Raw genomic sequence first — 115343 nt, 5'->3', positions numbered from 1 at the left:
TGCAAGGGCTGTCGGTGGGCGGCGAGTTCGCGGCGTCGACGACGTTCCTCGTGGAGTCGGCCGGGCCGGGCCGCCGGGGCCTGTTCTCCAGCTTCCAGTACGTGTCGACGACCGCCGGCCAGCTGCTCGCGTCCGGCATCGCGGCGCTGCTGGTGGCGGCGCTGTCCGACGGGCGGTTGCACGACTGGGGCTGGCGGGTGCCGTTCGTGCTCGGGGCGCTGTTCAGCCTGGTCGGGTTCTGGATCCGGCGGGGCGCCGAGGAGACCCGCAGCGCCGAGCAGCGGCGGGCGCCGCGCCCCGGCCTGCTGGAGGCGCTGCGGCGTCATCCGCGCGAGTCCCTGCTGATCGGCGGGATCACCGCGGGCGGCACGATCGCCTACTACACGTGGACGTCGTACCTGCCGACGTACGCCGAACTCAACGCCGGTCTCGCCAAGTCGGACGCGCTCCTCGCGGGCACGCTCTCGCTGGCCTTCTTCGGCCTGCTCCAGCCGCTCGGCGGGCTGCTCTCGGACCGCTTCGGACGGCGTCCGCTGCTGCTGTTCTTCGGCCTGGGCTTCGCCCTGCTGTGCGTGCCGCTGCTGCACCTGCTCAGCGACTCGTTCGTGGTGATGCTGCTGGTGAGCTGCGCGGGCATGATCCTGCTGACCGGGTTCACGTCGATCAGCGCGGCCGTGAACGCGGAGGTGTTCCCGCCGCGGGTGCGCGCGGCCGGCATCGGCTTCCCGTACTCCCTCACGGTCGCCCTGTTCGGCGGCACCGCCCCGTATGTGGGCACCCTCTTCAAGGAGTTGGACCACTCCGGGCTGTTCCCGTGGTACGTCGCCGTGCTGTGCCTGCTGTCGTCGCTGGTGTACCTGCGGCTGCCGGAGACGGCGCACAAGGAACTGGAACGCTGACGCCTTCCGCCTGACGGAAGTGGCCTTGCCGGGGCGTGGCGGGCGTCACGAATCTGATGCCCACCACGGCACGCGGGGCGGCACGGCCCCGCTTCTCAGGGACGGGAGCCGCTCCATGCCGCACATCACCGCCTTCGCCAGGAACCAGTGGTACGTCGCCGCCCACAGTCACGAGGTCGGCCGCGAGCTGCTCGGCCGGACGGTTCTCGGCGAGCAGCTCGTCCTGTACCGGACGGAGCGGGACGGCACGCCGGTCGTCCTCAACGACCGCTGTGTGCACCGCCGTTATCCGCTGTCCGAGGCGCCGACCCGGCTCGACGGCGACCGGATCGTCTGCGGCTACCACGGCTTCACGTACGACACGACGGGCACGTGCGTGTACGTGCCCGGCCAGAAACGCGTGCCCCGCACCGCGCGGGTCGCCTCCTACCCGGTGGCCGAAAGGGACTCGCTGGTGTGGGTGTGGATCGGCGACCCGGCGCTCGCCGACCCCGAGACCGTTCCGCGCGCCCGGCACCTGGACTCCCCCGGCTGGGTGACCGTGCGCGGCATGGAGCCGATCGACGCCGACTACGGGCTCCTCGTCGACAACCTCCTCGACCTGTCCCACGAGACCTATCTGCACGGCGGCTACATCGGCACGCCCGAGGTCGCCGAGACCCCGATCACCACGGAGGTCGACGAGGGCGCCGGGACCGTCAGGGTCGGCCGGCACATGGACGACGCCGAGTGCCCGCCGTTCTACGCCCGTTCGACCGGCATCGAGGGCCGCATCATGCGGTGCCAGGACATCGAGTACCACGCGCCCTGCCTGTATCTGCTGCACAGCCGCGTCGCCCCGGTCGGCGTGCTGCCCGAGCCGGACGGCAGCGACCCGAACGGCTTCCACACCGAGATCACCTACGCGATCACGCCGTCCGCCGAGGGCAGGGTGTACGACTTCTGGGCGGTGTCCCGGGACTGGGCGCTCGACGACCCGGAGGTCACCGAGTTCCTGCGGGCCAACAACCACACCGTCGTCATGCAGGACGTCGACGCGCTCAACCTGCTGCAGCGGACGCTCGGCAGCGAGCGCGCCGGCTACCAGGAGCTCAGCATCAACATCGACACCGGCGGCCTGGCCGCCCGCCGCATCCTCGCCCGGCTCGTCGAGGAGGGCGCCAAGCCCGTGGAGGGGGTCCGGTGACGCCGTCCACCGGCGAGGTCTACCGCGTCGACTGGCTGCCCGGCACCGACGTCCTGCACGGCACCTGCCACTGCGGCGCCGAGCACCGCGCCGAGGACCCGGTCGCCATGTGGGAGTGGATGCTCGCCCACCCGCGGGGGCACCGGCCCACCGGCACCGAAGAACCGGCAGGAGACGCCTCGTGACCGAGTACGAGACCGAACTCGTCGTGTCCGGGCGGGAGTTCGCGGCCGACGGCGTGGCCGTCCTCACCCTGTGCCACCCGGTCGGTGAACCGCTGCCGCGCTGGACACCGGGCGCCCACATCGACGTCGTGCTCGGTCCGGAGCTGCAGCGGCAGTACTCGCTGTGCGGCGATCCGGCCGACCGGGACACCTGGCGGATCGCCGTGCTGCGCGAGCCGGACGGGCGCGGCGGATCGGCGTACGTGCACGAGCGGTTGGGGCGCGGCGACAGGGTGCGGGTGCGCGGGCCGCGCAACCACTTCGCGCTTCAGCCCGCGCCCCGCTACCGGTTCGTCGCCGGTGGCATCGGCATCACCCCGATCCTGCCGATGCTGGCCGCCGCGCAGGCGGCGGGCGCCGAGTGGACGCTGCTGTACGGCGGGCGCACGCGGGCCTCCATGGCGTTCGCCGAGGAGCTGGGCCGTTACGGAGACCGGGTCACGCTCGCGCCGCAGGACGAGTGCGGGCTTCTCGACCTGGACGCGGTCGTGGCCGCACCGCCCGACGGCACGCTCGTCTACTGCTGCGGCCCGGGGCCGCTGCTCGACGCCGTCGAGGAGCGCTGCCCGCCGGGGGTGCTGCGCGTCGAACGGTTTCGGCCCAGGCGGCAACCCGCGGGGAACGACGGGGAGTTCGAGGTGGTGCTGGAGCGCAGCGGACTCGCGGTCACCGTCCGGCCCGGCGTGTCCGTGCTGGACAGCGTGCGCGCCGCGGGCGTCGAGGTCCTCTACTCCTGCGCCGAGGGCACGTGCGGAACCTGCGAGACGGACGTCCTGGACGGCACTCCGGACCACCGGGACTCGGTGCTCACCGAGGAGCAACGCGCGGCCGGCGAGACCATGCTCATCTGTGTGTCGCGCTGCCGGGGGAAGCGGCTCGTGCTGGACCTGTGATCCGCAGGTCCTGGCCGGGCAGGAGCCGCGCGTTGGCGGGAGCGGCGGACGCCGCACACTCAAGCGACGCACAACATCTACCCTCAAGACGTCGCACAGAGTAAGGAATGCTGCCGCCAGGCCTGCTCGACCGCGACGGCGTCGTCGCAGGAGACGCCCGGGAGACCGAGGTCGCCGATGGCCGCGTTGACGAGGACGACCGGGATGTTGCGGTCGGCGAGCCGCCGGTAGTGGTCGTGGGGCGCGTCGGCCTGCGCGGACAGGCCGACGGCGAAGACGACGCCGGAGACCTGCTGCTGGAGCAGCAGCTCCACGTAGTCGGCCCGGCACCCCGCCCTTGAGCTGCGTGCACAGCACCGGGGTCAGTCCGAGCTGCGCGAGCGCACCGCCGATGACCTCGGCGAAGGCCGGGAAGATGGGGTTCTGGAGCTCGGGCGGGCCGAGGAAACCACGAGCGGACCGGCAGCCGCAGGAGCGGGCCGGCGGCCGTCACTCCGGGGCGGTGACCACCCTCAGATGGGCGGCGGTGCGACGCACGCCGCGTTCGCGGGCGGCCGGGGCCCGGCGGGCCTCGCGCAGGGCCAGCGTCAGGCGCGTGTACCCCATGTCCCGCAGCGTCTTCGGGGTCTCGACGACGATCCGGCACTCGGTGCTGCCCCAGCGCGGGTCGGGGTGCAACAGCGGGCGCACCGCCCCGTCGTGCTCGACGGCGCCCTTGCCCACGGCGCGGATCCAGTGCGGCAGGCCCTGTCGGTAGGCGGCCTCCATGATCGGGTCCTGAGCGATGTCCCGGCGCACGGCCTGCAGCGCGTGATCGTGCCCGTGCCGTTCTATGGCGTCCGCGAACTGCGCCAGCATCGGCAGGCACCAGCTCGACTCGTGCTCGCCGAGGACCGTGCCCGCGTCCGGGTGGAAGAGGACGAACCGCAGGAAGTTGTCCCCCGGCATGGCCGTGGGATGCGGGCCGACCTCGCGGAACAGCGACCGGAACGCGCTGTTGGCCAGGACGACGTCCCAGCGGTGGTCGACGACGAGGGAGGGGAAGGGCACGGCTTCCAGATAGCTGGCGTAGTCCCGCACGTACGCCTGGTCCTCAAAACCTTCGGGGACGGGCCGCGGCGCCGACCGCTGCCCTCCTGCCTGAAACGCCATCGGGAGGTCACCCCTCTTGCCTATGCGGCCTTCACGCGGCGCCCCGATCCTGCTGCCCAGAAGCTTGCCATGTCAACTATCGTGGCATTTCATGCCTGTTCACGGCTGAAATTGGCCACAGTTGTGGCGAGACCTGGATGTGAGTTCGAGACACGGGCTACTCTCCGGGAAGTTCACGGCAACCGCTTGTGAGAAGCCTGTGAGAGACGTAGGAGATCTGGCGGTGACGGATGGCTTCGAGGGTCCGGGCGTCACGCCTTCGGCCGAGCTGACGGCCGTCGTCACCCGCGTCACCGCACTCGCCGACCGGCTCGGAGTGCCGCACGCCGAAGTCTTCGACACCGGCCGTCTGTCCGTCGCCTCCGGCGTCCCGGAGTCCGTGGTCAAAGCCCTGCTGAGCGGCCGTGAGGCGGGCGAACCCGATGTGCAGGCCCGCTTCCTCCAGCGCCTCGACCTGCTGCGCCGCACCCGGCTGAAGCCGAACGGCCGCAAGTACACCCAGCAGGAGATAGCCGACGGCGCCGGCATGTCGCGGCAGCAGGCGGGCGCCCTCATCAACGGCGACCGGCGCCCCACGATGGAGCACTGCGACGCCATCCAGCGTTTCTTCCGGGTGCACGCCGGTTTCCTCACGGCCGAGGACCCCGAGGCGCTCACGAGCGCCCTGCAGCGCACCGAGCAGGAGCTGCTGCAGAAGCTCGCCGACACCGAGCGCCGTGCCGCCGCGGCGGCCGACGACCCGCTGGAGCGGCTGTTGCAGGACCACGGCGTCCGCGGGATCGCCTGGCGGGCCGCGCAGCTGCCCACCGACCAGCACCGCGACAAGGTCGCGGAGTGGCTGGACATGCTGTTGGAGAGCGTCAAGCGGCCCGAGTCCTGACCGTGGGGAGAAGTGTGGGAACCGCAAGGGAAATGCGCCGCCTGTGCGGCGAGTTGGTCGCGGAGCTGACGCTTCCCGCACCGGCGCGGCCCGCCGACCTGTACGGGGCGCTGTGCGACGCGATGAGCAGACGCCGCGGTCGTCCCGTCCTCTTCCGTACGGCCGCCTTCCCGCCCGGCACGGCGAGCGGGCTGTGGCTCGACATGGCGGAGCAGGACCTCGTCGTGATCGAGGAACGCACCGCGCCGGACCACCAGTTGGTCATCCTCGGGCACGAGCTGTGGCACATGAAGGCCGGGCACTGCGCGCACCACGTGGAGGGCGCGGCGGTCGCGGCCCGGCTGCTCGACGACGACGCCGATCTGCACGCGACGGTCCTGAAGGTGGCGGCGCGCACCCGGTTCGACCTCGCGGACGAGCAGGAGGCCGAGAGCTTCGGCCTGCTGCTGGCGAGCAAGTGCCGTACGTGGCTGGCCGGTTCGTCGCTGCGCGGCCCGGTACAGCGCGACCGGCTGGCCGGCCGCATCGAGGCGTCCCTGGGCTACCTGGGCCGTCAGCAGGGCTGAGCGGGGGGCACGGCGTTCTTCAACCTGGCGGCCGTCGGGCAGCCGGGCTCTTTCGCGCGCCGCCGGGTCGGCGCGGGCACCCCGGGGACGCCACGGTGCCGGTCGGCCGGCCCCGGACCGGCCGGGGGCGCACCCGGTGCGGCCGTGAGCCGCGCCGCACTGCCGTGAGCCGCACCGCTGCCGCACGGTGCACCGCCACCGCCGCCGCGAGGTGCCCCGGGCCGATCCGTCCGGCACCGGAATACCGTTCCACCGGGGGTTTCCGGGACGTCCCGCCTCCGCCGAGCGGGCGAACCCACGTCCGGCGCGGCCGGATTGTCAGTGGCGGGCGGCAAGCTGGGACCGCGCCGCCGTACGGGGGCGCACGCGCCACGGCGCGGGACACGACGACGCCGACCCGGGGAGAGCCGACCGATGCCCACTGCCGTACTGACCGACCGCGAGCGCACCGCCGTCCAGGCCTACCTCCGGCTGCTGCACACGGTGCGGGCCTCGCTCGACACGGCGTCGGGTCCGCCGGACCCCCGCCGGGAGCCCGGCGCACGGCCCGCCGCCCCGCCCGTCGTCCCGCCGTCCGTCCTCGCGGAGGCCGAACTGGCGCTGTCGGAGGCGGGCCTGAACGGAAACGAGGAGGCGTTCTTCCGGCTCCTGCGCGACTGGTGCCCGCAGGCCTGACGGGCGCAGGGACGGGGCGGGTGGGCCCTGAACTCCGAGACCGGGCCCCCCGCCCGTCCGCCCCCCGCCCGCCCGTCCGTTCGTCCGCCCGTTCGTCCGTTTCAGGCGGGCGTGATCGACACCGCGGTGGCCAGCAGCCCGCCTTGGGCGGTCCAGCGTCCGTCGAAGTGGTCGACGCGGCGGTCCCCGACCCGCGGGCCGGGGACGAGGAGCGCGGCGCGGAAGGTGCCGCCGGGCCGGTCGCCCGGGTCGGCGAAGATCTCGATGTCGGCCTCGCTGAAGTCCAGCCACTTGCCGGTCAGCGGGAACCACGCCTTGTAGACGGACTCCTTGGCGCTGAACAGCAGCCGGTCCCAGTGCACCTCCGGCCGCTCGGCGGCCAGCCGGGCCAGCCGCTCCGCCTCGGCAGGCAGCGCCACGGCGGTCAGGACACCCTGCGGCAGCGGCCCGGCGGGCTCGGCGTCGATGCCCACGGACGCCAGGTCGCCGGCGCGGGCCAGGGCCGCGCCGCAGAAGCCCGCGCAGTGGGTCATGCTGCCGACGACACCGTCCGGCCAGCGCGGGGCGCCGCGTTCGCCGACCAGTACCGGCTGCGGGGGCACGCCGAGCTTCTCCATGGCGCGGCGCGCGCAGGAGCGTACGCCGGCGAACTCCCGGCGGCGCTTGGCGACGGCCCGCGCGACGAGCGCCTCCTCCTCGGGATACAGCCGGGCCTCGTCGGCGTCCTCGCCGCCGTGGGACTCCACGACGACGGCGGTGTCCGGCAGCAACTCCTCGATCACGGCGTCTCGTCCTCTCCGGGCAGGATGCGCTTGAGCCGTCCCGGCGGCTGGGGCCGCTTGCGCCACTCGCGGGGGTATCCCACCGACACCTCCTCGAAGCGGACCCCGTCGCGCCAGGTGGTGCGCGGGATGTGGAGGTGCCCGTAGACCATGGTGTGGACGCGGAAGCGGCGGTGCCAGTCCGCGGTCAGCCGGGTCCCGCACCACATGGCGAACTCCGGGTACCAGAGCACGTCCGTCGGATGCCGGTCCAGCGGGTAGTGGTTGACGAGCACGGTCGGCAGGTCGTCCGGCAGTTCGGCGAGCCGGCGTTCCGTCGCGGCGACCCGCGCCCGGCACCAGTCCTCCCGGGTGGGGTACGGGTCGGGGTGCAGCAGGTACTCGTCGTTGCACACGATGCCGGTGCCGTGCGCGTAGGCGAGCCCTTCCTCCTTGGTCGCGGACCCGGCCGGCAGGAACGTGTAGTCGTACAGCAGGAACAGCGGCGCGACGGCGACCGGGCCGCCGGGGCCCTCCCAGACGGGGTACGGGTCCTCGGGGGTGGTCACGCCGAGGTCGCGGCACAGCTCGACCAGATGGTCGTAGCGCTCGACGCCGCGCAGGGTGACGGAGTCGCCGGGGTGGGTCCACAGTTCGTGGTTGCCGGGCGCCCAGACGACCTTGCGGAACCGGCCGGCCAGCGTCTTCAGCGCCCAGCGGATGTCCGCCACCTTCTCGGAGACGTCACCGGCGACGAGGAGCCAGTCGTCGTCCGAGGCGGGCCGCATCCGCTCGACGAGCTCACGGTTCTCCGGATAGCCGATGTGCAGGTCGCTGACGGCCCACACCTGTCCCCGACCGTCGGTTGTCGACGTCACGTCCCCGCCCCCTCCGAGCACACGTTCGGCCTTACGAGATCACATCCCGCGCGCCCGGACAAGGCCGGTCCGCACCCTTGGCCGCGACGCGCCGCAACACTGCGGAAACCACTGGAGAAGACCTCGGACAAGCCCCTGGGGACGGGCCCGGAGAAGGCCCCGGGCGACAGCGCGGGGGCGGCCCGTCGCACTGGCCGGAATCCTTGACACGCGCGTTGCACGCGGCACCCCGCGAACCCCTATGATCGCCCCAACACCACCGCCTCGATTTGCCATCGCGCAGGGCGGTTCGGTGTACCTCCATTCGTTCTGCCCGGGCACGGGACGCTCAGCCCTGCCCGCGAACCGTGAAAGGCGGCCTGCATGGTCTCTCGCGTACGCGTCTGGCTCAACCGCACGTACGCGGAGAACGTGTTCTTCATGGATCAGCTGCGGAGAAATCCCAGCGACCGGGCCGTCGAGATCCATGCCACGCACGGCGACGCCGACTCGCCCGTACTGGCCGCCGCCGACACCGCCGAACTGGAGCCGGAGGGCCTGTCCCCGGCCGCGTACGTGGAGTTCGCGCTCGACCAGTGCGCGCGGCGCGGCATCGACGTGTTCGTGCCCCGGCTGCACCAGGCGGCGGTCGTCGCGCACCGCGCGGAGTTCGAGGCGGCCGGTACGGCGCTGCTGGCACCGCCCCCCGAGGCGGTGGCGGTCTTCCAGGACAAGGTGGTCGCCTACGAGGCCGTGCAGGCGATCGGGGTGCCGGTGCCGCCGTGGTGGCGGGTCCGCTCGGTCGACGAACTGCTCGCGGCTGTCGAGGAGTTGGAGGCGCACGGGCACCGGGCCTGCTTCAAGCCGGCGTCCGGGGCGGGCGGCGTGGGCTTCCGCATGATCACGCGCGCCCCCTTCTCCCTCTCCCACCTGAACGGTTTCCCCAGCCCGTACGTGCCGCTGGACCTGGTCGTCGAGGCGCTGCGGGCGGCCGACGAACCGGTGGACTGGCTGGTGATGCCGCGGCTGGAGCAGCCGGAGGTGTCGGTGGACTGCCTGACCGGACCCGACAACCGCGTCCGGATGGCCGTGGGCCGCACCAAGAACGGCCGGCGCCGCGGCTTCACGCTGCACGAGCAGTGGCTGGAACCGGCCCGGCGCATCGCGGAGGGCTTCGGCCTGCACCACCTGTCCAACATCCAGTTCCGGATGTACGGCGACAGGCCGGTGCTCATGGACGTCAACACCCGCCCGGCCGGCGGGCTGCACCAGCTGTCGCTGTGCGGGATCAACGCGCCCTGGGCGGCGGTGCGGCTGGCGCTGGGCGAAGACCCCGGCGAGGTGGTGCCGCCGTTCCTCGGGCAGGACTACACGGTGGTGTCCGGGCCGCGGCCCCTGCGTCCCGTGTCGCTGCCGCAGCAGCAGCGCGAGGAGGACACGGGCCCGCTGCTGCCGGCCCTCCCCGCGCCGGCCGGGCCCGTCGAGACGAACACGGCACAGGCACTGCCCCTGTAGCCGGCGCGGCGGCACGCCGGGCGTGGGGCCGGGTCCGGGCTACTCCGGGTACCCCCACGCCCGCGCGAGCTCCGTCAGACGCGGCGGGAGGCCGACGGCCGGGTCGGCGGTGCGGGCGGCCTGAATACGGCCGGATTTGATGGTGCTGGACCAGTCGCCGAGCTGCGGGCGGAAGGTGCCGTGGTCCTTGCTGCCGTAGTCGAGCATGCCGGCCTCCCAGGGGACGCCCAGGTAGTCGCAGATGCCCCGGGTGACCCGTTCCGGCTCGGCGGTGAGGTCCTCGTACGTGACGACGTGCGGGTTCAGGTTCACGCGGGCCTCCTCCAGTTTCTCGCTGTAGCGCAGCACCTCGTCGCGGATGGCCGCGTGGTCGGGGTCGGCGCGGCGGTCGGTGAGGGAGGCGACGACGGCGGCCGGGTGGCGCAGCAGGAGGATGTGGCGCGCCTCGGGCCAGCATCGCCGCAGCCGGGGCCAGATCAGGGTGTTCGGCGGCGTCTTGTCGACGATGACGTCCTTGCCGCTGCGAGTGAGTTCCAGGTGCAGCACCCGGTCCCACAGCACGTGTTCCAGCTCGTCCTTGTCGAGTGCGAGGGCCTTCATGGCGTCCGCGGTGAAGTCCCGGGACAGGTGGACGTGCACGGTGCGCAAGTGCATCTCGTGCGGGGCGCGGATGCGGCTGTGGCTGTTGAGCAGGACGCGCAGCAGGGTCGACCCCGAGCGCACCGAGGACAGCACGAACACCGGGGACCGGACCAGGCGCGGGGCCGGGGGCGCGGTGTAGCCGTCGTCGGCGGGGCGGGGTCCGGGGATCGCGTCGAGGGCGCGGCGCGGCGGGCTGACCGCCTGCATCATGAGCCTCCCCCGCCGCTTCAGGCCCTTGCCGATCGCAGACATACGCGGGTCTCGCACCGTGCCACCTCTCTCTCGCGCCTTGCCTCCGCATCCCAGGCGCGCCGGGCGAACCGCAGGTGTCGAGGAGGCGAACGAAAAGCGCCACGGCAGCCGGGAGATGCCCCGTGACCTGGCCACTTGCCGCTTCCTTAATTCTTCGTGGGAATGCCGGTCACAGCTTCTGCACAACCCGCGCCCGGATTCCGGATACGGCCACCGCGCGACGCCGGCGAGGCGGTCACGCGCGCGTGCGCACGCGTCGCCCCGGACGGGCACACCCGGCGTTCCGAGCGTCCGCGGCGCCGGCGGATCGACGCCGGGCACGGGCTGACGCAGCGGGCGGCCGGGAGCTACGGTGACCCCGTGACCGGTGAAGACGCCCCGCGCCCGCAGCCCTTCGTGCGGTCGTTCCCGGGCGACCGGACCCTCGGGCGGGCGTGCCCCGGCACACTCGTGGCGCAGCTGGAGAGCGAGGGCGTCGCCAAGTTCGCGCTGGCGTGGCAGGAGCTGCTGGACGCGGTCACGAAGTCCCTCAACAGCAAGGGAGTTGACGCGGAATGAGCAAGAAGTCCACCGGGTCCGGGGCCGCGCGGGCCGCCGGCACCGCCAAGGCCGCGCGGAGCCGGCGGGCCGGGTCCGCCGCCGAGCGGCCCGCCGCCGCACGTTCGGCCGCGCCGCAGCCCGCCGCAGGGCAGCCCGCCGCGGCCGGGGGGACGGCCGGCGCCGTCCGGGCGCCGGGCTGGGTGAACCCGCTGCGCGACCCGCGCGACCGGCGGCTGCCGCGGATCGCGGGTCCGTCCGGGCTCGTGATCTTCGGCGTCACCGGCGACCTGTCCCGCAAGAAGCTGATGCCGGCCGTGTACGACCTGGCCAACCGGGGCCTGCTGCCGCCGGGCTTCTCCCTCGTCGGGTTCGCCCGCCGGGACTGGGAGAACCAGGACTTCGCGCAGGTCGTGCACGACGCGGTCCGCGAGCACGCCCGTACGCCGTTCCGCGAGGAGGTGTGGCAGCAGCTCGCTGAGGGCATGCGGTTCATCCCCGGCGACTTCGACGACGACACGGCGTTCAAGCAGCTGCGGTCCGCCGTCGAGGAACTGGACGCCTCGCGCGGCACCAGCGGCAACTACGCCTTCTACCTGTCGGTGCCGCCGAAGTTCTTCCCGAAGGTCGTCCAGCAGCTCAAGAAGCACGGGCTGGCGGACACGCCCGAGGGTGCCTGGCGGCGGGCGGTCATCGAGAAGCCGTTCGGGCACGACCTGGACAGCGCCTGCGAGCTGAACGCGATCGTGCACGAGGTGTTCGAGCCGGACCAGGTGTTCCGCATCGACCACTACCTCGGCAAGGAGACCGTCCAGAACATCCTGGCGCTGCGCTTCGCGAACCAGATGTTCGAGCCGATCTGGAACCGGTCGTACGTCGACCACGTGCAGATCACCATGGCCGAGGACATCGGCATCGGCGGCCGGGCCGGCTACTACGACGGCATCGGCGCCGCCCGCGACGTCATCCAGAACCACCTGCTGCAGCTGATGGCGCTCACCGCGATGGAGGAGCCCGCCTCCTTCGACGCGGCGTCGCTGCTCACCGAGAAGCTGAAGGTGTTCCGGGCCGTGAAGCTGCCGGACGACCTGGGACTGCATACCGTCCGCGGACAGTATGCGCCGGCCTGGCAGGGCGGCGAGCAGGTGCGCGGCTATCTGGAGGAGGAGGGCATCGACCCGGCCTCCACGACGGACACGTACGCGGCGATCAAGCTGCACGTCGACAACCGCCGCTGGGCGGGCGTCCCGTTCTACCTGCGCACCGGCAAGCGGCTGGGCCGCCGGGTCACCGAGATCGCGGTGGTGTTCCAGCGGGCGCCGCACTCCCCGTTCGACTCGACGGCGACGGAGGAGCTCGGACAGAACGCGGTCGTCATCCGCGTCCAGCCCGACGAGGGCATGACGGTGCGGTTCGGGTCGAAGGTGCCGGGCACCTCCATGGAGATCCGGGACGTGACGATGGACTTCGCCTACGGCGAGTCGTTCACGGAGTCCAGCCCGGAGGCGTACGAGCGGCTCATCCTGGACGTCCTCCTCGGCGACGCCAACCTGTTCCCGCGTCACCAGGAAGTGGAAGAGTCCTGGAGGATCCTCGACCCGGTCGAGGAGTACTGGGCCGCGCACGGCAGGCCCGCGCAGTACACCTCGGGCACCTGGGGTCCCCGGGAAGCCGACGAGATGCTCGCACGAGACGGACGGAGCTGGCGCAGGCCATGAAGATCGATCTGACCGACACCACGTCAAGCAAGATCAACAAGGCTCTGGTGCAGGGCCGCCGCGCCATCGGCACGCCCGCCGTGGGCATGGTCCTGACGATGGTGATCGTCACGGACGAGGAGAACGCCTACGACTCGATCAGGGCGGCGGAGGAGGCCTCGCACGAGCACCCCTCGCGCACCCTGGTCGTCATCAAGCGGCACGCCCGCACCCCGCGCGACCGCACCCGCTCCCACCTGGACGCCGAGGTGCGGGTGGGCTCGGAGGCGGGCACCGGCGAGACGGTCGTGCTGCGCATGTACGGCGAGGTGTCGGAGCACGCCGACTCGGTGGTGCTGCCGCTGCTGCTGCCGGACGCGCCGGTCGTCGTGTGGTGGCCGGTGGACGCGCCGGAGAACCCCGCCAAGGACCCGCTGGGCGCCCTCGCGCAGCGCCGCATCACCGACATGTACGCCGTCGAACGCCCGCTGGACGCCCTGGAGGCCCGGGTCCGCTCGTACGCGCCCGGTGACACCGACCTCGCCTGGACCCGGCTGACGCCGTGGCGGTCGATGCTGGCCGCCGCCCTCGACCAGGCCCGGATGAGGATCACCTCGGCGGCCGTGGAGAGCGAGGCGGACAACCCGAGCGCCGAACTGCTGGCCCGGTGGCTGGAGGCCCGGCTGAACGTGCCGGTGGACCGGGTCGAGACCGCGGGACCGGTGGTCACCGCCGTCCGGCTGGGCACCGCGAACGGCGAGATCATCATCGACCGCCCCGAGGGCCCGCTGGCCACGCTGACGCTGCCCGGCCAGCCCTCGCGCACCCTCGCCCTGAAGGTCCGCCCCACCTCCGAACTCATCGCCGAGGAGCTGCGGCGCCTCGACGCGGACGAGATGTACGCCGTCGCCCTGCGGGGCGAGGCCACCAAGGAGACTCCCGCCCATGTCTGACTCCCCCAAGCTCACCCGGCGCCCCGAGTGGACGGCCCTGGAGGACCACCGCGCCGGGCCGCTGCTCCACCCGGACCTGCGTGAGCTGTTCGCGGCGGACCCCTCCCGCGCGGAGCGGTACGTCGTGCACGTCGGCGACCTGCGCATCGACTACTCGAAGAACCTCGTCACCGACGAGACGCTGCGCCTGCTGCGTGAACTGGCCGCCGCGACCGACGTGTTCGGGCTGCGCGACGCCATGTTCCGCGGCGAGCGGATCAACACCACCGAGGACCGCGCCGTGCTGCACACCGCGCTGCGCGCCCCGGCGGGCGCCGTGATCGAGGCCGACGGCGAGAACGTCGTGCCCAAGGTCCACGCCGTCCTCGACAGGATGACCGACTTCGCGAACCGGGTCCGCTCCGGCGAGTGGACCGGCCACACCGGTCGGCCGATCAAGAACGTCGTCAACATCGGCATCGGCGGCTCCGACCTCGGTCCCGCGATGGCGTACGAGGCGCTGCGGGCCTACACGGCACGGGACTTGACGTTCCGCTTCGTGTCGAACGTGGACGGGGCCGACCTGCACGAGGCGGTCCGGGACCTGGACCCGGCACAGACGCTGTTCGTCGTGGCGTCCAAGACGTTCACGACGATCGAGACGATCACCAACGCCACGTCGGCCCGCTCCTGGCTGCTCGCCGGTCTCGGCGGCGAGGAGAAGGCGGTGGCGAAGCACTTCGTCGCCCTGTCGACCAACGCGGAGAAGGTCGCCGGCTTCGGCATCGACACGGCGAACATGTTCGAGTTCTGGGACTGGGTCGGCGGACGCTACTCCTTCGACTCCGCGATCGGCCTGTCCCTGATGATCGCGATCGGCCCGGACCGGTTCCGGGAGTTGCTCGACGGTTTCCGCATCGTCGACGAGCACTTCACGACCGCCCCGGCGGAGGCCAACGCCCCGCTGATCCTCGGCCTGCTGGGCGTCTGGTACGGCAACTTCCTGGGCGCCCAGTCGCACGCGGTGCTGCCCTACAGCCACTACCTGTCCAGGTTCACCGCCTACCTCCAGCAGCTCGACATGGAGTCCAACGGCAAGTCGGTGGACCGCGAGGGCCGGCCCGTGGAGTGGCAGACCGGCCCGGTGGTGTGGGGCACACCCGGCACCAACGGGCAGCACGCCTACTACCAGTTGATCCACCAGGGCACGAAGCTGATCCCGGCCGACCTGATCGGCTTCGCCCGCCCCGTCGCCGAGCTGGACGACGAACTCAAGGCGCAGCACGACCTGTTGATGGCGAACCTGTTCGCGCAGGGGCAGGCGCTCGCCTTCGGCAAGACCGCCGACGAGGTGCGCGCCGAGGGGGTGCCCGAGGAGCAGGTGCCGCACCGCACGTTCCGGGGCAACCACCCGACGACGACGATCCTGGCCCGCGAGCTGACGCCGTCCGTCCTCGGCCAGCTGATCGCGCTGTACGAGCACAAGGTGTTCGTACAGGGCGCGATCTGGAACATCGACTCCTTCGACCAGTGGGGCGTCGAACTCGGCAAGGTCCTCGCCAAGCGCGTCGAACCGGCCCTCACCGGGGGCGCCGACGTCCCCGGCCTCGACCCGTCCACCGCCGCCCTCGTGGCCGCGTACCGCACGCTCAAGGAAGTGAACTGACATGCAGCTGGGTCTGATCGGTCTGGGCAAGATGGGTGGCAACATGCGCGAGCGGATCCGCCGCGCCGGCCACACCGTCGTCGGCTACGACCGCAACCCCGACCTCTCCGACGTGGGCAGCGTCGCCGAACTGGTCGAACGGCTCGACGCGCCGCGCGTGGTCTGGGTGATGGTCCCCGCCGGCGAGGCCACCCAGTCCACGATCGACGAGCTCGCGGAGCTGCTGGAGCCCGGCGACGTGGTCGTGGACGGCGGCAACTCCCGCTGGACCGACGACGAGAAGCACGCCGGGGAGCTGGCCGCCAAGGGCATCGGCTTCGTCGACTGCGGCGTCTCCGGCGGCGTCTGGGGCCTGGAGAACGGCTACGCGCTGATGTACGGCGGCGACGCGGAGAACGTCGCCAAGGTGCAGCCGGTCTTCGACGCGCTCAAGCCGGAGGGCGACTTCGGCTCGGTGCACGCCGGCAAGGTCGGCGCCGGGCACTTCGCCAAGATGGTCCACAACGGCATCGAGTACGCCATGATGCAGGCCTACGCCGAGGGCTGGGAACTGCTGGAGAAGGTCGACTCCGTGACCGACGTCCGGGAGGTCTTCCGCTCCTGGCAGGAGGGCACCGTCATCCGCTCCTGGCTGCTCGACCTCGCGGTCAACGCCCTCGACGAGGACGAGCACCTCGACAAGCTCCGGGGCTACGCACAGGACTCCGGCGAGGGACGCTGGACCGTGGAGGCCGCGATCGACAACGCGGTGCCGCTGCCCGCGATCACCGCGTCGCTGTTCGCGCGGTTCGCCTCCCGGCAGGACGACTCGCCGCAGATGAAGATGATCGCGGCGCTGCGCAACCAGTTCGGCGGCCACGCCGTCGAGTCGGCGAAGTAGGCCGCCGTGGGGGACCTTGTCCTGGTCCGCCACGGTGAGACGGAGTGGAGCAGGTCGGGCCGGCACACCGGCTGGACCGACCTGCCCCTGACCCCGGGCGGCGAGGACCAGGCGACGTCACTCGCCCCGCTGCTCACCGGGCGGCCCTTCTCGCTCGTCCTCACCAGCCCGCTCGCCCGCGCCCGGCGCACCGCCGAACTCGCGGGCGTGACCGGGGCCGTGGTCGACCGGGACCTGCACGAGTGGGACTACGGCGCCTACGAGGGCATCACCACCGCCGACATCCGCCGCGACCGGCCCGGCTGGGACCTGTGGACCGACGGCGTGCCGCCCGGCCCCGAGGACCGGCCCGGCGAGTCGCCCGAGCAGGTCGGTCGGCGTGCCGACCGGGTCCTGTCCCGGGCGGTGCCCGCGCTGGACGACGGCGACGTGCTCCTCGTGGCGCACTCGCACTTCCTGCGGGTCCTCACCGCCCGCCGTCTCGGCCTGCCGCCCGCGCTGGGCCGGCTGTTCCGCATCGAGACGGGCACCCTGAACCGGCTGTCGACGGAGCACGGCAGGCCCGTCGTGGTGGAGTGGAACATCAGGCCGCAGGCGTAAAACCGCAGTTGACACCCGTGGTGCGGCCGGGTCAGAGTCGCCGACGATGGAGACCGACGATCTGACACCGGCCGAACTGCGGGTGTGGCGGGCCTTTCCGCGCGGCGAGTTCGTGGACTTCCGTGACCCCGCCCACGACGACGACGCAGCCGACGGCGCCGGCTGGGGCCCGCAACGGACCGTGCGCACCTCGGTACTGAGGTACCTCCTCGTCAACTGCCCCCGAGAGGACGGGGAGATACCGTCGCTGAGCCTGGCCGGGGCCCGCGTCACCGGCGTGCTCGACCTGCAGTACGCGACCGTCGACCAGCCCGTGCGCATCAGGCACTGCTACTTCGACGAGGCTCCCCGCTGCTACGGCGGCCGGTTCCGTGAGCTCAACCTCAGCGAGTCCGTCCTGCCCGGCCTCGTCGCCCACGCCGTGACGGTGGACGGCGTCCTGCGGCTGACCCGCTGCCGGTTCCTCGGCCAGGTGCGGCTGGGCGGGGCGCAGATCTCCGGCAGCCTGTACCTGGAGAGCGCGGCGTTCGGCGACCCGGACACCTCGCAGCCGGTACTCCAGCTCAACCAGGCCGTCGTCGGCGCCGATCTGTGGGCACCCGGGCTGCGCGCCGAAGGGCCGCTCCGGCTCAACGGCGCCAAGATCACCGGCTCGGTGAACCTCAACGACGCGGAGCTGAGCAACCCGGGGCGCTGCGCCGTCGACGCCGAGACGCTCGCCGTCGAGGGCGACCTGCTGATGCGGAAGGCGGACGTGCGCGGCTGGGTCGGCCTGCGCGGCACCCGCGTCACCGGCCGGCTGGACCTGTCGTACACCCGGCTGTCCAACCCGGGCGGCACGGCGCTGCGGGCCTCCAGTGCCACCATCGGCGAACTGTGGCTGCGCCGGGGCCCCGCCGTCGAGGGAGCCCTCAACCTGCGCCGCTCACAGGTCGACGTGCTGTTCCTTGACCCCGACACGGCACCCGACCAGGTGCTGCTCAACGGCCTCGGCTACACCACGCTCACCCCGCACGAGCCGGCCGCGCGCCGCCTGCCGATGCTGGAACGGGACCGCGACGGCTACGTCCCGCACGCCTACGAGCAGTTGGCCGCCGCCTACCGCCGCATCGGGGACGACGACGCGGCCCGCCTGGTGCAGCTGGCCAAGCAGCGCCGGCACCGCCGCACCCTGCCGTGGTACGCGCGGCTGTGGGGAGTCGTGCAGGACGCCACCGTCGGCTACGGCTTCCGGCCGCTGCGCGCCGCCGGCTGGCTGCTGTCCCTGCTGACCGCGGGCTCCGTCGCCTACGCCCTCGACCACCCGAGGGCCCTGAAGGCGTCCGAGGCGCCGGACTTCCACCCGGTGTTCTACACGCTCGACCTGCTGCTGCCGGTGATCTCCTTCGGCCAGGAGGCGGCGTTCGCACCCGACGGCTGGCGCCAGGTCCTGTCGTACGTCCTCGTCATCACGGGCTGGATCCTCGCCACCGCGGTCCTCGCGGGCGTGACGCGCACCGTCAGCCGCTCGTGACGGCCCGCACCGCGTGCTGGGCGGCCAGCCGCACCGGCGCGTTCGGGGCGCCGTAGCCGCGGTATCCGGTGTCGCGCTGGACGAGTTCGAAGAAGACGCGGCCCACGGTGTGGGTGTAGCAGTGCCGGAAGGCACCGTGGGCGTCCCGGTCGTAGAGGATGCCCAGCTCGCGGTACGTCCGCAGCTCCTGTTCGGGCAGGTCGAAGCGGGCGGCGAGGTCGTCGTAGTAGTTCGCGGGGATGGGCAGCAGCCGGCCGCCGGCCGCCCGGAAGCGGCGGGCCGCGGCCACGACGTCGCCGGTCGCCAGCGCGATGTGCTGGGCGTGCACGGTGTCGTCGGTGGGTGCGGCGCCGACGGTGAGGGCGATGCGGACACCGCCGCCGGGGCCGGTGACGGCGCGGCTGCGCAGCAGGCCGTAGGGGTCGGCGACGTCGACGCTCTGCTGGGCGCGCAGACCGAGGACCCCGCGGTGGAAGAGGGCCGCCTCGTCGAACTGGTGCCAGGGCTGGGTGAGGGACAGATGGTCGATGCCGGTCACGTCCGGTGCGGCCGGGTCGTGCTCGACGGCGGCGAAGTCGGCGCGCCAGCCGGGCAGTTCGGGGCTGCTCGGCGCGCAGAAGAACAGCTCGGTGCCGTCGGGGGCGGCGACCGCGTCGAGCGGAGCGTCGCGCGGGCCGCGGCGGCGCGGCAGGACGGGGGCGTGCAGGGCCTCGGCGCGGCGGGCGGCGCCGGCCGGGTCGGGCGACTCCAGGCCGATCGCGGCGAGCCTGCTGCCGCCGCGGCGCACGGCCGGGCCGGTGTTGACGAGGATGCGGCCCTCGCCCTGCTCCCACAGGTCGACGGGTTTGCCGCGGTGCCGTGCGGTGCGGGCGAAGCCCAGGGCGCGCAGCAGCGCGGTCAGGGGTGCGGTGTCGGGCGTGACGAGTTCGGCGAAGGCGACGCCGGTGGGGACGACCGGCACGGGCAGGTCCGCCGTGCCGACGGCCTCCTGCAGGACGAGGAGCGAGCGGTGGGCGTCGACGGCGGTCGGGCCGGCCTCGGCCTGCCGGAAGACGTCGTTGAAGACCTCCAGCGAGAGCGGGCCGTCGTATCCGGTATGCAGTACACGGCGGACGAGATCCGGTATGTCGAATTCGCCCTGTCCGGGGAAGCAGCGGTAGTGCCGGCTCCACTGCAGGACGTCCATCGCGAGCAGCGGGGCGTCGGCCAGCTGGAGGAAGAAGATCTTGTCGCCGGGGATCTCCTCGATGCCCCTGGGGTCGGAGCCCCGGGACAGGATGTGGAAGCTGTCCAGGCAGGTGCCGAGCGCGGGATGCCCGGCGTCCGCCACGATGCGCCAGGCGTGGTCGTAGGTGGAGACGTGCCGTCCCCAGGCGAGCGCCTCGTAGGCGACCCGGACGCCGTGGTCCTGGGCCAGGTCGGCGAGCCGGCTCAGCTGCTCGGCGGCGAGCGCGTCGTCGTCCACGGCGAGCGGGGAGACGCTGGAGCACACCAGCACGGTGCCGGTGCCGAGCCGGCGCATCAGCTCGAACTTGTGTCGGGCGCGCCTGAGGTTGTCCGCGAACACGTCCTCGGGCACGGCCTCGACGTCCCGCACCGGCTGGTAAAGGTCGACGGTCAGGCCGAGGTCGGCGCAGCGGTCGCGGACCTCCTCGGGGGTGAGCGGGCTGGCCAGCAGGTCGTTCTCGAAGATCTCCACGCCGTCGAAGCCGGCCCGGGCGGCGGCGGTGAGCTTCTCGGTGAGCGATCCGCTGAGGGAGACGGTGGCGATGGACGTACGCACGGCGGTACCTCTCTCTACCGCAGGGCCCGGGCGGGGCCCGCGAGTTCCGCGAAGTCGGCGAGCATGCGGGCGCTGTCGGGCTCCCGGCCGGTGAACAGGCGGAAGGCGTCCGCGGCCTGGAAGACGGCCATGCCGCCGCCGTCGAGCACGGCGCAGCCGGCGGCGCGGGCGGTGCGCAGCAGTTCGGTCTCCAGCGGCCGGTAGACCACCTCGGCGACCCACAGCCCGGGGTGGAGCAGTTCGGCGGGCAGCGGCAGGCCGGGGTGGGCGGCCATGCCGGTGGGGGTGGCGTGCACGAGGCCGCCGACGCCGTCGGCCTTCGCGAGCAGGTCGGCCAGCAGCTCGGGGCCGGCCGGACCGGCGCGGCCCGGGCCGAAGTGGGCGTTCAGCGCGTCGGCGAGGGCAGTGGCCCGCTCGGGCAGCGCGTCCACGACGGTGACCCGGCCGGCGCCCAGGGTGAGCACGGCGTGCGCGACGGCCGCGCCCGCGCCGCCCGCGCCGAGCTGCACGACCCGGTCCAGCGGCACGTCGGGCAGACCGCGCGCGAAGGAGGCGGCGAACCCGGTGACGTCGGTGTTGTGGCCGACCGCCCGGCCGTCCTCGAAGACGACGGTGTTGACCGCGCCGAGCGCCTCGGCCTGCGGGGCGAGGGCGTCCAGGTGCTCGATGACGAGCTGCTTGCACGGGTGGGTGATGTTCAGCCCGTCGAAGCCGAGGTCCCGGGCGGCGCGCACCAGGTCGCCGACGGCCTCGGGCGGCACGCCGAGCGTGTCGATGTCGATGATCCGGTACAGGTAGCGCAGGCCCTGCCGGCCGGCCTCCCGGTGGTGCAGCGCCGGGCTGAGCGACGGGCCGATGCCGGAGCCGATCAGTCCGACGAGATACGAGTCCTTGCCCACCGGGCGCCTCCTGAGCAGCTCACTAATGTACGAACCAGTACGTTAGTGATAGCAGCAGGACCCGGCGGTTGGGAAGACCTCTCCGGCACCGGCCCGCCCCCCGGGCTTCTACAATCACCGGCACTGGCCCCCGCCCGCAGCCGAAGGAACCCGATGACCAGCGTCGACGAACCGGCACGACAAGGCGGACGCATCCGTGACGCCGCCCGCACCAGGGCCGAGATCCTCGACGTCGCGACGCAGGAGTTCGCCCGGGCCGGCTACGACGGGGCCCGCGTGGACGAGATCGCCGCCCGCACCCGCACCACGAAGCGGATGATCTACTACTACTTCGGCGGCAAGGAGCAGTTGTTCACGGCCGTCCTGGAGCGGGCGTACGGCGTGATCCGGGAGGCCGAGCAGCAGCTCGACGTGGACCACCTGGACCCGGTCGCGGCGATCCGGCGGCTCGCGGAGGTGACCTTCGACCACCACGAGCAGCACCCGGACTTCATCCGCCTGGTCAGCATCGAGAACATCCACGGCGCCGCGCACATCGCCGGCTCGGAGGAGCTCGGCCGCATCGGCTCGCCGGCCCTCGACGTGATCCGCCGCATCCTGGCGTCGGGGCAGGAGTCCGGCCTGTTCACGGCGGACGTGGACGCCGTCGACCTGCACGCGATGATCAGCGCGTTCTGCTTCTTCCGGGTCTCCAACCGGCACACCTTCGGCGCGCTGTTCGGCCGCGACCTGGTCGACCCCGCCCAGCGGGAGCACTACCGCGCCATGCTCGGCGACATGGTGATCGCCTACCTGACCGCGCCGCGCGCCGCGGACTGAGCGCCTCCGGCCGACTCCGGCACGACCCCTTGACAGGCGGGAAACACGGGCGCAACATCCCTACCCAACCACTAGTAACTACCCAGTGGGTTCATTAGCCGGGTCGCGCCCGGCGCGGCCGACCCAGCACCCCAGGGATCCGGCACTTCTCCCCTCCGCGCCCTTCCGCCTACGGTGGAGTCCCCCGAAGGAGCAAAGCCGTGTCCGTCCCCGCCCCCGCCGCCCCGCCCGGGCAGCCGAGGAAAGCCGCCACCGCCGCGTGGATCGGCAGCGCCCTGGAGTACTACGACTTCTTCATCTACGGCAGCGCCGCGGCGCTGATCTTCCCCGAGGTCTTCTTCGACGAGTCCGACCCGGCCACCGCGACCCTGCTGTCGCTGGCCACGTTCGGTGTCGCCTACGCGGCCCGCCCGCTCGGCGCGTTGTTCCTGGGGCACGTCGGCGACCGGCTCGGCCGCAAGAAGATCATGGTGTTCACGCTGATCCTCATGGGCCTGTCGACGTTCCTGATCGGCTGTCTGCCGACCCGGTCGCAGGTCGGCACGCTCGCCCCGGTCCTGCTGGTGCTGTGCCGCGTGCTGCAGGGCATCTCGGCGGCCGGTGAGCAGGCCAGCGCCAACTCCATGACCCTCGAACACGCGCCACCGGGCAGGCGGGGCTTCTTCACCAGCTTCACCCTCAGCGGCACCCAGGGCGGCCAGCTGCTCGCCACGCTCGTGTTCATCCCCGTCGCCGCGCTGCCCGAGGAGCACCTGCTGTCCTGGGGCTGGCGGATCCCGTTCTGGATGAGCGTCGCGGTCGCCGTCGTCGGCTACGTCATCCGCCGCACACTGGACGAGACGCCCGCGTTCGAGCAGCAGGCGGCCACCGGGAACGTGCCGAAGATGCCGCTGGTGGTGCTGATGCGCGAGCACTGGGCCGACGTGCTGCGGGTGGTCGCGGGCGCGCTGATCGCCTCGGTCAGCACGATCTTCACGGTGTGGGCGCTGGCGTACGCGACGAGCGACTCGGTGGGCATGTCCCGCTCCGCGATGCTGTGGGTGGGCGCGCTGGCCAACCTGGTCGCGCTGGCCGCGATCCCGCTGTGGGCGACGCTGTCCGACCGCGTCGGGCGGCGGCCGGTGTTCCTGATCGGCGCGGTGGGCAGCGCGGTGACGATGTTCCTGTACCTGTGGGCGATCTCGACCGGCTCGTATCCGCTGACGTTCCTGCTCGGCATCGTGACGTTCGGTGTCGTCTACAGCGCCGCGAACGGTGTGTGGCCCGCCTTCTACGGCGAGATGTTCTCCACCCGGGTCCGGCTGTCCGGCATGGCGATCGGCACGCAGATCGGTTTCGCGGTGGCCGGGTTCGCGGTCACGTTCGCCGCGCGGATCGCCGGTCCGGACGGCGACGACTGGTCGGCGGTCGCCCTGTTCACGGCGGCGCTGTGCGTCCCGCCGGTCGTCGCGGCCCTGACGGCGCGGGAGACCCACCGGATCCCGACGGAGCGGCTCGGCGAGCGGGCGCCGCGCGAGGTGTCCCGGCCGGAGAAGGTCACCGTCTGACGTCCGGGCCCGACGGCCGCGCGCGCACCGGAGCCCCTGGAGGCGATCACGGCCTCCAGGGGCTCCCGTCTGCCGTTTCTGCCGTTTCCTGCGCGACGATGAGGTCTGAGGGCGCCCGCGCGCGGGTATGCCGGAGCGCACCTCGAGATGGTGACGGAGGAGAGCGATGGCACAGCTGCGACAACAGGTGGACCCGGATGAGGTGGGTCTCGACGCGAAGGCGCTGGACCGCCTGGACCGGCATTTCGCCCAGGCGGTGGACGAGGGCCGCCTGCCCGGCTTCCTGGTGGCCGTGGCCCGCGGCGGCCGGGTCGCCCACCTCACGACGCACGGCCGCCGCGACCTCGCGGCCGGGCTGCCCGTCGAGCCGGACACGCTGTGGCGGATCTACTCCATGACCAAGCCGGTCACCGCGGTCGCCGCGCTGACGCTGATCGAGGAGGGCCGGCTCTCGCTCGACGACCCGCTCGCCCGGCACCTGCCGGTCTTCGCCGACGCCCGGGTGTACGAGGACGGGTCCGGCCCGGACGTCAGGACCCGGCCCGCCGCAGGGCCCATCCTGATACGCCACCTGATGACCCACACCGCGGGCCTGACCTTCGGCTTCTACCACACCCACCCGGTCGACGCGCTCTACCGCGCGGCGGGCCTGGAGTCGTCGGTGCCGCCGGGCAAGGACCTGGCCCGGACGATGGAGGTGTACGCGAGCCTGCCCCTGCAGTTCGACCCCGGCACCCAGTGGAACTACTCGGTGGCCAGCAACGTCCTCGGCCGGGTGATCGAGGTGGTCTCCGGGCAGCCCCTCGACGTGTTCCTCGCGGAGCGGGTCTTCGGGCCGCTGGGCATGCCGGACGCCGGTTTCCACGTCACCGACGAACAGGCCGCACGGCTGGGCGAGTTGTACGGGGAGACCGACGGCGGCGGCATCATGCCGGTCCCGGGGCTGCCGCTGCACGGCCGGCCGCGGTTCCTGTCCGGCAGCGGCGGCATGGTGGCCTCCGCGTACGACATGCACCGCTTCATGGAGATGCTGCGCCGCCGCGGCGAACTCGACGGCGTGCGTCTCCTCGCGCCGGGCACCGTGGACCTGATGACGTCCAACCACCTGCCCGGCGGCGCCGATCTGCGCGCGGTCGGCAGCCGCCCCGCGCACGACGAACCCGGCAACGAGGGCGTCGGCTTCGGTCTCGGCGTCTCCGTGGTGATCGACCCCTCCCGCACCCAGGAACCGTCCGGCCTCGGCACGTACGGCTGGAGCGGCGTGGCGACGACGACCTTCTGGGTCGACCCGGGCCGCGACCTCACCGTGCAGTTCATGACGCAGGTCCGCCCGAAGTCCTCGCACACGGTCTTCCGCGACCTGAAACGCCTGGTGCACGAGGCGGTCACGGGCTGACCGGGAGGCGCACGGGCCGCGCGGGCCCGTGCGGCCCGGTCCGGTGTCACGACCAGTGGGCCACCGCGTCCAGATGGGGCAGGTGGTGGTCCAGGCGTTCCCGTTTGGTGCGCAGGTAGGTGATGTTGTTCTCGCACGGCGGGATCAGCAGGGGCACCTGTTCGGCGACCTGGATGCCGTGGCGGACCAGCGCCTCGCGTTTGCGCGGGTTGTTGGACATCAGGCGGACGGACCGCACGCCCAGGTCGTCGAGGATGCGGGCGGCGACGCCGTAGTCGCGGGCGTCCACCGGCAGGCCGAGGGCGAGGTTCGCCTCCACGGTGTCCAGGCCCTCCGCCTGCAGCGCCATCGCGCGCAGCTTGGCCAGCAGGCCGATGCCGCGGCCCTCGTGCCCCCTCAAGTAGACGACGACGCCGCTGCCTTCGGCGACGACGGCGCGCAGCGCCGAGGAGAGCTGGTCGCCGCACTCGCAGTGCCGCGAGCCGAACGCGTCTCCCGTCAGGCACTCCGAATGCAGCCGGGTCAGCACGTCACCCGATATGTTCCCGTGCACCAGCGCGACTTGCTCGTCACCGCGGTCGTGGTCGAGGTAACCGACCGCCTGGAATTCTCCGAACACCGTGGGCAACGGGGCGTTCACGACGCGCTCGACGCCCGAGCGCGGTGCTGACTTCTTGCCGATGACACCAAGGTTTTCTGTCATGATCCGAGTTCCTCAACAGAGACGAAAGGCCGTGAAAAGATGACTGGTTCGGGAACGCGGCCGGCGACGCAGGGTCCGGCGCACGGTCCGGTGCCGGCGGACACCACCGAAGACGTCCGGGCGCGGGGCGCCGGCGTCCGCACGCAGGTCGCGGTCCTGCCGGTGGGGAGCTTCGAGCAGCACGGCCCGTACCTGCCGCTGGCGACGGACACGCTCGTGGCCTGCGCGATAGCGAGGGAGATCGCCGCCGCGTACCCGGTGCACCTCCTTCCTCCGGTGACGGTCTCCTGCTCGCACGAACACGCCGCCTGGCCGGGGACCGTCAGCATCTCCTCGGTGACCCTTCACGCGGTGATACGGGACATGGGGGCCTCACTGCGCCGGTCCGGCGTCGACGTGCTGGTGCTGGTCAACGGGCACGGCGGCAACTACGTACTGGGCAACGTCGTTCAGGAGTCCGGCGCGCGCGGCGAGCGGATGGCGCTGTTCCCGGCCGCGGAGGACTGGGAGGCGGCGCGGCGGCGGGCCCGGGTGGCCACGTCGCTGCTCACCGACATGCACGCGGGGGAAATCGAGACCTCCATCCTTCTGCACGCTCATCCGGAATTCGTCCGGCCCGGTTACGAGACCTCCGATTTCGTCGCCGACGACCGGCGTCATCTCCTCACCCTCGGTATGTCGGCCTATACCGATTCGGGTGTCATAGGCCGTCCTTCACTGGGCTCCGCGGAAAAGGGCAGGAAACTCCTGGCGAGCCTCGCGGATTCCTTCGGCGCGTATTTCTCGCTGTTGACGTCCTCAGGTGATGCGGCTCCGGCCGGCCCGTGACCGTCGGCGCGGCGCAGGCCCTCGTACCAGCGGGCGGCGAGTACGGGGAGGCCGGGCAGCCCCGCCACGAAGCTCAGCACCCCGTACACGACGGCGACCGTGAGGCCGCTGCCCGCGCCGAGCCCGGCCGCGCCGAACGCCCAGGCGGTGACGCCCTCCCGGGGGCCCCAGCCGCCGGCGTTCAGCGGCAGCCCCATCGCCAGCAGCGCCAGCACCGCGATCGGCAGCAGCACGGCGACGGGCGCGGACGAGCCGGCGACGCGGGCCGCGACCACGAACATCGCCAGGTGTCCGGCCAGCACGACGACGGACGACACGACGACGCCGGGCCAGTTGCGGCGCGACAGCAGTGCCTCGCGGGCCTCGCCGAGCGTGCTGCGCGGGGTGGCGCGGGCGCGGCGGGCCGGCGCCCGGTTCCTGCGGACAGCGAGGACGACGGCGAGCGCGCCCAGTGTCCCGAGCGCCACGAGCGGGGCGGCGTGCCGGGCGCCGGCCAGGACGGGTGAGGGCATGGTCAGCAGCACCACGGCGCCGACGGCGCCCAGCGCGAGCTGTCCGGCGGCCCGTTCGAGGACGACGGCGCGCACGCCGCGGCCCAGGTCACCGGCGCTGCGGCCGTGACGCACCGCCCGGTGGACGTCGCCGAGGACACCGCCGGGCAGGGCGGCGTTGAGGAAGAGGGAGCGGTAGTAGTCGGCGACGGCCCGGCCGAGCGGCAGCCGGATGCGCAGACCCCGCGCCACGAGGGTCCACCGCCAGGCACTGCACACCGTGGTGACGACCCCGATCCCGAGCGCCACGGACACCGTCACCGCGTCGATCCGCCGCAGCCCGTCCAGGAACACACCGGTACCGAGCCGCCGGCACAACACGCCGAGGATGACGACACCGGCGAGGGTGCCGAGGTGGGTGCGCAGACGTCGCGCGGTGGGACGCGTGCGGGCCGTCCCGGCCGGTGCCGCCGCCCGGCGTGGCACGCACACGCCGCCCCCGCCCCGGTCCCGGTCCGTCGCGCGGTCGACCGCCCGGCAGGCCGCCCCTGCCGCCGCTTCCGCCCGGTCGGCGGGGTGGAGTGGGCGTGTCACGGGCGGGGCGTACTCGCCCGGCGTGCGGACGGCCTGCCCGTTCACGGCGTTCCGCCCGTCGGACGGCACAGGGCCAGCAGGTCGGTGTGGTGGACGACGACGCTCAACTCCCCCGCCTCGCACGCCGCGAGCCGGCGTGCGAGGTAGGAGTCGGCAGGTGCCCGGAGGTCCGGGCGCTGTTCGACGGCGGCGGCGACCCAGCCGCGCAGCCACTGCCCGGTCAGGGCCCGTTCGCCGGGGCCGAGCCGCCAAGGGCTCGGCCGCAGCCGCACCGTGGCACCGTGCGCGGTGAACGCGTCGCGGGCCGCCGTGACCGCGTCGGGCCCGAGCAGGCCCGACCGCCGCTGGTGGGCGTTGAACGCCTCGGTCAGCCGCGCGTCCAGCGGGTCGGACGGGGTGAGGTCGACCCGTCCGGCGACGGAGAGCGTGAGCAGCGCGGGGCAGCCGGCTCCCGCGCAGGCCGCGGCGAGGGTGCCGGTCTCCTCGCGGGTGAGGACGTCGAGCAGCGCGGACGCCGTCACGAGGGAGGCGCCGGCCAGGGCGCCGGGGGTGAGGCGGGCGATGTCGCCGTGGCGGGTCTCGACGGTGACGCGGCGGCCGTCGGCGGCGGCGCGCGGTGCGGCGGCGGCCGCGAAGTGCAGGAGGTGGGGGTCGCGGTCGTGCAGGACCCAGTGCTGGGCGCCGTCCAGGCGGGGTGCGAGCCAGCGGCCCATGGAGCCGGTGCCGCAGCCGAGGTCGTGGACGATCAGACCGCTGCCGCGGCCGGGTGGGCCGGCGAGCCGGCTCCGCAACGGGTCGAGCAGGTCCTGCGACCGCGCCGCCGCGTCCGGCCCCTCCCGCAGCCGAAGCCACTCGGGCGCGTAACGGGGGGCGTCGCCTGGACCGTCCTCCCGCAGCCGCACGGTGGGCCGCTCACCGGGCCGGGTGACGGGCCCGGCGCCGGGGACGACGGCCGTGGACCCGGCGCCGGGGACGACGGCCGCGGGTCCCGGCGAGCGGTCCCGTTCCTCGTCCCGGGTTTCCTCCCGGGGGCCCGTCGGTGGTGCGGGGACCGTGTCACCGTCCCGCTGTGCGGGCGCCGCTCTCCTCATGCCGCCCTCCCGGGATCGGCCGGCAGCCTGCGCAGTACTCCGGCCAGGTTCCGCGCCGTCGTCGCCCAGCCGTGCAGGGCGGCGCGCCTGCCGCGGGCGGCGGCCTTGAGCCGGCGCCGTACGTCCGTCTCCCCGAACCAGCCGCGCAGTTCGGCCGCGAGGGCCGCGGGGTCCTCCGGCGGGACGAGGATGCCGGGCACCCCGCCGTCGGGCGCGCGGCCGAGCGCCTCGGGCAGGCCCCCGACGTCGGTGGCCAGCACGGGGATGCCGCGTGCGAGTGCTTCGGTGACCGCCATGCCGTACGTCTCGGCGTACGAGGCGAGGACCATGAGGTCGGCGGCGGCGTAACTGGCGTCGAGCGCGGCACCGGTGCGAGGTCCGGCCAGCTCGAACCGGCCGGTCAGGCCGTGCCGTTCGACGAGCGTGCGCAGGTGGGCGACGTACTCGGGGTCCTGGCCGAGCCCGCCGACGCAGACGCACGTCCAGGGCAGGTCGGCCACCGCGGCCAGCGCCCGCAGCAGCCGGTGCTGTCCCTTGCGGGGCGTCACCGCGGCCACGCACAGCAGCCGCGACACCCCGTCGGTGCCGGGCGCCAGGGGCGCGATGTCGGCGCCGGGCGCGGCGACGTGGACGCGGTCGGGGTCCAGGCCGTGGTGGGCGACGAGGCGGCGTACGGCCCAGTCGCTGGTGGCGACGACGGCCGGGACCGTCCGCAGCACGGCGCGTTCCCGGGCGTCGAGTCCCGCCGCCACGGACGGCAGGAGTCCGGTCTCGTCGCCGAGCGGCAGGTGCACGAGCACCGCGACGCGCAGCCGCCCCGTCTCGGGGACGACGATCTCGGGGACGCCGCAGGCCACCAGGCCGTCCAGCAGCACGACGGCACCGTCCGGCAACTCCCGCAGGGTGCGGGCGAGTTCGGTGCGGGCGGCCGGTGCCGGGCGTGGCCAGTCGCCGGGCACGGGGTGCGCCCGCGGCTGCCAGCCGAAGCCGGGCAGGTCGAGGCAGACGCGCCGGTCGTAGGCGTTGCCGCCGCTGGGCGCGGCCGGGTCGTCGACGCCGCCCGGCATCACGAAGTGCACGGTGCGCAGGGACATGGGGATGATGCCGCCGTTCCCCGGACCGGTCGCCCGCGCCGGGGCGCGGGTGGGCCCGGCCCGGTCGATGGTCGCGCCGGTCACAGGGCACGCTCGTAACTCGCCCAGGCGATGTGCGACTCGTGCAGGGTGACGGTGAGACCGGCGATGCCCCTGGCGCCTTCGCCCAGGGCGCCCTTGTGGATGCGTTCGGCGAGCCGGTCGGCGATCACCTTCGCCAGGTACTCGGTGGAGGTGTTGACGCCGGCGAAGTCGGGCTCGTTGTCGAGGTTGCGGTAGTTCAGCTCACCGACGACCGCGCCGAGTTCCCGGGTGGCGAGGCCGATGTCGACGACGATGTTGTCCTCGTCCAGCTGCTCGCGCCGGAACGTGGCGTCGACCAGGAAAGTGGCTCCGTGCAGCCGCTGCGCGGGGCCGAAGACCTCGCCGTGGAAGCTGTGGGCGATCATGATGTGATCGCGGACGGTGATGCTGAACAACGGACGACCCTCCAGGTGCGGCGCGTCTGGCCCCCCACTGATCACCACGGGGGATGCCGAGTAGTACGGCTGGCTTCCTTCCCTTGTTCAGCGCCCGCCACGTCTTCCGCCCGGTCGGACCACTCGGCCCCCGCCCGAACACCTCAGCCCCGGTAACGGACCCGGTGGCACAGGGCGGGGATCTCCCCGGCGGCGAGCCTCGGCAGCAGCTCCGGCAGGTCCTCGAACGCCGACTCCCCCGTCACCAGCGCGTCGAGGGCCGGGTCGGTGAGCAGGTCGAGGGCGAGCGCGAGCCGGTCGCCGTAACTCCGGTTCGCGCGGGCCGGGGAGACCGTGCCGACCTGGCTGCCGCGGATGACGAGCCGCCGGGAGTGGAAGGCCTCGCCGAGCGGGAGGGTCACCTTCCGGTCGCCGTACCAGCTCAGTTCCACGACGGTGCCCTCGGCGGTGAGCAGTTCCAGACTGCGGGCGAGGCCCCGTTCGGTGGCGCTGGCGTGGACGACGAGGTCGCAGTCGCCGAGGGCGTCCTCGGGGGACGCGAAGCCGACACCGAGGGCCGCGGCCACGTCGGCGCGGGCCGGCTCGGGGTCCACGAGTTGGACGCGTACGCCGGGGAAACGGGCGAGCAGCGCGGCGACCGAGCAGCCGACCATGCCGCCGCCGACCACGGCGATCCGGTCGCCGACCAGGGGCGCCGCGTCCCACAGGGCGTTGACGGCGGTCTCCACGGTGCCGGCGAGCACGGCCCGCGCGGCGGGCACCGTGTCCGGCACGGGGGTGACGGCGGCGGCCGGGACGACGTACCGGGTCTGGTGCGGATACAGGCAGAAGACCGTACGGCCGACGAGGTCCGCCGGTCCCCGCTCCACCTCGCCGACGCTGAGGTAGCCGTACTTCACCGGGCCGGGGAAATCACCCTCCTGGAACGGCGCCCGCATCGCCGCGTACTGGCTCACGGGGACGCCGCCACGGAAGACGAGGGTCTCCGTGCCGCGGCTCACTCCGGAGTACAGGGCGCGCACCTGCACCTCGCCGGCGGCGGGTTCCGGCAGGTCCACGTCCCGGATCACGCCTCGGCCGGGCGAGTCGAGCCAGAAGGCGCGTGCGGTGCGGCTCATCGGATTCCTCCTGAACGATCGGGAAGGTGCTCACGTACCGAGAGGGTGCACAGGCCGCTCACGAGGCAGCGGCGCTGATCGACTCTGTCACACGGCCGGAGGGTGTTCGGTGGCCCTGAACAACACGTACGACGCGAGGCTCGTCCAGCAGGAGACCGCCGTGGGGGCGGGTGTACAGGTCCTGCTGCTGGCCCTGATCGGCACGGCGATCGGGATGGGCCCGGCGGGCTGGCTGACCGGTCTCGCGTTCGCGTTCGCCACCTGGGCGGTGCTCTCGCGGGCCCTGCGCCGTTCCCGGCCGCGCTCGTTCGGCCCGGCCAACCGGGTCACGCTGGGGCGGGCCACGCTGGTCGGCGGTGTGACGGCGCTGGTCGCGGACTCCTTCCAGGACTCGCCGCCGGTGTCCCTGTTCGTCGGTCTGACGGCGGTGGCGCTGGTCCTCGACGGCGTGGACGGCAAGGTGGCGCGCCGCACGGGCACGTCGACGCCGCTGGGCGCCCGCTTCGACATGGAGGTCGACGCGTTCCTGATCCTGGTGCTCAGTGTGTACGTGGCCATGGAGCTGGGGCCGTGGGTGTTGCTGATCGGCGGTATGCGGTATGCGTTCGTCGCGGCGGCCCTGGTGTGGCCGTGGCTGACCGCCCCGCTGCCACCGAGCACGGCCCGCAAGACGGTGGCCGCGCTGCAGGGCGTACTCCTGCTGCTGGCGGGCGCGCGACTGCTGCCGCACGCCGTGAACGGCACGGTCGCGGCGCTGGCGCTGGCGCTGCTGGTGTGGTCGTTCGGCCGTGACGTGCTGTGGCTGCGGCGGGCGTCGCGGACCGCGCGGACGCCGGGGGGCGCGGCCGTGGCAGAGCGGCCCCAACCGGCCGCCCCTTGACCGACGTTGCGGACATGAACGGGGCGGGGCGCGTCAGGTGCGCCGGGGCAGCAGCGCCACCGCCGCCAGCGGCACGGCCGCCAGCACCAGCCAGGGAACCGCGGGCGGCAGACCGAGGTCCAGCAGGGTGCCCGTGGCGGAACTGCCCGCCAGCACGATCAGGCCGGACACCGAGGACAGTGCGCCGGTGTAGAGCCCGAGCCGGCCGTCCTCGGCGAGGTCGGGGACCCAGGCGCGGGCGACGGGCGCGACGAGCATCTGCCCGACGGTGAGCAGCACGACGAACCCGGCGGCGGGCAGCAGCCCCGCCGTCCCGGTCCACCCGGCGGGACGGGCCGCCGCCACGACGGCGAACCCGGCGGCGATGAGCACGAGCCCGGCCGCCATGGACCGGCGCGCCGCGAGCCGCCGGCCCGCCCAGCGGGTGACCGGCAGTTGCGCGGCCACCACCAGCAGCGAGGACAGCGCGAACAGCCAGGCCAGCGCCGCCTGCGAACCGGTGGCGCGCTCCACCTCGTCCGGGAGCGCCAGGTAGAGCTGGTTGTAGGCGAGGAGGTAGGCGCCGTAGGCGCAACACAGTGCCAGGAAGGGGCGGTTGCGCAGCAGCAGCCGCGGCCCGCCCGCCATGCGGGTGCGGGGGCGGCCGGGGATGTGCTGCGGCAGCAGCAGCGCGTGCCCGGCGAGGACGAGCACGAAGACGCCCGCGCCGGCGAGGCAGGCGGTGCGGAAGTCGACGGACAGCAGCAGCGCGCCGAGCAGCGGCCCGACGAAGGCGCCCGCCTGCCCGGCGACGGTGAACAGCGCCAGCACCCGGGTGCGCGGGCCGCCTCCCGACTCCTCCCACAGCACGGCCTGCCGGGCGACCTCGGACTCGACGGCGGGCGAGAACAGCGCGGCGGCGAACCCGATGAGCAGCACCGCGCCGATCACCGCCCAGGTCCGCCCGGCGAACCCGAGCCAGGCGAAGCCGGCGATCCGGAGCACGCAGCCGGCCAGGACGACGGGCCGTACGCCGTACCGGTCGGCGAGCGCGCCGCCCACCACGAACAGCCCCTGCTGGCTGAAGGTCCGCAGCCCGAGCACGAACCCGACGAGCCAGCCCGCCATGCCCATCGCCCCGCCCAGGTGCTCGGCCAGGAACGGCAGTACGGCGAAGAAGCCGATGTTGAAGGCGAGTTGGGTGAGGATCAGCAGACGCAGCAGGGGCGAGAGCCGGGCCTTCGGCGGGTTTTCGGCCCGCGGGGCGGGTGTCGAGGAGGTCATACGGCGCGCACCGGTTCTCCCCGCCGCTCGCGGGCCGCGGCGTTCGCGCGGATGGGGCGCGGCAGCCGTGTCCCGCCCGCCGCCGTGACGGCGAGCGCGCCGAGGAGGGCGAGGACGGCGGCGGGGGCGAGGACCGCCCAGGGGGCGCGTTCGGCGTAGGGCTGGTTCTCGGCGAGCAGCAGGCCCCACTCCGGGGCGGGCGGGCGCGCGCCGAGGCCGAGGAAGCCGAGCGAGGCGAGGGCGAGCGCGATGCCGGGCAGCCGCAGCAGGGCGTGGCGGGTGACGGACGGCAGGACCGCGGGCAGGAGTTCGTACCGCAGGAGGTGGCTGCGGCTCGCGCCGAGGGCGCGGGTGGCCGTCAGGTGCAGGGTGGCGCGTTCCTGCCGCAGCAGCGCGGCGGTGTGGGCGGCCAGCGGCGCCCAGGCGACGGCGGTGACGGCGAGCGCGGGAGTGGCGGGCCCGCCCCCGGCGACGGCGGTGACGAGGAGCGCGCCGAGCACGGGCGGCACGGCGTTGACGGTGTCGACCAGCGGCGTGGACAGCCGGGGCAGGAAGCCGAGCAGGAGGCCGAGGCACAGGCAGGCGGCGCCGATGCCGGTGGCGAGCAGCAGGGTGTCGAGGGCGCCGTGGCCGATCCGGGCGAGCAGGTCGCGGCCGAGGGCGTCGGTGCCGAACGGGTGCTGCGGGGAGGGCGGTCGGAGCCTGTCGCCGGTGTCGAGGGCGAGCGGGTCGCGGGGCAGTCCGGCGGCGACGACCGCGAGGAGGACCGCGCCGAGGAGCAGGGGCCGGCCGCTGGGGGCGGAGGGCGGGTGCCGGTGGAGGGTGGGCAGCGCGCCGTCGCGCAGCGCGGGCCCGGCGAGCAGCCGGGCGGCGGCGCGGCACAGGCCGGTGGAGGCGGCGGCCAGCAGCAGCATCGCGAGGGTGCCCGCCTGGAGGACGGGCAGGTCCTGGGCGAGGGCGGCCTGGAGGGTGGTGCGGCCGAGGCCGGGGATGTCGTGGATCTGCTCGACGGCGACGGCGCCGCCGGTGAGGCCGACGGCGAACAGGCCGAGGTTCGGCAGGAGTCCGGGCAGGCAGCGGCGCACCGCCTGCCGGGCGACACGGCGGCCGGGCACTCCGCGCGCGGCGGCGGCCCGCGCCCACGGTTCGGCGAAGGCGCCGGGCAGCAGGTCGTCGAGGAGCCGCCCGAGGACGGCGCCGGCGGGCAGGCCGAGGGCGAGCGCGGGCAGCACCGTCCACCGCGGCCCGTACCAGCCGAGGGCGGGCAGCCAGCCGAGGTGCACGCCGACGACGGTGGCGAGGACGGACGCGGTGAGGAACTCCGGGAGTGCGGCGAGCACCGCCGACGCGGCGCCGCCCGCGGGCCGCCCGTCGAGCGCGCGGCGCGCCCCCAGCCGCAGCGTCCGGGCGCACACGACGGCCGCGGTGGCGGCGGCGACCGCAAGGGCGACCGCCATGAGCAGCAGGGACACCCCCAGAGCCCGGAGCACGTCGGGCAGGACCGGCGCCCCGGAGATCCAGGAGTGCCCGGCGTCCCCGCGCACCAGACCCGCGAACCACCGCCCCAACAGCGTCAACGGGCCGTCGTCGAGGCCGAGTTGATCGCGGACGTCGGCCAGCGCCTCGGGGGTCGGGTCCCGGTCGGCGGAACGGGCCTTGAGGACCGTGCGCGCCGGGTCGGTGTGCGCGAGCCACGGCAACAGGCCGATCCCGCACACGAGGCCGCCCGCGAGCACGGCCCGCCACACGAGCCCGGCAGCACCACGTCGCATGGGTCAGCGCCGCGTCCCCGTACCGACGAGGGTCCGCTCGTAGGGGTCGAGCAGCACGCCGCGCACGGAGGCGGCGACGCCGGTGACGACCCGCTGGTGGACCAGCGGGACGACCGCGTCGGTGCCGAGGATCGCGGCCTCGGCGGCCATGGCGGCGTCCTGCCGCCGCGCTGTGTCGGCGGTCGCCTCGGCCTTGGCGACGGCCCGGTCGACCCGCTCGTCGCACAGCCGGGCGAGGTTGTAGCCGCCGTCGCAGGTGTAGTCGCCGGCGAGGACGGCGACGGGGTCACCGGTGTCGACGAGCGTGTTGCGGGCGAGGACCACGGCGTCGAACTTCCCGGCGAGCGCGTCGCCCTCCATCCGCGAGTACTCCCGCACGTCGAGCCTCACCTTGAACCCGGCCTTCTCCAGCTGCTGCTTCAACACCTGGGCGACCTCCAGCAGTTCGGGCCGGTTGTCGTAGGTGGCGAGGGTGACGGTCCGCCCGGCGGGCGCGGCGGGCTTCGCGCGCCCGGCCGGCTCGACCCGCTTGCCCTCGGCCCAGGTCACGGCGGGCCCGTAGATCCCGGCGCCGGGATCGGCGTGCCCCTCGTACACGCCGTCGGCGAGCGCGGCCGGGTCGACCGCGGCACGGGCGGCGGCCCGCAGCGCCGGGTCCTCGAAGGCGCCGGACGAGGCGTTGAGGAGGAGGCTGGTGGTCCGCGTGGTGGCGGTCTCGCGCCGGGTGTCCTTGCCGAGGGAAGCGGCCTGGGCGACGGGCACGGCCTCGGCGATGTCGGTCTGCCCGGTGCGCAGGGCGTTGGTGCGGGCGGTGCCGTCCGCGATGAACCGGGCGTCGATCCCGGAGGCCTGGGCGCGTCCGCCCCAGTAGTCGTCGAACCGGTCCAGGGTCGCGGAGGTGGTGCCGTTCACCTCGGTGAGCTCGAACGGCCCGGTGCCGGTGCCGACGACGTCGACCCGGCCGCCGTCGCCGTACGCCTTCGGGGCGAGGATCGCGAGGCTGGGTCCGGCGAGCCGCAGCGGCAGTACGGGATCGGGGGCGGCGGTGCTGACGCGCACCCGCCGGTCGCCGTCGGGGCGGGCGGTGAGCGTGACGCCGGACAGGGCGGCGGGCACGGGCTTCGCCCCGGCGGCTCGGGTGAGGGAGCCGGCCACGGCGGCGGGCGTCACGTCGGTGCCGTCCTGGAAGACGGCGTCGCGCAGGGTGAACTCCCAGGTGCGGTCGCCGGTCCGCCGCCAGGACTGGGCGAGCGCGGGCGCGGCGGCACCGTTGGCGTCGAGCGCGGTCAGCCCCTCGGTGACGCCGAGCCGGCTGAGGATCGTGGCGTCGGCGCCGTACGGGGAGAGCCGCTCGGCGGGCGGGAAGGCGAGGGCGACGCGCAGCCGGGAGCCGTCACCGCCGCCGTCGTCGGGGGTCGTGCCGCCACCGGAGGAGAAGCAGCCGGCGAGCAGGGGCGTGAGGAGGAGCGCGGCGAGGAGGCGCGGGGCGCGCGGGGTGCGGACGGGCATCACCGGCCGACCGCCTCGAGAGCGGTGTGCGCGCCGTCGCGCACCATGGGCAGTTCGAAGTGCATGACGCCGTTCCCGCCTCCGGGGTCGGTCCGCTCGTCGTGGACCAGGTGGCCGAGGGACCGCCAGAAGGCCTCGGCGCCGGGGACGGCGGGGTCGGTGTGCAGATACACGGCGCGGTAACCGCCGTCGGCGGCGGCGAAGTCGAGCAGCGCGCCGACGAGCCGGCGGGCGATGCCGTGCCGCCGGTGCTCGGGCCGGACGTAGATCCGCCGCAGCTGGGCGGTCACCCCGGAGGGGAAACGCTCGGCGACCGCCAGGGGGTTCGGCGGATGCGCCGGGCCGCGCGAGTCGAGCGCGCCGGTGCCGACGACGGCCCCGTCCCGTTCGTCGACGGCGACGAGCAGGGTGTGCCGCGCCGGCGCGAGATAGGCGGAACCGGGGTCGATGATGTCGCCGTGCCAGCGGGGCACGTATCCGGTGCCGAAGTCGCGGTAGACGGTGTCGAGCATGACGGCTCGGGCGCCGTCGAGGTCGTCCGGGGTCGCCGGCCTGATGCAGTAGTCGCGCACTTGCACATCATATGCATTAAGGAGGAGTGGCAAGATCACCCCCTTCTCGCACAAGTTCCCGCCAGGCGATTTGACACCCCACCCGCCACCCCCTAGACCTACCCACATGACATTCATTTTCACATGCGGGGAGCGGTAGTGCGCGTCGCGTTCGTCGGCAAGGGCGGCAGCGGCAAGACCACGCTGTCGGCCCTCTTCTCCCGCCATCTGGCAGCCTCCGGCGCACCGGTCCTGGCCGTCGACGGCGACATCAACCAGCACCTCGCCGAAGCACTGGCCCCGGACGAGGAACCCGCGCAGCCCGCGCCCCTGGGCGCACACCTGGGCGAGATCAAGGACTTCCTGCGCGGCACCAACCCGCGCATCGCCTCGCGCGAGGCGATGACCAAGACGACTCCCCCGGGCCGCGGCTCACGCCTGCTGCGCCTGCTGGGCGACGACGAACTGCACGCCCGGCACGTCGGCAACGCGGGCGGCGTCCCGCTGATGGTGACGGGCGAGTTCGAGGAGAGCGACCTCGGCGTGGCCTGCTACCACTCCAAGCTCGGCGGGGTGGAGCTGTACCTGAGCCATCTGGTCGACGGCCCCGGCGAGTACGTCGTCGTCGACATGACGGCGGGCGCGGACGCGTTCGCCTCCGGCCTGTTCACGCGGTTCGACATCACGTTCCTGGTGGCGGAACCGACCCGCAAGGGCGTGTCCGTCTACCGCCAGTACCGTGACCACGCACGGGAGTTCGGCGTCCGGATCGCGGTCGTCGGCAACAAGGTCACCTGTGAGGACGACCTGCTGTTCCTCAAGGAGGAGGTGGGCGACGACCTCCTCACCCACCTCGTGCACTCCCCCTGGGTGCGCGCCGCGGAACGGGGCCGCCCGCAGGACGGCGGCCTCGCCTCCCTCGAAGCGCACAACCGCCACGCCCTCAACGTCCTGCGCGAGACCGTCGACTCCCGCCCCCGCGACTGGGAACGGCTGCACCGCCACGCGGTCGAGTTCCACCTCCGCAACGCCCGGGCCTGGGCGAACGAGGCGACCGGGCTGGATCTGGCGGAGCAGGTGGATCCGGGGTTTGTGCCGGGGGTGACGGGGGTGGGGGACTGAGGTCGGGTGGCTGTACTCGGGTGGCTGTACGTCGGCTGGCGGTGACTGCGTGCGGGCGGCTGCATACTGGTCGCGGGCGACGGGCGACGGGCGACGGGCGACGGGCGACGGGCGACTGCATACCAGCCGTGCGAACGACTGTATGCAGGTGACCGTATGCGGGTCGCCGACGACTGACGTCGGGTGACTGCGTACCCGCCGCAGGCGACTGCCTACAGACGAACGCCTTCACGCATCCGACGCCATCTTCGTGAGCCGGTCCCGCGTCCCGTCCTTCCACACGATGGACAGCGTGTCCTTGCCGTCGAAGGGGTTGCGGAGCAGGGCCGCCCTCCCCTCGAACACGTCGGTCTTCGGGCGTCCGGGCTTGAGTTCAGCGGTGTTGACGCACTTGATTCTCACCTTGTAGGCGCTCGGCGGCCGGCCCGTCAGATTGCCGAAGCAGATGTCGGTGCCCCCACCGGCCGTCCCGCCTCCCGGACGGCCGAGGGTGCTGATCTTCCCGTTCTTCCGCACGGTCAGGACGTAGAAGCCGTAGCCGGAACCGCTGGAGGTCAGGCTCCAGCTGCCGACGGGGCTCGCCACCGAGGTGCCGGTCGGCCGGGGACTCGGGCCCGAAGGGCTGGGCGAAGGGCCGGTCGTGCGGGGCGGGGAGCTCGGCGCGGAGGGCGCCGGTTTCGTCGTACCGTCCGGGCCGCCCGGCCCGGACGGTCCGCCACCACAGCCCGCGACGGTGATCAGCGCGGCGGCGAGGAGAGGGCCGAGGAACCTCCCGGACGGTGTGCGCATGGGTTCCCTCCTCATCGGCGGACGACCGGCGAGAACGCGTCGCGCACGTCGGAGCCGGACGGCTTGACGTACTGGTCGGACGGGGCGACGCCGTAGTAGGTGATGAAGTACGGGCAGCTCGTGCCGCTGATCTCCACCTTCCGGTCGGCCACGAGCTTGCCGGTGCGCAGTTCGTACACCTTCACCGGGATACGGACCTTGTGGAAGGTGACGTATGTGAGGCCTCCTCCGGAGCCCGACGACGGGCGGTAGGGGCACGTCTGCACGGCGGAGCCGTGACCGGCGGAACCCGCGCAGACCACGAGCGCGGCCTCGGCCGGGTTCCGGGTGCGCCAACGGTCGGGCAGCTTCGCGGTGTACTCGGTGTCGCCCAGGAACAGGGCGCGGTTGGTTCCCTTGCGGCGGGCGGGGGCGCCGCCGTACTTCGCCGGGTCGGCGCAGTATCCGGTCTTCGAGCTGTGCGTCGCGGTCACCAGGTCCTGGACGTGGTCGAGTTCGATGGCCAGGCCGACCTTCTTGAGACCGCTGCGGGCCTTGGTCGTACGGTCGTCGCCGGGGTACTGGTCGAGCAACTGCCGGTAGTGCGAGCGTGCCTTCGTCCACTCCCGGCGGGTCATGAGGTCGTCGCCGCATTCCAGGAGCGCGGCCGGTGCGGTACGGGCGGCGGTGGCCGACGACCGGTCCAGGACGCCGTGTCCCGCCTTCCTGGCGCGGAGCCAGTCGGTGACGGTCACGGTCTCGCAGGGGTCACTGGTGGGCAGCCGGCCGAGGAATCCGTCCAGGGCCGCCGCGACGGCCGGCTCGTTGGCCGGGTCCTTCAGGAGCGCGGCCAGTGTCCCGTAGCCGGACTTCAACGCGTCGACCTCGCCGTCCAGTCCGTGGGACAGGTCGGCGCGGGCGGTGTCCAGCCGCTCGCAGGCGTCCACGGCCGTGTCACCCCGCGCGGCGACCGACGCGCCGGCGAGCCGGTGGCCGAACCCGATGGTCTCCTGCGCGTCCACGACGCCCGCGCAGTCGCCGTTCTCCCGGGCCTCCGTGACGCGGTCCTCGATGCCGTGGGTGTCCAGCCGGAGCCACCCGGTGGCCAGCAGCACCGGGACCGTGACGCCGAGCGCGACGAGGCGCTGGCCGCGCGGCCCGCGCCGGGCGCCGTCGGGGCGGCCACGCGCCAGCAGCCACCCGTGGGCGACGAGCAGCAGCCACCACAGCAGCAGGACGACCTCGCTCCACGCCCCGGCGGTCGACGCGACCGTCCACACCAGGGTCACGGTGACGGCGCCGGACGCGGCGAACAGTGCGCGGCGCCCCATCAGCAGGTAACCCGCGCCGAGCAGTGAGGCGTTGCCGACGGCCACGGCCAGGGGATCGGGCGCGGCGTCGCGGACGACGGGCGGCCGGGAGGGCTCCGCCGGTTCGGGAAAGTCGGCGTGATCCGGGTGGTTCGGGTGGCCCGGGTAGTCGGGGTGCTCCGGGTGGTCGGGACGGTCCGGGTAGTCGGGGTGGTCCGGGTAGTTCATGGTGTGGCCCCTCGCGCCTCGGTGCGGTTCATGGTCCGGCCCCTCACGCCTCGGTCGTCGGCCGGTCGGCGTGCGGCAGGGGCGTTCTGGCCCGGACGTACGCCTCGGCGCCGGGCCGGTACAGCAGGACCACCCCCGGGACGGCGAGCGCGCAGGCGAGGAGCAGCGTCGAGCCGCCGTACAGCGGGTCGGCGAGCGCGAACGGCGCGGCGACCAGCAGGATCACCGCCGTCAGGCACGTGACCGTGGTCCGGGCGACCCGCCGTCCGCGGCCGGCCCGCACCGCGAACCAGGTGCAGGCGAGGAACAGCACGGTCATCAGGTTCTGTGCCTGCAACGCGGGGTCGGACATCGCCGCCACGGCCGCCATCAGCGCCCCCAGGATCAGCAGGATCACGGCGAGGGTCACGCTCCGCGGCCGGCGGGCCTCGTCGGGGTTCACCGGTGTCCTCCTTGTGCGGGTGGGTGTGTACAGAAGATGCGGGTGTGTATGCACGAGACGGCACATCGTGTGCACGCACGGGGGCGGCACACGCGGGTGCGCACACGGGCGCACATGCGGGTGGACGTACGGACGGCACACACGGGTGGACGCACGGGACGGCGCGGGCCATGACCGGCATGGCGTTCGCGCCGTCCCTTGCTCCCCCGTGAGGTGATTCCACCGCCCGGGACGGTTGTTCAGCAGCCCGTGCGCCGCGCTGAACAATGCGGTGTCCGGCCCGAACAACGCGCCGGCCCGTCCCGGACGCCGCGAGGGGCGTGAAGGGTGAAGACACCGTGAACCCGCCGTGTCCGCACCGGCGTCGGGCCCCTCGCCGCTTGCGGCCGCTCGCCGCCGCTCCCTACCGTGGGCGCCCGTACGAACACCGAGCGCATACGACGTAGCGCTCACCGGATGCACACAACGGGGCGGCACGTGGCGGGACATGGGGTGGGACGCCGGGAACGGGGACTGGACCCGGGGGCCGGGCCGGTGCAGCGGTTCGCCGCGGAACTGCGCGCCCTGCGGGAGTCCGCGGGCCGGCCGACGTACCGGGCCATGGCGCAGAAGGTGCCGTTCTCGGTGACGGCGCTGTCGCAGGCGGCGGCGGGACGGCAACTGCCCAGCCTGCCGGTGACGCTCGCCTACGTGGACGCCTGCGGCGGCGACCCGGAGGAATGGCGCCGCCGCTGGGAGGAGACGTCGGCGGAAGCCACCGCACCGGGCCCCGACGGGGACGACGCGCCACCGCCGTACCGCGGTCTGGCCCGCTACGAACCGGACGACGCAGCCCTGTTCTTCGGCCGCGACCGGCTCGTGGACCGGCTGTGCGAACTGACCCGGCGGCACCGCTTCACCGCCGTCTTCGGCCCGTCCGGAAGCGGCAAGTCCTCCCTGCTGCGGGCCGGTCTGATCCCCCGGCTCCGCGACACGGCCGGCGGCGCCGCCGACGCCCCCGCGGCCGTACGCGTCCTCACCCCCGGCCCGGACCCGCTGCGCACGCACGCGGACCGGCTGACGCCCGTGCCGGACACCGACGCGGACACCTGGCTGATCGTCGACCAGTTCGAGGAGCTGTACACGCTGTGCGCCGACCCGGCGGCGCGGGACGGCTTCGTGGACCGTCTGCTGGCGGCCACCGAGCCGGACAGCGGGCTGCGCGTGGTGATCGCCGTACGCGCCGACTTCCTCGGCCGCTGCGCCGAACACCCGTTGCTCACCGCCGCGTTGCAGGACGCCACGCTGCTCGTCGGGCCGATGACCCGGGAGGAGTTGCGGGAGGCGGTCGTGCGTCCGGCCACCGCGGCGGGGCTGATCGTGGAGCGTTCCCTGACCCGGCGGCTGCTCACGGAGGTGGCGGACGCCCCGGGCGGCCTGCCGCTGATGTCGCACGCGCTGCTGGAGACCTGGCGGCACCGCACCGGCCGGACCCTGACGGAGGCGACGTACGAGGCGGCGGGCGGCCTGCACGGCGCCGTGGTACGCACCGCGGAGCACGTCTACGCCGAACTCACCGACGACCAGGCGGACCTGGCGCGCCGCATCCTGCTGCGTCTGGTCGCGCCGGGCGACGGCACACCGGACACCAGACGCCCGGCGGAGCGCGCGGAACTCGCCCTCGGTGACCCCGACGACACCCGCGCGGTACTGGACCGGCTCGTCCGCGCCCGGCTCCTCACCCTCGACGACAACACCGTCGACCTCGCCCACGAGGCCCTCATCACGGCCTGGCCGCGACTGCGCGGCTGGATCGACGCCGAACGCGACCGTCTGCGCGTGCACCGCTCCCTCTCCGCGGCGGCCCGCACCTGGCAGGAGCTGGGCCGGGAGAGCGCGGCCCTGTACGCGGGCTCACGTCTGGCGGCGGCCCGCGAGGCGTTCCCCGCGGACCGCCACGACGACGAACTGACGCGGGCGGAACAGGAGTTCCTGACGGCGTCGGAACGCCGTCGCCGCCGGGGGCTGTGGCGGCGTCGGGCGGTGTCGGCGGTGCTCGCCGTGCTGGTGCTGGTCGCGTCGGGCACCGCGGTCGTCGCGCTGCGGCTCAGCGCCACGGCACAGGCGGAACGGGACGACGCGGTCTTCGGCCGGATCACTGCGGAGGCGGACCGCCTGCGCGACACGAGCGCGTCACTCGCCGCCGGCCTTGATGTCGCCGCATACAAAATGCGGTCGACGGCAGACCTGCGAACGCGGCTCATCACGGACGCGGGCCGAGTGCTGTCCACGCGGCTCCCGGGGCACGCGGGGGTGGGCAGCTCCGTGGCGTTCACACCGGACGGCCGCACGCTGGCGAGCGGCGGACACGACGGAACCGTACGGCTGTGGGACGTGGCGGGCCGGACCGACGCCGACGGTAAAGACGCGCTCCCGGGCGCCCCCCTCGGCAAGCCGCTGCGTTTCCCGGCCGACGCGGTGGGCGCCGTGGCCTTCTCCCCGGACGGCACGCTGCTGGCGGCGACGGGCCGCGGCGGCGGCATCCGCCTGTGGGACATGACGGACCGCACGGCACCGCGCCCTGTGGGCACCCCGCCGGCCAGTCACGACAAGGAGAACATCGTCTCCGTCGCGTTCGCCCCGGACGGCCGGACCCTGGCCACCGCCGGCGACGACGGCACCGTACGCCGGTGGGACCTGACCGACCCGGCACACCCCGCCCCGCTCGGCGCCCCGGCCCGGGCGGACGAACGCAGCGTCCGGGCGGTCGCGTTCACACCGGACGGCCGCACCCTGGCCACCGCCGGCTACACGGGAACGGTACGGCTGTGGCGGGTGGCGGGCCGGGACGGCCTCGAACCGCTCGGCAAGCCGCTGCGCGGGCACGAGGCGTCGGTGTGGACGGTGGCGTTCTCCCCCGACGGCCGCACCCTCGCCACCGGCGGCTTCGACGAGACGGTCAGGCTGTACGACACCACCGACCCGGCGCGACCGGCCCCGCTCGGCGACCCGCTCACGGTGCACTCGGCACCCGTGTGGTCCGTCACGTTCTCCCCCGACGGCCGCACGCTGGCCGGCGCCGGACAGGACGACACGGTGGTGCTGTGGAACGTGGCCAACCCGAAGTACCCGCAGCAGCTGGGCGAACCGCTCACCGGCCACACGGAGGGCGTGTGGGAGGTGGCGTTCGCCCCGGACGGCCGCACCCTGGCCAGCACGGGCGCGGACCGCAGCGTCCGCCTCTGGCACCTGCCGCGCACGGTCCTCACCGACTTCACGAACCCGCTCACGTCCGTGGCGTACAGCCCGGACGGCAGGCTGCTGGCCGCGGCGAGCACGGACGACGCGCTGATCCGCCTGTGGGACGTACGGCGCCCCGGGCACCCGCGCCGCCTCCCCCGGCCCTTGGCGGGACACGAGGAGGCGGTGCTGACGGTGGCGTTCGCGCCGAACGGCCGTACGCTGGCGAGCGGTTCGGAGGACGGCACGGTGCGCGTGTGGGACGTGACGAACCCGTCCCTCCCGGAGCCTTCCGAGACCCTGCGCTCGGCGCACCCGGGCGGCGTGTCGTCGGTGGCCTACTCCCCCGACGGCCGCACCCTCGCCACGGCGGGCCTGAACGGCAAGGTCCGCCTCTGGAGCACGGCAGGCACCCCGCGCCCGCTCGGTGACGCCTTCCTCGCCCACGAGGACTGGGCCACGTCGCTCGCGTTCTCCCCGGACGGCCGCACGCTCGCGACGGCCGGGGACGACAGGACGACCGGCCTGTGGGACGTGACCGACCGCGACACACCCCGCCGGATCGGCCGCCCCCTGCGGGGCCACACGGACGCGGTGACGTCGGTGGCCTTCTCACCGGACGGCCGCACGCTGGCAACGGCGAGCCTGGACCGCACGGTCCGCCTGTGGAACGTCAACTCTCCCAGGACGCCCCGCCCCTCTGCCGAACCCCTGACGGGCCACCGCGGCGGCGTCACCTCGGTGGCCTTCTCCCCGGACGGCCTGACCCTGGCAACGGCCGCGGCGGACCACACGGTACGCCTGTGGAACACGGCGAGCGCCGACCCCCACGGCGAGGAACTCACCGGCCACCTCGAAACAGTCACCTCGGTCGCCTTCAGCCCCGACGGCCACACCCTCACCTCGGCGAGCAACGACCTGACGGCACGGGTGTGGACCCTGGACGCGGACAGCTCGGCCCGCCACGTGTGCGCGCACACCGGGGGCGACCTCACGAGGGCGGCTTGGGGGGAGTTGCTGCCGGGGGTGGAGTGGCGGGGTGGGTGCGGGGAGTAGAGGTGCCACACGTTCCCGGCTGTCCCGCACGGCGGCCGCTCGCTCGCGCCAGGGGCCCCATTTCCGGCAATCAGCGCTTCTTGAAGCGTTGGGCCACGTTCGCGGAGGGAAGCGAGGCGAAGCGGCAACGGGGCGCATACGGGTACCCACAGCGCAAGGAGTGGTACGTCGACGCCACGACGGTGAGCCGCGAGCAGGCGGCGCGGGGGGCTGTCACAGGGCCGGTGCCCGCGTGCCCGCCGACGGCCGAAAATGAACGACCGCAACACGGTGCTGCACTAACGTTGTTCACCGCTGCGCACCTTCCCGGAGGGTACGTCGGCGGTGTTCATGTGCCGGTCCTCGGTCGTGACTGACGAGTGGTTTCCCTGCGTGTTCTCACGCGGTGCGACTGCGGATGCCCGGAAGGGCGGTCCCGCCATTCCCAGCTCACGCCAAGGAGTGGACACCTATGAACCCCGTTGAGTACAAGCCTGCACGTCGTCACCGGCTTCGCGAGATCCTGGTCGACGTCGCCGCGGGTGTCGCCACCCAGCTCGTGGTGGCGGCCGTGACGGCGGCAGCCCGCCTGCTCTTCTGACGCAGGCCTGTGGCGGGCCCGGAGAGCCCGCCACTCCGCATGTCCGGCGGCGTACGTCAGAACAGTCGCGGATCGGACGACTGCGGGCGCGCGCTCTGGCGCCTTCTGCGGGAGCGGCCACCCCGGCGGGGCCGGGGCAGGTGCGGTACGCGCGCTTCCTCCGGCAGGTTCTCCCAGGTGGGGCGCAGCCCGTGGACCTGCACCTCACCCACCAAGCCCTTGAGGTAGCTCCGGGTCTCCTCGTCCGTGGAGTAGAGCACGGTCGCACGGCTCGCCCGGGTCATCAGCACGTGGTAGGCGTGGCGCACCAGCCGGGCGAACTCCTGATCGTCGACGCTGCCGGCTCTCACCTTGGGGTCGAAAGAGCCCGGGACGGCGACGCGCTTGACGCCGGTTTCCGGGTCCTTCCGTTCCTTGCCACGGCGGAACACCCACCGGTCGTCCCGGCGCACCATGTCCTCGCCCATGATCACACCGCACCAGTCCCATTCGAGCCCTTGGGCCGTGTACACACAGCCGATCTGATCAAGACCCTTCTCGTGAACGGACCAGATCCTGCAGGGTGGCGCTCCGTCTTCACAGAACGCGTCGCTGTCCGCGTTCCACGGTCTGTGCCAGTCACCGATGCGTACGTCGTTCTCCAGGCGCCTCTCCTTGCCGAGCGGCTTGGTCCACGGCCAGCAGTACCCCGCGACAAGACGGGCGGACGCCCCGGCGAGCGCTTCGGTGCGGATGATCCGTTCGAGTTCTTCCGGGCTGTCCGCCACCTCGACGTGCATCAGTCCGTCCGGCGTCCACTGCTCCGGCTCCTCGTCCGTTACCCCGAGCACGGAGCGCACCCAGCGGATGTAGGCGTCGCTGCCGCCGCAGCGGAACTGTTCCCGGAGTTCGTACCGGAGGAGACTGGCGCCGTACCGCTGCGCCGCGTCCTCGATCAGTTCGACCGTTCCGACCTCGTTCGGTCGCACGCACTGACCCTCGTCGAGGAAGAACACGGTCAGACGGGACGCGTCGAGGAGTTCGTCGACCTGGGGCTTGGTGCCCTGCTGCTCGGGCTTCCAGAGCCGGTTGGTCGAGCGGTCCCGCAAGCGGTGCGCCTCGTCGCAGATCAGCACGTCGAGGGGTGGCTCCGGCGGGGTGACAAAGTTACTGAAGTAGGTGAACGTCTCCTTGAACTGGCGGTCTCCGTAGCCGACGTGTTCCTGGATCGCGCCGTTGAAGGCTCTGCTGCCGCTGGCGTACTTGACCGTGTGGCCGCCTGCCTCCAGCTCCGCCTTGAGCTGGAGACCGATGGCGCTTTTCCCGGTGCCGGCACCGCCTGTGACCAGGAAGACCACACGCCGCTCGTCCGGCACGAGGGCCGGACGCCGGGGGTCCGGGAGGACCTTGGCGGCAGTGTCGAGAATCTGGTCGGCGACCTTCTTCTGCCGGCCGCGCAGGGTGAAAACCGTGTCTTCTCCGCGGGAGCGAATCATGGCGTCCAGCAGGGGTGTGTTGCGCAAGCCCATGTTCTGCAGCAGCAGCTCGGCCGCGGAGGCGCCGCCGTCGGCGGCGAAGTGCCTGCGGAGGTCGGACAGCAGTTGTTCACGCCGGTCACTTGTGTAGACGTGGGCGTAGGTGCCGGTGGGTGCGCCCACGTCGACCAAGGGCTGCACAGAGGCGTCGGTCGCGTTGTGCAGGTAGGCGAAACCGCCGCATTCGAAGCTCAGTCCGTGCAGCGGACCCCTGCCGCCCGTGAACGCCTCGTAATACTCGCGCAACTGCAGAGCTGGATGCTTCTTCGTTCCCATTCCCGGTACATGAATCATGTCCGCCGTGGCTCGCTCCACCTTGGTCACCATCGACCAACGCTTCAACTCGACCAGTTGAACGGACAGCCTCCTCTCCTCAGGATGGTGACCCACGAGGACGACATCAATGAGCCTCGGGTCACCGGAGCGGCGGTCGGCCTCGTCGATGGTGGCAGCACACTCGACGATCATCTCCACGTTCCCGCGTCCGGCGGCAACCAGATCTTCGGCAAGGCTCACGAGACTCTCGGCCCACGCGGAACGTTCCGTCAGCGAAGCGTCGGCACCTCTGAAGTGCCGCCATCTGGCGGCCAGGTGAGGCACCATACGGCGCCTCGAGTCCAGGGTCAGCAGATCCTGTGCTGCCAGCCTCAGCAGGAGCATGGACACGAGGTAGTCCCCCAGAGCACGAGTGACTCGTGCGGGTGGGGGCATGTCCTCGTGAGGAAGCCCGTCGGGCCGCGATCAGTACTCGTGATCTTAAGGAGACGGCCGTCCCGGGGAATGCGGCGACGCCGTTGTCGGCCCGAAGCGCGACCATCATGGCTGGAACAAGTGCCTCGCGGCGAGGATCTGTCCTGATCCCGGATCAAACCGTGGAAGGCTGCCGGTCCAGTCGGCCGCCCGTCAGTTCCCGCAGTTTCTCCCGCGTCTCCCGGTCCGTCGAGTACACGATCGTGCCGACCATGCCGCGGGTCAGGAGGACCTTGTAGGTGTTGCGGATCAGGCGGTCCACATCGCTGTCGGGTGTGGACTTCTTGAACACCGGGTCCTTGGAGGCCGTGCGGTCCGTGACCCAGCGGTCACCGCGCCAGAGCAGGTCGGGGCCGATGATGACGCCGGACCAGTCGTACTCGAAGCCCTGGGCGGTGTAGACGCAGCCGACCTGACCGAAGCCGGCCGGGTCGGTGGCCCACAGGGCGGCCGGGGGCGCGCCCGAGACGGAGCGGTCGCCGCGCAGGTTCCAGGGGCGCGCCCAGTCCCCGATCACGACGTCGGGCGGCAGCGGCTCGCCGGGCTTGGGCTCCGGGGACCAGCGCCAGCAGTAGCCGGCGGACATGCGGGCGCCGTAGCCCCGGGCACGGCGGGCGTCGAGGAACGCCTCCATCTCCTGCGGGCTGTCGGCGACCAGAAGCTGCATGCGGTCGTCGGGTTCCCAGATCACCGGTCCGCCGGGCTCCAGGCCCAGGAGCCGGACCACCCAGCGCAGGTAGGCGTCACTGCCACCGCAGCGGAACTGGCTGTCCAGCGGGACGACGTGGCAGGGGATGCCACGCTTCGCCGCTGCCGCCTTGATGTCGGCCACGGTTCCCATCTCGCCCGGGCGCACGACCTGGTGCTCGTCGAGGAAGAAGACGGGCACGTAGGCGGCGTCGATGAGTTCGTCGATCTGGGCCCTGCCGGTCCGGTGCTCCGCGCGGGTGTAGCGGTTGGCCGAGGTCTCCCGGATGCGATGGGCCTCGTCGCAGATCAGCGCGCCCAGGCTGTTCTTCTCGGCGGTCATGAAGCTGTTGAAGTACTTGAACAGGTCCTGGACCTCCCGCTTACGGGAGCCCGCGACCTTCCGCATCGTCTTGGTGAACGACTGCGAGCCAGTGGCGTGCAACGCCGGGACTCCACGGCGGTACAGCTCACCGAGCAACTGCAGGGCGATCACGCTCTTGCCGGTGCCGGGACCGCCGGTGACGATAACGACTTCCTTGCCATCGGCGTGCTTGGCCTTCTCCACCGCGTTGAGCACCATGCGGTACGCGACCTGCTGTTCGTCGAGGAGTACGAACTGCTGGCGTTCCCGTACCTCCTCGGCGGCCACGGACATCAACTGCTTGGACGGGACCGTGGCGCCCGCGAGCAGTTCGTCCGCCGCCTTGGCACCGGGGTGCTCGTCGCTCAGCCGGGAGCGGAGATGGTCGAGGAAGGCGCCACGGCGTTCCCCGGTGAAGAGCAGACCGCGACCGTCGCGCTCGATCTCCCGCAGGCCGGTCACGCCGAACTCGGTGGCGTTGTGCAGGAAGGCCACTCCGCTGACCCGCTCCGCGTGTTCGGCCACCGCGCCGTTGAAGTTGACCAGGTAGTCGCAGTAGCGGCGTACCTGTTCGATGGGGTTGAGAACAGGGTGGGTGTAGGCCTCGACGTGGCAGAGGGAGAGGTCGTCCTCGTGAGGCAGTGCCTGGCTCCACTGCTTCAGTTCCACCACGACGTACGACGGCTCCCCGGTGGCGGGGTGGACACCGGCGAGGACGACATCGGCGCGCTTGCTGTTCAGCGGGAGCGCGTACTCCAGCATGACCTCCACATCGCCCAGCCCCGCGTCGTTCAGCACTGCGGCCAGGACCGGAAGGCTGCGCTCCCAGGAGCGCACTTCCGAGGTGCCGGGCCGGTAGCCGTGCATATGGGCGAACTGGTCGGTGAGGTGAAGGAACAGCGAACGGTCGAGCGCCATGACGGCGACCGTTTTCGCGGACGCGCGGAACAGCAAGGACTTCCCCCAGGCAGCACGAAACAACTCGTGCGGGTGGGGGCATGTCCTCGAACTCCATTAGGGAGCGGAAGCCCGTCGGGCCGCGTCGACTAACACTTCGAGATTACCGGGTGGCTCCGACAGTGAGTGCGCGGTCAACCATCGCGGCTCAGGTGTACGGATACTCCTCCGCCCCCACCTCGACAACCCCCTCCACCTTGAGAAACGCGCAACTCACCTTTCCCGACCGCACGATCAGCATGTCCGGGACGTGTGACTCGTAGAAGCGCAGGTAGCCGATCGGGCCCACGGTGGTGGTCCGCGCGCCGAGCCACTGGAGGAGCGTGCGCAGGTCGGAGAAACCGTCGGGGTGCGTCTCCTGGCGGACGGTCAGGGACCAGCCTCCGTCGATCGGGCGCAGCTCGGCCACGTGGAGGCCTCCGATGCGCCGTGCCCAGCCCCGGCCGTCCCACAGGGGGTACTCGTACGTCCCGTCCTGCCGGCCGCCCGGCTCGCCCAGGTGCCAGCGCAGCAGGTCGAGTTCCCGCTGCGAGAGGGTGTCGGGCAGGTCGAGCGTGAGCTGGAGTTCGTAGGTGTCGGCCATGGCCGCAAGGTTATGCGGGGCCTGAGCCGACGGGCTCCGGGGGTGACGCTCCCGTGGGTCAGTGCGCCGTTGGAGCGCCGGCGCTCAGAGTCCCGCCCGCTTCAGCAGCACCGGCAGCGCCTCCGGTTTCACCTTCTGGACCGACCGCACCTGCCCGAGGCCCAGTTCGCCGCGGGTCACCGGTTCGCGGGACAGCGCCTTCGTCGCCTCGGACAGCAGGGTCGCGGCGACCAGATACGTGACGTCGGGGTCGTCCTGGTCCTCCCAGGGCTCCTCGTCCACCTCGGCCACCGCGGTGACGGCCGCGTCGGGGCTGGTGAAGAAGAACCAGAGGCGGTCGCCCGGGCGCATACGGTTGCGGCGGCTGAGCCAGAGCTCCAGTTCCGGTTCCTCCTCCGCCAGCCGGCGGACGGTGTCCTTGTCGAGCGGCTCGCTGTCCAGCGTGTCCCTGTGCGGATTGAGAATGTAGATCCAGTCCGCCACGGTTTCCCCCTCGGTCAGGACACACGGCCCACGGCAACGCGGCACACAGCGGTGCGGCGCTCCATGGTGCCAGGAACCCGGCCCGCGCGCGTATGCATTTTCGAGGCGGGGCCGGAACGTGTGCCGCCGCCTTCCGGGAAGACGGCGGCACACTCAAGCGGCCCGTGCGGACTCTCACTGCTTCTGTTCGACCCGCACCCAGTCCACCTCCGCCTGCACTCCCCCGCCGGCGATCCGGTCCACGCTGGACTGCGGCAGGCCCCAGTACGGGGTCGTGACCTTGTTCCAGCCGGCCGGGTACGCGCCGCCCAGGGCCAGGTTCAGGATCACGTACTGGTTGTGGTCGAAGACCCACTCGCCCCGCGTCGACTCCAGCTTGTTGCGGGTCGTCTCCTGGACGAGGCGGTCGTCGACGAAGAAGCGCATGGTCGTCGGTGTCCATTCGACCGCATACGTGTGCCACTGGTCGGCGCGCCCGCCGTTCGGGTAGGTCTGGCGCGCGCCGATGTTGCCGTCCGCCGAGTAGCCGGGGCCGTGCAGGGCGGTGCTGGTCCAGTCGCCGTAGCCGATGTTCTCCATGATGTCGGTCTCGCCCGAGGCCGGCCAGGACACCGACGGGTCGTCGACGTCGCTGCCCAGCATCCAGAACGCCGGCCAGAAGCCGTCGCCGACGGGGAGCTTCATGCGGGCGCTCACCTTGCCGTACGTGAAGTCGAATTTGGTGTTGGTGTCGATGCGGCCCGACGTGAAGTCGTACGTGCCGCCGCCCGCGCGGGTGCAGCCCTTGCAGTACTTGGCGCGCAGGATCAGATTGCCGTTCTCGGTGCGGATGTTGTCGGCCGAGTCGACGTACGCCTGTGCCTCGCCGTTGACCGGACCCATCTCCGTGCCGGTGCGCACCACCCGCCACCTGCCCCGGTCCAGCGCGGGTGCGGTGAAGTCGTCGAAGAACGTGGTCCGGTACGTGCCCTGCTGCTCGCCCGGGAGTGCCGGGTACGCGGCCGTCGCGCTGCCTCCCGTGCCCCACACCTGGAACTCGTAGAGGGAGTAGCCGAACTGGGCGGTGGACGGCGCCGGGTTGTGGAACGAGCGGCGTTCCTTGCCGAGCATGCGGACGTAGCGGCCGCGGGCGGGCTGCGGGAGTTTCACCGAGTCGTGGAGGCCGACCGCTTCCGCCGGGGACTTGACGTTCGCACGGCGTGCGGCGACTTCGGTCGACGACGGACGGTAGACGGTATGCCATGTGCGGTTGTCGTCCGACACCTGCAGTTCGTAGTCGACCGCATACGCCGCTTCCCAGTAGAGATCCACCGTGTCGATCGTGGACGTGGCGCCCAGGTCCACCGACACCCAACGGTCCGCGTTCCAGTCGCTCGCCCAGCGAGTGGCGTCGTCCTTGAGGTTGGCGGGCCAGCCGCCGTCCGTGACGAACGCCGGGGAGGTGCCCGCGTGCTGGTAGAAGTTCGCGTACGCCGGGTGGTTCAGTGCCAGGTTGGTGCGGGTCGTGGACGCCGGGGCGGGTTCGCCGCCGTAGACGCGGAAGGAGTAGAGGGAGTAGCCGTACGGGGTCGCGCGCTGCACGCCGCGCATGCGGACGTAGCGGCCGGTCACCTCCTGCGGGTAGGTGTGGGCCGTGACGGTGCCGCCCGTGCCGTCGGTCTCCGTGTAGAACGGCGTCCAGTCGGTGCCGTTCTTCGACACTTCCAGGACGTACTTCTTCCCGTACGCCGCCTCCCAGTTCAGGACGACGCGGTCGACGCGGAGGGTCGAGCCGAGGTCGACGCGGATCCAGGCGTCGTCGGCGAAGTTGCTGGACCAGCGGGTGCTGTTGTCGCCGTCGAAGGCCAGGCCGGCGGACAGGCCGGCGTTCTCGCTGCCGGAGGCGGTGACCGCGGCCGGGTTCGCCGCGTGGGCGGCGGCGGCCCGGTCGGTGTCCCAGGCCGCTGCCGCCGCCGAGGGTGCCGCGGTGGCCGGTGCCGTGAACGCCGTGCCCGCCGACAGCACGGCCAGCGCCGTGAGGGCGGTCAGCAGTCTGCGACGTGTGCGAGGGGGTGTGGGGGACATGCGGCTTCTCCAGTCTCGACGTTGTGTCGTGCACCTGACATGCGCCACTGCGGGAGGCCGTGGCAGGCGCGGACTCCCGCATCCGCGCCCGCCACGGGGTTTCGGGGAGGTGTGCCGGCTCAGGCCGCCCTGCGCGCGGACGACCGATGCGCGCGGACGATGTCCGCGTACCGGTGGCCCGTGCCCTTGATCGTGCGGACCTGTGTCTTGTAGTCGACGTGGACCAGGCCGAAGCGCTTGTCGTAGCCGTACGCCCACTCGAAGTTGTCCAGCAGCGACCAGGCGAAGTAGCCCGCCAGCGGAGCGCCCTTGCGGGCCGCCGAGGCGCACGCCGCGAGGTGCCCGACGAGGTAGTCCTGGCGCTCGGGGTCGTCGACCGTGCCGTCGGGGCGGACCGTGTCGGGGAACGCCGAGCCGTTCTCCGTGACGTACAGCTTGCGGGCGCCGTAGTCCTCGGTCAGGCGCAGCAGGAGGGTCTCGATGCCGCTCGCGTCGATCTCCCAGTCCATGCCGGTGCGCGGCACGCCGAGGCGCCGCACCGTGCGGACGCGGGGTGCCGGGCCCGTGGGGTCGTCGGCGACCGTCTGCGGGAAGTAGTAGTTCAGGCCCAGCCAGTCCAGGGGCGCGGCGATGGTCTCCATGTCGCCGGGCTTCTCGGGCAGTTCGACGCCGTAGTGTTCGCGCATGTCGGCCGGGAAGCCGCGGCCGTGCACCGGGTCGAGCCACCAGCGGTTGGTGTGGCCGTCCATGCGGCGGGCCGCCGCCTCGTCCTCGGGACGGTCGGTCGCGGCGTGGATCGTGGACAGGTTGTTGACGATGCCGACTTCGGCGTTCGGGGCCGCCGCGCGGATCACCTGCGCCCCGAGGCCGTGCGCGAGGAGCAGGTGGTACGACGCCCGGACCGCGGCCGTCAGGTCGGTCCAGCCGGGGGCCATCTTGCCCTCCAGGTGGCCGATCCACGCCGAGCACAGCGGCTCGTTGAGGGTGGCCCAGTGGGTGACGCGGTCGCCGAGGCGCTCGGCGACGACCGACGCGTACGCGGCGAAGTGCTCGGCCGTCTCGCGCTCGGGCCAGCCGCCGCGGTCCTGGAGCGCCTGCGGCAGGTCCCAGTGGTAGAGGGTGACGGACGGGGTGATGCCCGCCTCCAGCAGCCCGTCGACCAGCTCGTCGTAGAACGCGAGGCCCTTGGCGTTGACGGGTCCGTCGCCGCCGGGCACGACGCGCGGCCACGCGATGGACAGGCGGTAGGCGTTGGTGCCGAGCCGGCGCATCAGGGCGATGTCCTCGCGCCAGCGGTGGTAGTGGTCGCAGGCCACGTCGCCGTTGTCGTTGCCGTCGATCTTTCCGGGGGTGTGCGAGAAGGTGTCCCAGATCGACGGCGCGCGGCCGTCCTCCGCCACGGCTCCCTCGATCTGGTAGGCCGATGTGGCCGTGCCCCACAGGAAGTCCTGCGGGAGTGCGGCGAAGTCGATGGTCACGGAAGTCCCTTCGTCATCATGCAGGTTGGTCACTTGACGGCTCCGGCCGTCAGCCCGGCGACGAGGTAGCGCTGGAGCAGCAGGAAACCCGCGACCACGGGAACGCTCACCACGAGCGAGGCGGCCATGATCTGGTTCCAGTACACGTCGTTGAGCGTGGAGTAGCCCTGGAGTCCGACGGCGAGCGTGCGCGTGGTGTCGTTGGTCATCACCGACGCGAACAGCACCTCGCCCCAGGCGGTCATGAAGGCGTACACGGACACCGCGACGATGCCGGGGATCGCGGCCGGCACGACCACCCGGAACAGGGCGCCGAGCGGGCCGCAGCCGTCGACCATCGCGGCCTCGTCCAGGTCGCGCGGCACCGAGTCGAAGTACCCGATCAGCATCCAGATCGAGAACGGCAGGGAGAAGGTGAGATACGTCAGGATCAGGCCGCCGCGGGAGCCGAACAGGGCGAGGCCCGTGGCGTTGCCGATGTTGACGTAGATGAGGAACAGCGGGAGCAGGAAGAGGATGCCCGGGAACATCTGCGTCGACAGCACGGTGACCGTGAAGACGCGTTTGCCGCGGAAGTTGTAGCGGCTGACGGCGTACGCCGAGAAGACGGCGATCACCACCGAGCAGACCGTCGCCGCGCCCGCCACGATCAGCGAGTTCACGAAGTACTTCGCGAGCGGCACCGTGGACCAGATGTCGATGTACGGCCGGATCGTGACGCTGCTCGGCAGCCAGCGGAACGTGCCCGTGACGTCGGCCAGCGGCTTCAGCGAGCTGGAGATCATCACGTAGACCGGCACCAGGACGAAGCCGGTGAGCAGGGTCAGGAAGATCCGCCGGGACCACAGGAACGAGCGGGGCGGGGCCGTCGGGGACGCGGTTGCCGCGGTCCGGGACGCGGGTGACAGGGTCCGGCTAGACATCGGCCGTCCTCCTTCCGCGCGAGGTGAGGAACAGGTACACGCCGGTCACGACCAGCAGGAACAGCAGGAGGAGGACGGACATCGCGGACCCGGCTCCGAAATTCCAGTTGGTGAAGGACGCCTGGTAGATGTGCACCGAGACGAGGTCGGCGGCCGGCGGCGCGGTCTTGCCGAACAGCACGTACGGGGTGTTGAAGTCGTTGAACGTCCACAGGAACAGCACCAGGACCAGTACCTGGTTGACGGGGCGCAGCGACGGCAGGGTGATGCGGCGGATCTGCTGCCACAGCCCGGCGCCGTCGAGCGCGGCGGCCTCGTACAGCTCCTTGGGGATGTTCTGCAGGCCGGCCATCACGATGAGGAAGGCGAACGGCCAGCCCTTCCACACCGACACGGTGAGCAGGGCGTAGAAGCTGTTGTCGCCGATGAGCCAGAAGGACGGCTTGTCGGTGATGCCGAGCTGGTCGTGCAGGACGTGGTTCACCAGGCCGTTGTCGTGCTGGAACATGAACACCCAGGTGATGACGGCCGCGTAGACCGGCAGCGCGTACGGCACCAGGAACAGGGCGCGCAGCAGGCCACGGCCGCGGAAGGTGTCCTGCATGTAGACCGCGGCGGCCGTGCCGATCAGCCAGCACAGGCCGACCGACAGGACCGTGAAGCCGACGGTGACGAAGAAGGACCGCAGCAGGGCCTCGCCGACCGGGGCGTTGAAGTCGACGGACAGCTCGTAGTTGTCGAGGCCCGACCAGGGGGCGCTGCCCCAGTCCCGGAGGGTGAACTGCGTGAGCTCCTTGAAGCTCATCACGATGCCCATGACCATCGGCACCAGGTGGACCAGCAGTTCGAGGAGCAGGGCGGGCAGCAAAAGCAGGTAGGGCAGGGAGACGCGGCGGACCCGCCCGGGGCGGCGGCGTGGGCCGCGCGCCGTCCCGGGGGAGCTCTTGCCCACTGCGGGCTCCGTGGCGACTGTGGTCGTCATGGCGGTGTCGGTGCTCACTTCTTCGGCATCTGCTGCTGGGCCTTCTCGAGCTTCGCCTTCACCGACGCGGTGGTCACGGAGCGTCCGGCGGCGGCGTCGGCGAACAGCTCCTTGACGGCGGTGCCGACGGCCGTCTCGAACTGGGACTCGTCGGGCACCTGCGGCAGGGCGACCGCGCTCTTGGCGAGGGTCTCCTTCAGGACGGCCGTGGCCGGGGTGTTGAAGGCGGGGTCGGACTGCGCGTTCCTGACCGGCGGAATGGAACTGTATGCAGTGTTCAGGATTTTCTGTTCCGCGTCGCTGGTCATGAACTTCACGAACTCGGTGGCGCCGTCGAGGTTGTCGGTGTTCTTGAAGACGGCCAGGTTGATGCCGGCGACCATCGAGTTGACGTTGGTGCCGGATCCGGGGGCGCCGGACTGCACGGGCACCGGTGCGATGCCGTAGTCCTCCTCGCTCATGCCCTGCGACTTGAGGTTGGCGGACGCGGACTGCCACAGCAGCATCGCGGTCTTGCCCTTGGCGAAGTCGCTGACGGACTGGTTCTGCGCGTACTCGGCGTTGCCCGGCGCGATGACCTTGTCCTTGGCCATCAGGTCGACGTACTGCTTGACGGCCTTGACGGCGCCGTCGTTGGTGAAGTCGGCCCTGCCGTCGGCGGTGAAGAAGTCGGCGCCGTGCTGCTTGGCGAAGACGAAGACGTGGTGGATGTTCTCCGCCGGGTTCGAACCCTCGGCGCCCAGGCCCCACTTGCCGTCCTTGGAGACCTTCTTGCCGGCCTCGACCAGCTCGTCCCAGGTGGCCGGCGGCTTGGTGATGCCGACGTCGGCGAACATCTTCTTGTTGTAGTAGAGCGCGTACGCCATCGAGTACAGCGGGACCGCCGCCGGGTCCTTGCCCTCGGCGCCGGTGGAGCCGAGCGCGGAGTCGACGAAGCGGTCCCTGCCGCCGATCCTGTCGAAGTTCTTCGCGTCCCAGGGCAGCAGGGCGCCGGTGGACTGCAGGGAGGCGCTCCAGGTGTTGCCGATGTTGAGGACGTCGGGGCCCTGTCCGGAGGTGGTGGCGGTGAGGATCCGGTTCAGCAGGTCGGACCAGGGCACGACCTCCAGCTTGACCTTGATGCCGGTCTGCTTCTCGAACTTGTCGAGTTCGGGCCGGAGGACCTTCTTGTCGACCTCGATGCCGGCGCCCTGGTTGGAGGCCCAGTACGTGAGTTCCTTCGGCGAGTCCTCTGATCCGCCGCCGGTCGGCGAACCGCCGCCGCAGGCCGAGACGGCGAGGGCGAGAGACAGGATGACGGCGCCTGTGGCCGCGGCTCGGATACTGCGCATGGCTCCGGTGTCCCTTTCCGGGAGTGCGAGTCACGGGGCTGCGGGTGGACACCGCGAACGGCGACCTGCCCGTTCGAGTCCCGAAGCCCTCATGGCTTAATTTAGGACGTGAGTTAATCCGCGTCGGTGCCGCCCGTCAAGACTTCCGGCACGGATCGGCACGCCGCTTTCCGAGCGACGCCGGACCACGGCCCGAAGGGGCGCCCCGAGCACACCGGAATCGGTCGCACCCCTTGACTCATGCTTCTCGCGGATGAAGCATGCACGCCGAGAGAGCGCTCCCAAACCCCCCACCACGTTCACTTCCTGAACCAGGAGAGCCGCCACGATGCCCGCTTCCTCCCCGTCCTCCCGGTTGCCCTCGATCGGCCGCCGCACCGTCCTGGGCGCCGCCGCGGCGACCGCTCCCGCCGTGCTCGGCCTGTCCGGATCCGCCTCGGCCTCCCCCGCCGCCGGGCGGAAGAAGCCGCGCAAGCTCCAGGGCGGCGGCGACCTCGGCCCGAACGTCATCGTCTTCGACCCCGCCACCCCCGGCATCCAGGCGAAACTCGACGAGATCTTCAAGCAGCAGGAGTCCGCCCAGTTCGGCCCAGGCCGCTACGCGCTGCTGTTCAAGCCGGGCACGTACCACGGCCTCAACGCCCAGATCGGCTTCTACACCTCGATCATGGGCCTCGGCCTGTCCCCCGACGACACCACCATCAACGGCGACGTCACCGTCGACGCCGGCTGGTTCCAGGGCAACGCCACCCAGAACTTCTGGCGTTCGGCGGAGAACCTCGCGCTCGTCCCCGTCAACGGCACCAACCGGTGGGCGGTCGCCCAGGCCGCCCCGTTCCGCCGCATGCACGTGCGCGGCAGCCTCAACCTCGCCCCCGACGGCTACGGCTGGGCCAGCGGCGGCTACATCGCGGACAGCCGCATCGACGGCCAGGTCGGCCCGTACTCCCAGCAGCAGTGGTACACCCGGGACAGCGCGGTCGGCGGCTGGACCAACGCCGTGTGGAACATGGTGTTCTCCGGCGTCGAGGGCGCCCCCGCGCAGGGCTTCCCGAACCCGCCGTACACCACGCTCGACACCACCCCCGTCTCCCGCGAGAAGCCCTTCCTCTACCTCGACGGCGCGGAGTACAAGGTCTTCCTGCCCGAGAAGCGGACCGACTCCCGCGGCGTCACCTGGGGCAACGGCACCCCGCGCGGCACCTCCGTCCCGCTCACCCGGTTCTACGTCGCCAAGCCCGGCGACTCGGCCGCCACCCTCAACCAGGCGCTCGCACAGGGCCTGCACCTGCTGCTGACACCCGGCATCTACCACGTCGACCAGCCGCTGCAGGTCGACCGGCCCGACACCGTGGTGCTCGGCCTGGGTTACGCCACCCTCATCCCGGACAACGGCGCCACCGCCATGAAGGTCGCCGACGTCGACGGCGTACGGCTCGCCGGATTCCTCATCGACGCCGGCACCGTCAACTCCGAGACCCTGCTGGAAGTCGGACCGCAGGGCGCCTCCAAGGACCACTCCGCGAACCCGGTCACCGTCCAGGACGTGTTCGTCCGCGTCGGCGGAGCCGGCGCCGGCAAGGCCACCACGTGCATCGTCGTCAACAGCCGGCACACGATCGTCGACCACACCTGGGTCTGGCGCGCCGACCACGGCGAGGGCGTCGGCTGGGACACCAACCGCTGCGACTACGGCGTCGTCGTCAACGGCGACGACGTCCTGGCGACCGGCCTGTTCGTCGAACACTTCAACAAGTACGACGTGCAGTGGTTCGGCGAGCGCGGCCGCACCATCTTCTTCCAGAACGAGAAGGCGTACGACGCCCCGAACCAGGCCGCCATCCAGAACGGCTCAACGAAGGGCTACGCGGCCTACCGCGTCGGCGACGACGTCACCACGCACGAGGCCTGGGGCATGGGCAGCTACTGCTACTACAACGTCGACCCGACCATCGTCCAGCACCACGGCTTCGCCGCCCCCGACACACCCGGGGTGCGCTTCCACAGCCTGAGCGTCGTGTCCCTCAGCGGGAACGGACAGTACGAGTGCGTCATCAACGACACGGGCTCGCCCACGTCCGGCACGAACACCGTGCCGTCGACGGTGGTCTCCTACCCGTGAGACGAGGCGGCTCCTGCTCGGGTGCGGGCAGGGGGCGCCTGGTGGGTGGGCGGCGGTTGCCTGTCCGGGCGGCGGGCGCCTGTGTTCGGGCGGCAGTCGTCGGTCGACGGGGGACGGTCGACGGCCGGTCGTCTGGCGACGGTCGGTCGACGGTGACGGTCGCTTGTCGGCGGGCGGCAGGCGCCGGTCGGCAGATGGCGGCATGCTGCATACAGTCGCCGCCATCCTGTGAACGGTCGGCGCCATCATGTCAGGGATGGCGCCGACCGTTCGTCACCGGCCGGCCGCCGCGTCCGCGGTGGCGGCCGGTGCCGGGGCGTAGCCGGTGGGCCGGGCCGTGAAGGTGCCGCGGCCCTGGGTCCGGCTGCGCAACCGGGTCGCGTAGCCGAAGAGTTCGGCCAGCGGCACGGTGGCCGTGACCACCGCCGCGCCCGCCCGGGTGACCGAGCCCGTGACCCGGCCGCGCCGGGCCGCGAGGTCGCCGAGCGCGGCGCCGACCGCGTCCTCGGGTACGGTCACCGTGACGTCGGCGACCGGTTCCAGCAGGACCACGGCGCAGGCCCGCAGGGCGTCGCGGAGTCCGAGGCGGCCCGCCGTGCGGAACGCCGTTTCCGACGAGTCCTTCACATGGGTCGCCCCGTCGGTGAGCGTGACGCGCAGCCCGGTCACCGGGTGACCGCCGGCCGGCCCTTCGGCGAGGGCGTCACGGCAGCCGGCCTCGACGGCCCGGACGTACTCCTGCGGCACCCGGCCGCCGACGACCGTGGAACGGAACTCGAAGCCGGTGGCGCCCGGTTCGGGCGACAGCGGCTCGACGTCCAGGACGACGTGGGCGAACTGTCCCGCCCCGCCGTCCTGTTTGACGTGCCGGAAGACCGCGCCGGACACGCCCCGGACGACCGTCTCGCGGTGGGCGACGCGCGGTCTGCCGACGCCGGTCTCGATGCCGTGGTCGCGCCGGATCCGCTCGACCGCGACTTCCAGGTGCAGTTCGCCCATGCCCGACAGGACCGTCTGCCCGGTCTCCGCGTCGGTCCGCACGACCAGTGAGGGGTCCTCCTCGGCGAGCCGTGCGAGCGCGGTGGCCAGGCGGTCGGTGTCGACGGACCTGCGTGCCTCGACGGCCACCGAGACGACGGGTTCGGCGGTGCCGGGCGGTTCGAGGACAAGCGGTGCTTGCCGCGCGCACAGGGTCGTGCCGGCGCGGGCGGACTTCAGGCCGACCACGGCCACGATGTCTCCGGCCACCGCCTGTTCCAGCGGGGCGTGCCGGTCGGCCATGACGCGCAGGATGCGGCCGATCCGCTCGGTGCGGTGCTCGGTGGCGTCCCACACGGTGTCCCCCTTCCCGATGGTTCCCGAGTAGATCCGTACGAAGGTCAGCCGGCCGGTCGGTGTGGCGCTGACCTTGAACGCCAGGGCGGCGAGCGGTTCGGCGGGGTCGGCCGACCGACTGCGCTCGACACCATCCTGCATACCGTGTACAGGCGGCACGTCGAGGGGCGAGGGCAGATAGTCCACGACCGCGTCGAGCAGTGGCTCGATGCCGCGGTTGCGGTATGCCGAGCCGCACAGCACCACGACGCCGTCCCCGCTGCGGGTCAGGTCGCGCAGTGCCGTGGTGAGGGTGTCCGCGGAGAGGGTTTCCCGGTCGCAGAACTCCTCAAGGGCGGCCGGGTGGCGTTCCGCCACCGCCTCCTCCAGCAGCCTGCGCCGCCGGTCCGCCTCCGTCCGCAGACCGTCCGGCACCGGCCCCTCCTCGGCGGTGTCGCCGGTCCACGTCAGCGCCCGCATGCGCACGAGGTCGACGACGCCGGTGAAGGTGTCCTCCGCGCCGATCGGCAGCTGGACGACGAGCGGCGCCGGGTGCAGGCGTTCCCGGATCGACGCCACGGCCGCGTCCAGGTCGGCCCCGGCCCGGTCGAGTTTGTTGACGAAGGCGATGCGCGGGACGCCGTGCCGGTCGGCCTGGCGCCACACGGACTCGCTCTGCGGTTCCACGCCGGCGACGGCGTCGAACACGGCGACCGCCCCGTCGAGGACGCGCAGGGAGCGCTCCACCTCGTCGGCGAAGTCGACGTGGCCGGGTGTGTCGATGAGGTTGACGCGGTGCCCGTTCCAGGCGCAGCTCACGGCCGCGGCGAAGATGGTGATGCCGCGGTCGCGTTCCTGCGGGTCGAAGTCGGTGACGGTGGTGCCGTCGTGGACCTCGCCGCGTTTGTGTGTGGTGCCTGTCGCATACAGGATCCGTTCGGTGACGGTGGTCTTGCCGGCGTCGACGTGGGCGAGGATGCCGAGGTTGCGGACGACGGCGAGAGGGTTGCGGTTGGTGCGCACGGCCCTTGGCCTTTCGGGGTGTTCCTGACTGACTGGGGCGGCGCGATTGCCGTGAGAGAGCGAACCCGGCGGTGCTGTGGCGGGCGCACCTGCCGCCGACGGGTGTGCCGTCGGTGGTGGATCGCCGACGGGCGCTTCGCCGGGGGTCGTTCAGGCGTGGGTCACGGCCGTCCGGTGCCGGGCGCGCAGCGGGCACCGGGCGGTGGGAGACACCAGGATCACCTCGTACCGGGAGCGGGGAGCGACGCCGGCGGTGCGGTCACGCACGGCTCTCTCCCCTCGTTGAAGACACTCGGCACGACGACGCGCCGCCGGTTCGGTGGGCGGCGTGCTGTGCGGTGAGTGTAGGGAGGCCCGACCCGGGAGCGCACCGGCTTTTCCGGCGCTCCCCAACCCCGGTACGGAGCAGGGAGTTTCACAACGGTCTGTTCGCAACGCCGCCCGTCTCCCGGGGCCGTGTGAGAACCGACACGCCCCGTCGGACGCGGGTGCTGGTGTGAGGCGGGAGCCGTACGGGCAGGCAATGCACGTTCGAGAGGATGGTGTCGGTCTTGTGGGAGTATCCGTGCGAGTGTGTGTGATCGGTGCAGGCCTGTCGGGACTGGCGACGGCGCACGCGCTCGACGCCAGGGGGATCGACTTCGTCTGTCTGGAGAAGGCACCGGACGTCGGCGGCATCTGGCGTCAGCCGGGGGCCGGCGAGCGCGGTCCGGCCTACCGGGCGCTGCATCTCAACAGCGCCAAGCAGCTCACGGGTTTCGCGGACTTCCCGATGCCGTCCGAACTGCCCCTGTATCCCAGCCACAGTGACGTGGCCGCGTATCTGCGGTCCTTCGCGAAGTGGGCGGGGCTGCTGTCCCGGATCGAGCTGCGCACCGAGGTGCGGTCGGTGCGGCAGGAGGCCGACGGGGCGTGGACGGTGGTCAGCCGGGACGCTCGGGGCGTTGAGTCGGCGCGGCGTTTCGACCGGGTGGTCGTCGCCTCGGGGCACAACACGGAGCCGGCGATGCCGGATCCGCTGCCGCCGGGTGCCGACACGTTCGCGGGAACGATTCTCCACTCGATGGACTACCGCACCGGCGAGGACTTCACGGGCAGGCGCGTGGTCGTCGTGGGCCTCGGCGCGTCCGCCGTCGACATCGCCGCGGACCTCTCCCGGCACGCGGCGCGGACGCTGCTCTCCGTCCGCCGGGGGCTGCACATCATCCCGAAGCAGCTCTACGGCATGCCGGTCGACCTGATCGCCGAGGCGCCGTGGTTCACGGCGATGTCGTTGGCGGAGCAGCGGCAGTTCGTGGAGGAGGCGCTGCGGGTGGCGCGGGGCAGGCTGTCCGACTACGGGCTGCCCGAGCCCGACCACCCCATCTTCTCCTCGGCCGTGACCATCTCGGACGAGATCCTCAGCCGTATCCGGCACGGCGCGGTGATCCCGAGGCCGGCCGTCGCCTCCTTCGAGCGCCGTCGCGTCGTGTTCGTCGACGGGACGTCAGAGGAGGCCGACGCGGTCGTGTACTGCACGGGATTCAGGATGGCGTTCCCGTTCCTGCCGCCGGGCTGCCCGGCGGGCCCGCGGGGGACGGTGGAGCTGTACCGGCGCATCGTGTCGCCGGACCGTCCCGGTCTGTACTTCGTCGGGCTGATCCGGCCCGTGGGTTCGATCACCCGTCTCGTCGAGGCGCAGGCGCAGTGGGTGGCGCGGATCGTGGCCGGTGAGGTCCCGCTGCCGTCCGCGGCCGGGATGCGCGAGGAGATCGGCGCGTACCTGACCGGCGTCGAGCAGCGCTACGGCCGTACCGAGGGCGCGTCGATCCAGGTGGATGTCGGGACGTATCTGCGGCAGCTGCGGGAGTTGCAGGACGCGTAGACGCGGGGGCGGCCCGCGCGGGTGCGGGAACGCGTACGCGTGCCGGAGCCGGGGCGGGACCGGCCGGTCCCGTCGGCCGGGCGAAGCTCCCGGGGTGTCCGCCCACGGGGAGCTTCCGCCGGCCGGGTCGGTCGTCTCAGTGCACGGCCTCGGGCTGCGGGGCCGGGAGGTTGGGCGGTCTGACCCGGTAGGCCTCGGCGGAGACGTAGACGGTCACGCGGGGCGGCCTGCCCTGCTGGTGGGCGAGCGACACGTAGGCGACGAGTCCGACGCCGTCGGTGAGCCGCCGCCCGGTGACCGCGGGGACGGCTCGGATCAGCGGGCCGGGGTCCATGCCGTGGTGTTCGAGCACGGTCACCGCCCGTTCCAGGGCCTCCCCGTCGTGCCGGGCGTGGTCGCGGACCGGGACGTAGAGGGTGAAGCCGCTCGGCAGCCCGCTCGCGGTCTCGGTGAAGGCGTGGCAGGACTGGAAGGGCCGCCGGAAGAGTGCCGCGTCACCGTCCGGGCCGTCGTGCGTGACGCCGGTGACGGTGCGGAAGAACGTGCGGAACTCGGCGTGCCGGGCGTGGTCGGCCGTGCGGGACAGTGCGGCGGCGTCGCCGGCGGACACGTCCTGGTGGGCGAGGTAGACCTTCGCCCGGGGTTCGTCCCAGTCGCCCAGGTCGAGTGCGAAGAACAGGAAGCGGTCGGCCGGGGGGAGGGTGTCGAAGGCGTGCCGGTGGCCGAGCCGGCGCAGCGCCTCCCGCACGGTCTCAGCGGAACGTTTCGCCCCCCGCGCCGCCGGGTTGAGGTACACCTTCACCTTCGGTGTGCCGCCGGGTCGCAGCTCCAGCGCGCACCACAGGGCCAGCGGGCCGTGCGGGTCGGGCGGCAGGAACAGGTCGGCCAGTTCGTCGAGCCGGTCGGTGGAGAAGTTCCAGCGGCGGGCCATCCGGCGGACGGCGTCCAGGCCGACGCGGCCGCCGCGAGCCAGGCTGTCTGCGCCGCAGCCGGGATCCAGCAGCACGCGCAGCACGGGTGCCTCGCCCGGTGTGAAGGACAGCGAGTACTCCACCGGCGTGTGGTCGTCGGACAGGAAGGTGGCGGTGGCGGGCGGCAGGTCGAGGGGCCGCCCGGCCACGCCGCCCAGGGCCGAGACGACCGCGTCGACGTAGCCGCGCGTGTCGCCCGGGTCCAGGCCCGCGACGTCGCACAGCCGGCTCAGCTGACCTGCCGTGAGTCCGCCGAGCGTCCCGTCGGGCACCTTGCGGGGCGCAAGAAGACACCCGCCTGTCGGGGCGGGTGTCCGGTCCCACTCGATGGGGTCGTGCATGAAAGCGGCGTCGGTGGATATGTGGTCCACGACACCTCCTTTGCCTCGTTAGCATCACGGTCGTACCGCGTTGCTCACTACCCGTGAGGCCAAACCATCATGCTCTGGTGAAGAGTTGGCGGGTGTTGTGTGAATCACCTCGTGAGCCAGTTGAGGAACTGGCTCCAGCGTCCGCCGCGTTCGGCCCTGCGCTCCTCCGCGTCGTGGCCGGCGGGTTCCGTGGTCCGGGGCCTGGCCTCGGGGGCGGGCCGCAGGACGGGTTCCACGGGGGTGAAGCGGGCGGGCAGCGTGGCCAGTCCGCGGTTGAAGGGGCCGGGACGCCAGCTCAGGCTGTCCTCGGGCACGGCGAGTTCCACGTCGGGCAGCCGGGTGAGCAGGTTCTCCAGGGCGGTGACGGTGATCTGCCGCGCGGGCTCCTTCGACGGGCAGGCGTGCGGGCCCGCGCTCCACGCCAGGTGGGCGCGGTTGCTGCCGGCCTCCCGGGCCGCCGACAGCGCCGGGCCGGTGTTGGCGGCGGCGAAACTGACGAGGACCAGGTCGCCCGCCTGAAGGTGCCGGCCCGCGAACTCCATGTCCGTGGCGGGGTAGTGCGGCGCGAGGTTCGCGATCGGCGGGTTCTCCCACAGGGTGTCGTCGACGGCCTCGTCGAGGAGTCCGCCCTTGTGGGCGTACGCGTCGTGGGTGAGGAGCCGGTGCAGGGTGTTGCCGATGAGGTTGCGCAGCGGTTCGGTGCCGGCGGCGAGCAGCAGCGCGAGCTGGTGCACCATCTCGTCGTCGGTCAGCCGGGTCTCGTGCTGCATCAGCCAGGAGGTGACGTCGTCGCCGGGCCGGTCCCGCTTGAGCGCGACGAGTTCGCCGACGGCCTCGAACAGCACCTCGGCGGCCTTCTCTGCGTTGACGCCGTCGAACATGCCGGATATGCCGAACAGCACGCGGTCGCCGATGCCGGCGGGGCAGCCGAACAGCTCGTTGAACACGAACAGCGGGAGCTGCTTGGCGTAGTCGCCGAGCAGGTCGGCGGAGCCGCGGGCGGAGAACTGCGCCATCAGGTAGTCGGAGACCTGCTCGGTGCTCCGGCTCAGGCGGCGCGTGTCGACGCGGGCCATGCTGTCGGTGACGGCCTGACGCAGCCTCAGGTGCTCGGCGCCGTCGGCGAACATGCAGTTCTTGCGGTACGCCAGCAGCGGCACGACCGGGCTGTCGGGGGCGACCTTGCCCTCGTTGAAGGCCCGCCAGCGGCGCGAGTCCTTGCGGAAGGACCCGGAGTCCTGCAGGAGTTGCAGCGCCGCCGCGTAGTCGGTGACGAGGGTGGCCTCCACACCCGGCGCGAGCTCCACGGGCGCGGCGGGACCGTAGTGCCGCAGGTAGGCGTAGTAGGCCTGGGGGTCGGCCGCGAAGTCCGGGCCGTGCAGCGGCACTCGGGCGCCGGAGCCGTGGGCCGGGCACCCGGGCGGGGGCACCGGGGCGGTGGGATGAGCGTCCATGTGTGCTCTCAGCTTCCGATGGGGCACGGTCCAGCAAGTAGCGGACGAGAGTGGTCAGTGCGGCGGCCGACGACTTCTCGTCGCGGGCGTCGCAGGTGACGACGGGGGTGTCGTCGAGCAGGTCCAGTGCCTCGCGCAGCGCCCGCTCGTCGCGCGGGGGCGCTCCGTCGAAGTGGTTGACGGCGATGGCGTAGTCGAGTCCGTAGTGCTCGATGAGGTCGATGACGGGGAAGGAGTCCGCCAGCCGCTCGGGGTCGACGAGCACCAGGGCGCCGAGCGCGCCGCGCGCCATGTCCTCCCACATCTGGACGAAGCGCTGCTGGCCGGGCGTTCCGAACAGGTAGAGCACGACGCGGTCGCTGATGGTGAGCCGGCCGAAGTCCATGGCGACGGTGGTGGTGGTCTTGCCTTCGACGCCCTTGAGGTCGTCGACGGACTCGGCCGCCCGGGTCATGGTTTCCTCGGTGGTCAGCGGTTCGATCTCGGAGATCGCCCCGATGAACGTCGTCTTGCCGACCGCGAAGTGCCCGACCACGAGGATTTTGACGGCCGTCTGCGACGCCCCGCCGCGGACGTAGTCCTGCTCATCCAAACTTGGCGCGGAGACCATCCAGCACCTCTTCCAGGATCTGCCTGTCGGCGATGGGGGCCCGCCGTACCGGCGGGCGGGTGATGACGAATCCGCCCTCGGTGAGCGAGGCCAGGAGGATCTTCACCACGCCCAGCGGGAGCCGGGTGTGCCCGGCGATCTCGGCGACCGAGAGGTAGCCGGCGGAGCAGATGTCCAGCAGGCTCTGCTCCTCCGGGGACAGCCGGGTGGGCCGGCGCGCGTGCTCGGGTGCGGCGGTGACCAGGGTGATCAGGGAGAGCTGTTCCTCGTCGGGTAAGCCGCGCCCCTTGGTGATGACGTACGGCCGTACCAGCTCCGCCGCCTCCGGCTCCCAGCCGTCGGGGCCGGTCATGAGCGGGTACCGGGGTTCTCGCGCGGCGGCGTCGTCAGCTCCTTGCCGAGCTGGGCGACGAGCTGCTGCATGCGGAAGGTGATGTCCGCCATGTCGACGTCCGGGGTGGCGGAGACTCCCAGGTAGGCGCCCTCACCGGCGGAGATCAGGAAGACCCAGCCGCCGTCGAACTCGACCAGCGTCTGCCGCCACTGCTGGGCGGGGTCCTCGCAGAAGAAGCCGAGGGACCGGCTGAGCGACTGGACGCCGCTCATGGCGGCGGCGACCCGGTCGGCGTCGTCCTTGTCGAAGTCCTTGGTCCTGGCCATCAGCAGACCGTCGGCGGATATCAGGACCGCGTGCAGGGCCCCTGGAATCTCCAGGGCGCTGTCGAGCATCCAGGACAGATCGTGCTTCACGAAACCTCATCACCTTCGCTGCTTGCACCACGGGGTCTGCTCGCCCGGTCCGCGGAGTCGGGCTGCGCGGCGCGGCCGGACTGCGTGCCGCGCTGGAAGGCGCCCATGATCGCCGCCTTCTCCGCGCCGGAGCGGGCCGGTGCGCCGGTGGCCGGGGCGCTGCCCGGCACGATGGCCATCGGCCGCTTGCGGCGCCGCCGGGGCAGGCCGTCCACGGTCGGGGTCACGGCCTGTGCGGGTTCGGGTCCGCCGTTGTGGCCGGTGCCGGCGGCCGCGGGGGCGACCGGGGCGGGGGTCTTCCTCTCCGGCATGGCGGTGAGCAGGTCGTGCGGGAGCAGGAGCACCGCGCGCACTCCGCCGTAGGGGGAGCTGGAGTCCACGGACACCTCGAAGCCGAAGCGTTCGCAGAGCACGCCGATGACGGCGAAGCCGAACTGCGGCGGGTTGCCGAGCCCGGCGACGCCGGTGGCGATCTCGCTGGAGAGGAGCTTCTCGGCGCGGGCGCGTTCCTCGTCGCTCATGCCGACACCGGCGTCGTCGACGACGATGCAGATGCCCTTGGGCACGGTGCGGATGTTGATCTCGACGACCGTGTCGGGGCTGGAGTAGCTGGTGGCGTTGTCCAGGAGCTCGGCGAGGGCCAGCGCGACCGGTTCGACGGCGCGGCTGGTGATGCCGAAGTCGACCTGGGAGAGGATGTCCACCCGGCGGTAGTGCCGGATCCTGCCCTGCGCGCTGCGGACCACGTCGTACACGGAGGCCACGTCGCGCTGGCGGCCGAGCCAGCCGTCGCACAGTACGGCGATGGACTGGGCGCGCCGGCCGAACTGCGAGTTGGTGTGGTCGATTTCCAGCAGGTCCTGCAGCATGACCGAGTCACCGTATTTGGACTGCAGCCGGGAAACGACCAGTTGCTGTTCGGCGGCAAGGCCCTGAAGTGTCCGCATCGCGGACTTCAGGACGGTTTTCGTGGCTTCTTCGGCCTCTTCCTGAGCCGCCCGGACGGACTGTGCGTAGTCGTTCTCCAGCCGGGCGTAATGGGACGTGAGCCCCTCGATCTCCTGTCGCAGTGCACGCGCCACCCTGCGCTGACGAACGATGAGGGCGACGGCGGCGACGATGGCGACGAGAAGAGCCCAGAGCACCGGGTTCTGTATGTATTCCGTCATAAGACTCTCTTCAGGCGACCGACGGCCGGCTTGCTGAATATCCCCGTCATTGCGGTGGGCCGGCTGACCGCCTCCGCCCGGGTTGCCGCCCGGACGTTCCTGAAGGCCAGAAGGTGTCGTTTACCCATCCACCCGCTCCGCAAAACTCGGTGATCGTACCACCGGACAAAGTACTGAACGGACGTCAAGAACCGGGCTCAGACCGCCTGTTGAGGGTAAATCGGCACACCTTGGACGCGGCTTTCCCGCCCGGTATCCGCAAAGAGGGGAACCGCCACGTGCGGGTTACACCGAGCTGTACGGAGTGTTTCGCCCGGGAGGCGGTCCGATCCGGAACGACAAAAGGTGGCCGGAAATGATCCCGGCCACCTTGTCGTGAAACGCCGATTCCGTCGGTTACGCGACGTCCTCGTCGTCGTCGAGTTCCCCGACGATCCGCTGCTCGATCGCCTCGACGTCGTAGCGGGCGTCGGCGTCGCCGCCGCGGGCCCGGACGGCGCCCCGCACCAGGGCGAGGTAGAACAGGGCCGGGGCGCAGGGCGTCCAGGCGTCCTCGGGCTGATCACGGACGAACCTCAGGACCGACTCCGGGTCCGCCGGGACGAAGGCGTGGTCGTCGTGCTCCCACTTGTCCTCCACGCCCCGGCTCCAGCGGGTGCGGAGGTCGTTTTCGGAGAGGTCGGTGAGCACGGCCCGGAAGAACGCCGCCCACTGGTTGTTGCGCAGGTCGAAGCCGAAGCCGAGGAGTTCGAGGTCGACGTCGTCGGAGTCCAGGACGGCGAGTTCCTCGCGCAGGGCCCGCCGGGCCACGGCGTGCAGGCTGACCCTGCCGTCGGCGGACAGGTCGTGGTTGCGGGCCAGGCCCTCGTTGGCGGACGAGTTCCACTTGGACTTGTTGGGGCCGACGACCCGGGCGCTGCGGTGGGAGAACAGCATCTTGCCGTCCCGGCCCGTCTCGACCGCGACGTTGACGCCGAAGCTGCAGTACATGAAGTCGGGCGCGTCGAGCGGGTCCTTGCCGTCCATGTACCGCTGACGCAGCGTCAGGCCGTTGCGCTGGGTGCGGTCCAGGTTGATGGACGTGGTGAGGAAGTCGAAGTAGTCGGCGTCGCACAACGTGAGGGTGACGACGGGTTCCTCCGCCGTGTGGGTGCGCGTGACGACCAGGCGCCGTACCGCGAACCGGGGGTTGTTCCAGCGGTGCGGTTCGCCGGCCGCCTCCTTGCGGGCCTCCTCCGCCTCGATCTCGCGGCGCCACTCCGCGATCTCCTCCGGAAGTCCGACACGCTCGGGCACGTACTTCACCCGCATGTTCGCCTCGGCGATCGGCCGGGTCCCGTCCCCTTCGAACACATGGCAGTCGGTCTGGCGTCCGGCGACGGTGAACCGGTCCCACGAAGTCATCAACACGCCCTTCCGGCGGCCTTGTTGGCGATCAGGTGACACGCGCCACGCTGGTCGATCAGTATAGGTGCGCGGGAGGTGGGGCATGTCGGACGGATCCGAGATCCGGCGCGAGGCGCTTCGGTCGTCCGGCCTGGTTGGCACGGTGGCCATCGCCGAGTACGGGGACCGCAAGGGGCTCAGGGACCGCAAGCACGTCCTGAGTGCCCGCTCCCGGTTCACCGAGCTGTGCGACCGGCTCGGGTTCGCGAGGGCCGAGGAACTGGAGGGCGACGGCACCCAGCGGGACGTGCTGGCGGGCATCGACCGGTTCGTCGCGGACGAGGCGACCCGCAAGATCCTGTACTGGACCGGCCACGGCCACGCCACGAAGGACGACGGATACCTCCTCGCCTGCCGGGACAGCTACGAACCGGGGCGGCCTCTGCCCCACCGCCGCCGGTCCGTGGAGTTCGCCGAACTCCTCAGGGACCTGACCAGGGCCCGCCACGCCGAACTCCTGGTGATCATCGACGCGTGCGAGTCGCAGCACCCGCTGCCCGGCAGCCGTGGACTGCACCAGGCGATGCGGCAGTACCTCGACGGGGAGTCGGGCCCCGGCGGCGTGCCCGGCGCGGGCTTCGGCATCCTGGCCACGGCGGGTGCCGACCGCCAGATGGAGGAGAGCCTCTGGGTCGACTGGCTTCAGGAGGCGCTCGCCGACCCCGGCGCCGAACTGGACGGCACGGTGCGGCCGTTCGAACCGACCGCGCCCTTCCTGCTCGTGCCGGACCTGCTGGAGGCCGTCGACCGCCGCGCCGAGGCGGCCGGCTTCGAGGACCCGGCGCAGCGACCCGCGTACGTCGAGATCCAGTCACTGGGCCGCCGGTTCCTCCACAACCCGTACTACGAGGCGGGCAAGGCCGTCTACCGGGCCGCCGCGGTGCCCCCCGGCCACGAACCGTGGCTCACCCCGGACCGGTTCGGGCCCGCCCCGGACGGCGACGAGCCGCACCGGTTCGCCGGCCGGGTGCGACCGCTCGGCCGGCTGGCCACCTGGATCGCCTCCCAGAGCCACGGCATGATCGTGGTCACCGGCCCCGCCGGGACGGGCAAGACCGCGCTCCTCGCCCGGTTGGCGCTGCTGTCCGTGCCGAGCCTGCGCGACGCGCTGAACCCCCCGCCACCGCCGCAGACCGTCCCGGGACCCGGTTCCGTCCACGCCGCCGTCTCCTGCCACGGCGCGTCCCTGCACTCCCTGTCCCGCACCCTCCTCGAAGGGCTGGCGCGCCTCGGTGCCGACGTGCCGGACTCCGAGGTGAGCGGTCCTCAGGAGGCCGTGGACCGCATCAGCCGGTCGGTGCCCCGCATCGGCGCGATCACGGTGATCGTGGACGGTCTCGACGAGGCCATGCCCGGCCAGGCCCACGAGATCGCCCGCAGGCTCCTGAACCCCCTCGCCCGGTGCGCCGGTGTGAAGCTGATCGTCGGCACCCGCCCCCACCCGCGCCGGACGGTGGACCCGGGGACCCGGGAGTCGCTGCTCGACGCCCTCGACCGGTCCTCCCCCGACCTGGAACTCGACCGCGACCGGGAAACCGAGCGGGACATCTCCGCACTCGTGGCGTCCCTCCTCGCCCACACACCCGGCTCCCCGTACGCCGGACCGGACACCGAGGCGCTGCGGTCCGAGACGGCCCACCGGGTGGCGCGCACCTGCGGCCGCAGGTTCCTGGTGGCCCGGCTGGTCGGCCGGGAACTCGCCCGGCAGCCCGCACCGCTGTCGGCCGGGGAACTCGACTCCTTCATCCGGCACGGCGGAACCGAACTGCGCACCCGCATGACCGACGAACTGACCGTCCTCGACCCCGGCGGCCGCCACCGCCTCGCCGAACTGCTCCTGCCGCTCGCGGTCGTCCAGGGCCCCGGCCTGGCCGACCCCGAGCTGTGGCTCAAGCTCGCCAACAAGCTGCGCGCGGGCCCCCGGGAACTGACGCGGGACATGCTCGACACCATGCTGCGACGCCTCAAGGGCGTCCTGGTGACCGCGGAACGACGACAGGGCCGGCGCCCGCTGTACCGGCTCGACCACACCAGTTACGGCACCGCCCTGCTGGCACGCTTCCGCATGACCGAGGGCGTCGCGCACCGGCGGGTGTACGACGCCCTGCACCGGCCGGCGGGCGACTGGGACCGCGCCGACGACTACACGGTCACGTATCTGGCGGCGCACGCGGCGCAGGCCACCGCGGACACCGAGGAGACCTTGGACGAACAGCGCCCGCTGGAGCAGTTGTTCCTCGACCCGGCGTTCCTGGTCGCCACCGAGCCGGACGTCATGCTGCCCCTGACCGGGCAGTTGATCAACACGTGCGAGGGCGCCGCCCTGTACCGGCGGGTGGGCGCCGTGTTCCGCGACCACGCCGCACCCGGGGAACGCCGGGCCGTGCTGCGCGCCGAGGCGTTCGTGGGGCACCCCGAGATCCACCGGGAGCTGTGGCGCCGGCCGGGTTTCGCGGAGCAGGCGTGGGAGGAGGTGTGGACCGACGCCGTCGCCCGGCCACCGGAGCTGACGCTGCCCGCGCCGCTCGGCGGTGCCATCGCCCTGAGCTGGACCCCGACGGGCGGGGGCACGCTCTCCATCGCCGGCCGGGGCGAGATCGTCGGCAGACGGGCGGACACCGGCGCGTACGTCCTCACCAGACGCGCCCACGACAGCCGGGGCACGTCCTCCGTCTTCGCCGAGGTCCGCGAGGTGACGGTGCGGGGCACCCGCGTCACCGCCTCCCACGACGGCCGGTCGCTGCACCTGTGGTGGGGCGACGAACGCCGGCCGCACCGGAGTTACACGTGGGACGGCCGGATCGGGGCGCTGGACGTGACCCGCTGCGGCGACGGTTTCCAGGTCGTCGCCGCGGACGGGAAGTGTGTGTGGGCGTGGCGCTGGACCGTCACCGCCGGGCGCACCCTCTTGGACGGCGACGTACGCCACGACATCCTTCCCGTCCCCGCCGAGCGCCTGGCCCTGCTGAGCCTGCCGGGCCACTGCTTCCTCCTCACCGCCGGGGACTCGGTGGCGCTGCACGAACTGCGCGGCAAGCTCTACGCGGACCGTTCCCTGGTGCAGGACAGCTGGGAACTGCCCGCCGCGCCCGGCCGGCGCTACGCCGCGGCGGCCCTGCCCGAGAACGCCGACGGCGGATTCCTCGCGCTGGCCGAGGGGGGTGCCGACGGCGAACGGGTCGTCGTCCGGCGGGTGACGGCGACCGGGCGCACGGCCCCCCGCGTCACCCCGGTGCTCGAAGTCGCCTCCCCCGCGCGGGAGATCGCCCTGGGCCGCTGCGGCGATCTGCCGCTGCTCGCGCTGCACGAGGGCCACCGGGTCCGCCTGGTGAGCCCCGTGGACGCCACGGTGAACGCGGTGATCGAACCGGCCGGCGAGCGGCGCGGGCTGGCCTTCGACCCCAGGGGCACCGGCCGGCTCGCCGTGGGCGACGGCGACGAGGTCCGCGTCGTCGACACCTCGGCGCTGATCCGCACCGTCTCCCGCCCTCGGCCCGCCGGCGGCGAGGCGCTGCCGAGGGTGGCCGTGGCACCGGGCGGTCCCGGCGCGCCCGCGCTCGTGGCGCGGACGGCGGGCGATCGGGTACTGCTCGCCCTGCACACCCCGCTGCACGGCCGTACCGGCTCCGAGGTGGTGCTGACCTGCGCGCAGCACGTCACCGCCGTGGCCGCGTCGCGGCATGCCGAGGGCTGGACCGTGGCCGCCGCCGCGGGCCGCCGCGTGACCCTGTGGCGGCTGAACGACGACCTGTCCGGGCACGCCGAGGACGGCCGCGTCGAGCTGAGCGGCGACGCCGGTGACACGACGACCGGCCTCGCCCTGGTGCGGGGGCCGGAGGGGTCGCCGTGGCTGTTCGTGCCCGACGGCCCCGAGGTCACCGTCCGCACCCGGGAGGCGGGCACGTGGGTGACGCGCCGTCCCGTCGCCGCCGCGCAGATCAAGGTGTGCGACGTGGCCGCGTACACGGCGGCGGGACGCACGTGGCTGGCCGTGGACAGCGGAGAGCATCTGACGCTCTGGGAGAGCACCGCGGACGGTTTCGCCCCGCGCGGGAGGCGTACGGCGAAGGCGGACGGCCGCGTCGGCCTCGCCCTGACGGTCCGTCACGGCCCGGACGGGTCACGGCCGTTGCTCGCCTGGAGTGAGGCGGGCACGGTACGACTCGCCGAGTGCGAGGACGGCCGCTGGTCGACGCGCCGGTTCACCGCCCCGCACGGCGCGCCCGCCGCGCTGGCGTTCGCCGGACCGGCCGGACGCCCCCTGCTGCTGGCGTGCGGGGGGACGGGCACCGTGGCCGTCCGGGACGTGGTGGGCGACGAATGGGTGCCCGAACTGCGCATCCCGTACCGCGGCGGGAAGGTGCACGCCGCGGGCGCCGCGCACGACCCGCGGCACGGTCTGACGCTGTTCGTCCAGGATTGCGGGCGCTGCGACCAGCTGAGGATTCCCCAGGACCGGATCACGGCCGCCGTACGACGGGCGTGATCCCGTGAACCGGGGACGAAAGACGGGCCGGGGCCCGTCGGAACGAAAAGAAGGCGGAGTACGCAAGCATGAACCACGACCTGGTCGTCTTCGTGCCGGGAATCCTCGGCACGCGTCTGACCCGCGAGGGCAAGGACGTCTGGAACCAGTCGAAACAGGCGCTGCTGAGTCTGCGCAGGCCGGGCAGGGCCGTCGAGGGCCTGATGCTGCCGCCGGGCATCGGCGACGAGGAACCGGAGGGCCCCTACGCCCTGGAGGCCGCGGGGCTGCTCAAAGGACCGGAGGCGTTCCCCGGTCTGCTGGCGTGCCTGGGGTATCCCGACGTACGGGCCGCCCTGGGCTGGGACGACACCGGCCCGGCCGGGCAGCACCTGCATCCCCTGCAGTACTTGGTCTTCCCCTACGACTGGCGGCTGTCGAACCGCCTCACCGCGCGGCGCCTCAAGGCACGCGTGCAGATGGCTCTGGGCGCCTGGCGGGAGGTCGCCCCCTCCGTCCACCCCGAAGCACACGACGACCCGCCCCGGGTCGTCCTCATGTGCCACTCCATGGGCGGCCTGGTCGCCCGCTACTACCTGGAGTGCCTCGGCGGCCGGGAAACCACCCGGACGCTGGTCACGCTGGGCACACCCTTCGAAGGCGCCGCCAAGGCCATTCGCGTCCTCACCGGGCACGCCCTGGACACCGGGACCCTGGCCACCAGGGTCCTCGACCGTGTGCTGTCGGTCAACGAACGGCTGGCCGGACTCGCCCGCACCTTCCCCTCGGTCGCCCAGCTGCTGCCCGTCTACCGGGCGGCCCTGGAGGAGGGCGACCGGGCCCGGCGCCTGCTGACCGGCATGCCGGTGCCCGACCTTCCGACGGATCTCGTCGACGAGGCGTTCGCCTTCCACCGGGACATCGACGACGCCTGGGAGCACCACCAGGCCGGCCTCGCCGAACCCCCCTACCGCGTCCACTGCTTCGCCGGCCGGGCCCATCCCACCGTGCACGGAGTGAAGGTCGGCGTGGACGGCTCCCTGGAGTTCCCCACGCACTTCGACAACCACCAGGAGTGGAGCGGCGACGGCACGGTGCCCAGCGGTTCGGCCGCCGCCCGCTGGGTGCTGGACAGCGAGGACCAGGCGCTGTGGAACGGTGAACGTCACACCGGGATGGCCGGCGCGGAGTCCCTGCGGCACCAGCTCGCCGCGATCCGCCGGAACAGGCCGATGCGCGGCATGCTGTCGGGCGACACGGCGTTCGGCGTCGAGGTGCCCGAGATCGCGCCGGCCGGCGAACCGTTCGAGGTGCGGGCGACCGGCCCGACGGTCACCGGGACCACGCTGCGGGCCCGACTCCTCCCGCCCGGCCGCACCGCCGCGGAGATCAAGCCGGTGACCCTGGTGCCCGACGGCACGGGTGACGTGATCGCCGAGCTCACGGCGGCGGAGGGAACCTGGGTCCTGCAGGTCGAGGCGGAACGCCCGTACACGGTGTGCCACGAGGTGGTCACGGTGGTCGGCATGTGAGACCCGGCCCCTCCTGGGCCCCACGCAAAAGGTCCCGACCTCGCGGTCGGGACCCTTGTGTTACTGAGAGTGAGTGGGACGTTCACGAGTTCCCTTGACCAGGCACAACAGGACCAATTGATGTTGAGGTTCCCGCGGCCCGCAAGATCACTCCCCGAGAGCATGCATATGCATTTATTAACCCGCACCTACGCCCCTGAGGTAGTAGGGCCTTACCCGCTGAGGAGACGAGGGGTGAGACTCCCTCGACTCCTCAGCGGGAAGCTTCATTCGTCGTCATCCCCGTCACCGAGGTCGAAGTCGAAGGCCAGCTGGCCCGACAGAGCGTCGTCCGGCGCGGCCGCAGCCTGGGGCTCCGTCGGGTCCAAAGCCTCCTCGATCTCGTGAGGCAGAGCGTAATCGTCCGCGAGTCGCGCGAGATGGAGGATCAAGGGCAGAGCCAACCCCTCGCGACCAGCACGGTAGTCCTCGCTGAAACGCTGCTGGTGGACGAATGCGGCCCATGCCTCCGCATCGTCACCGGGCTGAAGGCACGCAACGGTCAGTTCGAGGAGGTCCGGATTCCAGGCGTTCGCCGTCGGCCGGTAGGCGTTGTTGCCCGAGGCGTTGGTGTGCGGAGTGAGTTTGGCGTCGTCGTTGGTGAGATTTGGCTGCGAGCCGGACTTGCCGGTCGTGCTGTAGAAGACGCGGTCCGAGTCACCCCGCACTCCGGGCCGCCACAGCCCCATCGCGATGCCCCCACGTTGCTGGCCCTCCAACTTGGGAGAGAGTTCCTCCGCCTCGGCCCAGCACTGTGCCGTTTCGTCCCGGCTGCCATCGGCGATCCGAACGATACGAAGCTGCTTGCCGTACAGACCGATCCGCTGAAGGGGACCCCCGTCGAGGCCGAGCCTGTCCCGTTCCAGCCCGTCGTTCCTCAGCCATGGCCAGCGCTTCCGGACGTCCTGGGCGTGGGTCAGAACGAGCGTCGGGGTACTGCGCAGCTGCGCGAGGGTCTTCTTGACGAAGGCCGCCATGAGGGCCGACTGCTCCGCGCTGTTCTTCCTGCCTTCGACCCTTCCCGTCAATGACTTGAGGAGTTCGGGGTACGGCACCCATGCGTGCATGTCGGCCGACTTGCCCAGCACGCATTTCGCGCCTGGTCGGATGAGCACCGCGATCGGCGTGAACTGCTGCTTGCCCGTGGGCCCGTCAAGGCGGCGTTCCACGAGGTGGAAGGCCACCTGGTTCAGGTTTGCGGGGATGAGCGTGTCACCGAGCGTGTGCTGAGGCACCAGCCGCATGCCAGTCTGGCGCAGGCCGTCCGACCAGGCCGCGGCGGCACGCAGACCTGCATCGGCGAGAGCCTCCTCCGTCTCCGCTTCCGGTTCCGGTGGACGGATGAATTGGGTCACCAGGCCTGCGTCCGCGCAGCCGAGGCGGATCGCGTGCTTGGGGTCGGTCCGTCGCTTGGCGTGGCGGAAGGCATCCTGCCCGTCGAGCTCCACGAAGGCCACCCGCACCCCGGGGACGGCTTCCCGCAGGGCGGCCATGGCACGCGCGACACCGATACGGCGCTCCTCGATGGCCTTGTCGTGTTCCTGCCCCCGGCGCGGCACGCCGTCGCCTCCCAGCGGTGCACCGAGAGCGCCCAGTGGCCGCGCGTGCAGCCGGACGGTCAGCTCCTTCGCCTCCCACACCCAGGTATCGGGACCCTGCTCACGCCGGTGCCCGGCCAGCCCCAGCCCAGTCTCCGCCGCTGCGATCATCTGATCGCGGATGGCGTCGTTCTGGTGGAGCACGACCGCGGTGAGGTCTTCCCCTTCGAGAGCTTCGGCCAGGCGTGCCCGCAGAACCTGAGCGTTGTGAGCCGCGTTCAGCTCACGCTGGTCCAGGATGACCGCGCGCTCTTCGGGATCCTTCTCTTCCATGTTCTTGGGAATGGACGGCAGCTTCTTGAGCTGCTTCTTGGGCGGCCGCGCGTACGCGCTGCGCTCGAGCTTCGGAACGGAGACGAACTCGGGAGCGATCGCCTGCTCCGCCCACTCGATCAGCCGTCGGCGTTCACTGGGCATCAGTCCGGTGCCGATCGTGTGCCTGCCCATGGCCGCCTGGTGCCCGATCGCGATCCGGATGCCGTCCCGGCCGTGGATCCAGTGGTCGGCCTCCTTCACCAGCCGGTCCGGGGACGGCAGTGCGTCGAGTGCGCTGATCCCGGCGAGCATTCCTTCTGCTCCGCCCTGACGCCAGTCCGTGGTGCCGTTCTTCCACTCCAGCATGGCGACGGCGAAACGCTGCGGCTGCGGGCCGTCGTGGACGAGGGAGTCGTCCGGGAGCAGGTACGCGGACACGCCCTTGCCGTACGGCATGTAGACCTTGCCGGTGACGAACCGACGCACGCCGGCGGCCACGTGGACGCGCGGGACGGGTGAGAAGGGAACGGTGCGCACGGTGATGCGGAGGGTCGCCGCGTAATAGGCCGACTTGCCGTCGCCGCCACCGCGCCGCCCGGGTACGTACTCGATCACGTTCGACATCAGCTCGGCGCCCCCGCTTCCCTGCCCCCTGGCCCCCGTGCGGCCGGCGACCTGTCGGAACGACAGCTGCTGTCCGTGGTGTTCGTACGGTCCCTGGCGCGCGATCCTTTCGGCGAGGACGTCGGGAAGCAACCGGTACACGTGGGGCGCGGGCAGAGCGGTTCCTCCAGGCGACACCTTCTGCTCGAGGAGGTCGACCCTGCCGGGCCGCCAGCTGAGAGCCGCGGTGTCGAGGTCACGAAAGCAGTTCATCAGCAGGGGCGCGGTCTCAGGATCGCCGGCATCGCGCGGGAGGCTCTTGAGCCAGGTGGCGATGTAGAGGTTCGTCACCGCCATCGGGTACGCGTCCTGGCAGTACAGCCAGGGGTTCTCCGAACCGAACCGTGCCGTGGAGTCGACCGTGACGATGTCCGGCGCGGTGGCGCGCATCAGCTGGTTGACAGCCGCTGTGGGTACGCGGCGCCGTCGCTCGGCCTGCCCCTCGGTCATTCCGCCGTGGTAGAGGCGCAGGAGTGGTTCCTCCCAGTGAGCAGGCAGGGAGAGAGTGTGCATCGGGACGACGAAGGGTCCCTGTGCCGGGTCGGGCAGGTACGCCGCCGGACGGTTGTACCGGTAGGCCATGGTGCCGTTTCTCCTCGGGGCAAGGCGTGAAGTGTTCGGACGCGACGCGGACACGTCGCGGATGCGGTGCGGTGACGGAGGCCGTCAGCCCATGTCCACCAGGGCGCGGTAGAGCGGTTCGTACAGCTCACGCACCAGGGACTTGTCAATCGGGGCAAGGTGCCGCTCCGCCGTGTTCCCGTCCTCGAAGAAGGGGGCGAGCACCTCACGCATGCTCGCCAGCAGGCTGGTGTCGGGGGTGTCCGTGTCCTCGAATCCGGCTTCTCTGGGAGAGAAAGCCGCGTCGACAAAGACCACCCGGGCCGGCACGCCGCCGCGCACCAGACGACCGATGACCTGCCACATGACGACGAGCTGGTCCCAGGTGAACGCCGTCTTCTCCTCGTCCCGCAGGCTGGACCAGGCCAGCCGCCGAGTGAGGAAGCGGTTCCACTGACGGCGTGCGCGGCTGCGGAACGCCACAGCCGCCTGGTCGGGGGTGGCGGCGGCGAGCGCGTTCTGCCTGAAGGATCCCTCAGCATCACGGAGTTGGCGTACTGCCCAGTCGTTGATGGACTGGATGGCAAGCGCGATGTCATCGGGCCGAGGGTGTGGGCGTGCCAGGAAGTAGACCGTGCCGATGGCCGCCTTGCCATCGCGCAGGACGATGTTGTGTCCCCGCTCCACGGCGAGCAGCGGCGCGACGAGAATGTCGCCGCCGACCGAGGGGAAAGCCTTCACGTCACCGCGGGGCAGTGTCCATGCGGCGGCGTCCTCCGGCAGCCGGCTCCAGGCGGTGTCGGAGTCCGCGTCGTCGGACACGAGTCGGGTGACGCGGCCGTTCCACTCGGGGATCTGGTTGAGGTACTCGGCGGCACGACGTGCCTCGTCGTAGCTGCCGACGAGCAACAGGATGCGGCGGCGGTCCGGATCGTCGATCTCCTTCAGCTCGGCGTCCAGCATGCTCTCGGCGTCTGGCAGACTCCGGTCGGGCACCGCGAGCTGGTGCAGCATGTGCAGAAGGGCCTGTGGCCGTTCTTCGGGGTCGCAGCCGGACAGGCGCAGCGGCTTGGGCCGGTCGTTTCCGGGCCAGTACAAGAACTCCTTGCGGAACTCGCTGCCCAGGACGGCTTCGACTTCCTCGTCGTGAGGACGCAGAACGGCACCGACGTCGGCGTGCACGTGGTACCTGCTCGACGTGCCCGCCCAGCTCGTTGCGGACATGAGCAGGACGTGCGGGCCCGGGCGGCCGTCCACGGCGCACAGGTCACCGAGCCGCATGAGCAGTTCGCGGCCCACGCCGTTGCAGTGGAAGAAGCGGAGTTCACCACTTCGGTCACCATCGCGCTCACGGTCGTCGTGGCGGAACTGGAAGCCGAGCACGTTACCCATGGGCGACTCGGGGATGACCGCCTCGTAGTCCTTGGGGGGCCTGCGGGAGAGCACGTTCGAGGCGCTCTCGAGATTGAGGGCGGCCTCGACGCGCGGCCACAGCGTGGTCATGAAGTCGAGGCGGCTGTGCAGAGCGGAAAGGAGCAAGGTGAACTCGAAGCGCCGGGCCTGGAGGTCGGCGTCCGCGAGCACCGTGCTGTCGTCTCCGACGATGTCGGTGAGGGTGTCGCGCAGCCTCTCACGCGTCCGTGCTCCCTGGGGCGCGTGGAGGAGTTCCAGGGCGAGGTGGACGAAGGTGTTCACCAAGGGTGTCACTTCATCGTCGTCTCCCGTGCTCTGTTGCTCGTGCAGCGGGTCGTCGCGGAACCGGCCGAGCGCACCGTCCAGCGTCCGGGCCGCCGCAGGCGGGCGTTCGCCCTCCTTCCGCCCCGGGAACCAGCTGTCCAGCAGCAGGTTGTGGAGGGTGAAGGCACTGAAGTAGTCGACGCTGATCCACCTCCTGAGCTTGTCGTCCTTGACGAGCAGGGCGAAGAGGCGGTCGGTGGCGGCGCTGACCGTGTTGACGGCGTTGGTCCAGTCGTCGACGTCACGGGCGGACAGCTGGAGCCGGCCGTCCCGGGCCATCTGCTGGAACTTGTGGACGGCGACCTCGTCGAACCAGGAGTTCGGGGCCTTGCCCACCAGAGTGCTGGCCGGCGCGAAGGCCGTGTCGAGCTGCATCTGGACCCGGTCTGCCTCGTCGACGATGATCAGGTCGCTGAGTCGGCACGCGAGTTCGAGGTACCGGAGCTGCTCCTGGTGCTGGTGCAGCGGGACGGAGCTGTGCACGAGACCGGCCGGGGTGGCGACCCACACCTGTGCGTCGACCAGATCACGAGCCCCGCGGTGGCGCGGACAGCGGTTCCACAACGGGCACAGTCTCCGCTGCGGCTTCGGGCCTTGTGCGTCACGCTGCGTGCTGTACCGCTCGTCGAGGAGGGGATCGCCGTCCGTGGCCTCCTGCTCGGGGACGGTGTACAGCGTGATGCACGGTGCTTCACGGACGCCGAGCGGGTGGCGGGCCTCCAGGCCGCGCAGCACGTCGACGGGACAGGCGCTGCTGAGGTAGGCGAAGCCCGCGTGGTCGTGCCCGAGCATGGTGGCGGCGCCGGCCATGGCGGTGCGGCGGTGCAGCCGGTTGATGTTGCGCTCCCTGGTGGAGTGCCCGAGGATCGGCGCCGCCCGCACACCGAGCCGGTCGAACTGCTCCACCACGGCGAGCGTCTCGGCCACGTCGCCGACGACGATGGTGACCCGGCGGGGTGTCCGGGTCACGAGGTGGTAGGTCAGGATGTCCCGGAGGGTGGACTTGCCGGCTCCCACCATCCCCACGAGGTGCAGCAGCCGGTCGATCCTCAGCCGTCCCTGCTCGGTGAAGCGGCCGAGTTCCGCGTCGCGCACGAGCAGTTTCACCCGCCGGAGCCGCCCGGCCCAGCCGCCCCGCGCCCCCTCCGGTGCCGTCGCCTCGACGGCGTCCATCGCGTCGGCGGCCTTCTCGAGCTCTTCCCAGGTGACGTCGACGGGCTCTCCACGCCCGGCCGGTGGTGCGTCAAGCGCGTGGGCGCGCGGCAGGGTGTCCGTCAGCAGTTCCTCGTCGAACACCACGGAGTGGGTACGGTCCTGCACCCGGAAGGTGTGCTCTCCCTCCTCGGCGAACGGAATGGACCGCGTCGCGAACCGCGGAGGGGTGCAGAGCAGTTCTTCGAAGATCTCGAAACGGCGTGCGGCGCGCGACGGCTCCCGACGGCGCGGTACGGAGCCGGGTCCGTCGATGTCGTATCCGCGCAGGTGCTGGGGGACCTCAAGGTAGTCGGTCAGCGCCTCCGACCAGGCGTGCCGTCGCCGCATGTCCCACAGATAGTGGCGGGCGCGCAGAACGCGCAGCCGCTGTTCGTCGGTGCGGACGTCTCCGAACACCTCGCTGTACGGGTAACCGCCCAGCAGCGGCCAGACATCGGCGGCCGTGCGGGTGGGCGTCACGTCCTCCAGGAGGTACAGGCCCAGTTCGACGTCGAGAAGGTCACCGGGGCGGAAGCTGCCGAGGTTCGCCGGCCACACCTCGGTGAGCTGCTGCGGCGAGCAGCGCCGGTGCCATCCTCTGCGGTCACGCACGGCGTCCTCCTTCGGTACGCGGGTCCCCCGCCTTGTCACGTGGGGTGGAGATCTCATCGGCGACCAGCCGCAGGAAGGCCCGGTCGTCCAGCAGGGTGACCCGATCGGCCAGGTCCTCCGGCAGGTTGCGGCGGAACTGCCGCCCGTACGCCTCGTTGTCACGGAAGCGGTAGCGGGGCACGACGAGGAAGGCCCGGTCGTACGGCGGCTCGTTCCTGAACGGCGTGAGGGAGCGCGCCAGGAGAACGGGGTTCACCCGGTCCTTGACGTCCACCGCCCAGTGCCGTCGCCCCGGCAGGGGGACGCGCAGGTCGTACGCGTCGTAGTTGGGCCACATCTCGGCGGTGATTCCGAACTTCTTCTCCAGGGCGGTTTGCAGATCGGTCTCCGCGAGCCCGGGGCTGGTGATGAACATCCGCAGGGGGCGGCTGAGCTGGAAGACTCCGCCCTTGTCGGCACGGAGCGGCGTGCCGTCGTCCGAAGTGCCGTCGCGGCGGCACCGGTCCAGTTCGCAGCGGTGGCCGCCGTGCAGCAGCGGCACCATCAGGCAGCGGCAGCGAGCGCACTGCCGGTATGTGCCGCGCCGCAGGTACGAGGCGGGTACGGGCTCGTAGCAGCGCTTGATCACGTCGTGCAGCAGCATTCCGCAGTCGGGATCGCCGCCGAGCAGTGCCAGCTCGGCGCCGGTCAGCACGGGCCTGGAGGTGAGCAGGGCCCGGAACGCGGTGTAGGTCTGCGGGGCCTTGGCCGCACGGCACACGGCGAGTGCTTCCCGGATGCGTTCGTTCTCGAAGAGCTCGGCGGCAGGGTCGGCCGCGCTCACCTCCCACTCCAGGCACAGCTGGTGCGGCAGCCGGGTCTCCGGATCGACGAGCAGGGCCGTGCCCGGAAAGTTCTCGGGCGGCAGCTCCAACGGCCACTCGATCAGCGGCCGTTCACAAGCCCAGCGGACCATCTGCGGCACGCTGCCCGGCGGTTCGTCGCCCCGGCGCAGGCAGTGCAGGACGAGGCGGTTGTACGCGTTCTGCACCTTCGCCGGGTAGACCGGGTTGGGTACCGTCCTCTGCCGGGACAGGCACGCCAGGGCGCTGGCGATCTGTCGGAGCAGCCCCTCGTCCGTGCCGACGGCGTCCTCGGACCGTGCATCCCTCATGTCGGTCGTGGTCACGCCTCCCCCTCTCTCGCGACGGCGCCGTCGGGCGCGGCAGCGGCGCTCGGACACCACCGGGACACCGGGCAGAACCGGCAATGCGGGCCGGGGCGGGCGTCCCATGTCTCGTCCTCCCGCCACGGTCCTGCGTACCGCCGCAGAACCGACAGCGCCTTCCGCTTCTGGCCGGGGTCCGTCGGGTCGATCACGTGCGGATCGGAACCGTCCGGCCGGAGGATCTCCACCTCGACACGCGAGCCGTCCGGATCGCCGCCCAGCGCGCCCTGAGCCAGGAGCGTGACCGCCAGGGCGAGTTGGGGGTAGGTGTCAAGAGGGTCCTCGTGGTGGCGGCGCCGTTTCCGTGTCGTCTTGAGCTCCCGCCACACCCACGAGCCGTCCTCCTGGTAGAGCAGGTCGGGTTTGGCGATGACGACGGCCTGCGCCGCGGTGTCGTGGACGACCCGGAGGGCTTCGGGCTCGACCCGCTGGATGAGGGCGGCGTCCTGGAAGGGACAGGCGTCGACGTGGTGGAGCAGCATGTCCCGACCGGCCGCGGCGTCCTCGTCGGAGACCCGCCAGCGGCCTTCTGTCCAGTTCTCGCCCTCCGGGGGCATGTCGCCGGCCGCGCACGGCGGCCATCCCGGGCGCCGGTGCAGCTTTTCGATCCAGCCGTGCACCGCCTGGCCGAGCCTGGCCGCGCTGCCGTACTCGTCAGACTTGGGCAGGTGCAGAGAACGGAGGAATCCCTGTGCGGGGCAGGCCGCGTGATAGCGCAGATCGCTGACCGACACCTTTCTCAGCGGTGCCACCCTCGCGGGAAGGCCGAGGACACCCGGCCTGCGCGGCACGGCCTCGCAGCCCGTGAACTGCTTGCAGTCGACGCAGGATGAGCCGGGTACCGGCCTGCCGCCCGCCACGATACGGGCCACGTGCGCGTGCCCGTGCTCGGCGTAGTAGGCCTCGGCTTCCTCGGCCGTCCCGTCGAACTGCACGCGCGGCCGTCCGTCGGCGAGCCCGACTTCGACGACACGCACCCGCTCGGGCCGGGCGGCGGGTCCATACGGCTGGAACGCGCGCGCCCACTTCCGAGGCCAAGCCGCCTGGCGCCCGTGAACCGCCACGTACACGGCGATGGCGATCTCGCCGGGCTCGGAGTCCTTGGCCTCGCCGTGCCGCAGCCGCCGGTACTCGCGCAGTCGTCCGTCGGCCGACTCGTACCTGCGCCACCAGGCGTACATCTCCCAGAACTTGCCGTTCTCCCGCTGGGCCACCCAGTACGGGCGGACCGGCTGCAGCCGCTGCTCACCGTTGCCAGTGCACGCTTCTGTGTACGTACGGAGGGCGTGCTCGGCATACGTCAGGTGACCGGGGTGGAGGGCGGGGGTGCGGGAGCGCAGCCCCGCCAGGGCCTGGTCGGGTGTCTCACCGTGGAACTCGACCCGGTCGACGGCGTCCATCACCGGCCCGAGGGTGAACGTCTCGAGTTCCGGCTTCGGAAGCCGGAGAGGCCGGGCCGGCCGCAGACCGGGCCGGGCCTTGGCAGCGGCGTGCGAGGGGCAGGTGTGCTCCTCGCTCCCGCCCGTACCGGGCCCCACGCGCACGAGGCCGTCGTTCCCGGTCAGCCAGTGCGGCTTGTGCCATGCCGTCGTGTCGTGGCTCATTGCCTCCCCCTTGTCTCAGAACAGACGGCACCCTTCGGTCGGGCCGGGTGCGCCGCCGCATTCGACCGTAGCAGGTAATCTTGGAACTCATTGGAAGTTCTTGGTACAGGTTGGTTGCTGCGCTAAGCTGCCCCGCATGGCGGCATCACTGGAGGAACTCGAGCAGCGCCTGTCCCACCTGCGCACCGAGCTGCGCGGTGCCGTGCGTGCACGGGACAAGGCCGAAACCGCGCGCATCCGTCGCGCGCTGCGCGAAGCCGAGGCCGCCTGGGAGCACGCCCTCGAGACCGAGGCGGAAGCGGACGGCGAGGCACTCCCGGCCGAGCCCCCGGCCTCGCAGACGTCGGCAACCACAGGCGCACCACGCCGCACGGAGCGCCCGACGCACGGCTCCATCCCGATCCGCGAACAGGTCCACCAGGCACTCACCCTGCTGGGTGCCCCTGCCTCCCCGAAGCTCATCTCGTCCACGTACGAGGCGTTCTTCACCGAGTCGCTGGTCGCCACCAAACTCGCGTCCCTCCGCCGCGACGAGGAGCGCTCCTTCACCGCACAGGGCTATGCCCGCCCGTACTACATCTGCGCGGCACTGACCCACGACCGCCTGGTCCCCGCACGCGGACTCCTGGCCCTGTCCACCTGGCCCGTGGAGCGGCGGATCATCGGCCCGCTCAGCCCGCGTGCCGACTTCCTCACCCACGCGGTGGGAACCGCCGAGCAGATCCAGCGACTCACCACCGCGGGGCATCCGGCCCCCGACGCGGCCTGGCGGCTGCTGCGCCGTTTCGCCCTCACGATCCCGGGCGCCTACGACGCCGCGGCCCCGGAACCCGACCCCGCCCGCGTGATCGCGGCCGCCCACGCCGAAGCGGCCGTCCACCAGCAGGAGGACGACCAGCAGCGGCAAGCGGCCACGCAGCGCGCCCGTACCCAACTCTCCGACGTACAGCAGCTGTTCGGTGCGGCACCGATGCGTGACGCCCTGCGCGACGCGAGTGGGACCCTGTCCTGACGACCCCTTCACGACGGCGATGACGTCAGACGCCTCGCACGCCGGTGAGCTCCCGAAGACGTACCCGAAGACGTTCCCGAAGTAGAGACGATGCCCTCGCAGCAGTCCGAACCTCCCGACAACCGACTCGCGCGGCTGCGCGGACCGCAGCCCCCTCAGCCGTACACCGCCCGTAAGATCACCGCCCTGACCGCCAATCCCGCCTGCGCCCGCCGCGCCGTCCTCGACGCCGCCGGTGTGGACAAGGCGCTGCTGGCCCAGCAGGTCGGATACGAGCCGCGCTTCGGCCAGTCCCCCTTCGCTCTCGCCCGCGAACAGGCGTTCCACGGCCTCGTGAAGTGGGGCAGCTACGCCGAGCTCATCCGGCTGCTGCGCGAGCAGCTCTCCGTCCCCGTGGCGGAGGCCCATGTCACCGACCTCAACGAGGTAGGGAGCAACACGGCCCTGCACCTGCGCGAGCGGGAGACCCGCCGCCTCATCGCGCACGTGGCCTCCGGCCAGGACGTACGGCTCATCCTCGACCGTCCCGTGCTCACCCTCGAAGTCGCCGGTCAGACGGCGTACTTGGAGCCGGACGCACTCACCCACCGCATCGGGGGGAAGTTCCACGTCGTCCTCATCCGCTCGTTCGCGGCGATCGACGGCCAGGCCAATCCGACCGCCGTCGCCGAGACGGCCAAGCAGGCCGCGGTGTACGTCCTCGCGCTGCACCGCGCCTTCGAGACGGCCGGCCTGCCCACCGAGCAGATCTCCCACGAGTTCCTGCTCGTCTGCCCCAAGGACTTCTCCAACCGCCCCTACGGCCGCCTGATCGACCTCCGGCAGGAACTCGACGCCCTCCAGTTCCAGCTCTCGCGGCTGCGGCGCGCCGAGGACCTCGCGGCCCGGCTCCCCGAGACGGCGACCCTGGACACGACCCGAAGCGCGGACGAACTCTCCTCTTCCATAGAGGCGTTGGACGCGTCGTACACACCCTCCTGCCTGTCCTTCTGCGAAATGGCGCGGTATTGCCGCGACGAGGCCGCCGGATGCGCCTCACCGGCCCGCCTGGGCAGCGGCGTGCGCAACGACCTGCCGGGCATCGACTCCACCCGCACCGCGCTCGACTACCTGGACGGCGTCGCCGCCCCTGGAGAGGCCGAGGCGGAAGCCGCCGACCTGCTGCGCGCCGCCGCCCGGCTGCGCCGACTCCGCCGGGGGGCCGCATGAGCGTTCTGTCCACCGTCGCGACGCTCACGGCCTCCCGCACCGGCCGTGCCGAACCGCTGACGACCGTCCGCCACCAGCACCTGGACGAGAAGCCGTTCGTCCTGGTGCCGCTCACCCTCGCCGGCGAGGCGTGCGCGCCCCTGGCCGCGCTCGCGGGTACGAACCCCGAGCACCCGACCCTGCTGACCGTCCACCAGCCGCGCAACCGCGCCGAACGCTTCCGGTTCGCCGAGCGCCTTGCCGCCCTCCTCCTCGCGTACATCGACGGGTGCCGGACGGAGACGGAGCCCTACACCGTCGGCCGCGGCAAGGAGAAGGAGGAACGCCTGCGCTACCGGCGGGCCCCGCAGCTCCTCGTCCCGAACGGCGAGGGCATCGCGTACGTGCGCCTGCTCGGTCGGCTAACCAGACTGCGCGCCACCGAGGGGCCGTACGCGGTCGACCCGTCCGTGCCGACCCTCGGCAAGTGGCTGACCTGGTTCGCGGACCTGGCCGAGTTCCCGGACTCCGGTGTGATGCTCGCGATGACCCGGCTGCTCGCCGCCAACTGGGCCACGGGTCAGAGTTCTTCCGAGGACTCCCACCTCGCGTCCCTGCTCGCGTGGATCGATCCACCGGCGGGCAGCGACGGCGCGCGGGCGGCGCGTGAGGCGGAGGACCCCGCCGTGTGGCCGCCGGCCGGTCCGTCCACGGACCCGGTCTTCGACCGGACCCTGCACGAGTTGATGACGCGCTACGACGAGGCGTCCGACGACCGCGGACGCGAGGCGGTCGGCCGCCAGATCGACCGTGAGCTGAGCAGCCAGATGATGCCCACCTGGCATCTGATGTGGCGCGGCGTGGAGCTGCTCCGCGAGCTGCCGGAGGGCGCCCACGTCCCCGGCCGCTGGGTCCTCGACCGGCGCTGGTTCTCCGAGTACGCCGAGTACCTGGACGCCGACGGCCGCCCGCAGGCCCGCCGCGACCAGGCCGTCCGAGCCGCCCGCCGCCTGGCCCGGCTGGAGGACGCGGTCACCCGCTACGAGGCGCAGCGCGCGTACGACGACCCGCTGGTGATGGCGGAGTACGAGCTGACCGGCGAGGCGTTCACGGGCACGGTCACGGCCAGGGACGAGGACCGCTTCGTCCCCGGCGACCGTCCCGGCTCCCAGGTGTGGCGTCCGACGATCACCCTCCGGACCGGCACCGACACCCGCGTCGGCCTCGCGGTCGGCACGGAGGTGAAGTCCCCCGCTCGGCCCGGCCAGGGAGCCCGGATCCTCGACGTACGACAAGAGGACGACGGCAGCCACACCGTGGTGCTCCAGCTCGAGGGCGGCTTCGCGAGGAAGCGCAAGCCCCCGGCGCCGTCCGGCACCCTCGCGGAGGCCGGCGAGGAGCTGACGTACACCACGCTCAACCCCACGGCCATGCCGTCCGCCCTGCCCGACGAGGAGAACACCCCCTGGACCCACGGCGGTCCGCCGCAGCCGTACGAGCCCACCGACGAGGACGCAGAGGAGACCTGGGAGTGACCGCCCTCCTTCCCGACACCGGGGAGCCCGACGCCCTCACCCCCGGCGAACGCGCGGACCGGGCGGTCGCGGGGATCCTGACCAGCCTCGACACCGCGCCCGGCCGGGGCGTCGTCGTGGACTCCCCGCCCGGAGCCGGAAAGTCCACGCTGGTGGTGAAGGCCACCGGGCACCTGACGTCCGCCGGCCACCAGCTCATGATCGTCGCGCAGACCAACGAGCAGGTCGACGACCTGGTGGACCGCATCGCGCGGGAGCACCCCGGTCTGGCACTCGGCCGTCTCCATGCCAGTGGCCACGTCCTCCCGCCCCGCGTCATCCGGCACCCCAACGTGATCGGGAGCAACCAGGTGACGGACCTGCGTGACCTGCCCGTCGTGGTGTCCACCGCGAAGAAGTGGTCGTTCGTCACCCCGGACAAGTGCGCGCCGTGGCGGTGGGCCATCGTCGACGAGGCGTACCAGATGCGCTCGGACGGGCTGCTCGCGACGGCCCCGCTGTTCGCCCAGGACGACTCGCAGGTCCTGTTCGTCGGCGACCCCGGCCAGCTCGACCCCTTCGCCACCGTGGAGACCGACCGCTGGCACGGCCTGACCTGGGACCCCCTGCGCAACGCGGTCGACGTCACCCTCGCCCACAACCCCGACCTCCTCCGCCACCAGCTCCCCGTCTCCTGGCGCCTCCCGGAGACGGCGGCACCCCTGGTCGAGCGAGCCTTCTACCCCTTCTACCGGTTCGTCCCCGGTACGACGGCACCGGAGCGCGTCCTGTCGTACGCCAGCCTGTCCCACGGCTCCACCCCACTGGACGACGTCCTTGCCCGGGCCGCCGACTCCGGCTGGGGCCACCTGGAACTCCCCGCCCGCCACACCCTGGACCAGGACCCGGAGGTGGCGGACGCCCTCGCGGCGACGGCGGCCCGGCTGCTGGAGCGCGGCGCGCTGGTCAACGGGGAGCCCCTGACCGCGTCGCGCATCGCGATCGGCACGGCACGCACCGTGCAGGCGGACGCGGTCCGCTCCCGCCTCGCCGCCCGCGGCCTGACCGACATCACCGTGGACACCGCCAACCGCCTCCAGGGCCGCGAGTTCGACGTCACCCTCGTCTGGCACCCACTGTCCGGCCGCCAGGACGCCTCCGCCTTCCACCTGGAGACGGGCCGCCTGTGCGTTCTGCTGTCCCGACACCGTTTCGCGTGCATCGTGGTGGCCCGCGCCGGCATCCGGGACCTGTTGGACCGGCATCCGCGGAGCAGTCCTGTGTACCTGGATGTGCCGCCCAAGTTTCCGGATGGGTGGCGGGCACACCAGGTGGTTATGGGGCATTTGGAGCGGGGGGAGCACCGGGTGCGGGCGACGTGATCATGGGACGAATGGGGTCATTGTCGGTGGCAGACTGTACGGTCCACGCAGACGTGGCGTGAGGGAGATATCCAGAACATGGCAGCAGTGATCGAGAACCCGATCATCAATTCGCCGTACGCTGAACCGGCCTGGCACTGGGAGCTGGACCAGCGCGGCCAGCCGACCGGCGAGCGGGTTGCCGGGCGCCGCCCGAGCGAGACCTGGATGCCCGTACCGCGTGCCAGGAAGGGACGCAAGACCGGCGCCGGCGTCCAGCACGAGCTGTTTCTCGACGGCATCCTGGAGGAGCGCAAAGGCCAGGACGTCATCGGCAACATCCGAGCCGAGGTCTCCCGCTGGCGCCAGGCCGGGTATCCGAACATCACGCCCACGACGCGTCGTCTTCTGGAGTACTGGACGGACGGTACCCGTGAGCGGAAGCTGTTCTTCGCCCAGGTGGAAGCCGTGGAGACCGCCATCTACCTGACCGAGGTGGGCACGAAGCTCGGCAAGACGTGGATCGGTGCCCACCTGGACGAGGCCAATCAGGAGCACAACGCCGGCCTGCCCAGAGTCGCCCTGAAGATGGCGACGGGCGCGGGCAAGACCGTGGTGATGGCGATGCTGATCGCCTGGAACACCCTCAACAAGGTCGCCGGCCCGCAGGACCGCCGGTTCGCCAAGCGCTTCCTCCTGGTGGCGCCCGGTGTGACCATCCGGGACCGGCTGCGCGTGCTGATGCCCTCCGACCCGAACAACTACTACAAGGAGCGGGACATCGTCCCCGCAGACCTGTGGGGTGCGCTCGGTCAGGCACAGGTGGCGATCACCAACTACCACACGTTCATGCTCCGGACGACGCGGGAGGGTCAGGGACTCGCGTCCAAGACCAAGAAGCTGCTCCTGGCCAAGTCCAAGGACGACCCCTTCGTCGAGACGCCCCCCATGATGGTCAACCGGGTCCTGCGCGATCTTGGCGGGAGCAAGGGCGAGATCATCGTCTTCAACGACGAGGCTCACCACTGCTACCAGACTCGCGGGGCCGCCCTGGAGGGTGCCGTCACCCTGGACGAGCTGAAGGGGGAGGAGAAGAAGCAGGCCGAGGAGGAGAACAAGCACGCTCGTCAGTGGTTCGACGGACTGAACCACATCATGCGCAAGACCGGCATCAAGACCGTCTACGACCTCTCCGCGACCCCCTTCTACCTGAACGGCTCGGGCTACCCGGAGGGCACCCTCTTCCCGTGGGTGGTCAGCGACTTCGGACTCCTGGACGCCATCGAGTCGGGCCTCGTCAAGATCCCGCGTGTACCGGTGGACGACGACGCTGAACACAAGGACGTCTCGTACCTGAACCTGTGGGAGCACATCAGGGACAAGATGCCGACGCGCGCCCAGAAGCCGGAGACGCTTGCGGACAAGACGCTCCCCCCGGTATTGGAAGGTGCCGCCCACAGCCTGTACCGGAACTACGCGCAGGCGTTCGCGCGGTGGGAGGAGGAGACCCGGGGCACCGGATCCACGCCCCCGGTGTTCATCATCGTCTGCAACAACACGACGGTCTCGAAGTGGGTGTACGACCAGATCGCCGGACGTGAGCTCCCGGACGCCGACGGACTCGGCAAGCCGGGCATGCTGGAACACTTCTCCAACTACGACGCCCAGGGCCGCCGCTATGCCGTCCCGCGCACCATCCTGGTCGACTCGGCGCAGCTGGAGTCCGACAACCCCCAGCTCGACGCCCAGTTCAAGGCAGCGGCGGCCGAGGAACTGGAGGCGTTCAAGGAGGAGTACCGCACCCGGTTCCCGGACCGCGACGTGGAGGCTCTGAAGGACGCCGACCTGCTGCGCGAGGTCCTGAACACCGTCGGCAAGAAGGGCAAGCTCGGGCAGGACGTGCGCTGCGTGGTGTCCGTGTCCATGCTGACGGAGGGCTGGGACGCCAACACCGTCACGCACATCCTGGGCGTGCGTGCCTTCGGAAGCCACCTGCTGTGCGAGCAGGTGGTGGGCCGCGGCCTGCGCCGCATCTCGTACGCGGTCAACGAGGAGGGGCTGCTTGAGCCGGAGTACGCGGACGTGTACGGCATCCCGTTCCAGTTCATCCAGACCGATCCGAACCGGGAGCTGAAGTCCAAGCCTCGACCGGAGCCGAAGCACGTCCGGGCCATGAGGGACCGGGAGGACCTGCGCATCACTTTCCCTTGCCTAGAGGGATACCGGGTGGAGGTGGAGGAGGCGCAGTTCTACGCGGACTTCACCGAGGCGGAGCCGTTCAAGGTCGACGAGGGCGTCGCCACGCGGGCCGATGTGGAAGGAATCGTCGGAGAGCAGGCCCGGCACACGCTGGTCGACGGCCGCGACATCCGTGTGCAGCAGGTCTCCTTCCAACTGGCCAAACTGGCACTGGACTTGCTGGAGGACCCGAAACGAGGACGCAAGCCGTGGATGTTCCCGAATCTGGTACGGCTCGCCAAGGACTGGATCACACACTGCGTCGGCACGGACAACCAGCGTGCCCTGGCGATCATCTCCCAGGTCTCCGAGGAACGGCAGCGGGCCGCTGAGTTGTTCTTCGCCGCGCTGAACCGCCAGGAAGGCGACAACACGTCCAAGGTGCTGCCCATCTTCGCGCGCTATGCGCCGGAAGGCTCCACGGACAACGTGGACTTCTACACCACCAAAGCGGTCTACGAGGCCGACGAGGACAAGTCGCCGGTCAACTACGTCGTGCTCGACGGGATAGACGGCAACACGTGGGAGCAGATTTTGGCCACGCTGCTCGACGGCAACAAGAACGTGCAGTCGTACGTCAAGAACGACCACCTGGAGTTCGCGATCCCCTACCTCTTCGCGGGACGTACGCACCGGTACCTGCCCGACTTCATCGTCCGGCTGAAGCCCCGGGACGAGGACGACGAGCAGCGCCACCTGATCGTGGAGGTCTCGGGCTCGCGCAAGTCTGCCGGCAAGCGGGCGGTGAAGGCGGAGACCGCGCGGATGTGGTGCGCGGCCGTGAACAATCACGGCGGCTTCGGCAAGTGGGGCTATGTCGAGCTGTCTCAGAACCCGACCACGTTCAAGTCCGGCCTGGCGGCCGCGATCGAGTCACTCTACGGCGACGGGGCGTTGACGGGTCTGTGCGAGGAAGGGCTCAAGAGCGTGGACAGGCTCAAGAGCGACGATGACGAAGCGGACTGGGGCGACGACGACTACCCCTGGGACGACGACCTGTTCAGCGCGGCGCGCGAGGCCGAGGGCGAATCCCGGCAGCGGCGGCAGCACGACGGCGACAACGACGAGGAAGGGAAGTAAGCACGATGGCCGCTCCCCGGAAGCGCAGTGCGAGGACCGCCGCGAACAGCACCAAGGCCGTGCAGGCCATAAAGCATGAGGAAACACGAGTGAACAACCCGACGGCGGACGCGTTCGACCTGGTCACGGAAGCGGTCGAGGCTGCCATGACCTGGCGCGGCAAGCGGGACTTCGCCAAGGACCCCCAGCTTGTCTGGAAGGGCAAGGACGAGCAGGACCGCGAGTACCTGGAGGTCCCGGCCCCTCCGATCTTCCGCCAGGAGCGGATCGAGCCGCGCTATCTCGTCAAGCAGCTGATGGACGAGACGAAGAGGCGGCGGGAGAGCGAGGGAGGTGAGAGCGCCGGGGAGGAACTCTCGCTCTTCGGTACCGAGTTCTTCGACGACGGTATCCCGGACGAGCTGGACAAGGTCGACTGGTACAACCACCAGATGAACTGGACCAACCGCATGATCCTGGGCGACTCGCTCCAGGTGATGGCGAGCCTTGCGGAGCGGGAGAATCTGCGGGGCAAGGTTCAGATGGTGTATATCGATCCGCCATACGGCATCAAGTTCGGGTCGAATTGGCAGGCTCGGGCGGACAACTCTCGGGTGCGCGACGGAAAGCTCGAAGATGCGACACGAGAAGTCGAACAGATTAAGGCTTTTCGTGACACTTGGGAGCTGGGCATCAGTTCCTACCTCACCTACCTCCGCGATCGCCTCACATCAGCCCGCGACCTGCTTGCCGAGTCCGGCTCCATTTTCATCCAGATCGGTGACGAAAATGTACATCTGGTTCGCTCAATACTGGATGAAGTATTCGGATCTGAGAACTTCGTTTCACTGATTGCCTTCAAGACGACATCTGGGGCGGGAAGCTTCGCAGGCGGCACTAACGTGCTCGCCTCCGTTGCCGACTATGTCATCTGGTATGCACGGAACATCGACACCGTCAAGTACCGCCAGCTCTACGTACTTAAGCAGCTCGGAGAATCAGGCGCCAGCGGATACAACTTCGCGGAGACACCTGACGGCACCCGCGCAAGATTCACTTCTACCCCGCCCGAAGGAAGTCGAGTTTTCACGGCTGATAATCTTACAAGCCAAACAACTCGTGTAGGGCAAACGACGGTATTTCCGGTAACGGTCGACGATGTCATCTACCGCCCGGCGAAGGGCGGATGGAAGACCAATCGCGAAGGGATGGAGCGCCTCAAAAACGCCAAGCGACTGCTGGGGCTGGGTCGAACCTTGCGCTATGTAAGGTACTTCGATGATTTTCCAGCCTTCCCCCGCAATAACCTTTGGGATGACACCACAACCGCAGGTTTCGGAGCAGACAAGATCTACGTAGTCCAGACAAACACGAAGGTCATCGAACGCTGCATGCTCATGGCCACAGACCCCGGCGACCTCGTTCTTGACCCCACCTGCGGCTCAGGCACCACCGCTTACGTCGCCGAGCAGTGGGGCCGCCGCTGGATCACTGTCGACACCTCCCGCGTAGCCATCGCACTCGCCCGGCACCGCATCATGGGCGCCAAGTACCCCGCCTACCTCCTCGCCGACTCCCCCGAAGGAAAGTCCAAGGAAGCCGAACTCAGCCAGCAGCCGCTCGACCGCTCGCCCTCGAAGCACGACATCCGCCGTGGCTTCGTCTACGAGCGCGTTCCGCACATCACCCTGAAGTCCATCGCGAACAACCCCGACATCAAGGAGGGAATGACCCGCGACCAGATCGACAAGGCGATCAAGAAGCACGCCGAGTTCGAGACGCTGTACGACCGCCCCTACGAGAACAAGAAGGCCGTCCGCGTCGCCGGCCCCTTCACCGTCGAGTCCCTCTCGCCGCACCGCTCCGTCTCCTTCGACCAAGATGTCCCCGCCTCCGAGAAGGCCGCCGAGATGATGCCGTCCGGCGCCTCGTACGAGGAGACGATCCTGGAGCACGTCAAGAAGGCGGGCGTGCAGAACGGCTACCGGAACGAGCGGCTGGAGTTCGAGTCGGTCGAGCCGGTGTCCGGGCGGATACTGACCGCTGTCGGCATCCGCAAGGACGCCGAGGAGGGGACACCGGCCCGCGTCGGTATCGCGCTTGGTCCCGAGTACGGAACCGTCGACTCCCTCTTCATCAAGAACGCGGCCCGTGAAGCCCTCCGGTTCGGCGAGATCGATCTTCTGCTCATCCTCGGTTTCGCCTTCGACGCGACCGCGACCGAGGCGACCAACGAGATCAACCAGGAGCGAGGCGAGTTCTCCGTCATCCAGCAGCGTCAGGTCGGCAAGATGGCCGTGCTCAACGTCCGTATGAACCCGGACCTCGCCATGGGCGACGAACTCGCCAACACAGGCGCCGGAAACCTGTTCACGGTCTTCGGCGAGCCCGATATCGAGCTGACGGAGACGAGCGACGGCCAGCTCGTCGCCGAGATCAAGGGACTCGACATCTACAACCCGACGACGGGTGACGTTCGCGCCGAGGGTCCTGACGACATCATGATGTGGTCCATCGACACGGACTACGACGCCGAGGCCTTCATCGTTCGCCACGTCTACTTCTCGGGCGAGAACGGGAAGTCCACGGGGCTCAACCCGTACGAGCGGCTCGGTAAGGCGCTCAAGGGACAGATCGACGACGAGGCACTGTCCACCCTCTTCACCACGAAGTCCCGCCCCTTCCCCAAGCCCGAGTCCGGCCGCATCGCCGTCAAGGTCGTCAACTACTACGGCGACGAAGTCCTCAAGGCCATCGACATCTGACACCACCACCGGCTGGGGTGCGTACCGCCACGGCACGCACCCCACCCACCACCGACCACGCCACACGAAAGCACCACGTCACCGCACCAGCACAACAGCCAGCTTCGGGGGGAACAGTGCAGTTCACGGACGCCCAGCGCACCGCCATCGACACCCACGACGACAACCTCCTCATCGTCGCCTGCGCCGGTTCCGGCAAGACGGAGGTGATCTCGCAGCGGATCGCCCGCCTGATCGGGCGGCCCGGTGTCCAGCCCAGGAACATCGTCGCCTTCACCTTCACCGAGAAGGCCGCAGGCGAGTTGAAGGAACGTGTGCACAAGCGGATCCGTGAACTCCACGGCGAGGTGCACGGCCTCGCCGAGATGTACATCGGCACCATGCACGGCTACGCCCTCGACCTGCTGCACAGCCACGTGCCCGAGGCGTTCAAGTACAACGTCCTCAACGACGTGCAGACCCGCCTGATCATCGACAAGTACAGTACCCAGTCAGGGCTGACCACGACGAACGCGATCGTCCAGGGAACCCCGAAGCCCCTGCGGCGCTGGGTCAACTCCAAGCTGTACCAGCAGGTCATGTCGATCCTCCGGGAGGACGACGTGGATCTGGACGGGCTCCGCTCCGACGTGGCGGACGGGCTCGACAAATACATGCAACTGCTCAGCGACCGCGCGTACTTCGACTACACAGCCATCCTCCACAACACCGCGGTCCTACTCAACGACGACAACGACGAGGGCGACGAGTCCGTCCTGAGCCTCCAGCGGCATGTCAAGGAGACCGTCAGGTACGTCGTCGTCGACGAGTACCAGGACACCAACCCGGTCCAGGAGCAGCTGATCCGCGGACTCACCCGCCACGGGGCGAACCTCTGCGTGGTCGGTGACGACGACCAGACGATCTACCAGTGGCGCGGCAGTGCCGTCGAGAACATCCTCACGATCGAGAACCGCTACCCGGGCGTCCGCCGAGCCACGCTGAATGAGAACTTCCGCTCCAGCCCCGCCATCGTCGACCTCGCACGCCGAGTCGTCGAGCAGATTCCGCCTGGCGAACGCCTCAACAAGGCGATGACGGCGGCGGGCCACCAGACCTTCGAGCGCGGCGACCTGCTGGCACTCGAATTCCCGGACACGGAGGCGGAGGCCGGCTGGCTCGTAGACCGCATGGAGCGGCTGCGCGGCGTCCCGTTCCAGGACCGGGAGGGAAGTGAGCCGCGTGGACTCGACTGGTCCGACTTCGCCGTCCTGTTCCGCTCCGTCAAGGCCGACGCCGGCCCGCTCGTCGAAGAGCTCCGACGCCGCGACATCCCGTATGTCATCAAGGGCCTGACCAAGCTTTTCGAGACACCGGAAGTCCAAGCGGCCGTCAGCTGCTTCCGGTTCGTCGCGGGGGAGGCCGACGAGCAGGACGTGATCGACGCATGGGTCGACGCCGGCGTCGGGCTCACGGAGGGCGATGTCCGCGCCGGACTTCCCGTGCTCACCGCGGCCATGCGGTGGGACGCGTCCAAGCCCTGGGACTCCACCACGCTCCAAGGCGTCTTCCTTGATTTCCTCGAAGCCGTCGAGCTGCGCGAGGAGCGTGTTCCGCGCGAGCGGGGCGAACTCGTCTACTACAACCTCGGTCGCTTCTCCACCGCGATCGGGGACTTCGAGCGCATCCACCTCACCAGCGAGCCCCAGCAGCGGTTCGACGCGTTCGCCAAGTGGGTCGAGTACCAGGCCCCCGACTACTACGAGGAGTCCGACGGGGACAACGGCTACGCCCAGCCCAACGCCGTCGTCATCGCCACCGTCCACCAGGCCAAGGGCATGCAGTGGCCCGCCGTCTTCCTTCCTGCCCTGCGCCAGAACACCTTCCCCGCCTCCCGCCGGGGCGGTACCAACGTCTTCCATGTGGTGGAGGCGGACCTCGTTCCCGGTGCCGACCGTTACCGAGGCACCAAGGCCGACGAGCGACGCCTCTTCTACGTCGCCGTCACCCGCGCCCAGAAGTACCTGGCACTCTCCTTCGCCCCCACGGAGAAGCGCACAGGCAAGAAGCGTTCGGACTTCTTCAACGAGGCCACGCAGGTGCACACCGTCCTGACCCGCGAGGTCCGCCCTTCCTCCGACGGACGGCTCACACCAACCGCCATGCGCGGTATCCCCGAGGTCGTCATGTCCTTCTCGGACCTGAAGTACCTCTTCGAGTGCCCGTATTCCTTCAAGCTCCGTCTTCTGTACGGCTTCGACTCGCCTCTGCAGAAAGAACTCGGCTTCGGCAAGTCGCTCCACGACGTCATGGCGGAGATCCACAAACGGGCCATCGAGGGCGACATCGCCGCCCCCGAGGAGGCGGAGGACCTGGTGGACCGTCACCTCAACCTCCCGTTCGCTAACAAGGCTGCGGCAGACCAGCTCCGCCCCGCCGCCGAGACGGCCGTGCGGCGCTACCTGGAACGTCACGGCGCGACCCTGCACCAGACGAGATACTCCGAGCAGCCCGTCGAGATCCACCCGGTCCCCGGCGTCACCGTCACCGGCCGCGTCGACCTGATCAAGCGACTGGACACGAACGAGACGTCGGTCGTCGACTTCAAGTCGAGCGAGCGCGCTCAGGCCGAAAACCTCACCCGTGACCAACTGCACCTGTACGTACTCGGATACCGGGAGCTGACGGGCCAGAACGCGGATGTCGTTGAGGTCCTCAACCTTGATAAGGCGGGACGTGACACGCGCGAAATGGTGGACCCCGAGGTCATGACCGACCTCTGCAAGCGGGTCACGGAGGCTGCGGACTCCTTGCGCACCAACCGGCTACCCCGCCTGGACAGTTGGTGTTCGTCCTGCGCCGGCTGCGACTTCGCTGGCATCTGCCGAAGTCGCGAAAGCTGACGGAACTCTGCCATCCCACCTGAGAGCCCGTTCCCGGCCTGTGCCAGGGCACGGGAAGGGCCCCGGCCCCAGTTGGGCGTACGCAGTTCGGTACGCGGCATTGCCGCCGGTGTGATGCGGGATCGGGCGGCACCGCTCCCGCATCACCGGTCATCGTTCGTCGACGCCTACGCCGCTCAAACCTCCGTCACGAACCCCACAAACCGCGACCACCCCTCACGCCCCACCGCGAAGTGAGGGCGCGCCACGTCCTTGGAGTCCCGTACACAGATGGCCTGTTCGGTGAGGGCGACCTCGACGCAGTCGTCACCCTGACTGCCGCTGTAGCTCGACTTGAACCACGCCAGTTCCGGCCTCGTGCTCATAGCTCTCCTCGGAGTCGCTCCAGCAGACCCCGCGAGTCCTTGGCGTTCAGGGCCTGCGAGCGCAGTGTGTCATAGCGCTGGTACAGCAGGCTCACCTCTTTCGGGTCAGAGATCAGGCGGCCGTTCTGCTGCCCTTCGGAGTACGCGAGCCGCTGGCCCTTCGGGGTCTCCACAAGCCGCACGGGACCGTCCAGGCAGGCGTGGAGCTCGGCCTCCAACGGCACGATCTGAAGCGTCACGTTGCGTGGTGCGCTCCGCTCCAGCACATGGTCGAACAGCTCCAGCATCTGCCCCCTGTCCCCGAACCGACGCCGGAAGACGTGTTCTTCGACGATGAAGCTGAACGGCGTGGTCGGCCGCTCGAACAGCATCCGCTGCCGCTCCATCCGCCTCGCCATGAAGTCCTCCAACTGGTTGTCCGGCGCCACCGGAACGGTCCCCTCGAACACCGCCCGCGCGTACCCCTCCGACTGCAACAACCCCGGCACCAGCCTGCACTCATACGTACACAGGCTCACTGCCACCCGCTCCAGCCGGGCCCACTCCCGGAACCACGCCGCGAGTCCCACATCCCCCCGCCCCCGCGTCACGTACTTCGACGACTTCCGCAGCGCCCCGGTGTTCCCGAGGAGTTCCTCCGACCGCACCACGTACGACTCGTCGGGCATCCGCCGCCCCAACTCCACCGACTCCACGGTGTGCTTGGAGAAGCGCACCAGGTCCGCGAACTCGGCCCTGCTGTACCCCGCGTGCTCGCGCAGCGCCTGCTGGACGGCACCCCAGGTACGCAGACTGTCCGAGGGGTCGGGCTCCCGGTCCGGCTCACAGGCGGCCAGGTCGTCGCCGTCAGGACCACCGGCATGACTGCCGTCGCGGCCGTTGCCGCCGCCGTGGTTGCTGCCTACGCTGTCGATGTCGATGCCGCCCGTCGTCCGCGGCCACCTCCGGTTCCGTACCCGTACTGTCCGTCGTCCCTGCACCCGACGGCACCCAGAGTGAAGGACCGCGCCGCGTACCGTCCACGGAGTGTGCCCGTACGCTGACGTACCGTACGGGCCGGGCGCCTGGAACACGCCCCCGCGCGCCCGTCACCGTGGCCTCATGAAGGCAACCACACCCCAACTCCTCGCAACTGTACGCACGTTCTCCCAGCTCCTGTCGTCCACCCGCCGCGGAGCCCGCCTCGCCCGTCTGCTCACCGTCGAACAGCTCCGCACCTGGGAAGTGTCACCCGGCGTCACCGAGCGCGCCGGACAGATCGTGGCGGAACTCGCCAGCAACGCCACCCTGCACGGCCGCGTCCAGGGACGCGACTTCCGCCTCGTCCTCACCCTCGACACCAGCACCCTCCGCATCGCCGTCACCGACGCCCGTGGCGATCGACTCCCGCCCCTGTCGGCCTCGGCAGACGTCGGCCCCCTCCCCGACGCCAAGTCGGGTCGAGGCCTCCTCCTGGTCGCCGCCTTGGCCGACCGTTGGGGCACGGACCCGTATCCGCCCGGCGGCAAGACGGTCTGGGCCGAATGCGCCCGTGAGCCCCACGGCCCGGACACGCACAGCGGGCGTACCTGACCGCGACGGCCGGGCGCGGTTCACCCGCTACGCGGCACGCGTCTGAGCACAACTCTCGGCCATGACTGAGGAGTTCAAGCCAGACGTCTGGGTGAACCGCCACCGCAACGGCTCCAAGCTTGAAACCGGTGGGTGCTGTTGGGGGAAACCGTCCCAGAACCGGCAGCCTGAGTGGGAAACTTGAGGTCTAACGACCCGAGGAGTTCAAAGCATGGCAACAGATGCCCACGGCGGACCCGTTCCGGCAGCAGACGGACGTGGGCAGCGAGTCCTCGACCTCCTGGACAAGGCGATCGACAGCCAGAGCCTACTGGTGCGCAAGAACATAGCGCGGGCCCGCCAACGGACCCCAGAGGCGACACCGGCACAGGTGATACGCAATCTGGAGCGGATGTACGTCAGCGCCTTGACCGGGACCGGTGCTGCAGTTGGAGGAACCGCAGCCGCGCCCGGCGTCGGCACGGGAGTCGCGCTGGCACTCTCGGCAGGCGAGGCTCTCTCGTCCCTTGAACTGAGCGCCCTCTTCGCACTCTCGCTCGCCGAGGTCCACGGAGTCCCCATCGACGAGATCGAGCGCCGCCGAACGATCGTGATGGGAATCATGCTCGGTGGGAGTGGCTCCACCACCATTACCAAGGTCGCCGAGCGTACGGGGCAACACTGGGGACGTCAGGTTGTCGCCAAGGTGCCCGTCGAGACGTTGCGTCAGATCAACAAGATCCTGGGAAAGAACTTCATCACGAAGTACGGGACCAAGCAGGGGATCATCGTTCTCGGTCGGGTGGCACCGTTCGGTATCGGCGCTGTGATCGGTGGTGGTGCCAACGCCGCCATGGCCACTCTGGCTGTGAGGGCCGGTCGTCGCGCCTTTGGCCCGCCCCCGACGTCGTGGCCAGGGCTGACGTCCAACACGCCGCCATCGTCCGAGAACTCGCCTGGCTGACCCTCGGTGCACTGACGTACGTCGAGCACCCCGCCTCCGCCATCGCAGTCGATTACGGCGCGTCCAGCGCCTACGTGGTTGCCGCGAGGCCGCTCGCTCCGGGCCATCGGGGCGAGTTCACGCGGAACGTCCCGTCCGCGATATCCCACGTGATGCGAGCCGAGACCGGCAGGACACGGCAGCAGGCACGGTAGACATCAGCTCAACCAAGGGGGTGCTTGTGGGCGACGGAGGGTTCAACCGCACGTGCTTGAAGTGCCGCAACTCCATCGAAATCGACCAGGACGGCCACGTGGTAGCCCATGACAGGCCGATAAGTCGTCTCCCCTGCCATGCCTCCGGTCAGCTCGCCACACTCGTGTCGGTCGAGTGGGGGCCCGGGCCTCGACGCAGCCGGCGGACTACGGGCAGGGACAAAGGGCGCGGGCGTGCCTTGCGGGACAAGACCGAGTACCTCAAGCCCCCTGAGTGGCTGCCGAATTATCGAGGTGAGCACCTGCCGACAATCGGCCTGCCCGCCAAAGGGTGGTTCGGTGTCTGGTTCCCGGCTCACACGATGTGGGAGCACGAGCGGAAACTGTCCGGCTGGGTCGGAAGCGATAGATCGTTCCGGTGGGACAGCCGCGAGGGGTGCTGGACGGTGGCCAGCGCTCACTTCCCCCACATCAGCCGGGAGCTGCTCCGCAGGTATCCGAGCGTCCTCATCGGCCGTGAGTACAACCCACGTGAAAGGTGCAACTCGTCCTGCCAGAACGCCCAGGGCTTCCTGTGCACCTGCTCCTGCCGTGCCAAGTACCACGGCCGTGGTAAATGGCGAAGCGGGTGGAGGACTCTTGGCGAGTTCAGCGGTCGGCGCGCGGGGAGGCCGTGGCACTGGATGGCCGTTGCCGTTGATGGCTGATCACCTCGGCACCCGCTCGCGGAGCGAGTCCGCGCAGGGCCGAACTCCGTGCCCCGCTCCTGCCGACGGCTCGTTCACCGCCTGGGCGACGCCTGGACGGGGCCGAGCGTGGCTCCCGGTCATCAGACAGCGACCACGTGCACGTCCGACGGCGCGAGAATCGTGAGGTAGGCGTGGATGTCCCCCGGGTCGGTGGTGAAGATCACCGAGCTGCCGTGCCGGGCCGCTGCCAGGGCCACCCAGGCGTCCACCGCGTCCGGCCGCTTCTTCGCCGGCAGGGCCGCCCGCCCCAGAGCGGTCCCGATGCGCCGCCAGTCCGCGAGGTCCGGGCCCGTCGCACAGGCCAGACACTCCGGACGGCCCGCCTTCGTCTCACGCATGGGCGGCTCGGACGTACGGGCCTGAGGGACCGTGCAGTCCTTCAGGACGCCGGACAGGGCGTGCACCAGCGCTGGCTGGGGGCGCCACACCTGGGCGAGGACCGGCCCGAGCACCAGCGCCCGGTGCGGGACCGTGCGCAGTCCCTCATGGAGGGCCACCGCCTTCGCCTTGCGGTCGGCCAGCGCGATGAGCATGCCGGTGTCGTAGACCGGCACCCGTGCGCTCACGCGGCGTGTCCCGGACGGCGGCCTTGCCGGTCGCGACCGTGGACGAGCCCCAGGGCCTCCTCCACATCGCGGCGTTCCTGCTCCGTCAGCTCCGCGGTCGGTTCCGGGGCGGGTTCTGCGGGCAGCCCGTCCGCCGCTCGCTCCGCCCGGGCGATGAGTGCGTCCACCTCGGCGAACTGTTCCTCTATGGCATCGCTCTCGGCCATCTGGCGCGTTGCGGCATGCACCAGATAGGCCGAGACGTCCATGCCCGCCCGTTCCGCGTGCTGCCTGATGCGTTCGGCCTGCTCCTGCTCCAAGCTGATGCTGATGCGTGTCTTCGCCACGAAGACATCGTAATACGCGTATGACGACGGTGCGAGTGCGGCTGGTCGAGGTGGGCAACCGGGCAGCCCCCTCCCCGGCGCCCCGTTCCGTGCCGCCCCCGCCCACCGGCCGACGTCCGCCGCCTGCCCCGCGCGACGGGCCTGCGGTCCGACGGCGATCCGTCACCGCGTCCGGAGCGTCAACGCCCCGATCACCCGATCTACGTCGTCCCGCCACGCCCACAGCTCCCCCTGCGTGGGAGCCAGCTCGTACCCGTGGTAGTGGCAGGCCCGGCTGAGGCCGGCCCAGGTCGCCGACCAGCGGCGGGCCGTGTCGGGGTCGGCGTAGGACTCCAGGCACAGGGCCTGGGCGTGCGGCGGGCAGTGGGCCAGCTGCGGTTTGCGTGCTTGCCAGTAGCGGCGCAGGGCCTCTTCGAGGGCGTGGCGCAGCAGCAGTGCCACGGCGCGTGGCCAGACGCCCGTGGTGGAGGCGGTGGCAGTGCCGAGCAACCGGTCCGCACCCGCGAGCAGTTCCTCGGGGGTCGAGATGGACGGCGGCGGAGGCGGGAGGGTCACGGGGAGTCGGGGCGGGCGCGCGGGCGGGATGGGCGTGGCCGGACGGATCGTGGTCACAGGGATCGCACCGCCTTCGCGAGGTCCGCGGTGCGGCGGATGATCTCCTCCGCGTCGTCGACGGGCACGGCTTCGTGGGAGCCCTTGTTGCACCACCGGATGTGGTCGGTGGCCTGCTGGCCGTAGGCCCGGGTGAGGTCGGTCATGGCCTCGCCCACCCGGTCCATCTCCCCGTAGAGGGCGAGGGAGGCCAGTTCGGTGAGTTTGTGGGCCTTGGCGATGCGCTGCTCGATCTCGGCGTGCGGCAGGCCCGTGCCGAGGAGCCGGCGTCGGGCCGGTTCGAGGAGGGCGGCTTCCAGGGCGGTGCGGCACAGGCCGGGCAGGACCCGGGCGACGACGTCGCCGGGCAGGTCGCGGGTCCTGGCGAGCGCCTTCGCGTCGTACAGGGCCTGCTTGACGGGGTCGTCGCCGGAGCGGACGCGTACGGCGGAGCGCTCACGGCGGTCGACGGTGAGGACGGTGGCGGGCAGCCGCAGGTACTTGAGGGCCTGCGGCAGGCGGGTGTCATGGGTGAAGACGACGACCTGACGGTGCTCGGCGAGGAGTGCGAGGACGCGGGCGAGGCCGTCCACCTTGGCGGGGTCCATGGACTGCACCGGGTCGTCGATGACGAGGAACCGGAAGGGGTTCTCCGGGAGGAAGGTGCGCGGGAGGAAGAGAGACAGGGCGAGGGAGTGGAGTTCTCCCTGACTCATCACGCCGAGCGCGGGGGCGTCGATGTCGTCGACGGTCACCTCGAGGGCGACCTTGCGCTGGGTTGCGGAGCCGCTCAGACGGATCGGGCCGAGGGCGACGTTGCTCTGCTGGCGCAGGTTGGACCAGATGCGCTGGGCGTCCTCGGCGATGGGACGCATCCTGTCGGCGCGGATCTCGTCGTGGGTGGTCCTGAGCCATTTCTGGGCGGCCTTGACGCGGGCCAGGTGCGGGGCCGCCTGCTCGGCTGCGTGGGCCTTGTCCAACCAGGCAGCGAGCGCCCGCGCGGCGTCGCGCCAGGTGTCGTCCTGGTCAGCGAGGCGTGCCGCGGCCTCCTGGCGGGTGACCCGTGCGGCGTCGGCGGCGATCCGTGCGGCGTTCTCGGCGGCGGTCGCCAGCGCGGCCGGGTCGGAGACGGTGCGGCATCGCATCCAGTCGTCCCAGGCGGCGGCGATCTCGGACGGCAGCCAGTCGGGGGGCGGGACGGCCAGGTCGCGGACGGCCTGCGCGGCCGCGTCGAGTTCCCTGCGGACGGTGAGCACCTGCTCGGCCTCGGCGCGCAGCAGGCGTTCCTGCTCGGCGGCGTCCCGTGCCCATTCCTCGTCGAGGCGGGCCGTGCCGCCGCACACCGGGCAGGTGTCAAGGGCGGGGTGGGCGCGGTGATGGGCGAGCGCGCGGGCGAGGAGTTCGGCGCGGCGCAGCGCGTCCTCGGCGGACGTGCCCCGAAGGTCCTCGGCGGAGGCGATGGCTTCACGCAGCCGGGTCACCGCCGTGGCGACCGCCTCGGTGTCGGGTCCGGTCAGGGTGGAGCGGCGGCGCAGGTCCAACAGGAGGGCCTCGTCCACCGGGCCGGTCCCGGCGGCCAGTTCGGCCGCCGACGCGAGGTCCGGGCGCCGCCCGCTCAGTGCGGTGCGGGCTGCCCGGGCGCGGGGGTCGTCGGTGCCGTCCAGGAGGGTGAGCAGGGTGGGGAGTTCGGCCTTCGCCTCCTTGGCGGGCGCGTCGTACTCGCGGGTCAGGTCGCGCAACCACTTGTCGGCGGCGGCGAGTTGCTCCAGACCGAGGATGGAGGCGACGGCGTCGTACATCTCGCTGGGCCTGCCGCCGATCACCTGGCCGAGCTCGGAGTACGACAGGAAGGGGCGGTAGGTCGCCAGGTCCTCTTGCCAGCCGAGGCCCGAGATGGGGACGGGGTCGTGGCCGGGCCGGTCGAGTTCGGCGGTGGAGTCGGCGACGTCGTCCCCGTGCCAGGTGCGCAGCACGGTGGCCGGCTCCGGATCGCCGTCGAGGCGCAACCCCACGGCGACCTGGGGTTCCTGGCCGTGGTGGAGGTTGCGCCAGCTCTTGCGCCAGATGTCGCTGCGGCCGCGCCAGCGGGCGTTGTCGCCGGTCAGCGCGATCTCGACGGCCTCCGCGAAGCTCGACTTGCCGGAGCCGTTGCGGCCGGTAACCAGGGTGAGTCCCGGGCCGGGGGTGAGGGGGAGACGTGCGGTACGGCCGATGCCGCGGAAGCCGCTAACCGTGACGGACTGCAGGTAGGCGCCCGGCATCCGGCCGCGCGCCCCGCCGTCGTTCTGGAAGGCGGTGAGCAGGAGGGCTCGGGTGTCCTCGTCGAGGTCCGAGCCGGCGAGCCGCCCGGAGATGAGACTGGCAAGGGTGCCGGCGGTCGGATCCTGGGCGGGCGGCCCTGCTGGAGACGGGTCCGGGGCGGGATCGGTGGGTACGGGCATGACGGGACTCCCGTGGAGGCGACGACTGCGGAGCGTACGGCCGGACAGGCCGACGGCAACTGAACGACAGGGGACACACGGGAGCAGCGTGGTAACGCGGGGCCGTGAGACCTGAGTTGTGGACGACCATAGCCCACACAGACCCAACAATGGAACTCTTTGGAACTTCATGGAGATCATTGGACTCGGGGCCGGGGTATGACGCCCCGGCCCCCGCGCTCACAAACGCCACTCCTCGAAGAGCACCCCCAGCAGCTCCTCCTGCCTGGCCTTCAGCACGTCGGGGGTCCACTCGACGTGCTGGAGCACCTGGCTGGTCAGCGCGAAGGGGACCACTCCCCCGCGGCCGGTGAAGTACTTGGCCTTCTTGGCGGCGAAGTCGTAATTCTGGGCCGCCGAGTTCTTGGCGCGGTTCAGCAGCACCAGGTTTCCCAGGCGGTGTGTCCACTGGGCACGCTGCTCCTCGTCGAACAGCCCGACCCACTGCGAATCGGCCTTCGGGTTCTGCGGCAGCACGTGCTCCACGGTGATGAGCGGGTGGTCGTACGTCACCCCCTGGCCGCGGGCCAGCAGTTCGTCGAGCCGGAGCAGCACATACTTGCGGATCTTGCCGACCAGATAGAGATCGCCGTCGAGCCTGGCCCGGGTCTCGGCCTTCTCGTCGTCCCTCAGTTCGAGGGCCGGGGAGGCAAGGCCCTGTCCTTCGTCAAGCTGCCGAAGCAACTCGGCGTACCGCGTGACGCGGGGAGTCGTGTAGACGCGGCGGACGAACATGCTGGCCGACAGCCGCTCCAAGGCCCGCATGAACGTGTCGAGCCATGCCGGGTCGTCCTCGTGGTGACGCAGCGCCCAGAGAGCGGCGGGCCGCCAGTCGTAGTTGTCGACCTGCTGGAGCCTCCTGAACCAGGCGTTGACCGCCTCCGCACCCGAAGCGGACTCATAACGTGCTTCACGGATCTGGGCATAAGCCTCGGCATACGGCCGGACGACGTCATGGACGAAGACCTCGCCCCTGCCGGGGAGGTAGCGTTTGAGTACTTGCTCAGGGAACTCCTTGAGCAGCTCCTGTTCCGCCCGCTTCTTGGCAAAGATCATCCGCAGGTGGAGGAAGAGTTCCGCGAAGTCGTCGCGCCCCAGCATCTCCTCGGCGTCCTCCCAGGTGGTGGCGCACGCCTCAGACGCCTCCGCCCCGAGATCCCCGATTATTTGCGACTTGAAGATGTCGGTGGGAGACAAGTCCAGGCCGCGGGAATTCATCACGCTGAAGATCCGGTGTGCGCTGTCGAGGTCAGGAGTGCTGACGACGACAAGGAACGTCCGCTCGGCGAGCATCTGAGCCAGTTCCAGCCGGCGTTCCTCGGTCAACGCGGTGAGGCTGCGGTGGAGGACTGTCGCGTTGCGGAGGACGGCCTTCTGCGCGTCGGTACGCAGGGCTTCCTCCTTGAGCGTCAGAAGAGTGCCCACTGCGCCCTTCCTCTGGACGTACTTCTCGAAGAAGTCCGCGTCACGGCTTCGCAGAGTGAGCCGCGGCCTCGGGGCGAGCCCACGGATCTTGGCACCCGGCTCCATGACCAGCCGGTCGAGGTCGCCACGCAGCTCCGGATCCTCGGTGAGGTCGCGCAGGACCGACAGGAGGATGGTCAGGGTCGTGAGGCGCTGCTGGCCGTCGATGACGTCCGCCTTCGGGACCGCGCTGTTCTTGACGAGCACAACGGATCCGAGGAAGTACGGCTCATCCGTCCCGCGGACCAGGGCTTCCTGCAGGTCCATCAGCAGTTGAGCCGCCTGCTCCTCCTGCCAGGCATAGGGGCGCTGGTAGTCAGGTATCTGGAAGTCGTAGTCGCTGCTGAACACCTTGTGCAAGGGCATCTCGTGCGCCTCGAGCTTCTGCATGCCCCGATGACGTCGGAAAAATAGATCTCTGCGGCACTAATCCGACGCAACTTCTTCCTCTGGCAGCGATTCCACGGGAGCCGGGGACACCCACGCCTGGACGAGGGCTTCACCATCTACTGTTGTATCGACGACAGGGTGAGCACCCGCCACGTCCGGCATGAGGGTCGACAGGGACCGGAAGTTTTGTCATCCCTCTCATTCAGGGCTCAGCGACACCCGTATCCGTTGCCCCGCGCGTCTGCGTGCCACGTCAACGTCCTGCGCACCAAGGTCACACCGAGCTGGACGACCTGCTCGATCGTCAGGTCCGGCGTGGGGATGCTCCGGTAGACGAAGTCGGGCGCGAACCCGTTGAATGCCAACGGAGCATGCGGGGCAGTTGCAGGTCGCTCGGGACCCATGTCGTCCAGCAGGGTACGTGCCCGGGCAAAGCAGAAGTAGTCGCCGTAGGCGCGGGCCTCCTGTTCGCGGACTGCCCGCCGTGTCGGGCCGGGCCGGCCAGGTGGACCAGCCAGAACTGGCCTTCCTGGATCTGCCAACCGGACAGGGTGTCGTCTCCGCGGTGAACATCTCCACGATGCCCTGGTCTCGGTTCATTGCGGTCCGCACGATGACGCCGACCTGTTCCATCTCCTGCGCCAGCTCTGGCCGGACGAGGCTGTGCAGACAAGGCATCTTCTGCACGGTCGCGTCCAGTCGAGCGTTCTTGAGGATTGCGACTACTTCCTCTGGCACCAGCAACGGTTCGGCCCCCGCGGGGGTGCCGACCTCGGCGGCCAGTCGCACGAGATTGTCGATCAGGTCGAGCCAGTGCTCGAACACATCGGCGCCAACCCGTCCGCCCGCCGGAGATCGGGCAGACAGGACCGCAGCGCGGCACACAGGTTCTCGTAGCTGCGGTACCGCCAGGTCAGACCGTTCGGGGTCGTCCATGAGCCGTCCGGCCAGCCGGGAGCGACCAGGCTGAGCAGTACCAGGACGGGATGGTCCAGGCCGTGGAGGTTGCCCGATGCGTACACGTTCGACTGGCCACTGTCCGAGAGCGAGACCCCCCCCAGCCTTCGGGCCATCGAAATCTCTTGCGGAACTCGAGACCATCCGGCCGCTCCTGCTCGGCGCCTACTCAATCTAGATTCGGCATACCGGAGCCCACAAGCCGACCAGGTTCGCCAGCTCATCTCCGCGATAAGACCCTCGTCGGCGCGGTACAACTGGCCGGTTAAGCGGCCGCATGTCAGGATCGGACCGTGCCTGTTTTCCTGGACGCTACCGAGAGTTCGGGGCGCCCTGCCGTGCCGCCTCCCAGGATGCGGCGGGTGGTGTTCGTCGCGTTGCTGAGCTCGGACGGGCGGCTTGCCCTGGTGACAGACGACCTGCCTGGAGCTGGTCCCCGATGGGTACTCCCTTCAGGATCCGCCCGAGCCGCAGAACCCTACCGTGAAGCGGCAGTGCGCGTTCTCCGCGAAGCGGTCGGCGCGATGCCAGTGCGCGGGGGCACTGTTGAAGGATGCCGCTGGGCTCAGGTGCCTGTGCCCGTAGGCCGGAGCCGTCGAGAGGCGCACGTGTTCATCTTTCGTCTCCCTGAAGCTGGTGATCCGCCGGAGCCTCTGTCCTGGAGGGGAGCGACACGCTGGGCGGGGCCTGAGCAGTGGCAGGAGTTGTGCACACGGTGTGATCTGCCATATGTAGATGTGCTGTTGACGGGATACCTGGAGGGGTGGATCCCGGACGGGCGGATCACATTGGGGCCTTGAGCCCCGGTACCTCGGCGCCCGCTGTCACTCTGCCCTGGCGATCGTGGTGGCGGTCTCCTGCAAGGCCGTGGCAATCGCTGGCATGTCCTGTTCACGCAGACGTACGGCGGGTGCGTACACGGAGATCGCGGCGAGCGGTTCCCCGATGCGGTTGCGGATGGCCACGCCTACGCCGTGCAGGTCGTGTGCACTTTCCTCGAGGTCTGCCGCCCATCCCCGGGCTCTAACTTCCTCCAACTCCACCTCAAGCAGTGGCCACTCAGTGATGCTTCCTGCCGCCGTGGCAGGGAGCGCGGCCGGGAGTGTCGCGCGTACATCTGCCGGGTCGCGCAGTGCGAGCAAAGCCTTGCCCGCCGCTGTTACGTGGGCGGGGAGCTCCTGTCCGAGCGGAACGCTGACGCGCAGGACATGCCGGCACTCGACTCCGTCGAGCAGGCGGACGACGGCCGCATCCAGGGAGTACAGGCACACCGTCTCCTGCAGCTTCTCGGAGAGCTCCTCCAGGGGTCTGCGCGCCTGTCGTCGGACGTCCAGCTTGGCGATCGCGGCCAGTCCCATGCGCACAAGCTGCGGACCCGCTGAGTATCCGTGCTGGCCAGGATCGTGACGCAGGAAACCTGTGCGCTGCAGGGTGACCAGGATGCGGTGTGCGGTGGAACGTGAGATACCGAGCTCCCGGGCGGTTTCGGTAACACCAACTTCCCCCCGGTCATACGCCAGAACTAGAACATCCAGGGCCTTCGTCACCGACGCCAAGGCCTCCGTCGCCGACAGATGCTTGCCATCCACCATGAAGGAACCGTAACGCTCAAACGTTCCCGGAGACCGGGAGCTTCGACAGAATCCACAGGTCAGAATTCTGCGATGGCACGTCTCATGCGGCATCGCTCGAACCCGGCGAGCCAACTCTTCGTCAAGACAGGTCGATTCCTGCGATAACCCCGACCGGACTTGCCGTGCTTGAGCGCACTGCTGACCGTTTGATAGCGCCTCACAGGAATGGCGTGCGTGCCACAGTGTACGGTCCCTACACTGGCAGCGGCCTTCCTTAGGAGTTCGCTATGGCGGGATACCAGACCAGCGCACCTGCGTCAGACAAGGGTGTCTACATCGGCCAGGCCCGGCATACCGTGAAGGAGCTGATCACTTCACTGCGCGGCGAGTTGGCGACATTGGAAGCTGCGTACGCGATGATGTGCGAGGGTGCCGAATCCACCGATGTCCGCGAAGAGCCACCGGACACTGGCGAGGACGCGGGAACCGCCCAACCCTCCCGGGAGGGTCCGCCTGAAGTTTCTGTCGCCGACGAGGATCCTTCGTCCGAAGATGCGCGCCCGGGCATGGGCACTCGGACCCTGGGGCCACCGCGTAACGGAAGCATGCGCGATGCGATCCTCACACTCCTGTGCGCCGCCCAAGAGGCAATGTCCATCACCGATATCGCGGCGGCGGTGCGCCCGGGAGCGGACGCGACGGTCCGCTCATCCGTAGGAAAAACCCTCAACCGTATGAAGCAACTTGGCGAGGTGGAAAACGTGGCACCGGGAATGTTCCGGGCCGTGCTGTCATCCCGGGCCGCTTGATCCACCCGAGGACGACCCTAACCCAACAAGCAGGCCTCCCTCGATTAGCGGTCGAGGGAGGCCGCCAAACACGCGAACGGACGCTTCTCCTAGCAGGGTTCCGGTCCGTCGCGCACGTTCACTCTAGCGCCCCCACGGGTGGCACTATAGGGCGTCTGCGCCATTCCGCACTTGAGCGTGCACGACTGACCTCAAAGAGACAATTGGGGATCAGTCATGAGCACATTGGGTCGCATTCGATCCGGGCCAGAGCGCCAGGCCCAGGGCGCGCTCCAGTCGGCAGACCGTCAGCACATCCGGCCAGGTGGCGCCCGCCAGCAGATCGCCGATGGTCTGTCTGCCGACGTTGCTCTGGGCGGCCAGGGCACGCAGCGAGAGCTCCGGCCTCTCACGCAGGGCGGCGGCGAGGCGGCGGGCAATCGTCTGGACCACCGCCGCGGCGGGCTCCCCGACGATCCGGGCATCCGGCCACTCCTCCGGATCGACGGCGTAGCTCCATGGCGGCGCCGTGCGCGCTCGGCCTCCGGTCATAAAGATGCGTTCCTTCAGATCGTGATCGACACTGGCACCAGCGGCCGGTTAACCGGCCAGCTGTCATGGGCCTTGCGCCTGGAGGTCGCTGTGTCGAATCGCCTGCTGACCTACGCACCGAAGGCGGAGACGGTGCCACCCGCCCAGTGGCGCCGCATCGCTCCGGTCGTCCGCTCGCTGGGATTCATGGCCGCCGCAGCGGGACCCTACGGCCCAGACGTGGTCATGACACCGCTCGCACGGCTGGTCGCCTGGGTCGAGGCCCAGGGCCTCCCGCTCGAACCCTCGGTGATCCTTGACCAGAGCACCGTCGAACGGTTCATCCTCGTCGGCTGCCGCGACATGGCCGCCAACAGCCGCCGAACCTGCAGTAGCCAGCTGCGCCGGGCCTCCGAAGCACTCCTGCTGGACCAGCTCGGACAGCATCCGCCGATCCGGCTGAAGGCCACCGCCGCCCCAGTGGCCCCCTACCCGCCGGCAGAAATCGCCTACTGGCTGATCTGGGCGCAGAGCCTGCCCACCCCCGCCCAGCGGCGCAACGCCTGTCTTCTGTTCTGTCTTGGCGTTGGCTGCGGGCTCGCCGTTGAGGATCTTGTGTACGTTCAGGGGCGGGACATCCTCGCGGGCCCCACCGGCCGGGCACTGGTCAAGGTGCACGGGCGCCGTCCGCGCACTGTCGTATGCCGGTACGCCTACGAGGAACTGCTGCTGGCGGAAGCCGCCCACATCCCGGCAGACGCGTACGCCTTCCGACCGGACTGGCAGGACCGCACCAGCAAGCACATCGCATCGGACTGGCTGGCCAGGTACCCGCGGATCATCGGCCGTTGTGACGGTGCAGTGCTGCAGACCCAGCGGCTGCGCACAACCTGGCTCGTCGAACTGCTGAATGCAGGTATTCCGCTGAAGGTGATCCTCAAAGCGTCGGGGCTCGGGACCCTGCACAGCCTCTCGCGCTACCTCGTCTTCCTCCACGACGTGCCCGAAGCGGAGGCATCCGATCTGTTGCGGGGGGCGGCATGAGCAGGAAGAACCCGGAGGACAAACCCTGCCGGCGTACCGGCCTAGCCCTACGCCCTGCACCGCAGGCCCCCGGCCGGACCCTCAACGACCGCGTTGTGAGGCAGGTCTTCGACCTCGTGCGACACAGCGGAGTACTGGAACGCCTTCCCTCCAACGAGCTCCGGCCAGGCCCGAAGGGCTTCCCGTTCCGCACAGTGCTGATCGGCCTGATCTTGTCGCAGTACATGGGCAAGAGCGCGAACAT

The 115343-nt window shown here is 71.2% G+C and carries 88 protein-coding genes and 3 pseudogenes (2 of these 91 cut by a window edge); 40 read left to right on the top strand and 51 right to left on the bottom strand.

Annotated features, from left to right (window positions below):
- The 4 genes from QC282_RS04715 to QC282_RS04700 all read left to right on the top strand — a co-directional run.
- Positions 1-899, top strand: the 3' portion of a protein-coding gene (locus tag QC282_RS04715; protein ID WP_279547993.1) for an MFS transporter. Its footprint begins 397 nt before the window's first position; the window shows 899 of its 1296 coding nt (coding positions 398-1296); the start codon falls outside the window, past its left edge; its stop codon occupies positions 897-899.
- 115 nt (positions 900-1014) lie between these two features.
- Positions 1015-2085 carry an aromatic ring-hydroxylating dioxygenase subunit alpha gene (locus QC282_RS04710; RefSeq protein WP_279547899.1) on the top strand — a complete coding sequence of 357 codons (1071 nt, stop codon included), beginning with the start codon at positions 1015-1017 and terminating at the stop codon, positions 2083-2085.
- Positions 2082-2270 (top strand): hypothetical protein, encoded by a 189-nt coding sequence (locus QC282_RS04705; protein ID WP_279547898.1) that lies wholly within the window; start codon positions 2082-2084, stop codon positions 2268-2270. The genes QC282_RS04710 and QC282_RS04705 overlap by 4 nt, the downstream gene beginning before the upstream one ends.
- Positions 2267-3202, top strand: a complete 936-nt coding sequence (locus QC282_RS04700; protein WP_279547897.1) for a PDR/VanB family oxidoreductase — start codon at positions 2267-2269, stop codon at positions 3200-3202. The genes QC282_RS04705 and QC282_RS04700 overlap by 4 nt, the downstream gene beginning before the upstream one ends.
- Before the next feature lie 113 nt (positions 3203-3315).
- On the opposite strand, the pseudogene QC282_RS04695 reads toward QC282_RS04700, so the two are convergent.
- Both QC282_RS04695 and QC282_RS04690 read right to left on the bottom strand, forming a co-directional pair.
- A pseudogene (locus QC282_RS04695) lies at positions 3316-3637 on the bottom strand (LacI family transcriptional regulator); the annotation flags it as partial.
- Positions 3638-3691: 54 nt separating this feature from the next.
- Positions 3692-4354 (bottom strand): hypothetical protein, encoded by a 663-nt coding sequence (locus tag QC282_RS04690; protein ID WP_279547896.1) that lies wholly within the window; start codon positions 4352-4354, stop codon positions 3692-3694.
- 223 nt (positions 4355-4577) lie between these two features.
- Between QC282_RS04690 and QC282_RS04685 the strand changes: the two genes are divergently transcribed.
- The 3 genes from QC282_RS04685 (at position 4578) to QC282_RS04675 (ending at position 6475) form a co-directional block, all read left to right on the top strand.
- Entirely contained in the window at positions 4578-5234 is a 657-nt protein-coding gene (locus tag QC282_RS04685) for a helix-turn-helix transcriptional regulator (RefSeq protein WP_279547895.1), read from the top strand.
- A 32-nt stretch (positions 5235-5266) separates the two neighbouring features.
- Complete coding sequence (locus QC282_RS04680; protein ID WP_279547894.1) at positions 5267-5800, top strand: toxin-antitoxin system, toxin component; 534 nt, start codon at positions 5267-5269, stop codon at positions 5798-5800.
- A 414-nt stretch (positions 5801-6214) separates the two neighbouring features.
- Entirely contained in the window at positions 6215-6475 is a 261-nt protein-coding gene (locus QC282_RS04675; RefSeq protein ID WP_279547893.1) for a hypothetical protein, read from the top strand.
- Between the two features lie 101 nt (positions 6476-6576).
- Here QC282_RS04675 and QC282_RS04670 read toward each other — a convergent pair whose 3' ends face one another.
- Both QC282_RS04670 and QC282_RS04665 read right to left on the bottom strand, forming a co-directional pair.
- Positions 6577-7257 (bottom strand): 4'-phosphopantetheinyl transferase, encoded by a 681-nt coding sequence (locus QC282_RS04670; protein WP_279547892.1) that lies wholly within the window; start codon positions 7255-7257, stop codon positions 6577-6579.
- Positions 7254-8114, bottom strand: coding sequence for a metallophosphoesterase (locus QC282_RS04665; protein ID WP_279547891.1), 861 nt, complete (start codon positions 8112-8114; stop codon positions 7254-7256). The genes QC282_RS04670 and QC282_RS04665 overlap by 4 nt, the downstream gene beginning before the upstream one ends.
- Positions 8115-8477: 363 nt before the next feature.
- Here QC282_RS04665 and QC282_RS04660 point away from each other — a divergent pair, with 363 nt between their 5' ends.
- A complete protein-coding gene (locus QC282_RS04660) occupies positions 8478-9608 on the top strand; it encodes an ATP-grasp domain-containing protein (RefSeq protein WP_279547890.1) in 1131 nt (376 codons plus the stop codon).
- A gap of 39 nt (positions 9609-9647) precedes the next feature.
- Here the strand turns inward: QC282_RS04660 and QC282_RS04655 are convergent, their stop codons facing one another.
- Positions 9648-10502, bottom strand: coding sequence for a sulfotransferase (locus tag QC282_RS04655; RefSeq protein WP_279547889.1), 855 nt, complete (start codon positions 10500-10502; stop codon positions 9648-9650).
- A gap of 360 nt (positions 10503-10862) precedes the next feature.
- Here QC282_RS04655 and QC282_RS04650 point away from each other — a divergent pair, with 360 nt between their 5' ends.
- Genes QC282_RS04650 through QC282_RS04620 form a run of 7 tightly spaced genes read left to right on the top strand, consistent with a single transcriptional unit; the run spans position 10863 to position 18327 of the window.
- Positions 10863-11060 carry a hypothetical protein gene (locus QC282_RS04650; RefSeq protein ID WP_279547997.1) on the top strand — a complete coding sequence of 66 codons (198 nt, stop codon included), beginning with the start codon at positions 10863-10865 and terminating at the stop codon, positions 11058-11060.
- On the top strand, positions 11057-12757 hold the full coding sequence (gene zwf / locus QC282_RS04645) for a glucose-6-phosphate dehydrogenase (RefSeq protein ID WP_279547888.1): 1701 nt from the start codon (positions 11057-11059) through the stop codon (positions 12755-12757). The genes QC282_RS04650 and zwf overlap by 4 nt, the downstream gene beginning before the upstream one ends.
- Positions 12754-13689, top strand: a complete 936-nt coding sequence (gene opcA, locus QC282_RS04640) for a glucose-6-phosphate dehydrogenase assembly protein OpcA (protein ID WP_279547887.1) — start codon at positions 12754-12756, stop codon at positions 13687-13689. The genes zwf and opcA overlap by 4 nt, the downstream gene beginning before the upstream one ends.
- Positions 13682-15334 (top strand): glucose-6-phosphate isomerase, encoded by a 1653-nt coding sequence (gene pgi / locus QC282_RS04635; protein WP_279547886.1) that lies wholly within the window; start codon positions 13682-13684, stop codon positions 15332-15334. The genes opcA and pgi overlap by 8 nt, the downstream gene beginning before the upstream one ends.
- Before the next feature lies 1 nt (position 15335).
- The gene (gene gnd, locus QC282_RS04630; protein WP_279547885.1) at positions 15336-16214 is read left to right on the top strand and encodes a phosphogluconate dehydrogenase (NAD(+)-dependent, decarboxylating); all 879 of its coding nucleotides are present in this window, start codon (positions 15336-15338) and stop codon (positions 16212-16214) included.
- A gap of 6 nt (positions 16215-16220) precedes the next feature.
- Positions 16221-16814, top strand: a complete 594-nt coding sequence (locus QC282_RS04625; RefSeq protein WP_279547884.1) for a histidine phosphatase family protein — start codon at positions 16221-16223, stop codon at positions 16812-16814.
- Between the two features lie 46 nt (positions 16815-16860).
- Positions 16861-18327: a membrane-associated oxidoreductase gene (locus QC282_RS04620; protein WP_279547883.1), complete on the top strand. Its 1467-nt coding sequence runs from the start codon at positions 16861-16863 to the stop codon at positions 18325-18327.
- Here QC282_RS04620 and QC282_RS04615 read toward each other — a convergent pair.
- Together QC282_RS04615 and QC282_RS04610 are read right to left on the bottom strand one after the other, a co-directional pair.
- Positions 18314-20110: a bifunctional sugar phosphate isomerase/epimerase/4-hydroxyphenylpyruvate dioxygenase family protein gene (locus QC282_RS04615; RefSeq protein ID WP_279547882.1), complete on the bottom strand. Its 1797-nt coding sequence runs from the start codon at positions 20108-20110 to the stop codon at positions 18314-18316. The genes QC282_RS04620 and QC282_RS04615 overlap by 14 nt on opposite strands.
- 14 nt (positions 20111-20124) lie before the next feature.
- Positions 20125-21009, bottom strand: a complete 885-nt coding sequence (locus QC282_RS04610; RefSeq protein ID WP_279547881.1) for a shikimate dehydrogenase — start codon at positions 21007-21009, stop codon at positions 20125-20127.
- Between the two features lie 153 nt (positions 21010-21162).
- On the opposite strand from QC282_RS04610, the gene QC282_RS04605 reads away from it, so the two are divergent.
- The 3 genes from QC282_RS04605 to QC282_RS04595 all read left to right on the top strand — a co-directional run bounded on the left by QC282_RS04605 (position 21163) and on the right by QC282_RS04595 (position 24771).
- Complete coding sequence (locus tag QC282_RS04605; protein WP_279547880.1) at positions 21163-21828, top strand: TetR/AcrR family transcriptional regulator; 666 nt, start codon at positions 21163-21165, stop codon at positions 21826-21828.
- Positions 21829-22028: 200 nt separating this feature from the next.
- Positions 22029-23375 (top strand): MFS transporter, encoded by a 1347-nt coding sequence (locus QC282_RS04600; RefSeq protein ID WP_279547879.1) that lies wholly within the window; start codon positions 22029-22031, stop codon positions 23373-23375.
- Between the two features lie 166 nt (positions 23376-23541).
- A complete protein-coding gene (locus QC282_RS04595; protein ID WP_279547878.1) occupies positions 23542-24771 on the top strand; it encodes a serine hydrolase in 1230 nt (409 codons plus the stop codon).
- Between the two features lie 46 nt (positions 24772-24817).
- On the opposite strand, the gene ribA is transcribed toward QC282_RS04595, so the two are convergent.
- Entirely contained in the window at positions 24818-25474 is a 657-nt protein-coding gene (gene ribA / locus QC282_RS04590; RefSeq protein WP_279547877.1) for a GTP cyclohydrolase II, read from the bottom strand.
- 39 nt (positions 25475-25513) lie between these two features.
- Here ribA and QC282_RS04585 point away from each other — a divergent pair, with 39 nt between their 5' ends.
- Positions 25514-26302 (top strand): creatininase family protein, encoded by a 789-nt coding sequence (locus QC282_RS04585; RefSeq protein ID WP_336621059.1) that lies wholly within the window; start codon positions 25514-25516, stop codon positions 26300-26302.
- Between the two features lie 113 nt (positions 26303-26415).
- On the opposite strand, the pseudogene QC282_RS04580 reads toward QC282_RS04585, so the two are convergent.
- From QC282_RS04580 to QC282_RS04560, 5 genes and pseudogenes are all read right to left on the bottom strand, one after another.
- A pseudogene (locus QC282_RS04580) lies at positions 26416-27147 on the bottom strand (YbhN family protein); the annotation flags it as partial.
- Between the two features lie 281 nt (positions 27148-27428).
- Entirely contained in the window at positions 27429-28478 is a 1050-nt protein-coding gene (locus QC282_RS04575) for a class I SAM-dependent methyltransferase (protein ID WP_279547876.1), read from the bottom strand.
- Positions 28475-29641, bottom strand: coding sequence for a glycosyltransferase family 4 protein (locus tag QC282_RS04570; RefSeq protein ID WP_279547991.1), 1167 nt, complete (start codon positions 29639-29641; stop codon positions 28475-28477). Before QC282_RS04570 ends, QC282_RS04575 begins: the two co-directional genes overlap by 4 nt.
- Positions 29642-29652: 11 nt before the next feature.
- Positions 29653-30051: a 6-carboxytetrahydropterin synthase gene (locus QC282_RS04565; RefSeq protein ID WP_279547875.1), complete on the bottom strand. Its 399-nt coding sequence runs from the start codon at positions 30049-30051 to the stop codon at positions 29653-29655.
- A 143-nt stretch (positions 30052-30194) separates the two neighbouring features.
- Complete coding sequence (locus tag QC282_RS04560; RefSeq protein ID WP_279547874.1) at positions 30195-31169, bottom strand: zinc-binding alcohol dehydrogenase; 975 nt, start codon at positions 31167-31169, stop codon at positions 30195-30197.
- 109 nt (positions 31170-31278) lie between these two features.
- Here QC282_RS04560 and QC282_RS04555 point away from each other — a divergent pair, with 109 nt between their 5' ends.
- Positions 31279-32049, top strand: a complete 771-nt coding sequence (locus QC282_RS04555) for a CDP-alcohol phosphatidyltransferase family protein (protein ID WP_279547873.1) — start codon at positions 31279-31281, stop codon at positions 32047-32049.
- 33 nt (positions 32050-32082) lie between these two features.
- Here the strand turns inward: QC282_RS04555 and QC282_RS04550 are convergent, their stop codons facing one another.
- From QC282_RS04550 to QC282_RS04535, 4 genes are read right to left on the bottom strand one after another with little or no spacing between them, the layout of a single operon-like run.
- Positions 32083-33312 carry an MFS transporter gene (locus QC282_RS04550; RefSeq protein ID WP_279547872.1) on the bottom strand — a complete coding sequence of 410 codons (1230 nt, stop codon included), beginning with the start codon at positions 33310-33312 and terminating at the stop codon, positions 32083-32085.
- Positions 33309-35084, bottom strand: a complete 1776-nt coding sequence (locus tag QC282_RS04545) for an ABC transporter permease subunit (protein ID WP_279547871.1) — start codon at positions 35082-35084, stop codon at positions 33309-33311. The genes QC282_RS04550 and QC282_RS04545 overlap by 4 nt, the downstream gene beginning before the upstream one ends.
- Before the next feature lie 3 nt (positions 35085-35087).
- A complete protein-coding gene (locus QC282_RS04540; protein ID WP_279547870.1) occupies positions 35088-36593 on the bottom strand; it encodes an ABC transporter substrate-binding protein in 1506 nt (501 codons plus the stop codon).
- Entirely contained in the window at positions 36593-37165 is a 573-nt protein-coding gene (locus QC282_RS04535; RefSeq protein ID WP_279547869.1) for a GNAT family N-acetyltransferase, read from the bottom strand. The genes QC282_RS04540 and QC282_RS04535 overlap by 1 nt, the downstream gene beginning before the upstream one ends.
- A 138-nt stretch (positions 37166-37303) precedes the next feature.
- Here QC282_RS04535 and QC282_RS04530 point away from each other — a divergent pair, with 138 nt between their 5' ends.
- Positions 37304-38266: an ATP-binding protein gene (locus tag QC282_RS04530; protein WP_279547990.1), complete on the top strand. Its 963-nt coding sequence runs from the start codon at positions 37304-37306 to the stop codon at positions 38264-38266.
- A 228-nt stretch (positions 38267-38494) separates the two neighbouring features.
- On the opposite strand, the gene QC282_RS04525 is transcribed toward QC282_RS04530, so the two are convergent.
- The 3 genes from QC282_RS04525 to QC282_RS04515 are packed head-to-tail and all read right to left on the bottom strand — an operon-like array spanning position 38495 to position 41014.
- Entirely contained in the window at positions 38495-39055 is a 561-nt protein-coding gene (locus tag QC282_RS04525; RefSeq protein ID WP_279547868.1) for a hypothetical protein, read from the bottom strand.
- An 11-nt stretch (positions 39056-39066) separates the two neighbouring features.
- Positions 39067-40572, bottom strand: a complete 1506-nt coding sequence (locus tag QC282_RS04520) for a hypothetical protein (RefSeq protein ID WP_279547867.1) — start codon at positions 40570-40572, stop codon at positions 39067-39069.
- A 43-nt stretch (positions 40573-40615) separates the two neighbouring features.
- Entirely contained in the window at positions 40616-41014 is a 399-nt protein-coding gene (locus tag QC282_RS04515) for a hypothetical protein (protein WP_279547866.1), read from the bottom strand.
- Between the two features lie 534 nt (positions 41015-41548).
- Between QC282_RS04515 and QC282_RS04510 the strand changes: the two genes are divergently transcribed.
- Together QC282_RS04510 and QC282_RS04505 are read left to right on the top strand one after the other, a co-directional pair.
- Complete coding sequence (locus QC282_RS04510) at positions 41549-45289, top strand: WD40 repeat domain-containing protein (RefSeq protein ID WP_279547865.1); 3741 nt, start codon at positions 41549-41551, stop codon at positions 45287-45289.
- Positions 45290-45740: 451 nt separating this feature from the next.
- Entirely contained in the window at positions 45741-45869 is a 129-nt protein-coding gene (locus QC282_RS04505; protein ID WP_279547864.1) for a DUF6408 family protein, read from the top strand.
- 56 nt (positions 45870-45925) lie between these two features.
- On the opposite strand, the gene QC282_RS04500 is transcribed toward QC282_RS04505, so the two are convergent.
- The 9 genes from QC282_RS04500 to QC282_RS04460 form a co-directional block, all read right to left on the bottom strand.
- On the bottom strand, positions 45926-48043 hold the full coding sequence (locus QC282_RS04500) for a DUF2075 domain-containing protein (RefSeq protein ID WP_279547989.1): 2118 nt from the start codon (positions 48041-48043) through the stop codon (positions 45926-45928).
- 205 nt (positions 48044-48248) lie between these two features.
- Positions 48249-50138 carry a DUF2075 domain-containing protein gene (locus QC282_RS04495; protein WP_279547863.1) on the bottom strand — a complete coding sequence of 630 codons (1890 nt, stop codon included), beginning with the start codon at positions 50136-50138 and terminating at the stop codon, positions 48249-48251.
- A 151-nt stretch (positions 50139-50289) separates the two neighbouring features.
- Positions 50290-50724, bottom strand: coding sequence for a hypothetical protein (locus QC282_RS04490; RefSeq protein ID WP_279547862.1), 435 nt, complete (start codon positions 50722-50724; stop codon positions 50290-50292).
- Between the two features lie 84 nt (positions 50725-50808).
- Entirely contained in the window at positions 50809-51207 is a 399-nt protein-coding gene (locus tag QC282_RS04485; RefSeq protein ID WP_279547861.1) for a hypothetical protein, read from the bottom strand.
- Between the two features lie 174 nt (positions 51208-51381).
- Positions 51382-53271, bottom strand: a complete 1890-nt coding sequence (locus QC282_RS04480) for a discoidin domain-containing protein (RefSeq protein ID WP_279547860.1) — start codon at positions 53269-53271, stop codon at positions 51382-51384.
- 119 nt (positions 53272-53390) lie between these two features.
- A complete protein-coding gene (locus QC282_RS04475; RefSeq protein ID WP_279547859.1) occupies positions 53391-54749 on the bottom strand; it encodes a GH1 family beta-glucosidase in 1359 nt (452 codons plus the stop codon).
- A 29-nt stretch (positions 54750-54778) separates the two neighbouring features.
- Positions 54779-55672 carry a carbohydrate ABC transporter permease gene (locus tag QC282_RS04470; protein ID WP_279547858.1) on the bottom strand — a complete coding sequence of 298 codons (894 nt, stop codon included), beginning with the start codon at positions 55670-55672 and terminating at the stop codon, positions 54779-54781.
- Positions 55665-56654 (bottom strand): sugar ABC transporter permease, encoded by a 990-nt coding sequence (locus QC282_RS04465; RefSeq protein ID WP_279547857.1) that lies wholly within the window; start codon positions 56652-56654, stop codon positions 55665-55667. Before QC282_RS04465 ends, QC282_RS04470 begins: the two co-directional genes overlap by 8 nt.
- A gap of 14 nt (positions 56655-56668) precedes the next feature.
- Entirely contained in the window at positions 56669-57985 is a 1317-nt protein-coding gene (locus tag QC282_RS04460; protein ID WP_279547856.1) for a sugar ABC transporter substrate-binding protein, read from the bottom strand.
- 328 nt (positions 57986-58313) lie between these two features.
- Here QC282_RS04460 and QC282_RS04455 point away from each other — a divergent pair, with 328 nt between their 5' ends.
- On the top strand, positions 58314-60107 hold the full coding sequence (locus QC282_RS04455; protein ID WP_279547855.1) for a coagulation factor 5/8 type domain-containing protein: 1794 nt from the start codon (positions 58314-58316) through the stop codon (positions 60105-60107).
- Positions 60108-60380: 273 nt separating this feature from the next.
- Here the strand turns inward: QC282_RS04455 and fusA are convergent, their stop codons facing one another.
- The gene (gene fusA, locus QC282_RS04450) at positions 60381-62444 is read right to left on the bottom strand and encodes an elongation factor G (RefSeq protein WP_279547854.1); all 2064 of its coding nucleotides are present in this window, start codon (positions 62442-62444) and stop codon (positions 60381-60383) included.
- Positions 62445-63009: 565 nt separating this feature from the next.
- Here fusA and QC282_RS04445 point away from each other — a divergent pair.
- Positions 63010-64308 carry an NAD(P)/FAD-dependent oxidoreductase gene (locus QC282_RS04445; protein ID WP_279547853.1) on the top strand — a complete coding sequence of 433 codons (1299 nt, stop codon included), beginning with the start codon at positions 63010-63012 and terminating at the stop codon, positions 64306-64308.
- Positions 64309-64444: 136 nt separating this feature from the next.
- On the opposite strand, the gene QC282_RS04440 is transcribed toward QC282_RS04445, so the two are convergent.
- From QC282_RS04440 to QC282_RS04410, 7 genes and pseudogenes are all read right to left on the bottom strand, one after another.
- A complete protein-coding gene (locus QC282_RS04440) occupies positions 64445-65650 on the bottom strand; it encodes a tryptophan dimethylallyltransferase family protein (RefSeq protein WP_279547852.1) in 1206 nt (401 codons plus the stop codon).
- A 104-nt stretch (positions 65651-65754) separates the two neighbouring features.
- Positions 65755-67104, bottom strand: a complete 1350-nt coding sequence (locus QC282_RS04435; RefSeq protein WP_279547851.1) for a cytochrome P450 — start codon at positions 67102-67104, stop codon at positions 65755-65757.
- 25 nt (positions 67105-67129) lie between these two features.
- A pseudogene (locus QC282_RS04430) lies at positions 67130-67714 on the bottom strand (ATP/GTP-binding protein); the annotation flags it as partial.
- On the bottom strand, positions 67689-68066 hold the full coding sequence (locus QC282_RS04425) for a DUF742 domain-containing protein (protein WP_279547850.1): 378 nt from the start codon (positions 68064-68066) through the stop codon (positions 67689-67691). The pseudogene QC282_RS04430 and the gene QC282_RS04425, both read right to left, overlap by 26 nt.
- Positions 68063-68464, bottom strand: a complete 402-nt coding sequence (locus tag QC282_RS04420; RefSeq protein ID WP_279547849.1) for a roadblock/LC7 domain-containing protein — start codon at positions 68462-68464, stop codon at positions 68063-68065. Before QC282_RS04420 ends, QC282_RS04425 begins: the two co-directional genes overlap by 4 nt.
- The gene (locus QC282_RS04415) at positions 68461-69633 is read right to left on the bottom strand and encodes an ATP-binding protein (RefSeq protein WP_279547848.1); all 1173 of its coding nucleotides are present in this window, start codon (positions 69631-69633) and stop codon (positions 68461-68463) included. The genes QC282_RS04420 and QC282_RS04415 overlap by 4 nt, the downstream gene beginning before the upstream one ends.
- Positions 69634-70029: 396 nt before the next feature.
- Positions 70030-71037, bottom strand: a complete 1008-nt coding sequence (locus QC282_RS04410) for a translation initiation factor 2 (protein ID WP_279547847.1) — start codon at positions 71035-71037, stop codon at positions 70030-70032.
- 85 nt (positions 71038-71122) lie between these two features.
- Here QC282_RS04410 and QC282_RS04405 point away from each other — a divergent pair, with 85 nt between their 5' ends.
- Both QC282_RS04405 and QC282_RS04400 read left to right on the top strand, forming a co-directional pair.
- Complete coding sequence (locus QC282_RS04405; protein ID WP_279547846.1) at positions 71123-75565, top strand: AAA family ATPase; 4443 nt, start codon at positions 71123-71125, stop codon at positions 75563-75565.
- 68 nt (positions 75566-75633) lie between these two features.
- Positions 75634-77076 (top strand): hypothetical protein, encoded by a 1443-nt coding sequence (locus QC282_RS04400; RefSeq protein WP_279547845.1) that lies wholly within the window; start codon positions 75634-75636, stop codon positions 77074-77076.
- A 266-nt stretch (positions 77077-77342) separates the two neighbouring features.
- Here the strand turns inward: QC282_RS04400 and QC282_RS04395 are convergent, their stop codons facing one another.
- The 4 genes from QC282_RS04395 to QC282_RS04380 all read right to left on the bottom strand — a co-directional run bounded on the left by QC282_RS04395 (position 77343) and on the right by QC282_RS04380 (position 86546).
- Positions 77343-80213 (bottom strand): DUF3962 domain-containing protein, encoded by a 2871-nt coding sequence (locus tag QC282_RS04395; protein ID WP_279547844.1) that lies wholly within the window; start codon positions 80211-80213, stop codon positions 77343-77345.
- 84 nt (positions 80214-80297) lie between these two features.
- Complete coding sequence (locus tag QC282_RS04390) at positions 80298-83735, bottom strand: signal recognition particle (RefSeq protein ID WP_279547843.1); 3438 nt, start codon at positions 83733-83735, stop codon at positions 80298-80300.
- Positions 83728-84903, bottom strand: a complete 1176-nt coding sequence (locus tag QC282_RS04385; RefSeq protein WP_279547842.1) for a hypothetical protein — start codon at positions 84901-84903, stop codon at positions 83728-83730. The genes QC282_RS04390 and QC282_RS04385 overlap by 8 nt, the downstream gene beginning before the upstream one ends.
- The gene (locus QC282_RS04380) at positions 84900-86546 is read right to left on the bottom strand and encodes a PD-(D/E)XK nuclease family protein (protein ID WP_279547841.1); all 1647 of its coding nucleotides are present in this window, start codon (positions 86544-86546) and stop codon (positions 84900-84902) included. Before QC282_RS04380 ends, QC282_RS04385 begins: the two co-directional genes overlap by 4 nt.
- Positions 86547-86682: 136 nt before the next feature.
- On the opposite strand from QC282_RS04380, the gene QC282_RS04375 reads away from it, so the two are divergent.
- The 7 genes from QC282_RS04375 (at position 86683) to QC282_RS04345 (ending at position 100565) form a co-directional block, all read left to right on the top strand.
- Positions 86683-87558, top strand: coding sequence for a hypothetical protein (locus QC282_RS04375; protein ID WP_279547840.1), 876 nt, complete (start codon positions 86683-86685; stop codon positions 87556-87558).
- 90 nt (positions 87559-87648) lie between these two features.
- Positions 87649-88767, top strand: coding sequence for a hypothetical protein (locus tag QC282_RS04370; protein WP_279547839.1), 1119 nt, complete (start codon positions 87649-87651; stop codon positions 88765-88767).
- Positions 88764-90281 (top strand): hypothetical protein, encoded by a 1518-nt coding sequence (locus QC282_RS04365; RefSeq protein ID WP_279547838.1) that lies wholly within the window; start codon positions 88764-88766, stop codon positions 90279-90281. Before QC282_RS04370 ends, QC282_RS04365 begins: the two co-directional genes overlap by 4 nt.
- A complete protein-coding gene (locus QC282_RS04360; RefSeq protein ID WP_279547837.1) occupies positions 90278-91642 on the top strand; it encodes an AAA family ATPase in 1365 nt (454 codons plus the stop codon). The genes QC282_RS04365 and QC282_RS04360 overlap by 4 nt, the downstream gene beginning before the upstream one ends.
- 78 nt (positions 91643-91720) lie before the next feature.
- Entirely contained in the window at positions 91721-94939 is a 3219-nt protein-coding gene (locus QC282_RS04355; RefSeq protein WP_279547836.1) for a BPTD_3080 family restriction endonuclease, read from the top strand.
- A gap of 89 nt (positions 94940-95028) precedes the next feature.
- Positions 95029-97683 (top strand): site-specific DNA-methyltransferase, encoded by a 2655-nt coding sequence (locus QC282_RS04350; RefSeq protein WP_279547835.1) that lies wholly within the window; start codon positions 95029-95031, stop codon positions 97681-97683.
- A gap of 116 nt (positions 97684-97799) precedes the next feature.
- On the top strand, positions 97800-100565 hold the full coding sequence (locus QC282_RS04345; RefSeq protein WP_279547834.1) for an ATP-dependent DNA helicase: 2766 nt from the start codon (positions 97800-97802) through the stop codon (positions 100563-100565).
- Positions 100566-100741: 176 nt separating this feature from the next.
- Here QC282_RS04345 and QC282_RS04340 read toward each other — a convergent pair whose 3' ends face one another.
- On the bottom strand, positions 100742-100930 hold the full coding sequence (locus QC282_RS04340; RefSeq protein WP_279547833.1) for a DUF397 domain-containing protein: 189 nt from the start codon (positions 100928-100930) through the stop codon (positions 100742-100744).
- Positions 100927-101766: a helix-turn-helix transcriptional regulator gene (locus QC282_RS04335; RefSeq protein WP_279547988.1), complete on the bottom strand. Its 840-nt coding sequence runs from the start codon at positions 101764-101766 to the stop codon at positions 100927-100929. The genes QC282_RS04340 and QC282_RS04335 overlap by 4 nt, the downstream gene beginning before the upstream one ends.
- Before the next feature lie 265 nt (positions 101767-102031).
- On the opposite strand from QC282_RS04335, the gene QC282_RS04330 reads away from it, so the two are divergent.
- Positions 102032-102502: an ATP-binding protein gene (locus QC282_RS04330; RefSeq protein ID WP_279547832.1), complete on the top strand. Its 471-nt coding sequence runs from the start codon at positions 102032-102034 to the stop codon at positions 102500-102502.
- Positions 102503-102713: 211 nt separating this feature from the next.
- Positions 102714-103445, top strand: coding sequence for a hypothetical protein (locus QC282_RS04325; RefSeq protein WP_279547831.1), 732 nt, complete (start codon positions 102714-102716; stop codon positions 103443-103445).
- Between the two features lie 1023 nt (positions 103446-104468).
- Here QC282_RS04325 and QC282_RS04320 read toward each other — a convergent pair.
- From QC282_RS04320 to QC282_RS04295, 6 genes are all read right to left on the bottom strand, one after another.
- Positions 104469-104954, bottom strand: a complete 486-nt coding sequence (locus QC282_RS04320) for a hypothetical protein (protein WP_279547830.1) — start codon at positions 104952-104954, stop codon at positions 104469-104471.
- Entirely contained in the window at positions 104951-105280 is a 330-nt protein-coding gene (locus QC282_RS04315) for a ribbon-helix-helix protein, CopG family (RefSeq protein WP_279547829.1), read from the bottom strand. The genes QC282_RS04320 and QC282_RS04315 overlap by 4 nt, the downstream gene beginning before the upstream one ends.
- A gap of 162 nt (positions 105281-105442) precedes the next feature.
- Positions 105443-105835, bottom strand: coding sequence for a hypothetical protein (locus tag QC282_RS04310; protein ID WP_279547828.1), 393 nt, complete (start codon positions 105833-105835; stop codon positions 105443-105445).
- 53 nt (positions 105836-105888) lie between these two features.
- On the bottom strand, positions 105889-108312 hold the full coding sequence (locus QC282_RS04305; protein WP_279547827.1) for an ATP-binding protein: 2424 nt from the start codon (positions 108310-108312) through the stop codon (positions 105889-105891).
- A gap of 219 nt (positions 108313-108531) precedes the next feature.
- Complete coding sequence (locus QC282_RS04300) at positions 108532-110205, bottom strand: DUF262 domain-containing protein (RefSeq protein WP_279547826.1); 1674 nt, start codon at positions 110203-110205, stop codon at positions 108532-108534.
- 800 nt (positions 110206-111005) lie between these two features.
- Positions 111006-111278 (bottom strand): hypothetical protein, encoded by a 273-nt coding sequence (locus QC282_RS04295; protein ID WP_279547825.1) that lies wholly within the window; start codon positions 111276-111278, stop codon positions 111006-111008.
- Between the two features lie 237 nt (positions 111279-111515).
- On the opposite strand from QC282_RS04295, the gene QC282_RS32390 reads away from it, so the two are divergent.
- Positions 111516-111962, top strand: a complete 447-nt coding sequence (locus tag QC282_RS32390) for an NUDIX domain-containing protein (protein ID WP_369293048.1) — start codon at positions 111516-111518, stop codon at positions 111960-111962.
- Between the two features lie 24 nt (positions 111963-111986).
- Here QC282_RS32390 and QC282_RS04290 read toward each other — a convergent pair whose 3' ends face one another.
- Complete coding sequence (locus QC282_RS04290) at positions 111987-112754, bottom strand: IclR family transcriptional regulator (protein WP_279547824.1); 768 nt, start codon at positions 112752-112754, stop codon at positions 111987-111989.
- A 269-nt stretch (positions 112755-113023) separates the two neighbouring features.
- Here QC282_RS04290 and QC282_RS04285 point away from each other — a divergent pair, with 269 nt between their 5' ends.
- Positions 113024-113545, top strand: a complete 522-nt coding sequence (locus QC282_RS04285) for a hypothetical protein (RefSeq protein WP_279547823.1) — start codon at positions 113024-113026, stop codon at positions 113543-113545.
- A 210-nt stretch (positions 113546-113755) separates the two neighbouring features.
- On the opposite strand, the gene QC282_RS04280 is transcribed toward QC282_RS04285, so the two are convergent.
- Positions 113756-114076 (bottom strand): helix-turn-helix transcriptional regulator, encoded by a 321-nt coding sequence (locus QC282_RS04280; protein WP_133889192.1) that lies wholly within the window; start codon positions 114074-114076, stop codon positions 113756-113758.
- A 21-nt stretch (positions 114077-114097) separates the two neighbouring features.
- On the opposite strand from QC282_RS04280, the gene QC282_RS04275 reads away from it, so the two are divergent.
- A complete protein-coding gene (locus QC282_RS04275) occupies positions 114098-115099 on the top strand; it encodes a hypothetical protein (protein ID WP_279547822.1) in 1002 nt (333 codons plus the stop codon).
- Positions 115100-115293: 194 nt separating this feature from the next.
- A protein-coding gene (locus QC282_RS04270; protein ID WP_279547821.1) for a hypothetical protein crosses the window boundary here: on the top strand, positions 115294-115343 show its start. The gene runs 1654 nt beyond the window's last position; 50 of the gene's 1704 nt are visible here — the first part of the coding sequence; it begins with the start codon at positions 115294-115296; its stop codon lies off the right edge, out of view.

The sequence above is a fragment of the Streptomyces sp. DH24 genome (assembly GCF_029813775.1).
In the GTDB taxonomy this organism is placed as follows: Bacteria; Actinomycetota; Actinomycetes; order Streptomycetales; family Streptomycetaceae; genus Streptomyces.
This window is presented reverse-complemented; position numbering and strand designations above follow the sequence as displayed.

Excerpts from the sequence above, each read along its gene's own strand:
- QC282_RS04710 (WP_279547899.1), top strand. The coding sequence starts at position 1,015 with ATGCCGCACATCACCGCCTTCGCCAGGAACCAGTGGTACGTCGCCGCC.
- QC282_RS04690 (WP_279547896.1), bottom strand. The coding sequence starts at position 4,354 with ATGGCGTTTCAGGCAGGAGGGCAGCGGTCGGCGCCGCGGCCCGTCCCC.
- QC282_RS04680 (WP_279547894.1), top strand. The coding sequence starts at position 5,267 with ATGCGCCGCCTGTGCGGCGAGTTGGTCGCGGAGCTGACGCTTCCCGCA.
- QC282_RS04675 (WP_279547893.1), top strand. The coding sequence starts at position 6,215 with ATGCCCACTGCCGTACTGACCGACCGCGAGCGCACCGCCGTCCAGGCC.
- QC282_RS04660 (WP_279547890.1), top strand. The coding sequence starts at position 8,478 with ATGGTCTCTCGCGTACGCGTCTGGCTCAACCGCACGTACGCGGAGAAC.
- QC282_RS04655 (WP_279547889.1), bottom strand. The coding sequence starts at position 10,502 with ATGTCTGCGATCGGCAAGGGCCTGAAGCGGCGGGGGAGGCTCATGATG.
- zwf (WP_279547888.1), top strand. The coding sequence starts at position 11,057 with ATGAGCAAGAAGTCCACCGGGTCCGGGGCCGCGCGGGCCGCCGGCACC.
- opcA (WP_279547887.1), top strand. The coding sequence starts at position 12,754 with ATGAAGATCGATCTGACCGACACCACGTCAAGCAAGATCAACAAGGCT.
- pgi (WP_279547886.1), top strand. The coding sequence starts at position 13,682 with ATGTCTGACTCCCCCAAGCTCACCCGGCGCCCCGAGTGGACGGCCCTG.
- gnd (WP_279547885.1), top strand. The coding sequence starts at position 15,336 with ATGCAGCTGGGTCTGATCGGTCTGGGCAAGATGGGTGGCAACATGCGC.
- QC282_RS04620 (WP_279547883.1), top strand. The coding sequence starts at position 16,861 with ATGGAGACCGACGATCTGACACCGGCCGAACTGCGGGTGTGGCGGGCC.
- QC282_RS04605 (WP_279547880.1), top strand. The coding sequence starts at position 21,163 with ATGACCAGCGTCGACGAACCGGCACGACAAGGCGGACGCATCCGTGAC.
- QC282_RS04595 (WP_279547878.1), top strand. The coding sequence starts at position 23,542 with ATGGCACAGCTGCGACAACAGGTGGACCCGGATGAGGTGGGTCTCGAC.
- ribA (WP_279547877.1), bottom strand. The coding sequence starts at position 25,474 with ATGACAGAAAACCTTGGTGTCATCGGCAAGAAGTCAGCACCGCGCTCG.
- QC282_RS04585 (WP_336621059.1), top strand. The coding sequence starts at position 25,514 with ATGACTGGTTCGGGAACGCGGCCGGCGACGCAGGGTCCGGCGCACGGT.
- QC282_RS04575 (WP_279547876.1), bottom strand. The coding sequence starts at position 28,478 with ATGAGGAGAGCGGCGCCCGCACAGCGGGACGGTGACACGGTCCCCGCA.
- QC282_RS04560 (WP_279547874.1), bottom strand. The coding sequence starts at position 31,169 with ATGAGCCGCACCGCACGCGCCTTCTGGCTCGACTCGCCCGGCCGAGGC.
- QC282_RS04550 (WP_279547872.1), bottom strand. The coding sequence starts at position 33,312 with ATGACCTCCTCGACACCCGCCCCGCGGGCCGAAAACCCGCCGAAGGCC.
- QC282_RS04545 (WP_279547871.1), bottom strand. The coding sequence starts at position 35,084 with ATGCGACGTGGTGCTGCCGGGCTCGTGTGGCGGGCCGTGCTCGCGGGC.
- QC282_RS04540 (WP_279547870.1), bottom strand. The coding sequence starts at position 36,593 with ATGCCCGTCCGCACCCCGCGCGCCCCGCGCCTCCTCGCCGCGCTCCTC.
- QC282_RS04525 (WP_279547868.1), bottom strand. The coding sequence starts at position 39,055 with ATGCGCACACCGTCCGGGAGGTTCCTCGGCCCTCTCCTCGCCGCCGCG.
- QC282_RS04520 (WP_279547867.1), bottom strand. The coding sequence starts at position 40,572 with ATGAACTACCCGGACCACCCCGACTACCCGGACCGTCCCGACCACCCG.
- QC282_RS04505 (WP_279547864.1), top strand. The coding sequence starts at position 45,741 with ATGAACCCCGTTGAGTACAAGCCTGCACGTCGTCACCGGCTTCGCGAG.
- QC282_RS04500 (WP_279547989.1), bottom strand. The coding sequence starts at position 48,043 with ATGCTCCTGCTGAGGCTGGCAGCACAGGATCTGCTGACCCTGGACTCG.
- QC282_RS04490 (WP_279547862.1), bottom strand. The coding sequence starts at position 50,724 with ATGGCCGACACCTACGAACTCCAGCTCACGCTCGACCTGCCCGACACC.
- QC282_RS04480 (WP_279547860.1), bottom strand. The coding sequence starts at position 53,271 with ATGTCCCCCACACCCCCTCGCACACGTCGCAGACTGCTGACCGCCCTC.
- QC282_RS04470 (WP_279547858.1), bottom strand. The coding sequence starts at position 55,672 with ATGTCTAGCCGGACCCTGTCACCCGCGTCCCGGACCGCGGCAACCGCG.
- QC282_RS04465 (WP_279547857.1), bottom strand. The coding sequence starts at position 56,654 with ATGACGACCACAGTCGCCACGGAGCCCGCAGTGGGCAAGAGCTCCCCC.
- QC282_RS04460 (WP_279547856.1), bottom strand. The coding sequence starts at position 57,985 with ATGCGCAGTATCCGAGCCGCGGCCACAGGCGCCGTCATCCTGTCTCTC.
- QC282_RS04455 (WP_279547855.1), top strand. The coding sequence starts at position 58,314 with ATGCCCGCTTCCTCCCCGTCCTCCCGGTTGCCCTCGATCGGCCGCCGC.
- QC282_RS04435 (WP_279547851.1), bottom strand. The coding sequence starts at position 67,104 with ATGGACGCTCATCCCACCGCCCCGGTGCCCCCGCCCGGGTGCCCGGCC.
- QC282_RS04425 (WP_279547850.1), bottom strand. The coding sequence starts at position 68,066 with ATGACCGGCCCCGACGGCTGGGAGCCGGAGGCGGCGGAGCTGGTACGG.
- QC282_RS04415 (WP_279547848.1), bottom strand. The coding sequence starts at position 69,633 with ATGACGGAATACATACAGAACCCGGTGCTCTGGGCTCTTCTCGTCGCC.
- QC282_RS04410 (WP_279547847.1), bottom strand. The coding sequence starts at position 71,037 with ATGACTTCGTGGGACCGGTTCACCGTCGCCGGACGCCAGACCGACTGC.
- QC282_RS04405 (WP_279547846.1), top strand. The coding sequence starts at position 71,123 with ATGTCGGACGGATCCGAGATCCGGCGCGAGGCGCTTCGGTCGTCCGGC.
- QC282_RS04400 (WP_279547845.1), top strand. The coding sequence starts at position 75,634 with ATGAACCACGACCTGGTCGTCTTCGTGCCGGGAATCCTCGGCACGCGT.
- QC282_RS04395 (WP_279547844.1), bottom strand. The coding sequence starts at position 80,213 with ATGGCCTACCGGTACAACCGTCCGGCGGCGTACCTGCCCGACCCGGCA.
- QC282_RS04380 (WP_279547841.1), bottom strand. The coding sequence starts at position 86,546 with ATGAGCCACGACACGACGGCATGGCACAAGCCGCACTGGCTGACCGGG.
- QC282_RS04375 (WP_279547840.1), top strand. The coding sequence starts at position 86,683 with ATGGCGGCATCACTGGAGGAACTCGAGCAGCGCCTGTCCCACCTGCGC.
- QC282_RS04370 (WP_279547839.1), top strand. The coding sequence starts at position 87,649 with ATGCCCTCGCAGCAGTCCGAACCTCCCGACAACCGACTCGCGCGGCTG.
- QC282_RS04365 (WP_279547838.1), top strand. The coding sequence starts at position 88,764 with ATGAGCGTTCTGTCCACCGTCGCGACGCTCACGGCCTCCCGCACCGGC.
- QC282_RS04355 (WP_279547836.1), top strand. The coding sequence starts at position 91,721 with ATGGCAGCAGTGATCGAGAACCCGATCATCAATTCGCCGTACGCTGAA.
- QC282_RS04340 (WP_279547833.1), bottom strand. The coding sequence starts at position 100,930 with ATGAGCACGAGGCCGGAACTGGCGTGGTTCAAGTCGAGCTACAGCGGC.
- QC282_RS04330 (WP_279547832.1), top strand. The coding sequence starts at position 102,032 with ATGAAGGCAACCACACCCCAACTCCTCGCAACTGTACGCACGTTCTCC.
- QC282_RS04325 (WP_279547831.1), top strand. The coding sequence starts at position 102,714 with ATGGCAACAGATGCCCACGGCGGACCCGTTCCGGCAGCAGACGGACGT.
- QC282_RS04305 (WP_279547827.1), bottom strand. The coding sequence starts at position 108,312 with ATGCCCGTACCCACCGATCCCGCCCCGGACCCGTCTCCAGCAGGGCCG.
- QC282_RS04300 (WP_279547826.1), bottom strand. The coding sequence starts at position 110,205 with ATGCAGAAGCTCGAGGCGCACGAGATGCCCTTGCACAAGGTGTTCAGC.
- QC282_RS04295 (WP_279547825.1), bottom strand. The coding sequence starts at position 111,278 with ATGGCCCGAAGGCTGGGGGGGGTCTCGCTCTCGGACAGTGGCCAGTCG.
- QC282_RS32390 (WP_369293048.1), top strand. The coding sequence starts at position 111,516 with ATGCGGCGGGTGGTGTTCGTCGCGTTGCTGAGCTCGGACGGGCGGCTT.
- QC282_RS04290 (WP_279547824.1), bottom strand. The coding sequence starts at position 112,754 with ATGGTGGATGGCAAGCATCTGTCGGCGACGGAGGCCTTGGCGTCGGTG.
- QC282_RS04285 (WP_279547823.1), top strand. The coding sequence starts at position 113,024 with ATGGCGGGATACCAGACCAGCGCACCTGCGTCAGACAAGGGTGTCTAC.
- QC282_RS04280 (WP_133889192.1), bottom strand. The coding sequence starts at position 114,076 with ATGACCGGAGGCCGAGCGCGCACGGCGCCGCCATGGAGCTACGCCGTC.